Raw genomic sequence first — 112,186 nt, 5'->3', positions numbered from 1 at the left:
GGTTCAAGACGCCGACTCCGCCCTGGACGCAGCGTTCATCATCACGGCGCTGCGCGCACTCGCCTCCCCCCGGATCGGCGCCGTCGGGGGCGTCTTCCGCGGATCGGGGGGAGGCGGGTTCGTCGGTCACCTGCAACGCAACGAATACGCCCGTTACGGGCGCGATGTGCGGCGCCTGGATGGCAGATGTCTCGTCGTCACGGGAACCGCAGCGGTGATGCGAGCCGCCGTCCTCCGCGAGATCAGCCGCGCCCGCGAGAGGGGCGCTCTTCCTTCCGGAGATGGCCACGGCGGCGTGTACGACACGACCGTCCTCACCGAGGACAACGAACTGACTTTCGCCATCAAGCATCTCGGCTACGAGGTGCTCAGTCCCGCCGGCTGCACGCTCGTGACGGAGGTGATGCCCAGTTGGACGGAGCTCTGGCGTCAGCGTTTGCGATGGAAGCGCGGGGCGGTGGAGAACTGCGTGCAGTACGGGCTGACGCGGGTGACGTGGCCCTATTGGGGACGGCAGCTCCTGACGATGGTCGGCTGCGTGGTGACGTACCTGTATCTCGCGACCATCGTGGTCGCCGTGGTCACGGGCCAGTGGGGCCTGCAGCCTTTCTGGCTGTGCGTCACCGCGATCTTCGTGGTCGAACGCATCGTCACGCTGCGCGACCGCGGCTGGCGCTACATGCTGCCTGCGGCACTCATGTACGAACTGCTGCTGGATGTGTTCCTGCAGCTTGTTCACACCAAGGCCTACTTCGACGCGTTGACCCGACGTCAACGCGCGTGGTGAGAGGGAAAGGAGACGTCCATGTACAACGACGCCGTTTCGTCGATGGGAGCCGGCGCGGGAGCGGGAGCGCTCGCTGCCACCGGATTCGATTCGCTGTGGCTCGGCCTCGCCGCTTTCGCTTTGATCGCGGCCGGTATGGCGGTGATGCGGATCGTCCCGCGTCGTCGTCGTGCCCTGGCGCACACGCCGCCGGAATGAGTGAGAGGGGGCGGATGGCTGATCCGCCCCCTCTCGACCCTCACGGCCGGTGAAACGGGTCGGCGTAGAGCCGCTCGGGCACACGGAATCCGAAGATCGCGCGCCCCGTGTTCCAGATCGCCGTCGCGCCGGCACGAAGCAGGTCGATCGGCCGGTCGCCGTCGCTGTCGATGAGCACGTCGCCGCCGTCGATCCGCACACGCGCCCGACCCACCGTGACGGTGTCGCCCGACACGCGGACGGCAGGGTAAGGCTCGTGCAGCTCCCGCAGATCGCCGAGAAGATACGTGGGCCGCGATCCGGGCGGTGCGGCGAGCACCTGCTTGGGTCGGTCTATGCCGGTCAAGACGAGAGCAGAATCGATGCCGGCCCGCCCAGCACCGAGAATGTCGGTGTCGAGCCGGTCACCGATGAACAGAGGATGGTGCGCACCGAACCGCGACACCGCCTCCTCGAAGATCGGCGTCTCCGGCTTCCCGGCGACCGTCGCCAGTCGGCCGACTGCCGTGTGCACAGCGGATACGAGCGTGCCGTTGCCGGGCGCGACACCGCGCGCCTGCGGGATCGTCCAGTCGGTGTTCGTGGCGATCCACGGGATCCCGCCGTCCTCCTCGGGAACCTTCAGGGCGTACGCCGCTTCGGCCAGCTGCAGCCACCCGACCTCCGGCGCGAACCCCTGCACGACTGCCGCAGGTTCATCGGCCGCGCTGCGGGTCACAACGAAGCCGGCCTTCTCGACCTCCCGTGTCAATCCCTCGCCGCCCACGACGAGAATCCTCGAACCGGCTTCGACGCGTGCCGCAAGAAGCCGCATGGCTGCCTGCGGGCTCGTCACCACTTCCTCCGCCGCAGTGGGGAGCCCGAGTGACGTGAGGTGCTCCGCGACCGCGGTGTCCGGGCGCGAGGCGTTGTTCGTGATGTAGGCGAGGCGCCGACCGTCACGGGCCCGCGTGAGCGAGGTCACTGCATACGGCAAGGCTCCGGCACCCGCGTAGACGACACCGTCGAGATCCGCGAGGAGCACGTCCACGCCGTCGAGCGGCGTGGGCCCCGCGCCCCGTCTCCCGAACAGTGCCATCAGCCGCGCTCGCCTGCATCGTCGCCGGCGGTGACATCGACCTCGAGGTCGGCGACGGCAGACGGCGAAACGGGGTCGACATCGACCATCTCCTCGATCACCTCGGCGATCTCGACGGTCTCCCACTGGTCGTCACCGTTCGCGCCGGCGATGACATCGGCGGCCACGTCGGCGCGCGCACGCCACGACGCCGCCTCCTCGTGACGGCCGAGCTCTTCGAGCACGGTCGCTCGCGCGGCGAAGAGGTCGGGGCTCCAAGGGAACGCGCGATCCGGGTCGAGTTCGGGAATGTCCAACTCCTGTAGCGCCCGCTCGGTCTCGCCGAGATCCAGCCGTGCACCAGACATCGCGATCGCCAGGTGCACTCGCACATCCGTCGGAAGGACCGTGCGGTCGACCGCCCTGCCGACCTCCAGAGCGCGGTCCGGGCGACCGACCCCCCGCTCGCTGTCCACCATGAGGGCGATCTGATCGTCACGCCCGGAGATTCGTCGATAGGTGCGCAACTCCCGCAGCGCCAGAGCGAAATCCCCGACGGCGTATGCGGTGATCGCCGCGGTCTCGCGCACCACGGCGACACGACCGGCACGACGCGTGGCGGCGAGAGCATGTTCGTGCGCTCGCGTCGGATCCTCGTCGATGAGCAGAGCAGCCATGGCGAGGTGCCGCGCCACCGCCTCGGCATTCTCTTTGCTCAGGGTCTTCAGCTGATTGCGCGCGGCGGCGTCGAGCGACCGGGGCGTGATCTCCTCGGGAAGCTCCGGCTCGGCAATCCGCTCGGACTGCGGCCGGCGGGAACGACGTTCCTCGTGACGGGGGTGATCGTCTCGGCGAGGTCTGGCGCCTCGATCTCCGTCACGTCGAGGTCCACCGCTGCGCTCGCCCTCACGACGAGGCGCGCTCCGACGATCGCCGTCGCGTCCGATGTCGCGGTCCCGGCGGTCAGCGCCGCTTCGCGCAGGCTTGCCGCGATCGGACGACGGCGTTCGGTCCGTGGAGGACCGCCGAGGTCGGTCGGGACGGCTCTCCCGGCCCGCAGCGTCCTTTCCCCGACTGTCGCGGGACGGACGATCCCTCCGATCATCCGATCTTCCGCGTCGATCCTCGGTCATGACGCACTCCCCTCCGACCCTGCTTGGGCCGTTAACGCGAAATGGCCACCCAACATTGGGTGGCCATTTCTCGAAAGAAGTCCGGCGGTGTCCTACTCTCCCACAGGGTCCCCCCTGCAGTACCATCGGCGCTGAGAGGCTTAGCTTCCGGGTTCGGAATGGGACCGGGCGTTTCCCTCTCGCTATGGCCGCCGAAACACTATTGATGTTTCAGTCTGCACAACAAAAGTCATTGTCATGCGGTTCTCGACCGTACATCGAGAACCACTCAGTGGACGCGGGCAACACAAACGAAGTGTTATCAAGTCATCGGCTTATTAGTACCAGTCAGCTGCATGCATTACTGCACTTCCACATCTGGCCTATCAACCCAGTAGTCTGGCTGGGAGCCTCTCGCCCGAAGGCATGGAAGTCTCATCTTGAGGCCGGCTTCCCGCTTAGATGCTTTCAGCGGTTATCCATCCCGAACGTAGCTAATCAGCGGTGCTCCTGGCGGAACAACTGACACACCAGAGGTTCGTCCAACCCGGTCCTCTCGTACTAGGGTCAGATCCTCTCAAACTTCCTACGCGCGCAGCGGATAGGGACCGAACTGTCTCACGACGTTCTAAACCCAGCTCGCGTACCGCTTTAATGGGCGAACAGCCCAACCCTTGGGACCTACTCCAGCCCCAGGATGCGACGAGCCGACATCGAGGTGCCAAACCATGCCGTCGATATGGACTCTTGGGCAAGATCAGCCTGTTATCCCCGAGGTACCTTTTATCCGTTGAGCGACAGCGCTTCCACAAGCCACTGCCGGATCACTAGTCCCGACTTTCGTCCCTGCTCGACCTGTCAGTCTCACAGTCAAGCTCCCTTGTGCACTTACACTCGCCACCTGATTGCCAACCAGGTTGAGGGAACCTTTGGGCGCCTCCGTTACTTTTTGGGAGGCAACCGCCCCAGTTAAACTACCCACCAGGCACTGTCCCTGAACCGGATTACGGTTCGAAGTTAGATATCCAGAGTGACCAGAGTGGTATTTCAACAATGACTCCACATGAACTGGCGTCCATGCTTCAAAGTCTCCCACCTATCCTACACAAGCCACACCGAACACCAATACCAAGCTGTAGTAAAGGTCACGGGGTCTTTCCGTCCTGCTGCGCGTAACGAGCATCTTTACTCGTAATGCAATTTCGCCGAGTTCGTGGTTGAGACAGTTGGGAAGTCGTTACGCCATTCGTGCAGGTCGGAACTTACCCGACAAGGAATTTCGCTACCTTAGGATGGTTATAGTTACCACCGCCGTTTACTGGGGCTTAAATTCTGAGCTTCGCCTTGCGGCTAACCCGTCCTCTTAACCTTCCAGCACCGGGCAGGCGTCAGTCCGTATACATCGTCTTGCGACTTGGCACGGACCTGTGTTTTTAGTAAACAGTCGCTACCCACTAGTCTCTGCGGCCCCCAAACGCTTTCGGAGCAAGTCCTAGTACGTCGAAGGCCCCCCTTCTCCCGAAGTTACGGGGGTATTTTGCCGAGTTCCTTAACCACGATTCTCTCGATCCCCTTGGTATTCTCTACCTGACCACCTGAGTCGGTTTGGGGTACGGGCGGCTTGAACCTCGCGTCGATGCTTTTCTTGGCAGCATAGGATCACCCACTTTTTATCCGCATCGTGTCTCAGCCTGTATGAGTGACGGATTTGCCTATCACTCGGCCTACGCACTTGCACCAGGACAACCATCGCCTGGCTTGGGCTACCTTCCTGCGTCACACCTGTTAATACGCTAGCCGCACCAGCATGGGGTCGAGCGTTCACCAAGACGTCTTCACCCCGAAGGGATCCGTACATTCCTGGCTAGGACTCTTAGCACCACTGGATTGACTGGGGCGGTTCTTCGCCGGTACGGGAATATCAACCCGTTGTCCATCGACTACGCCTGTCGGCCTCGCCTTAGGTCCCGACTTACCCAGGGAAGATTAGCTTGACCCTGGAACCCTTGGTCATTCGGGGGACGTGTTTCTCACACGTCTTTCGCTACTCATGCCTGCATTCTCACTCGTGTAGCCTCCACGGCTGGTTCACACCGCCGCTTCGCTGGCCACACGACGCTCTCCTACCCATCAACACGGCTGGACCACGAAGGCCTACCAATAATGTCAATGCCACAACTTCGGTGGCGTGCTTGAGCCCCGTTACATTGTCGGCGCGGAATCACTTGACCAGTGAGCTATTACGCACTCTTTCAAGGGTGGCTGCTTCTAAGCCAACCTCCTGGTTGTCTGAGCAACTCCACATCCTTTCCCACTTAGCACGCGCTTAGGGACCTTAGTTGGTGGTCTGGGTTGTTTCCCTCTCGACTATGAAGCTTATCCCCCACAGTCTCACTGCTGCGCTCTCACTTACCGGCATTCGGAGTTTGGCTGACGTCAGTAACCTTGTAGGGCCCATCGGCCATCCAGTAGCTCTACCTCCGGCAAGAAACACGCAACGCTGCACCTAAATGCATTTCGGAGAGAACCAGCTATCACGAAGTTTGATTGGCCTTTCACCCCTATCCACAGCTCATCCCCTCAGTTTTCAACCTAAGTGGGTTCGGCCCTCCACGACGTCTTACCGTCGCTTCAGCCTGGCCATGGATAGATCACTTCGCTTCGGGTCTAGGACACGCGACTGAATCGCCCTATTCAGACTCGCTTTCGCTACGGCTACCCCACTCGGGTTAACCTCGCCACGTATCGCTAACTCGCAGGCTCATTCTTCAAAAGGCACGCTGTCACAGCTGCTATGGCTGCTCCAACGGTTTGTAAGCAAACGGTTTCAGGTACTATTTCACTCCCCTCCCGGGGTACTTTTCACCTTTCCCTCACGGTACTTGTCCGCTATCGGTCATCTGGGAGTATTTAGGCTTATCAGGTGGTCCTGACAGATTCACACGGGATTTCTCGGGCCCCGTGCTACTTGGGATACTTCTCGCGTCAAGGGAGGCATTTCGACTACGGGGTTGGCACCCTCTATGACCGGCCTTTCAATGCCGTTCGTCTATACCTTCTTGTAACGCTGACTGCTCGGCAGAACAATCTGAAAAGTCCCACAACCCCGAATACGCAACTCCTGCCGGATATCACACGTACTCGGTTTAGCCTGTTCCGGTTTCGCTCGCCACTACTAACGGAATCGCGGTTGCTTTCTCTTCCTGTGGGTACTGAGATGTTTCACTTCCCCACGTTCCCTCTACCCGCCCTATATATTCAGGCGGGAGTCACTGGGTCGGCACGCCGCCCAGCGGGGTTTCCCCATTCGGAGATCCTCGGATCAAAGTGTGCTTATCCACTCCCCGAGGCTTATCGCAGATTGCTACGTCCTTCTTCGGCTCCAGATGCCAAGGCATCCACCGTTTGCTCTTAAAGACTTGAAATCACATGAGCTGATCTATCGATCATTCGTTTGTGAGGCGCGTCGTAAACGACGCGTCTCTAAGATGCTCGCGTCCACTGTGTAGTTCTCAAAGTACGGGCGGTACCCTTCCCGCATGCCGCGTTGCGGCATCGAAGAAGGGTCCTGAGGTTCAGACTGAGCCTCGAAGCGCATCAGCGCCGCGGGGCCCGCATCCGGTCCCTCAGGACCCAACAGCGTGCATGTGCCTCTCGAAGCCGCACCATTCCGTTCCAGCTGCAAGCAGCGTACTGAGATCGGCACGATCCGTGAGGCACCTCGTCAAATGTTCCACCCATGAGCTGACCCCTCCGAGACATTCGCTCGAAGCGGGCTCTGGGATGCCGAGGCATCCAGATGCTCCTTAGAAAGGAGGTGATCCAGCCGCACCTTCCGGTACGGCTACCTTGTTACGACTTAGTCCTAATTACCGATCCCACCTTCGACGGCTCCCTCCACAAGGGTTGGGCCACCGGCTTCAGGTGTTACCGACTTTCATGACTTGACGGGCGGTGTGTACAAGACCCGGGAACGTATTCACCGCAGCGTTGCTGATCTGCGATTACTAGCGACTCCGACTTCATGAGGTCGAGTTGCAGACCTCAATCCGAACTGGGACCGGCTTTTTGGGATTCGCTCCACCTTGCGGTATTGCAGCCCTTTGTACCGGCCATTGTAGCATGCGTGAAGCCCAAGACATAAGGGGCATGATGATTTGACGTCATCCCCACCTTCCTCCGAGTTGACCCCGGCAGTATCCCATGAGTTCCCACCATTACGTGCTGGCAACATAGAACGAGGGTTGCGCTCGTTGCGGGACTTAACCCAACATCTCACGACACGAGCTGACGACAACCATGCACCACCTGTTTACGAGTGTCCAAAGAGTTGACCATTTCTGGCCCGTTCTCGTATATGTCAAGCCTTGGTAAGGTTCTTCGCGTTGCATCGAATTAATCCGCATGCTCCGCCGCTTGTGCGGGTCCCCGTCAATTCCTTTGAGTTTTAGCCTTGCGGCCGTACTCCCCAGGCGGGGAACTTAATGCGTTAGCTGCGTCACGGAATCCGTGGAATGGACCCCACAACTAGTTCCCAACGTTTACGGGGTGGACTACCAGGGTATCTAAGCCTGTTTGCTCCCCACCCTTTCGCTCCTCAGCGTCAGTTACGGCCCAGAGATCTGCCTTCGCCATCGGTGTTCCTCCTGATATCTGCGCATTCCACCGCTACACCAGGAATTCCAATCTCCCCTACCGCACTCTAGTCTGCCCGTACCCACTGCAGGCCCGAGGTTGAGCCTCGGGTTTTCACAGCAGACGCGACAAACCGCCTACGAGCTCTTTACGCCCAATAATTCCGGATAACGCTTGCGCCCTACGTATTACCGCGGCTGCTGGCACGTAGTTAGCCGGCGCTTTTTCTGCAGGTACCGTCACTTTCGCTTCTTCCCTGCTAAAAGAGGTTTACAACCCGAAGGCCGTCATCCCTCACGCGGCGTTGCTGCATCAGGCTTTCGCCCATTGTGCAATATTCCCCACTGCTGCCTCCCGTAGGAGTCTGGGCCGTGTCTCAGTCCCAGTGTGGCCGGTCACCCTCTCAGGCCGGCTACCCGTCGACGCCTTGGTGAGCCATTACCTCACCAACTAGCTGATAGGCCGCGAGCCCATCCCGGACCGAAATTCTTTCCAGCTGCTGAAGATGCCTTCGCAGCTCGTATCCGGTATTAGCAGCTGTTTCCAGCTGTTATCCCAGAGTCCGGGGCAGGTTGCTCACGTGTTACTCACCCGTTCGCCACTGATCCAGAGAGCAAGCTCCCTTTCACCGTTCGACTTGCATGTGTTAAGCACGCCGCCAGCGTTCATCCTGAGCCAGGATCAAACTCTCCGTAAAGAAATGTTGCTGCGAGCCGGTCGGAATAGACCGACAGCAGCGAGTTTGATCTGACCAAAGGGATATCATTGCTGACTATCCGTTGCCGACCCGAAGGTCGGTCTTTGATCCAAAGGAATCTCTATCCGGCTTACGCCGGAACGAGGTTATTTGGCATTTGACAAGTGCACGCTGTTGAGTTCTCAAGGATCGGATGCTCCTGCTTTCTGGCCTCTCGACCATCTCCGCAGGGCAACTTCTCTAGCTTAGCCCCCGTGTTCGACTCCGTCAAATCGTGTCATTCGGAACCGAAAAGGTTTCGGATGACGGTCGATCGGCTCGATCGTCGGGGGGGCTCCCCATCGTAGACCTTCCGGCCGACGAGTCTCAAGTCCGAGCTTCAGCTCTTTCTTGAGGGGGGATGTTCTCCGCTTGAGGGGGGTGAGGCTCTCGGCCTCTCTCGCTTCCCTTTGGGGCGAACAAGTAATAATTTACGTGCGCCCTGCAGGACTGGCAAATCGTGCTCGCATCCCGGGCGTGTCGCGGCTGCGATCCGCGGAAATCCGCGGGTGAACCCGGTGCCGTCGCGTCGGCGCGTGCGTACGCAGGATCGATGATGGCGGAGCGCAACCCGGCTCGTCCTTCGACGGTGAGCTCATCGGTCCTGCGTGGGCGTCGACACCGGGAGCCTTCGGGAAGGCGCGGTGAACGGACGGAGGTCAGCGGACGAAGACGCCCGCGAGCGTCTTCTTGCCGCGACGGAGCACCGAGACTCCGCCCGGCAGGGATCCGTCGACAGTGGCCGTGTCGTCGCTGACGCGGAGGCCGTCGATGGCGACCCCGCCCTGCGCGATGGCACGCCTTGCCTCAGAGAGGCTCGCGACCAGTCCGGTCTGAACGAGCGCCTGCACCACGGATGCACCGCGATCCATCTCGGCGTGGGGCAGCTCGCGCAGTGCCTGTGCCAGCGTGTCGGCATCCAGCGTGCGAAGGTCGCCCTGCCCGAACAGGGCGTCGGAGGCGGCCATGACCGAGGCCGTGGCCACCTCCCCGTGCACGAGCGAGGTCACTTCGGCGGCCAGGCGTTTCTGCGCGGCTCGACGGAATGGCTCCGCGTCCACGAGCCGTTCGAGGTGCTCGATCTCCTCACGCGAGAGGAAGGTGAAGATCTTCAGACGCGCGATGACGTCGTCGTCGTCGGTGTTGAGCCAGAACTGGTACATCCGGTACGGGCTGCACATCGCGGGGTCGAGCCAGACGGCGTTGCCCTCGCTCTTGCCGAACTTCGTTCCGTCGCTGTTGGTGATCAGCGGCGTGCCGATCGCGTGCACCGACGTGTGCTCGACGTAGTGGATCAGGTCGACACCGCTGGTGAGATTGCCCCATTGATCGGATCCGCCGGTCTGCAGGACGCAACCGTACGTGCGGAAGAGCTCGAGGTAGTCCAGCCCCTGCAGGATCTGGTAGCTGAACTCGGTGTAGCTGATGCCGGCTTCAGAATTCAGGCGCGCGCTGACGGCGTCCTTGCTCAGCATCTTGCCGACGCGGTAGTGCTTGCCGATCTCGCGAAGGAAATCGATCGCTGACAGCGGCGCCGTCCAGTCGAGGTTGTTCACGATGCGAGCAGCGTTGTCACCGTCGAAACTCAGGAAGCGCTCCACCTGAGCACGGAGGTACCCGACCCACTCCGCCACGGTCTCCTTGGTGTTCAAGGTCCGCTCGCTCGAAGGGCGGGGATCGCCGATGAGTCCGGTGGATCCCCCCACCAGGCCGAGCGGACGATGTCCGGCGAGCTGGAGACGGCGCATGGTCAGCAGCTGCACCAGGTTGCCCAGGTGAAGGCTCGGCGCCGTCGGGTCGAACCCGCAGTAGAAAGTGATCGGCTCACCGCCGAGGAGCGAGCGAAGCTTCTCGGCATCGGTGGAGACGTGGATCAGTCCGCGCCACACCAGTTCGTCCCAGACGTTGTCGAAGGACGGATCGTTCGCGGGGGCGGTCGCGTTCACGACGACGGCGGATGACACGCCTGCCAGGTTATCAGCGCGCTCTGCGCTCTCCGTGCGTGCCGCGGCTCCGCCGAACCCGGCCGGATCCGCCTTCGCAGGCCTGTCCGAGCTGCGTGGCACACTTGCGGCATGACGGATGCCCTCGACGCCACCGACCCCCTGGCGGTCGCGATCGTCGTGATCTTCCTGTTCCTCTGCCTGTGCGCCGCGCTCGTCCTGGTCACCGTCGCTCAACGCCGCCCCCATGCATCCCTGCTGTCCGTCGCTGCCGGACTCGTCCTGCTCGCCCTCGTCGTCGTCGCGGTGCTCCCCTACAACGTTCCGGTGCTCCTCGGCGCGATCCTTGCGTTCCTGGGGGTGGCCTTGGCCGTGCTCGGCGGCAACCCGTTCACCCGTTGGGTCCTCGTCGCCGCGGACGGTCGCACCACCGAGGGGCCGCGCGGAGGCATCCTCGTCGAACTCGCCGCCGAGCACTCCGAGTCCCGGCAGGAGGAGATCCTGCGAGGCGGGACCACGATCGGTTTTCTCGAGCGGGCGTCGATCGCCCTGGGGATCCTCGCCGGTTTCCCGGCCGTCATCGCCGTGGTCGTCGCGCTGAAGGGCGTCGGCCGCTTCTCGGAGCTGGCGACACCCGCCGCCCGCGAGCGGTTCATCGTCGGCACCCTGGCCAGTCTGCTCTGGGCCTCCGCCGTGGCAGCAGCCGTGTGGCTGGCGATCTGGTGAAGCTCACCCTCGGTCGCCGATGAGCACCCGGAGCCCCTCGATGAGTGCCCCGGCTTCGGCGGACGCGAGGGCCTGCGACACCGCGGACTGGCCGACCCCCTCCGTCGCAGCGAGATCGCTCTGAGTGCGGCCCAGCCATCGCCCGTAGACGAGGCGCCGGGTGCGTGGGCTCAGCTGGGAGATCGCGCGATCGCGCGAGAGCAGTCCGCTGTTGGCCACGCGGACCATCTCACTGATCTCCGCGGACGCCGCTCCCGTCGCCGCCACCCAGGTACGCGCCGACGGCGCGACCCGGCGCGCGAGGTTCTCGACTTCCTCGATCGCAGCCCGCGCCGCCCACCATGCTTCTCCCTCCGACAACGCGCCGCCGACAGACGGGATCTCCTCGATCTCGCCGAGGCCGATCCCGAATCGAAGCTCGACGCCTTCGGGGAGGGCGAGCTGAAGCAGCATGGTCGCTGCCAATGCCGATGAGAGATGCGGGTACACCCCCTGCATCTCGTCACCGACGACGGGGAGGAGGGCTCGTTCGGAGGGCGGGCCGTCGGCGGCGACCCGGGCGAGCGCGGTCTCCAGGTCGCGTTGCGCCGCTCTCCTGTTCACGAGCTCGCGAGACGAGACGATGTCGGCAATCACCGCGGTGGGCATGACATCAGCATACGGCTGATAAAGGGGGGAATATCAACGAAAGTATGATATTCCTCTCATTATCACTCATTCACTGATAGCGAAGGAACGACGCCGCTGCCGCCTGCGCCCGGGCGATGAGCTCGGCACGCTGCTCGGCGACGCGGTGCGGTGCGGTCCCGCCGACACCGGAGCGACTGGCCACCGAACCCTCGACCGTCAGTACCGCCCGTACCTCGGGCGCGAGGTACGGCGAGACCGCGGCGAGCAGCTCGTCGTCGACGTCTTCCAGACCGATCCCCCGATCCTCGCAAGCCCGGACCAGCGCACCGGAGATCTCATGCGCATCTCGGAACGGCACGCCGCGCGTGACCAGCCACTCGGCGACATCTGTTGCCAGGGAGAATCCCGCGGGGGCGAGCTCACGCATGCGATCGACGTCGAACCGGAGAGTGGCGACCATACCCGCGAAGGCGGGAAGGACGACCTCCAGCGTCCGCACACTGTCGAAGACCGGCTCCTTGTCTTCCTGCAGGTCACGGTTGTAGGCCAGCGGGAGGCCCTTGAGCATCGTCAGCAGTCCGGTCAGATTGCCGATGAGCCTGCCCGTCTTCCCACGAGCCAGCTCCGCGATGTCGGGGTTCTTCTTCTGCGGCATGATGCTCGAGCCCGTGGAGAAACCGTCGTCGAGGATCACGAAGGAGAATTCGCGCGTGTTCCACAGGATGATGTCCTCGGCGAAACGGCTGAGGTCGACACCGATCTGCGCCGCGACATAGGCGAACTCCGCCACGACATCGCGGGCGGCGGTGCCGTCCATCGAATTCTCGGTCGGCCGCCCGAGGCCGACCTCGCGGGCGACCAGCGCCGGATCCAGTCCCAGCGTCGATCCGGCGAGCGCGCCGGCTCCATACGGTGACGCGTCGGCTCGAGCACGCCAGTCTCGCAACCGCTCGAGATCGCGCACGAGCGGCCAGGCGTGCGCCTGGAGGTGATGGGCGAGAAGCACGGGCTGCGCATGCTGAAGATGCGTGCGTCCCGGCATGATCGCGTCGGCGTGCGCCTCGGCCTGCGCGACGATCGCGTCGATGAGACGCAGCACATCGCGAGCGACCACCGCGGCGTGGTCGACCAGGTACATCCGCACGAGCGTCGCGATCTGATCGTTCCGGCTTCGACCGGCCCGCAGCTTGCCGCCGAGCTCCGGTCCGACCGCGGCGATGAGCGCCGCCTCCAACGCGCCGTGCACGTCCTCGTCCGACGGCCGGGGACGAAGGGTGCCCTCGCGCACGGCGTCCAGGAGGCGGTCCAGACCGTCATGCATCCGCTGTTCCTCGTCCGCGGTGAGGTAGCCCGCCGCCGCCAAGGCCTTCGCGTGAGCGTGCGAACCGGCGATGTCATAGGGCGCCAACGCCCAGTCGAAATGCGTCGATACGCTTAGCGCCGCGAGCTCAGGCGATGGGCCGGAGGCGAAACGCGCGCCCCAGAGAGCGCCCTCGTTGGTCTGTTCGTCCTTGGTCACGGATTGCTCCTCTTCGTCAACGAGCTCGGCACGATCAGCTTCGACACCCGGTCGAATGTCCACTCGAACGGACCTCGTCCGACCAGCAGCGCCCAGGCCGTGCATCCCGCGACGATGCCGAGCGTCAGGGGCCAGAAGGGTTCGAGTTCGCGGAACGGTGTGAGAAGACTCGTGTTGCCGAACACCGCCAGGGCGATGACCGCCCAGACGATGATCTGCGCGCTGTAGGCAGTGAGCGGCATGGCACCGACGGCACGCAGCGGGAGAACGAGCCAGATGACGGCCGTGCGGCACAGCAGGAGCGAGGCGGCGATGGCGGCGATCGCGAAACCGCCGGATCCGACGACTTCGAGGAGTCCGCTCGAGTGGGGTTCGGCCGTCCAGACCTCGCTCCACAGCGTGGGCGTCACCGGATCGCCACCACCGCGCGCAGCCGCGTCGAGTCCGTACGCGAGGGCAGCCAGGACGACGCCGGCCGAGAGCGCGATCAGCTGCACTCGCAGCCGGGTGAGGTCCGCGCGCGCGAGCCCGAGGCCCGCGAGGACGAAGGCCATCCACACGGGGAACGGGTAGTGCCAGCCGACGGCGGCCGACAGTTCATCGCCGAGCGGGGTCGACCACAGCGGCGCCTCATCGAGGAGCACCTGGATCCACGGCATCACCACCGCCAGGCCCGCCGCGATGGTGAGGAGGGGAGACGCCGCGAGCCGTGTGAAGGGCAGGGCGAGGACGAACATGATCGCGTAGGCGGGGAGGATGACGTAGACCGGCACCCCGGTGGCGATGAGCAGCACGCCGAGTCCCCACAGGAGGCCCGCGCGGACGCCGAGGCGCATTCTCGCGACCGCCATCGCCTCGCGCCCGAGCGGGCGAGGGCCGCCGGTCACCAGGCCGATCGAGACTCCGGCGAGGGTTGCGAACAGGATCGAAGATCGACCGTCGACGATTCCCAGCCACGTCGCGGGGGCCGTCCACAGCAGCTCGGGGGTCACCAGCAGGTGTGCGGCGAACATCCCCAGCACGGCCAGCCCCCGAGCCAGATCGATCCCGGCGAGCCGTCCCTTCCCGTTCAGCCGATCCCAATTGCGGGCCAGCGAACCGGTGCGGCGGTCGGTCACTGCTGACGGAGCAGCCACACCAACAGCGCCTTCTGTGCGTGGAGGCGGTTCTCCGCCTCGTCCCACACGACGCTCTGCGGGCCGTCGATGACCTCCGCGTCCACTTCGTACCCGCGATCGGCGGGGAGGCAGTGGATGAAGATGGCGTCGTCGGCGGCCAGCGACATGAGCTCGGTGGTGACCTTGTACGACCCGAGGTCGCGGAGCCGCGCGAGCTTCTCTTCCTCTTTGCCCATCGACACCCAGGTGTCGGTCACGATGACGTCGGCGCCGGCCGCTGCCTCGTTCGGATCGGTGTAGAGGACCACGCTGCCACCGGTCTCCGCGGCTCGACGGTCCGCCGCCGCGACGACGTCATCCCGCGGTGCGTAGTCCTCGGGTGAGGCGACGCGCACGTGCATGCCCGCCGTGACGCCCGCGAGGAGGTAGGAGTGCGCCATGTTCGAGCGCCCGTCACCGAAGAACGAGAGCGTGAGTCCTGCCAGTTCCCCCTTGTGCTCGCGGATGGTGAGCAGGTCGGCCAACAGCTGACACGGGTGGAAGTCGTCGGAGAGGGCGTTGACGACGGGAACCCGGGTTCCCTCGGCCATCTCCTCCAGACCCGCCTGCGCATAGGTGCGCCAGACGATCGCGGCGACCTGACGCTCGAGGACCCTCGCGGTGTCCGACGGCGTCTCCTTGCCGCCCAACTGACTGTTGGCGGTGGAGATGATGAGCGGCGAGCCGCCGAGATCGGCGATGCCCACAGCGAACGACACCCGAGTGCGGGTGGAGGACTTGTCGAAGATCACCGCGACCGTCTGCGGGCCTTCGAGGGGTCGCAGCCTCCATCGGTCGCTCTTGAGCTCGACCGCGAGGTCGAGGATCTCCCGCTGTTCGGCGGCGGTGAGGTCGTCGTCGCGAAGAAGATGACGCGTCATCTCGATCCTTTCCCCTCGCCGGAGGCCGCTTCCGCACCGTCGAGAACGAGCGCGTCCTCCACCGAACGGATCGCGGCGGTGAAGAGCTCGAGGAAGTCGTCGACCTCGACGTCGCCGATCGTCAGCGCCGGCGCGAGCCGGATGGTGGCGTCGTTGGGAGCATTGATGATCAGACCGTGCTGCTGAGCCGCCGCGACGAGGGCTTTGGCGAGCGGATGACGCAACGCGACACCGATCAGCAGACCCTGACCGCGGCATCCTTCGATCAGGTCCGAGTCGATCGCGGTGATCGCGTCGCGCAGCTGCCGACCCCGGTCCCGAGCGTTGGCAAGGAGGTCTGCCCGCTCGATCTCCGCGAGGACCGCGGCGGCGACGGCGGTGCCGAGGGCGTTGCCGCCGAAGGTGGAACCGTGCGTGCCGGGGTAGAAGAGCTCACTGGCCGCACCGAAGGTGATGAGCGCCCCGATCGGGAACCCGCCGCCGATGCCCTTGGCCACCGTGATGGCGTCGGGGGTGATGCCTGCGTGTTGGAAGGCGAACCACTCCCCCGTCCGGCCGGCCCCGGTCTGGATCTCGTCGACGATGAGCAGGGCGCCGTGGCGCTCGGTGAGCTCACGCGCTGCCGCCAGGTATCCGGTGGGCAGTTCCACCACGCCTGCTTCGCCCTTGATCGGCTCGACGAAGAGCGCTGCCACGTCTTCGCTGATGGCGGCCTCGAGCGCCTCGACCGTCGAATCGATGAACTCCACTCCGGGAACCATCGGCAGGAAGGGTTCCTGCATCCAGGACTTCCCGGTCAGGGCCAGCGTTCCCATCGTGCGTCCGTGGAAGGCGTCGCGCAGGGCGAGGATGCGGGGACGATCGGCGCCGCCGTGGAGCCTCGCCAGCTTGAAGGCGGCCTCGTTGGCCTCGGCGCCGGAGTTGCCGAAGTACACCCGTCCGCGCTCGCCGGTGCCGGCCAGTCGCTTCAGCCGCGCCGCGAGCTCCAGCTGCGGCGGCGTGGCGAAGTAGTTCGACACGTGCGCCAGGGTCGCGGCCTGTCGCGCCACCGCATCGACGAACACGGGGTGGGCGTGCCCGAGGGAGTTCACCGCGATGCCGCCGAGGAAGTCGAGATACCGGGTCCCCGCGTCATCCCAGAGGTACGCACCCTCACCTCGGACGAACATCGCCATCCGGTCGCCGAAGCTGCGAACGAGGTCGCGCCCCGCGTCATCCTGCCAGGTCATCCTCGCACCACCTCTGTTCCGATTCCGTTGCTGGTGAAGATCTCCACGAGCACCGAGTGCGGTACCCGACCGTCGATGATCGCCGCCGTCTCGACGCCTCCCTCGACCGCCTCGAGGCACGCCTGCATCTTGGGGATCATGCCCGACTCCAGCGTGGGGAGGATCTCCCGCAGGGCCGATGAGGTCACGTGCGAGACGAGGGAGTCACGGTTCGGCCAATCGGCGTACAGGCCCGGCACGTCGGTGAGGACCACGAGCTTCACCGCCTTCAGAGCGACCGCGAGCGCCGACGCCGCCGCGTCGGCGTTGACGTTCAGTGACGCGCCGGGCCGATCGAGGTCGGGCGCGATGCTGGAGACCACCGGGATGCGCCCGGCGGCGAGATGGTCGAGGACCGGCTGCGGGTCGACCTCGACCACATCGCCCACCCGTCCCAGGTCGTGCTCGATGCCGTCGATGGTGACGCCCCGTCGGCGGCCGCCGAAGAGCCCGGCGTCCTCTCCACTCAGGCCCGTCGCGAGCGGACCGTGGGTGTTGATCTTCCCCACCAGCTGCGGATTGATCTGACCGGTGAGCACCATCCGCACCACCGAGATCGCCTCGGTGCTGGTGACCCGGTAGCCGCCCTTGAACTCGCTGGGGATCTCGAGCCGGTCGAGCATGGAGGAGATCTGAGGGCCACCCCCGTGCACGACGACCGGCTTCACGCCCGCGTAGCGGAGGTAGGCCATGTCGGCGGCGAAGGCATCCTGCAGCTCTTCGCTGACCATGGCGTTGCCGCCGTATTTGATCACGATGACCTGGTCGCGAAAGCGCCGGAGCCACGGAAGCGAGTCGATGAGGACCGCGGCTCTCGCGCTCGCCTCACTGGGATCGGTGGTCTGGATGTCGGTCATGAGGAGTACGCGCTGTTCTCGTGGACGTAGTCGTGGGTGAGGTCGTTGGTGCGGATGAGCGCATGAGCGTCGCCCGCCTTCAGGTCGATGCGGACCACCGTGGCGCGCGGCGTCAGGTCGACGTCCTCGCGCGGGCGGTCGGGGCCGCCCTGGGTGCACACCCGCACGCCGTTCATCCACACGTCGACGTCATAGGGGTCGAACTCGGCATCGGTGGTTCCGATCGCTGCGAGCACGCGTCCCCAGTTGGGGTCGTTGCCGAAGATCGCGGCCTTGAAGAGGTTGTTGCGGGCGACCGAGCGCCCGACGACGACCGCGTCGTCTTCGGATGCCGCGTTCTCGACCTGGATGCTGATGTCGTGGCTCGCGCCCTCGGCGTCGGCCTGGAGCTGGCGGGCGAGGTCATCGCACACGGCGGTCAACCGCTGCCGGAACTCCTCCGGATCGGGCGTCACGTTCGACGCGCCGCTGACCATGAGGGTCACCTGGTCGTTCGTCGACATGCACCCGTCCGAGTCGAGGCGGTCGAAGGTGACGCGGGTCGCCGCGCGCAGGTGGGCATCGGCCTCCTCCGCGGTCAGGACGGCGTCGGTCGTGAGGACGACGAGCATCGTGGCAAGGCCGGGCGCCAGCATCCCCGCGCCCTTGGCCATACCGCCGATCGTCCATCCGCGGCCGGCCGCGACGGCTCGCTTCGGCCGCGAGTCTGTCGTCATGATCGCTTCGGATGCGGCATCGCCGCCGTCGGAGTCGAGCGAGGCGACCGCCCGCTCGGTCCCGTCGAGCACCTTCTGCCGGAACACCTCGTCGCCCACGCCGATCAGGCCCGTGGAGCAGACGAGGATGTCGCCGGCGCCGACGCCGAGGAGCTCGCCAGCCCTCTCGGCGGTCTGGTGCGTGGTCTGGAAGCCAAACGACCCGGTGAAGCAGTTGGCCCCGCCGGAGTTGAGCACGATCGCCTCGACCACGCCGTCTCGGATCACCTGCTCCGACCACAGGATGGGGTTGGCCTTGGCCCGGTTGCTCGTGAAGACCGCGGCGCCGACCTTCAGCGGACCGCGGTTGACGACGACGGCGACATCGGGCTTCCCGGTGGACTTCAGACCCGCGGCGACCCCGGCCGCCTCGAAGCCCTGGGGCGCGGTGACACCGCGGGAGGCGAATCCGTGCGGCCTGTCGTCGTCGATGTTCACGGGGCGACTCCGTTCACGGTGAGGGCCCGGCCCTCGGGGAGGCCGAGCGCGATGTTCATGGACTGCACGGCAGCGCCCGCGGTGCCCTTGACGAGGTTGTCGACCGCGGTCACGACGACCACCCGGTTCGCATCGCGGTCGATCGCGAGCCCCATCAGCGCCGTGTTGGCTCCGAGCACGTCGGCGGTGCGGGGGAAGTGCCCCGAGGGAAGGAGCTGCACGAAGGTCTCGTCGCCGTACGCCCGCTCCCACGCCGCCCGGATGTCGTCGTCGGTCGCACCGGGCGCGATGGGAGCGGTCGAGGTGGCGAGGATGCCGCGCGCCATCGGCACGATGACGGGGGTGAAGGAGATCCGGATGGCGGCTGCGGCGCCGGGAGCTGCGGCGGCGAGCGCCTGCCTGATCTCGGGGATGTGGCGGTGACTGCCGCCGACCGCATAGGGGTTGGCGGTGCCCAGGATCTCGCTGCCCAGGAGGTGCGGCTTCAGGCTCTTGCCGGCGCCCGAGGGCCCGACCGCGAGCACGGTGACGATGTCGCCCGGGTCGATGACGCCCGCCGCGACGCCCGGCGCGAGGCTGAGGCTCACGGTGGAGGCGTTGCACCCGGGCGCCGCGATGCGCGTCGCCCCGCGCAGCCGGTCCCGCTGCGTGCCCGCACCGACGAGGAGCTCCGGCACCCCGTAGGTCCACGGCTCGTGGAACACGCCGCCGTAGAAGCGATCCCACTCCCCCACCGACTCCAGCCGGTGGTCCGCGCCGGCGTCGATGACGAGCGGCGTGTCGCCCAGCGCCTCGGTGTACTGCCCCGACTGACCATGCGGGAGGGCGAGGAAGACGATGTCGTGACCGGAGAGCACCTCAGGGGTGGTCTCCTGGAGCGTCAGGTGCGCCAGCGAGCGCAGATGGGGCTGATGCTCGATGAGCTTCTGTCCGGCGTTGGAGTGCGCGGTGACCGTGCGGATCTCGACGTCGGGATGTGCGGCGAGGATCCGGAGGATCTCGCCGCCCGCATAGCCGGATGCGCCGGAGACGGCGACCGAATATGTCATGGATTCCACCTTAGAGTCTGGGGTCGTGGGCTGCCGACGGCGACGCCCGTGACTCCCCTCCAGGGGATGTGCGCGGGGTCGCCTAGAGTCGGCGTCCGTCCAGACGTCGGCGCACGGGAGCGACGCTCGGAGCGAGCGTGGCGGAGTCGGGCGCGGCCGAAGGCATGCGCCGACCATAGCGGCGCTCGCCCGCGCCATGCAAACCGGCAGATGCGCCGGCACTTGACAGTTTCAGTTTGCGATGCAAACTTGTTTGCGTGAGTGATCCAACGAATCCCGGCAGAGATCAGGCGGAGCGGATGCTGCGGGTCATGCAGTCTCAGCAACGGATGACCCAGAGCCGCCTGGTGCGCAGCTACGTCGTGCTGCTGGCGGTGTGGGCTGCGGCCTGGGCGATCGGTTTCGGCGTGCTGTATCTCTCCGCGACACCCGACCCCCTCGTTCCCGCAGCCGCCGCGTGGCCGGTCTTCGCCGCCTCCATCGTGGTCGCCATCGTCTGGTCGATCGCCACCGGCGTGAGAAGCGCCTCATCCGGGATCCGCGGTGCTTCCCGCGTCCAGGGGATGCTGTACGGCTGGTCGTGGACGGTGGCGATGGTCGGTGCATCCATCCTTCTCGCGGGTGCCCAGCGCGTCGGCCTCCCGCCCGACACCGCCGCCGTGCTCTACCCCGGAGTGTTCGCCCTCGTCGTCGGGATCCTCTACCTCGGCGGCGGCGCACTCTGGCGCTCCCTTCCGCAGTATGCGCTCGGGGTCGTCTTCATCGCCGTCGCCGGGATCGCGACGTTCCTCGGCACACCCGTGCACTACCTCGTCTACGCGGTCGTGGGTCCGATCGCGATGCTCGTGGTCGCGGTGCTCCTCGGCCGCGGTGTCCTGCCGCTCGAGCCGCGACGGGACACCGCGTGAACGATCTCGATCCGGTCATCCACGCTCCGGCGCGGCTCCGCATCATGACGGCACTCACCGAGGCACTCGCCGACGGCGATGACATCACCTTCCCCGCCCTCCAGAAGCTCCTCGACATGACCGCGGGGAACCTCACCACGCACCTGGCAAAACTCGAGGCCGCCGGTTACGTCGGCATCGCCAAGGCCTTCTCCGGCCGCAAGCCCACCACCTTCATCACGCTCACCCCCACCGGGCGCACCGCATTCCGCACCTACCGCGCTCACCTGCTCGACCTTCTCGGAGGATCCTCATGACCCGCCCCGTCCAGCTTCTCGGCGTCACCAAGCGCTTCGGCGACGTGACCGCACTCGACGACGTCTCGCTCGCGGTCGATGCCGGGGAGTGCGTGGGTCTTCTCGGGCCGAACGGCGCCGGCAAGACCACGGCACTCTCCCTCCTCACGGGCGTCCGACAGCCGACATCGGGAACCGTTCGCCTCTTCGGCGCCGACCCTCGCGACCCCGCGGCCCGACGTACCCTGGGGAGCACGCCCCAGGCGACGGCGCTCCCCGACTCTCTGCGGGTCAAGGAAGTGCTCGAGCTCGTCGCGGCGCACTATCCGGCACCGGCGCCCCGGGACCGGATCGTGTCGGAGTTCGGTCTCGACGACCTCGTCGACGCCCTGTGCGGCGGGCTGTCGGGCGGCCAGCAGCGCCGCGTCGCCGTGGCGATGGCGTTCGTCGGAGACCCCCGCCTCGTCCTCCTGGACGAACCGACCACCGGGCTCGACGTCGAGGGGCGGCGTGCGCTGTGGCAGGCCGTGCGCGCCCGACACGCGGCGGGCTGCACGGTCATCGTCACCAGCCACCATCTGGAGGAGATCGAGCAGCTCGCCGAGCGCGTGGTCGTCATCGACGACGGGCGCATCCGAGCGGATGACACGCTGTCATCGATCATGGCCGGTGTCGGCCGCCGTCGGGTCACGCTGCGCGGCGTCGAGCCGGCGCACCTTCGCGCCCTCGAGCCCGACGCCGCCATCACCGTCGTCGACGGCGCATCCCTCGGCCCTTCCGCCCTGGTCAGCGCGGTCGTCTCCGACGCCGACGCCTTCGTGCGAAAGCTCGTCGCACACGAGCTCCCCTTCTCCGACCTGCAGGTGCGCGGCGCCACGCTCGAAGAAGCCTTCCTCTCGCTCACCTCACCCTCCTCCCGCTGACGATCGGAGACCCATGTCCACACTCGCCCTGGCCGCGACCCACGCCCGCTACAACCTGGTGGAGACCTCCCGCGTGCCCATCGCCGTGCTCGGGTCGCTGGTCTTCCCGAGTCTCGCCTTCTGCCTGTTCGTGCTTCCGCAGCCCGCGGTGCGGGGGTCAGCGGAGTTCGCCACCGCCGCGCTGTGCTCGATGGTGGTGTTCGCCTTCATGTCGGCGGGCCTGTTCTCCCTCGGCATCGAGCTGGCCGAGCAGCGGGCGAAACCCTGGGCCCCCTACCTGCGAACCCTTCCCGGAGCGGCGAGCGCCCGCATCCTGGGTCTGCTGTCGGCGACCCTGGTGATCTCCGTGACGGCGATGGTGCCGCTTCTCGTGATCGGTGGCCTCTTCACCCAGGCTCGCCCCGAACCCCTCGATGCTCTCGGAGCGATGGCCCTGGCGGTCGTGACCGCGGCCCCGTCCGGGCTCATCGGCATCCTCATCGGTACCCTGACCGGCCCGAAGGCCGCGATCGCGGTGACGCAGGTGGCGATGTTCCTCCTCGCCTTCGGCGGCGGACTGTTCCTCCCCCCGCAACTGTTCCCGCGGTGGCTCGACGTCGCCTCGGCTTTCCTCCCCGTCCGTCAGGCGCGCGAGATCGTGGTGAACGTCGCGCTGGGCACCGCGGTTCCCCTCTGGGCGGTCATCGGCATCGTGGCCTGGACGCTGGTGCTCTCCCTCGTCGCCGTCATCGCCTATCGGCGCGACGAGGGTCGCCGATACCGCTGACGGGATACGCCACGCCGGCTCAATTCCTGCCCCGCCGCACCGCGATGAGCTCCTCCTCCTCCGCGCGCGTCAGCCCGCTGCTGCGCTCGCGGGCGAGCCCCCGCGCGCGTTCGTCGGCGAGGGTGCGCCGGAGGGTGTCGCGGACGTCGCGGAGCGAGCCACCGGCGGCGCTGTACGCGGCATGCGAACGCGTCGCGAACCCCGGCATGTCGCTCGGCAACCACAGCGGGAGTGACCGCGGCCCCATCCAGTACTGCACGTCGTGTGCGACCAGCCACTCGTCGTCCGCCTCGACGACATCACCGCCGTGACCCGCCACCTCTCGGGCGGCGTCGATGAGCGCGCGGAGCGGCATCGGGTCACCGACGGCGTTGGACACGATCGCGCGCTTCTCCGCCCCGCACCTGACGAGGAAGGCGGCGAGGTCGTCGACGTCGATCACCTGCGCCATACGGCCCTCGAACGTCGGCGTGAGGACGGGCTCCTCCCCGGCGAGCGCGAAGCGCGCGACCCAATAGCCGAACCGATCGGTGGGGTCGCCCGGGCCGACGATGAGGCCCGGGCGCACGATCGCGGCCCGATCACCGAAAGCGTCGCGGACGGATGCCTCAGCGGCGGCCTTCGCACGCGAGTAGTCGTACTCCTCCCCCGGCCGAAGCGGCGCACTGACCTCGGCGCCCTCGTCGGCGCCGACGACGTCGTTCGCCGCGTACACCGACAGCGACGACACGTACGTCAAATGACGGGCGACAGGCGCGAGCGCGGCGACCGCCGCTGCGACGTGCTCTGGCGTCGAGGAGATCTCGACCACCTCGTCCCACTCGCGCTCGGCCACGGCGTCGTACGCTCCCGGCGCCGCCCGGTCGGCGGCGATGAGCTCCGTTCCGTCCGGTGCGGGTCGCCCGCCGCGCGCAAGACAGGTGACGCGGGCACCTGCGTCCGCCCAGGCGCGGGCGACCCGACCGCTCAGCCAACCGGTCCCGCCCAGGATCAGCACATTCGTCATCCTGACATCCCATCAGAGCATCGGGCGGGACGACACCGCGTTCCGCTCCGGGCAGAGCGCAGCGGCTACTCGCGCAGGCTCGCCCCGAAGCGCTCCGCGGCGACGGCGACGCCGGCGAGCTTCGCCTCCGTCGCCTCAGCAGCGGTGAGCGTGCGGTCGGGCGCACGGAAGCGGAGGGCGAACGTCAGACTCTTCGAGCCCTCCGCAACCCCAGCCCCCCGGTAGTCGTCGACGAGTCGCAGCGACTCCAGCAGGTCGCCCGCGCCGTCGACGAGCGCGGTGCGGACATCGGATGCCGGTACGGCGGCGTCCACCACGAGCGACACGTCCTGCGTGGCCGCCGGGTAACCCGACAGCGACGCAGCAACGACCTTCTCGCCCGCGAGGGAGAGCACGAGGTCGAGATCGAGTTCGGCGACGATGACCCGGCCGGGGAGGTCGGCATCCTCCGCGACGGACGGGAGGAGCTCCCCGACGTAGCCGACGGCGGTCGCGCCGACGGAGAGGACTCCGGTGCGTCCGGGGTGCAGCGCCGCGCGCTCGCCCTGCGCGACCTCGATCGTCACGCCCGCCGCCGCAGCGATCGTACGAACGGCGTCGAGCGCGTCTGCGACACCGGCGTGTTCCGCGGCGAGGCCGGGCTGCTTCGACGTGATCGACCCGGTGAGAAGCACCGCGACATGGCGGTGCTGCGGGGGGATCGACGCGTCGAGGGCCGTCAGCGTCGCAGCGTCCGGCCGGATCGCCAGGGGCGGAACGACCTCGGTGCCGTAGGCGATTCCCGGCTTCGGAAGGAACACGACGCCGGTCTCGAACAGCGCCAGATCGGTGAGACCTCGCGCGACGTTCCGGTGCGCCACACGCAGCAGCCCCGGCACGAGGCTGCGGCGGAGGAACGGCGCCTGCCCGTCGAGGGGATTGGCGAGCTTGACACTCGGCAGGTGCGCCCCCGACGCCGATCCGTGCAGATCGTTCTGCTCTTCGGTCGTGAAGGGAAAGGACGGTGTCTCCACGTAGCCGGCGGCGGCGAGCGCGTTCGCCACGCGACGTCGCCCCTGCTGCGCCGATGTCAGACCGCGGCCGGACGGCGGGGTCGGCAGCACAGAGGGGATGCGGTCGTAGCCCTCGATGCGGGCGACCTCCTCCGCCAGGGTCCACTTGTCCGTGAGGTCGGGGCGCCATGACGGCGGGAACACGACCCAGTTGCGGTCGTTCTCGCGCACGTCGCACCCGATGAGCTCCAGGGCGCGGACGATCTCGGCTTCGGTGTAGTCGACGCCGATCAGCGCGGGCACGAACGGGCGCGGGAGCTCGACGCCCGGCGTTTCGATCGTCGCGTGAAGCGCGCCGCCGGCGCGGGTGTCGGTGCCGCCGGCATACTGCACCATCAGCTCGGCGACGCGCGCTGCGGCGACGAAGGCGATCGCCGGGTCGACGCCGCGCTCGAAGCGGCGTGACGCCTCGGAGGGCAGCTTGTGACGGCGGGCTGTGCGGGCGATCGAGACGGGGTCGAAGGTCGCGGCCTCGATGAGCACGTTGCGCGTCGACGAGGTCATCTCGGTCGTGCCGCCGCCCATGACGCCGGCGAGGCCGATCGGTCCCGACTCGTCGGTGATGAGCAGATCCTCAGGGCTGAGCTCCCTCACCTTGCCGTCGAGGGTCTCGAGCTTCTCGCCCGCGACCGCGCGACGAACGGTGATGCCCCCGCGCAGTGTGTCGAGGTCGTAGCCGTGGATCGGCTGTCCGAGCTCCACCATGACGTAGTTGGTGATGTCGATGAGGATGCCGAGCGAGCGGATGCCGGCGAGCGAAAGCCGCGCGATCATCCACGCCGGCGTGGGCTTGGTCGGATCCACGTCGCGGACGATGCGTGCGACGAACTCCGATGCCCCGACCCGGCCGCGGATGGGGGCCCGATCGTCGACGGCAACGGCGAAGGCCGTGTCGTCGTGGAGGTTGACCTCTCCCCATTCGCGCGATCCCGGGTCGCGGAAGGCCGCACCGGTCGCGTGGGAGTACTCGCGTGCGACGCCGCGCACCGACAGCGCATACCCGCGGTCGGGCGTGACGTTGATGTCGACCGCGGCGTCGTCCAGACCGAGCAGCGTGATCGCGTCCGAGCCGACGGGAGCATCGATGCCGAGCTCCACCAGGCGCAGGATGCCGTCGTGCTCATCTCCCAGGCCGAGCTCCTTCGCCGAGGCGATCATGCCGTCGGAGACATGACCGTATGTCTTGCGCGCCGCGATCGGGAAGGGACCGGGCAGGACGGCGCCGGGAAGGGTGACCGGCACCTTGTCGCCGACGAAGAAGTTGCGCGCACCGCACACGATGCCGTGCACGGCGGGTCCGCCGTCGGCGGCCGGCTCTCCGTCAGGTGCGACCTGCACCTGGCACCAGCGAATGGTCTTGCCGTTGGACTGGGGCTCCTCGACGAACTCGAGCACTTCGCCGACGACGATCGGGCCCTGCAGGTCGAAGCGGTGCACGTCCTCCTCTTCGAACCCGACGCGCACGAGCGCGGCGAGCACGTCCTCGGGGGCGGCGTCCGCCGGCACATCGACATACTCACGCAGCCACGAAAGCGGGACGCGCATCAGACCACCATCCCGAACTGCTCGCTGAAGCGCACATCGCCCTCGGCCATGTCGCGCATGTCCTGCACGTCACTGCGGAACATCAGTGTCCGCTCGATCCCCATTCCGAACGCGAAGCCCGAGTACTCCTCGGGGTCGATCCCTGCCGCGCGCAGCACGTTGGGGTTGACCATGCCGCATCCGCCCCACTCGATCCAGCGCGCCCCGCCCTTGAAGGTCGGGTGCCAGAGGTCGAGCTCGGCCGACGGCTCGGTGAACGGGAAGTAGTTGGCGCGGAAGCGCGTCTTGGCTTCGGGCCCGAACAGCACGCGTGCGGCGTGGTCGAGCGTGCCCTTGAGGTGCGCCATCGTGATGCCCCTGTCGATCACGAGTCCCTCGAACTGGGTGAAGACCGGCAGATGGGTGGCGTCGAATTCATCGGTGCGGTACACCCGGCCGGGGCACAGAACGTAGATCGGCAGGTCGCGCTCGAGCATCGAGCGCACCTGCACGGGGCTGGTGTGCGTGCGCATGACGAGGTGTCGATCGACCGGGTCGACGAAGAAGGTGTCCTGCATCTGGCGCGCCGGGTGGTCGGCGTCGAAGTTCAGAGCGTCGAAGTTGAACCACTCGTGCTCGAGCTCGGGACCTTCGGCGATCTCCCACCCCATGCCGACGAAGATGTCGGCGACCTGCTCCTGGAGGAGGGAGATCGGATGCCGCGCGCCGACCCGGGCGCGGGCGGGGAGCGCCGTCACATCGATCCGCTCGGCCTCGAGGCGCGCGGCGGTCTCGGCTGCCGCCACCTCTGTCTCGCGGGCGGCGAGAGCCTGGGCGACCCGGCCGCGTGCCTGCCCGATGAGCTTGCCGAATTCGGCCTTGCGCTCGGGCGCCACGTCGCGAAGGCGCGCGTTCAGGCGCGACAGTGCAGACCCCTCGCCGGCGTGCGCGGCGCGAGCCGCTCTGAGCGAGGCGGTGTCGGCCGCGGCGCCGACGGCGAGCAGGGCTGCGTCCACGGCAGCAGCAACCGCCTCAGGGGTGATCTCGGGCTTTTCGGGGGCGTCGGACACGAAGACCGAGTCTACCGACGCGGCGGGCGGGGCCCGACGTCCGACAGACGACTACGTGGCGCGCGACTGCCGAGCGGACGAACTCGCCTGGGCGACGAGGATGGCCTGGTCGGGATCGACCGGGTCGCCCCCGCGCTTGCGCGAGCGACCGCCGCCGCTGGCCGTGCGGCGCGAGAGCCAGCGCGCGAACCACGACAGCGAGAGGTTGATGGCCAGATAGATCACCAACGCGACGGCGAAGAGCGAGAAGAGGTAGCGGTTCCCGTAGTACGAACTCAGGTTGTTCATCGTCACGCGGATGAGTTCGGGGTACGCGACGATGAACCCGAGCGATGTGTCCTTCAGCAGCACGACCAGCTGCGCGACGATGATCGGCAGCATCTGGCGGAAGGCCTGGGGGAACTCAACCAGCATCTTCGACTGGAAGGAGCGCATCCCCACACTCAGCGCGGCCTCACGCTGGCCCCGCGGCAACGCCGCGAGACCCGCACGAAGCGCCTCGCCGATCAGGGTGCCGTTGTAGAGGATGAGGGCGATCACGACCGCCCAGAAAGGAGCGGTGGAGGCCAGCAGCAGGATGAAGAGCATCATCAGCAGCACCGGCATGCCCCGCAGGAACTCCAGCAGCCAGGCGACGGGGATCCTGATCCAGGCGTGGTCGGAGCTGCGCAGCAGTGAGAAGACCATTCCGAGGAGGATCGCTCCGACGGCGGCGACGGCCGCCGCTCGGAGGGTGCCGAGGACGCCCTCGCCGATGAAGGTCCAGACCTCGGTGTAGGTGAAGATGTCCCACCGAGCCGGGTCGAGAATCGCGGGAACCTCGACGCCGCCCGAGATCCGAGGGGTGGCGAGGATGACGATCACCCAGGCGAGCACTGCGGCCACGACGAGACCGAAGACGATCGACAGGATCAGAGACAGACGTCGGGCCCGCGGACCCGGCGCGTCGAAGAGGACACTCGAACCGCTCATCGGCGCACCACCAGTCTCTTCTCCAGCTGCGCGGCCATCAGGCCGAGGGGAACGGTGACAACGAGGTAGAGTCCGGCGGCGACGAGGAGGATGGGCACGACGAGGTTTCCGAACTCGTTGGTGAGTTCCCTCGTTGCCCCGAAGATCTCCACCACGAAGAATCCGCCCGCGACGGAGGTGTTCTTCGTCAGTGCGATGAACACGTTGATCAATGGCGGGATCGTCATCCGGAACGCCTGAGGAAGAACGACAAGCGACACCGTCTGGCTGAACCCGAGGCCGATGCTGCGCGCTGCTTCCGCCTGGCCGATCGGCACCCCGTTCACCCCGGAGCGCAGCGCCTCCGCCACGAACGGGGCCGTGTAGTAGACCAGCGCCGCAATAGCGAGGGGAACGAACGGCACGCGCAGACCGAGAAAGGGCAGCACGAAGGCGAAGAAGAAGAAGACGAGGGTGAGAGGGGTGTTCCGAGCCACTTCGGTCCATACCGCCGACACCGTCCGCAGCGTCGCCACCGGGGAGATGCGCATCGCGGCGAGGAGCGTTCCCAGCACCAGAGCCAGAAGACCGGAGGTGACGAGAAGAAGCAGGGTCGTCCGGAATCCGTCCCAGAAGGTCGGGATGATGATGCTCCACGGATCCATGGACGCTCCTCTCTCTTCGGCGTGGGGCGGGGTGCCCGGCTCGAAGAAGCCGGGCACCCCGATGATTCAGTAGCGGTCGACGGCCGGCGGCTCGACGAACTCGAGGATGGTTCCCGCGGTGGCATCCCACGCGGCCTCGTACGAACCGTCCTCGTAGGACTGCTCGAGGATGTCGTTGATCCAGTTGCGGAAGTCGGTGTCGTCCTTGGCGAGCCCGATGCCGTAGGGCTCATCGGTGAACGGTTCACCGACGACCTTGAATTCGCCCTCGTTCTGGGCCGCCAGGCCGGCGAGGATGACGTTGTCGGTCGAGACCGCGACGACCGCGCCGTTGCGCAGGGGCTCGAGGCAGTTCGAGTAGGTGTCGGTCAGCAGCACCTCGGCCCCGAGCGCCTCGAGGTTGGCGGCCGGCGTTGAGCCCGAGACGGAGCAGACCGGCTGCCCCACGAGGTCCTCTTCGCTCTCGATGTCGGTGTTGTCCGCCAAGGTCAGGATCGACTGACCCGCCATGTAGTAGGGCCCTGCGAAGGAGATGACTTCCTTGCGGGCATCGTTGATCGTGTAGGTCGCGATGACGATGTCGACCTGCCCGTTCTCGATGAACGGTTCGCGGTTGGCCGAGACGGTCTCGACCCACTCGATGTTCTCCTCGTCGATGCCGAGATTGGCGGCGATGATCTTGCCGATCTCGACGTCGAAGCCTTCGGGGGTGCCCGACGGGCCGAGCAGGCCGAACAGCGGCTGGTCGAACTTGGTGCCGATGCGGATGGTGCCGGCCTCGTTCAGCTCGGCCATCGTCGTACCGGCGTCGAACGACGCCTCCGCCTCGGGGGTGATCTCCGGCGCGGCGGAGTCGTTCGGGCTGCCGGACTGGCAGGACGTCAGGGCCAGCAGCCCCGCAGCCGCCACGGCGATCAATGACAGTCGTGTGCGCTTCATCTCGGTTCCATTCTTTGCTGTGCGGGACCGTTGTGCGGTCCCTCGGTTCGCGGCCTCGGACGGCCGCAGGGATCAGTGCTCCAGGATCTTCGAGAGGAAGTCCTTCGCCCTGTCACTCGTCGGATTCGTGAAGAAGCGTTCGGGTGGCGCTTCTTCGACGATCGCTCCGTCTGCCATGAAGAGAACACGATCTGCGGCCTTGCGCGCGAAACCCATCTCATGGGTGACGACGATCATCGTCATGCCGTCGCCGGCCAGCCCGATCATCACGTCGAGCACCTCATTGATCATCTCGGGGTCGAGCGCGCTGGTGGGCTCGTCCATCAGGATGAGCTTCGGATTCATCGCCAGTGAGCGCGCGATCGCCACGCGCTGCTGCTGGCCGCCGGAGAGCTGGTTCGGCATCTTCCTGGCCTGGTTGGCCACGCCGACGCGCTCGAGCAGCTGCATCGCACGCTCGTCGGCTTCCTTGCGCTTCATCCCCCGCACCCGCATCGGGCCGAGAGTGACGTTCTCCAGGACCGTCTTGTGTGCGAACAGGTTGAACGACTGGAAGACCATGCCGACGTCCGCGCGCAGTCGAGCGAGCGCCTTGCCCTCTTCGGGGAGGGGCTCACCATCGATGACGATGCGACCGGAGTCGATCGTCTCCAACCGGTTGATCGCGCGGCACAGCGTGGACTTGCCCGACCCTGAGGGTCCGATGACCACGACGACCTCGCCGCGGTTCACGACGGTGTCGATGTCCTTGAGCACGTGAAGATCACCGAAGTGCTTGTCGACGTGCTCGATCACCACGAGGGGCTCGCCGCGACGAACCGCGATGTTGGACGTCCGCGGCGCCGCCGTTGGTGCATCAGATGCCATGCCTGCCACCCTAGGCCGACGGCCCCGTCGACACCGGTCAAGTGAGCAGACCTTAACCGAGTTGTAACAGCAGCTGTTTCACACCGGCTGACGCTGCGCGTGGGAGATCTCAGCCCTGCGCGAGCACCGCGCGCTGCGCGAACGCGGTCTCGTAAAGGCACACGCTCGCGGCTGTGGCGAGGTTCAGCGACTCCGCAGCGCCATAGATCGGCAGACGCAGCGACACGTCTGCGAGGGCGAGGGCTTCGGGTTCGAGCCCCCTCGCCTCATTGCCGAACAGCCACGCCGTAGGCTCCGCCAGCGACGGGCGATGGGCGAGGAAGTCCTCTCCCCCGACATCCGCCGCGACCACGCGAACGCCCGCCGCACGCGCGCGCTCGACGGTGGAGACGAGATCGACGCCCACGGCCACGGGGAGGTGGAAGAGCGAACCGGTGCTCGCCCGGACCACCTTCGGGTTGTAGGGGTCGACGGTGCGACCGGTCAGGATGACCGCGTCGGCGCCGACCGCGTCGGCGGCGCGGATGATCGTGCCGAGGTTGCCCGGATCGCGCACCTCCTCGCAGATGGCGAGCAGTCGGGGTTCGGCGGCGAACACGTCGCGCACCGCGGTGGGGGTCTGCCGGGCGACGGCGACGATCCCCTGCGGGGTGACCGTGTCGGCCATCGCGTCGAGGACGGCCTCGCTGGCGAAAGACACCTCGATGCCGGCGTCACGCGCGGCATCCCGGATGTCGGCGTGCTTTTCCAGCGCGGTCGGCGTCGCGTAAAGATCGACGACCGTGTCCGGCCGATACGCCAGCACCTCCCGGGCGGCCTGCGGCCCCTCGAGCAGGAAGAGCCCCGTCTCCTGACGGGCGCTGCGCTTGGTGAGCTTCGCCACGGCGCGCACGCGCGGCGACCGCGGATTCTCCAGCACAGCCCCAGCATACGGGCGCGAAGGGCAAGCGACAGGGCACCCCTCCGTCCGGAGAGGTGCCCTGTCGAGGATGCCGGGAGTCAGGCGCTCTTGGGAGCGTTGACGTTCTCGGGCAGTGCCTGCTTGGCCGTCGCGACGAGCGAGGCGAAGACGGCCGGCTCGTTGACCGCCAGCTCGGCGAGCATGCGGCGGTCGACCTGCACGCCCGCAAGGCCCAGGCCCTGGATGAACCGGTTGTAGGTGATCCCGTTCTGACGGGCAGCGGCGTTGATGCGCTGGATCCACAGGCGGCGGAAGTCGCCCTTGCGCTTACGGCGGTCGCGGTAGGCGTAGACGAGCGAGTGGGTGACCTGCTCCTTCGCCTTGCGGTACAGCCGCGAACGCTGTCCGCGGTAACCGGACGCGCGCTCGAGGATGACGCGACGCTTCTTCTGGGCGTTGACAGCCCGCTTTACTCTGGCCATTTCGTTTCGTTCCTAACCTTCGAGTCCGGGTGCTCAGCGACCGAGCAGCTTCTTGGCGACCTTGGCGTCGCCCGGGGCGAGGACCTGGTCCTGCGAGAGGCGACGGGTGCGCTTGGTGGGCTTCCCCTCGAAGTTGTGGCGCAGGTTCGCCTGCTGCTTCATGAGCTTGCCGGTGCCGGTGATCTTGAAGCGCTTCTTGGCACCCGAATGGGTCTTCTGCTTCGGCATCTTCTCGTTCCTTCTGGTCTCGCCCGGAGGCGGGGTGGGATCCCGCCGGAGCGGGAGTCTGATCCCGCACGGCGTGCGGGAAGTCGGGTTATTCGGCCGGCGCCTCGGCGTCGCTGCGCGGCGCGCGGGCGGCTTCCTTGTTGGCGGCGCGCTGCGCGTTCTGCTCGGCCTTGGCCTCGGACTTGTTCTTGTGCGGTGCGACCACCATGGTCATGTTGCGTCCGTCGATCGTGGGGTTGGACTCGACAGTCCCGAACTCCGCGACATCCTCGGCGAACTTGCGCAGAAGACGCACGCCCTGCTCGGGGCGGGACTGCTCCCGGCCGCGGAACAGGATCATGGCCTTGACCTTGTCGCCGGCCTTCAGGAAGCCTTCGGCGCGCTTGAGCTTGGTCTGGTAGTCGTGAGCCTCGATCTTCAGGCGGAACCGCACCTCTTTGAGGACGGTGTTGGCCTGATTGCGGCGGGCCTCCTTGGCCTTCTGCGCGTTCTCGTACTTGAACTTCCCGTAGTCCATGATCTTGACCACGGGGGGCTTGGAGTTGGGGGCGACCTCGACCAGATCGAGATCGGCCTCCTGAGCCAGACGCTGCGCAACCTCGATGCGGACGACGCCGACCTGTTCGCCGTTGGGGCCGACGAGTCGGACCTCGGGAACGCGGATGCGCTCATTGGTGCGGGGATCGCTGATGCGGAACTCCTCTTCGGTGGCGGTTGGCATCCCGCGACGCGGTGCGACGCGGGGCGATCGAAGAACCACCCACCAGCGACGGCGCGTGAGCGCCGACTTTCCGCACCCGGTCCGTTTCCGGCTACCCCGAGCGCAGTGCGGCCGAGGCGGAGTGCTTGACCCGGTAGCCTGGAGCGGCAAGCGCGGGTGGGATGTGATCCTCTTTCGAACCGGAGCAGATTGCTCCGAGCCCGCTGAAGTCTACCAGAGAGTGCGAGCGGCCAGCATCGACATGGATACCCGAGACGATTCCGCGCCCGCGGGCGATTTCCGACCCGCCCAGTGGGAGGAGCAGGATGCCGCGGCGTCGGCGGCCACGCGAGACATCGCCGACGTGCCGGCGGTCGAGGTCATCACCACCACGGCGGTGCACCTGATGAGCGCCGCCGCGGTGAAGGTGGGGCTCGCCGACGACCCCGCGACCCAGCTCGACCTCGACGAGGCCCGCAAGCTCATCAACGCGCTGGCGGGACTCATCACCGCCGGAGCTCCCGAGATCAGCGACATGCACGCCCGGTCGCTCCGCGACGGCCTGCGCTCGCTGCAACTGGCCTTCCGCGAGGCATCCGTCATCCCCGACCCCATCGGCAAAGGACCTGGCGAGAAGTGGACGGGCCCGGTGACCTGACCGGGTCCGGTCGATGGATCAGGCGCCGCGACGGAGTTTGATCGTCAGGGAGTCCACGAGCACGGCGATGCGATCATCGGCTGCCCAGCGCTTGGCAAGGCGGGCCAGCACGGCGTCGAGCTCGCCGCGATCCAGACCCTGGACGAGCTGAAGCTCGACGACGAGCTCCGGGCCGCGCAACCGTGCCGTGGGGTCTCCCGGCGCGAGGGAGAAGTCGATGACGGCGAGCTCGCTTCCCACGCTCTCGCGAAGACCGGCGTAGACCTCCGGTGAGGTGAAGCTGGGCTCCCAGCCCTCACCCTGCGCGATCGCCCACACGGCGGGCCTCCGCAGCACGAACTCCGTCGGCGACCCCGGGTCGATCACGATCAGCTCGGTGTCCTCAGCGGCCACGGCGAGGGCGGTGCGCACCCCGTCCGCCGGCACCGGACGTGCGCCGGCATCCCATCGCGTCATGGTTTCGACGGAGGTGAAGACGGGGAGGACGCGGCGACCGTCGGGGGCGGCCACCGACACGATCGACAGCTCCTGGGTCTTGTCCACGGCGAGACCGTGCGGACCCACCCCCTCGTCGCCCTTCTCCGCGATGAGCGGAATCAGAAGCCGCGCGGTCCGGTAGGCGTCGACGACCGCCCGCTCATCGCCCTCGCCGCGCCGGAACGCCTCGAGGGCCGCCAGCAGCTGCGGGTCGGCACGGCCGTCGTCACCGGCGTGCGGGTTGGGCTGGAAGGCGCGCCCCTCCCAGGGCACCCCCGCCGAGTCGGCGTGGGCGGGGTGATCGTGCGAGGGGTCAGTGTCCGGCGACATCCAGAGCCTCACCCAGGGTGAAGGCCCCGGCGTACAGCGCCTTGCCGACGATCGCACCTTCGACGCCGAGGGGCACCAACTCGCGGAGGGCGGCGATGTCGTCGAGGCTCGAGACCCCTCCCGACGCCACGACCGGCTTCGGGGTGCGCGCCGTCATCTCGCGCAGCAGTTCGAGGTTCGGACCGCGAAGCGTCCCGTCCTTGGTGACGTCGGTGACGACGTAGCGGCTGCAGCCCGCGCTCTCGAGGCGCGTCAGCACCGTCCACAGGTCGCCGCCGTCGCGCGTCCATCCGCGCGCGGCGAGGGTCGTGCCGCGGACGTCGAGGCCGACCGCGACGAGGTCGCCGTAGCGCCCGATCACGTCGGCCGCCCACTCGGGGTTCTCCAGGGCTGCCGTACCGAGGTTGACCCGGGCGGCGCCGGATTCGAGCGCGGCCTCGAGCGAGGCGTCGTCGCGGATACCGCCGGAGACCTCGACCTGCACGCCACGGACCTGCTTGATGACCTTCCGTAGCACCGCGGCATTGCTGCCGCGCCCGAAGGCGGCGTCGAGGTCGACGAGGTGGATCCACTGGGCCCCCTGGCGGGCCCAGTCCAGCGCCGCCTCCACGGGGTCGCCGTAGTTGGTCTCGCTGCCGGCTTCACCCTGGGTCAGTCGCACCGCTTTGCCGCCCGCCACATCGACGGCGGGGAGAAGGGTCAAAGCGGGCGTGGACGCGAAATCGTTCATGGCTCCCTGCGGGGTCGTGGGGCGCGGAGGATCGCCGCGCGAAGGCACGGTTTCAGAGGGTAGCCCTGCGAAGGCCCGTGATCCAATTGGCCAGCAGCCGTATGCCGGCCGCCCCCGACTTCTCGGGGTGGAACTGCGTGGCCGAGAGCGGCCCGTTCTCGACGGCGGCCAGGAACGGCTCGCCGTAGGTCGTCCATGTCAGCGCCGGCTGGGGGAAGGGGTCATGGACCTCGAGCTCCCAGGTTTTCGCGGCGAACGAATGCACGAAGTAGAAGCGCTCATCGGCGAGCCCGGCGAACAACCGGCTCTGCGGATCGGGGGTGACGGTGTTCCATCCGATGTGGGGAAGAACCGGCGCGTCGAGCTGCGTCACCTCGCCCGGCCACTCGCCGAGCCCCGCGGTGTCGACGCCGCGTTCACGTCCCCACTCGAAGAGGACCTGCATGCCCACGCAGATGCCGAGGACGGGAAGGCCGCCGGCGAGCCGACGTTCGATGAGCTCGTCCCCGCGCCGGGCCCGGAGCGCCTCCATCACCGCCCGGTACGCGCCGACGCCCGGCACCACGAGTCCGTCGGCATCGCGCACCAGTCCCGGGTCGGCGGTCAGGCGGGCATCGGCACCGGCTTCGACGAGCGCCTTGACGGCGCTGTGGACGTTGCCCGACCCGTAGTCGAGGACGGCGACGAGCGGACGGTCGCTCACAGAGCCCCTTTGGTGCTGGGAACGCCGTCGACCAGGGCGTCCCACGCCTTGGCCGCCCGGAACGCCCGGGCGAACGCCTTGTATTCCGCCTCGGCGATGTGATGAGGATCACGGCCGCTCAGCACCTCGACGTGGAGGGTGAGCCCGCCGTGGACGGCGAGGGCTTCGAAGGTGTGCCGGACAAGCGAGCCGGTGAAGTGGCCGCCGATCAGGTGGAACTCGAATCCTGCCGGCTCGCCCCCGTGCACGAGGTAGGGCCGCCCGCTGATGTCGACGACCGCGCGGGCGAGCGCCTCATCCAGTGGCACCATGGCGTCGCCGTAGCGGGAGATCCCGGCCTTGTCGCCGAGAGCCTGGCGGATGGCCTGGCCGAGGACGATCGCGGTGTCCTCCACCGTGTGGTGAGCGTCGATGTCGGTGTCGCCGTGGGCGCGGACGGTGAGGTCGGTCAGGGAGTGCTTCGCGAAGGCCGTGAGCATGTGGTCGAAGAACGGAACCGTGGTCTGGATGCTGCTTCGACCGGTCCCGTCCAGATCGAGCTCGAGCTCGACGGTGGACTCACTGGTCGCACGGCGAAGCGACGCGGTACGCGCAGGACGGGTCATGCGCCCGAGTCTATCGACGCCAGGGCGTCCAAGAAGGCGGTGGTCTCTTTGTCGGTGCCGGCCGTCACCCGCAGGTGGTGCGGGATGCCGACGTCACGGATCAGCACGCCCCGGTCATAGAGCGCCTGCCATGTCGCCGCGGGGTCTGACACGCCTCCGAAGAGCACGAAGTTCGTCCATGACTCGTACGGTTCGTACCCGAGGGCCGACACCGTCGCCGAGATCCGGTCGCGCTGCGCGACGATGTCATCCACCATCCGCAGCATCGTCGGCGCATGCTGGAGCGCGGCGGTCGCGGCAGCCTGGGTCAGAGCGCTCAGGTGGTACGGCAAGCGCACCAGGCGAAGCGCGTCGATGACGGCCGGATCCGCGGCGAGGTAGCCCACACGCGCTCCGGCGAAGGCGAAGGCCTTGCTCATCGTGCGCGAGACCACCAGTCGCGGCCGGTCGGGCAGGAGCGTCACGGCGGACGGGGCGTCGTGGGGCGCGAACTCGACATAGGCCTCGTCGACGATGACGATGCCGCGCGTCGCACCGTAGACGGCGTCGATGACCTCGAACGGGAGCGGTGTACCCGTCGGGTTGTTCGGAGCGCACAGGAACACCACATCGGGTTGGGCCGCGGCCACCTGGGCGGCGGCGGACTCGGCGGAGACCGTGAAATCGTGCGCGCGGGTGCCCGCCTGCCAGGTCGCTCCGGTGCCCCGGGTCAACAGGGGGTACATCGAATATGTCGGGGCGAATCCGAAGGCGGTCCGCCCTGGGCCGGCGAACGCCTGCAGGAGATGCTGGAGGACTTCGTTCGATCCGTTGGCCGCCCAGATCTGCTCCCGGACCAGGCCGTGACCGAGGTAGTCGGCCAGGTGCTCGCGCAGACCGGTGAACTCGCGGTCGGGGTAGCGATTCACCTCGCGGAGCGCGATCGCCACAGCGTCGAGGATGTCGTCGGCCACCTCCGCCGGAACCGGGTGGGTGTTCTCGTTGACGTTCAGCGCCACGGGCAGTTGAGCCTGCGGCGCGCCGTAGGGGGTCTGTCCCCTCAGATCGTCGCGGATGGGAAGGTCATCGAGCGTCGCACTCACCCTTCCCATCGTACGGCGCCTCGCCCGTCGGGCCTGCGGGTCAGTCGGCGTACTCCGCGGGGATCGCCAGCTCCTGGCCGGCCGACACGAGTCCCGCGTCGAGGCCGTTGAGACGGCTGAAGGCCGCAACCACATCCCGAGGGTCGGCGGCAGGGGCCACGCGCTCGGCGATCGCCCAGAGAGAGTCACCCGCCTGCACCGTGACGGTGTCGAAGGCCCCGGCCGGCGCACCGTCGGCGCGAGTGGCGAGCGCTGAGCCGCCACTGATCATCGCCACGCTCAGCGCGACGACGGCGGGCAGCGCGGCGAGTGTCGCGAGGACACGGCGCCCGCGGGCGGTCAGCCGCAGCCGGGTCGCCGCGGCGGCACCCGTCATGGTTCCCGTCGAAATCGTGATCGCGCTCATGTTGTGCTCCCGTTCCCGGCTCAGCCGGTGTCGTTTCGGGTCTGGGTTCGCATCCACCCGTCGGCCGGGACGGGCGGATGCGAACCTCTCTTCCGAAGCTATCTTCGATGTGGAATGCTGTCAAGCGGGTCGGAATCCGTCGAACGATCGAACGCGACACGCGAGCGAGGTCCGGTGGACGCCGATCGGAACCGGATACGGTTTCGACGAGGACACCTCACCACCGACCTCCGACATTCGAAGACACGACGATCACGTCACGGAGGACCGGGGCGGGATTCCGGGGAGACAGGAGCAGACATGAGCGAGCCGAACACCAAGCCGCAGACGCGGCGGCGCAAGAGCCTGAGCGACAAGCAGATGGCCATCCTCGAGGTGATCCAGCGCTCGATCGCCCGCCACGGCTATCCGCCGAGCATGCGCGAGATCGGCGACGCCGTCGGCCTGAAGTCGCTGTCCAGCGTCACCCATCAGCTCAATCAGCTCGAGTTGAGCGGATACCTCCGGCGCGACCCCGGCAAGACCCGGGCCATGGAGGTGCTCATCGACCTCCCCGGCACCGCCGCGGAGAACCCCGCCGACCGCACCCCGGCCGTGGGGGACGCCGCGCTCGTCCCGCTGGTCGGACGGATCGCCGCGGGTGTCCCGATCACGGCGGATCAGCAGGTCGAGGAAGTCTTCCCCCTCCCCCGACAGCTGGTCGGCAAGGGCGAACTGTTCATGCTGAAGGTCGCCGGCGATTCGATGATCGACGCGGCCATCTGCGACGGCGACTGGGTCGTCGTGCGTGCGCAGGGGACGGCCGAGAACGGCGAGATCGTGGCTGCCATGCTGGACGGAGAGGCGACCGTCAAGACGTTCCGTCAGCGTGACGGCCACACGTGGCTGCTCCCCCGCAACACCGCCTTCGAACCCATCCTGGGCGACGAGGCGATCATTCTGGGCAAGGTCGTCGCGATCCTTCGCGCGGTCTGACAGACGTCGGCGCCCCCCGACGACGTGGGGCCCGTGGCGATGCGGCGGGCCGCAACGTGGGGGCCCGTAACGTGGACGCATGGTCGAGCCTCTTCCTCACGACTCCGCGTCCGCCCCCGTCCGCACGCTCCCGTTCGGCACCTGGCCCTCACGCGTCACGGCGGACGCGGTGGCTGCCGCCTCGCCGCGGCTGGACGGCGCTCGATTCGTCGGGGAGGAGATCTGGTGGGCCGAGACGGTCCCCGAAGAGCAGGGGCGAACGACCGTGCGACGCGCACCGCGGGCAGCCGTCCCGGGCTCACAGGTCGACACGCTGCTTCCCGCTCCCTGGAATGTCCGCTCGCGTGTCCATGAGTACGGCGGCGGCGCATGGAGTGCCACCGCCGATGGCGGGCTCGTCTTCGTGGAGAAATCGGATCAGCGGGTGTGGCTCCTCACTCCGGGGTCGGCTCCCACACCACTCACACCCGCCGTGTCGGCGCAGGCGCTCGGGGGTCTTCGTGTGTCCCGGGGGCGGCTGCTCGCGGTCCGAGAGGTCGTCGGTGAGGCCGTCAGCCACGACATCGTCGAGATCCCTCTCGACGGGTCGGCCGCCGACGACATCGACCGCGTGATCTCGTTGACGGCGGGGAGCGATTTCGTCGCGCAGCCTGCGCTCTCCCCCGACGGATCCGCTCTCGCGTGGCTCGCGTGGGATCACCCCCACATGCCCTGGGACCGGGCCGAGGTCCGAGTACGCCGACTCGACGACGGAGAACCTGCGGGGCGACGCGTCGCCGGAGGTACCTCCGCCGCTCTCCAGCCCGAATGGACGGCCGACGGCGCCCTCCTCTACGCCGACGACGCGAGCGGGTTCTGGAACCTTCACCGTCTCGATCCCGCGGAAGACCGGCCGGAGATGATCGCCCCGGATGAACGCGACACCGGGGGTCCGCTGTGGGTGCTCGGATCACGGTGGTTCGCGCCGCTCGCCGACGGTGTCGCCGCCGTGCGCACGCGCGGCAGCGACGAGCTCGTCCACATCTCGTCAGGCGGCGTGGTCACCGGCATCCCTGTTCCGGCGGTGGGCAACCTCCTGGTGGAGGACGCAGAAGGCACCGACGTCCTCGTGTCAGGGAGCCCGGAAGACGCTCCCGCGGGGCTGTGGCGCATCGATCTGCGCGAGCCGTCGCGACCGGGCGTCCACCTTCTGACAGGCGGCCGCTGGCAAGACGACGGCTTGTCCGCCTGGGTGCCCCGACCCCGACGATTCACCGTCGACGGGCGCCATGGCGTCGTCCATGCGGTCGAGTTCCCCCCGACCCACCCGGAGGTGAAGGGACCCGAAGACGCCCTTCCCCCATACGTCGTGCTCGTCCACGGCGGTCCGACCGCTCACGCCCCCGGTGTGGTCAACCCGAAGACGCTCTTCCTGACCTCGCGTGGGATCGGCGTGGTCGAGGTCAATTACGGAGGCTCGAGCGGTTTCGGTCGCGAATACCGCGAACGTCTGCGCGGCCGCTGGGGCGTCGTCGATGTCGACGACGTCGTCGACGTCGCCCGTTTCCTCGCTGCGGACGGAACCGCCGACCCCGCCCGCATCGCGATCGCCGGCGGATCGGCAGGAGGCTGGACGGTGCTCGGGGCGCTGGTCGCCTCCGATGCATTCGGCGCCGGCATCTCGCGGTACGGCGTGGCCGATGCCCGCCTGCTCGCGTCCGAGACGCACGACTTCGAATCGCGCTACCTCGATGGCCTCATCGGCCCGCTTCCCGCCAGCGAGGCGGTCTACCTGGAGCGTTCACCGCTGACCCACGCCCACCGCATCCAGACTCCTGTGCTGCTGCTGCAGGGAGAGGAGGACGCCGTGGTTCCGCCCTCGCAATCCGAAGCCATCCGCGATGCGCTGCGCGCCGGAGGCGTGCCCCACGCCTACGTCCTCTACCCCGGTGAAGGGCACGGATTCCGCCGCAGCGAGACCGTCGTCGACATGGTGCGCACAGAGCTCGCCTTCTTGGGCGCCGCCTTCGGTTTCACCCCGGCGGACGTCTCGCCGCTCGACCTCGAGCCGACCAGCTGAACTGGTCGCAGGGGTTCTGCGAGCCGTCAGATTCGGAACGGTGCGAGTTCGGCAGCGAGCCGCTCACCGACGTGGGCGTGGAGGTAGGTTCCCTCCGCCCTGTGCTCCTCGGTGAGGATGAGACCGGAATCGTGCGCGGCCGACACCAGGTCACCGCGATCGTAGGGGACCACAGCCTGCACCTCGACAGCAGGCAGCGGCAAGGCGTCTTCGATGGCCGCGCGCAGCTCCTCGATTCCCTCGCCCGTGCGCGAGGACACGAAGTGCGCGTCGGGCACGAGGCCGCGCAGCACCAGCCGGGTGTCGGCGTCGACGAGGTCGGCCTTGTTGAACACCACGATCTCGCGGGTGTCGCGCGCACCGACATCGCCGATCACGTCTCGCACCGTCTGCAGCTGTGCGCCCGGATCGGGGTGGGCGCCGTCGACGACGTGCACGATCACATCGGCGCCGCCGACCTCCTCCAGGGTGGAGCGGAACGCCTCGACGAGCTGGTGCGGGAGGTTCCGAACGAATCCGACGGTGTCGGAGATCGTGTAGACCCGGCCGTCTGATGTCTCCGAGCGGCGCACGGTGGCATCAAGTGTCGCGAACAGCGCGTTCTCGACGAGCACGCCCGCGCGCGTCAGCCTGTTCAGGAGGCTGGACTTCCCGGCGTTGGTGTACCCCGCGATGGCCACCGACGGGATCGTGTTCCGTTTGCGTTCGGCCCGCTTGGCATCGCGCGCAGGGGCGAACTGACGGATCTGCCGCCGGAGGTGCGCCATGCGCGTGCGGATGCGGCGCCGGTCGAGTTCGATCTTGGTCTCACCAGGACCGCGTGACCCCATTCCTGCTCCGGCGGCACCGACCTGGCCACCGGCCTGTCGGCTCATCGATTCACCCCACCCGCGCAGTCGCGGGAGCAGGTACTCGAGCTGGGCGAGCTCGACCTGGGCCTTGCCCTCGCGGCTCTTGGCGTGCTGGCTGAAGATGTCGAGGATGACGGCGGTCCGATCGATCACCTTCACCTTCACGACATCCTCGAGTGCGCGCCGCTGGCTCGGGGCCAGTTCGGCGTCGGCCACGACGGTGTCAGCACCGGCGGCGGCGACAATGTCGCGCAGTTCTTCGGCCTTGCCGCGTCCGACGTAGGTCGCCGGGTCGGGGTTCGGGCGACGCTGGAGCACGCCGTCGAGCACAACGGCGCCCGCCGTCTCGGCGAGGGCGGCCAGTTCGCGCAGCGAGTTCTCCGCCTCCTCCTGTTCACCCTGGGGATGAACGCCCACCAGCACGACATTCTCCAGACGCAGCTGTCGGTACTCGACCTCGGTGACGTCTTCGAGCTCGGTCGAGAGCCCGGGTACGCGGCGCAGCGCCGCGCGCTCCTCGCGATCCCACTGGTCTCCGTCCGAATCGTCGGAGACGACCGTCGAGGCATCCTGGAGCGCCTGGGCGGGCGCGAGGGCGCGCGATCCGGCGTCGGTGAAGATGGTGGTCCGCGCGCCGCTGCGCGTCTCCGCGCGAGCGAGCACACGGTCGACCGGGTCGACGGCGTCGTCGGTGGGGATCTGTTCTGTCATGGGGTCCTTCCGGATGATCCGCGTATGTGGTGCAGGCGTCGGGCGGGACATCCGTCTGCGGAAAGGGATTCGTCGACTCTAGCCTCCCGCGCCGGAGACCACCTCCGCTACGCTCGACAGCCATGGGGAGCGACCACTATTTCAGCGCGTCGCCCGCCAGCCCCGAGAATCTGCGTCGGATACGCGTGCTGCTCGCCGGCCGGGAGGTGGAGGTCACCACCGCGGGAGGGGTGTTCAGCCCCGACCGGCTGGACGGTGGGACCGCGGTCCTGCTCGCCAATACGCCGCCCTCACCGCCGGGCGGCAATCTGCTCGATCTCGGGTGCGGGTGGGGACCGATCGCGTTGTCTCTCGCGATGACCTCGCCGCACGCCACCGTGTGGGCGGTCGACGTCAACGAGCGGGCCCTGGATCTGGTGCGTCGCAACGCCCAGTCCCTGGGGCTCGACAACGTCAACGCCGCGACGCCCGACGATGTTCCCGATGACATCGGTTTCCGCACCATCCGATCCAACCCCCCGATCCGCGTCGGGAAATCCGAGCTCCACGGTCTGCTGGAGCGATGGATCCCTCGGCTGGACGAGCGGTCCGACGCCTGGCTCGTCGTCCAGCGCAACCTCGGTTCGGATTCACTGCAGCGATGGCTGGCAGCGACGCTCGAGCCCGGGTTCTCGGTGCATCGCGCCGCCACCGGGCGGGGATTCCGGGTCATCCGGGTACGCCGCCACGGCATGCCGCCGACCGGGCCGATCGCGCTGCCCTGACCCGTCGCGATCAGGCGAGGGTGATCTCGCCGGTGAAGACCAGCGCAGCCGGACCCGACAGCAGGACCCGCTCCTCCACGACGCGCACCGCGAGCGTGCCGCCGGGCACCTGTACGCTCCAGCGATCGGGTGCACCTCGGCCCGCCCAGTGCCGTACCGCGAGCGCCGCCGCGGCGACCCCCGTGCCGCAGCTGAGGGTCTCGCCCACTCCTCGTTCGATTACCCGCATCCGGATGACCCCCACCCCATCGCGCACGAGCGGGTCGGCGGGGACGACGAACTCGATGTTCGCGCCGGCCGGCGGGTCGGGGTGGAGCATCGGGCGAACGGCGAGATCCAGTCGCTCGAGCTCACTCTCGGACTGCAGCGCCACCACGACGTGCGGATTGCCGACGTCGATGCCGAGCCCCGGCCGCGGGATGTCCAGTCCGCGCGCGCGAACAAGGGTCTCCTCGGGCTCCACCGACCATGCGCCGAGGTCGACCTCGTAGCCGAGTTCGCTGCGGGTGAGCGTCTTCACTCCCGCTCGCGTGCCGATGAGGACGGAGCCGTCGAAGCGCGCCAGCCCGGCGTCTTCGAGGTAGCGGGCGAACACGCGGATGCCGTTTCCGCACATCTCCGCCGCCGAGCCGTCGGCGTTGCGGTAGTCCATGAACCATTCCGCATCGACGGTCGCTGCACCCTCGGGGAGGGATGTGCTGCGGACGACGCGCAGGATGCCGTCAGCCCCGATGCCGAAACGGCGGTCGCACAGCACGGCGACCTGGTCATCTGAAAGCTCGAGCCGGCCGTCGGGATCTTCGACGATGACGAAGTCGTTTCCCGTGCCGTGGCCCTTCGTGAACGACACCGCGTGAGGCATGAACCCAGCCTATGCGTCTGCCCTGTGGTCGTCCGCGCGGGGTCAGTCTTCGATGAGGCGCTTGCCCGTCGCCCAGGTGTCGAAGTGCTCGAAGCCGAGGGCCTCGTAGAAGCCCTGTGCGACGCCGTTCTCGGGCCTCACCATCAACTGCACCTTCGGGCACCCCATCTCGAGGAGAAGCTCCTCGGCACGCTCGACCAGGCTCCGGGCGATGCCCTGACCGCGGTGGTGCGGGTCGCTCGCCAGGTAGTACAGCCAGCCGCGATGACCGTCGTAGCCGGCCATGACCGTCCCGACGATGTGACCGTCCTCACCCACGGCGACGAGGAAGAGCTCGGGCTGGACCCGGAGCTTGCGGGCGATGTCCTGGTACGGGTTGTTCCAGGGCCGCGTGAGACCGGTGGTCTGCCAGAGGAGGACGACCGCGTCGGTGTCGCCGGGAGCGAAGGACCGGATCTGCAGGCTCATGCCATCGAGCCTGCCAGACTCTCCCCCGCCGTCGCGCCGTCCATCCATGTGACGCCGTCGTATCGTCGGAACCACGACACCTGCCGCCGGGCGTAGCGGCGCGTGAGCGCCTGCGTCTGCGTGATCGCCTCACCACGGTCGATCTCGCCCCGCACCTGGGCCAGAGCCTGTGCGTAGCCGATGGCCCGCGGCGCGGTGGTGCCCTGCTCGAGACCGACGCGGCGAAGACCTTTCACCTCGTCGAGCAGCCCCTCATCCCACATCCGCTCGACCCGGCGATCGAGGGTTTCGACGAGTTCACGACGGTCGCGCTCGAGACCGAGGAGCCTGGTGCGCGGATACCACAGGGTCTGCGTCTCGGGAAGGACGCCGCCGTGCGTGCTGTCGCCCTGGGCGATCACCTCGAGGGCCCGGATGATCCGACGCGTGTTGCGGGGGTCTATCCGGGTGGCGGCTGCCGGGTCCGCGCGCCGCAGTCGCTCGTACAGCGCGGCGGGTCCGACCCGGTCGAGCTCGGCCTCGAGGGCGTCTCTCAGCGCCTCGTCGCGCGGCGGGAACCGGAAGTCGAACACGACCGCCGAGACGTACAGACCCGATCCGCCGACGAGGACCGCGTCCGCGCCCCGGGCATGGAGGGAATCGATGACGCCGCGTGCGGCGGACTGGTACCACGCCACGGCCGCGTCGTCGGTGACGTCGAGCACGTCGAGGAGGTGATGGGGGATGCCGCGGCGCTCGCCCTGGGGGATCTTGGCGGTTCCGATGTCCATCCCCCGGTACAGCTGCATCGCGTCCGCTCCGACGATCTCCGCGTCACGACCGGCGGCGCGCAGCGCCTCGACGAGGTCGAGCGCGAACGCCGATTTCCCGGTGCCCGTCGCACCGATGACACTCCAGAGCCGAGGGCCGTCGGCGGCCTCACGGTCTGACGGGGAGGCGTCGGGCGCGGTCTTCACTCGCTGATGCGCAGCGTGGGAAGGCCCAGGGACACCGCTCGAGGTGCTCCTGCTTCGGCACCCGGTGTCGGCACAGCGCACGATTGGGCCTGAGCCCTGTCCCACGCGTCGCCCGCGCGCGTGCGCCGGATGCGGAGCCGATCGCCCGCGGGCGCGTCGGCGAGGAGGTGGAAGGGGGCGGCATGGGTGATGATCGCCGTCACCACATCGCCGGGACGTGGGAGCGGAGAATCGGCCGGAACCTCGAAGTGGACGAGTCGGTTGTCCTCGGCGCGTCCGGTCAGCCGGTGGGTGGCCGCATCCTTCTTGCCCTCGCCGCTGGAGACCAGAACCTCGACCTCGCGACCGAGCTGCCCTCGGTTCTCCTCGAGACTGATCCGCTCCTGAAGGGCGACGAGGCGCTCGTAACGCTCCTGGACGACCGACTTGGGAACCTGATCCGGCATCGTCGCGGCCGGGGTGCCCTCGCGGATGGAGTACTGGAAGGTGAAGGCGCTGGCGAAGCGCGACTGCTCGACGACGCGGAGGGTGTCTTCGAAATCCTCGTCGGTTTCGCCGGGGAAGCCGACGATGATGTCGGTGCTGATGGCCGCGTGCGGGATGCGGGCGCGCACCCGATCCAGGATGCCGAGGAACCGCTCGCTGCGGTAGGACCGTCGCATCGCCTTGAGGATCCGGTCGCTGCCCGACTGCAACGGCATGTGCAGCTGCGGCATGACTGCGGGGGTCTCGGCCATCGCGTCGATGACATCGTCGGTGAAGGCTGCGGGATGCGGGCTGGTGAAGCGGATGCGCTCGAGGCCGTCGATCGCGCCGGCGGCCCGGAGGAGTTTGCCGAAGGCCTGCCGGTCACCGAATTCGACGCCATAGCTGTTGACGTTCTGCCCGAGGAGGGTGACCTCGATCGCGCCGTCGTCGACCAGCATCCGGATCTCACTGAGGATGTCGCCGGGACGCCGATCCTTCTCCTTGCCGCGGAGGTGGGGGACGATGCAGAACGTGCACGTGTTGTTGCACCCGACGGAGATCGAGACCCAGCCGCTGTGGATGTGGTCCCGCTTCGTGGGAAGCGTCGACGGGAACACGTCGAGCGCCTCGAGGATCTCGAGCTCCGCCTCGTCGTTGTGGCGCGCACGCTCGAGAAGACGCGGGAGCGAGCCCATGTTGTGGGTGCCGAAGACGACGTCCACCCAGGGCGCCTTGTCGAGCACGGTCTGCTTGTCCATCTGAGCCAGGCACCCGCCGACCGCGATCTGCATCCCCTCGCGCGCGTCTTTGCGCGACTTCAGATGCCCGAGCGTGCCGTACAGCTTTCCTGCGGCATTGTCGCGCACGGCACACGTGTTGATCACCACCACGTCGGCTTCCTCGCCGGGCCGCGCGGGCAGATATCCCGCGCTCTCGAGCGAGCCCGAGAGGCGCTCGGAGTCATGCACGTTCATCTGGCAGCCGAAGGTGCGCACCTCGTAGGTGCGGGCGCTGCCGTCTCGAGTCACGGCGGCGGGCGAAGGGGCGACCAGGGAGGGCGCGGCGGAGGGAGTAGACATGGTGCCTGCAATTCTAAGAGCCCGGATTCTCCCAGCCGGAATCTGCTGGGCTGCCATCTTCCGCGCCGACGCTCACCCGAGCTCGCGCGCCTCCTGGAGGGCCGTACGCGCCGCGGTGAGAGCCGAGGAACCCCCGAATCCGCGGCGGGCGAGCTGGCCGGCAAGGCGTCGCAGAGCCACGTCGTGATCGAGCCTGGCCAGACTCCGAGCCTTGCCCCGGGCGAACTCCAGTGCCCGTTCGTCGTCGTCATCGGGCATCTCCGCCAGCGCCGCATCGGCGACATCGCGCTCCACCCCTCGCTGCGCCAGACGGCGGGCGATGGCCCGGCGACCTTCGCTCTTGCGGGCCACGCCGCTCCACACGACCTGTTCGGCGAGGCGGCCATCGTCGAGGTAGCCGCGCTCGCAGAAGACCGCGACGAGCTCGGCCGCCGCCTCGCGACTCAGCCCGCGTGAGACGACGAAGGCTTCCGCCTCACGGACGGAAAGGCCCCGGGCGCCGAGCCGCCGCAGCAACGCCCTTTCCACCCCCGCCGCGTCGACGGGGCGGGTGTCGATCTCAGTGTCGGTGTCGGTGTCGGCACCGTTCTCGACGTTCGCCGCACTGCTCCCGCCACGTCGCCTCGAGGAGGGGCGCTCCACGCGACCGGACCTCATCGTCGTGCCGGCCGACGGACCGCGCGCTGCCCGCCCACCCGACGGGTGAGCGGGGGGCGCGTCGGGCGTCGAGCCGGTGAAGAGCGGGATGACGGGGGCGAGGTCTCCCTCGCCCCCGCTCTCGACGAAGCGGACCATCAGGCCGGGCGACGCGCCGCGAGCTCGTCGGCGGCCGAGGCCCCGCGGGGCTGGCCGATGCCGAGCTTGTCCTTGATCTTCGTCTCGATGTCGGCGGCGATGTCGTCGTTCTTGAGCAGGAAGTTCCGGGCGTTCTCCTTGCCCTGGCCGAGCTGCTCCCCGTCGTACGTGTACCAGGCGCCCGACTTCTTCACGATCCCGTGCTCGACGCCGAAATCGATGAGGCTTCCCTCTCGCGAGATACCGACGCCGTAGAGGATGTCGAACTCGGCCTGCTTGAACGGCGGCGCCATCTTGTTCTTGACGACTTTGACCCGCGTGCGGTTGCCGACAGCCTCGGTACCGTCCTTGAGCGTCTCGATACGACGGATGTCCAGGCGCACCGACGCGTAGAACTTCAGCGCCTTTCCACCGGCGGTGGTCTCGGGAGACCCGAAGAACACGCCGATCTTCTCGCGCAGCTGGTTGATGAAGATCATCGTGGTGTTCGTCTGATTGAGCCCACCGGTCAGCTTGCGAAGCGCCTGCGACATGAGCCGTGCTTGGAGACCGACGTGGGAATCGCCCATCTCACCCTCGATCTCGGCCTTCGGCACGAGCGCCGCGACGGAGTCGATGACCACGAGGTCGATCGCTCCCGAGCGGACGAGCATGTCGGCGATCTCGAGCGCCTGCTCACCCGTGTCGGGCTGCGACACCAGCAGCGAGTCGATGTCGACTCCGAGCTTCTTGGCGTAATCGGGGTCGAGCGCGTGCTCGGCGTCGATGAACGCGGCGATGCCGCCGGAGCGCTGCACGTTCGCGATCGCATGCAGAGTGAGCGTGGTCTTACCGGAGGATTCCGGACCGTAGATCTCGATGATCCGGCCGCGGGGAAGCCCGCCGACGCCGAGGGCGACGTCCAACGCGATGGAGCCGGTGGAGATGACCTCGACGGGAGCGCGCTCGTCACCGCCGAGGCGCATCACCGAGCCCTTTCCGAACTGCCGGTCGATCTGAGCGAGAGCCGTTTCGAGGGCTTTCTCGCGGTCGGCGGGTGATGGCATGGCGTGCTCCTTCTGCTCGCGTTCCGTCGCCTGTAGGCTGCCGCGCTCTGCACCGGATGATGCGGACGCTGCGGCAAGGCGGAGGTGTCGTTCGACGCGATTCACGGTACGAGGGGCCTCCGACATCGACCGTCGACCCGGACCATTCCGTGGATAACCACCGTGCGACACCTGCTGTGCAGGAGCCTACGCCGATCTCGAACGCATCTTCGACGACACGCCGCGGGGCTCAGCCGCGCCGCGGCTCCAGCCGTCCCACGCCGTACCAGCGCTCGGGAGGCACGTCGGCCGCTGCGCAGAGGGCGCGCCACACGTCGCGGGGCGCCGTCCCGGCTTCGAGAGCCTCGGCGGCGGTGCGGTCGCCGAGATCGGACAGCACGAGGTCGGCTGTCAGCGAAGGGCCTCGAGGTCCGAACTCTGCTTCGACGGCGCGCTGGAACTCGCTGCGACGCATGGATGATTGCGCGTCAGCGCAGCGAAAGCTCGGCGTCCACGGACGCGACCAGGTCGTCGGGCACGACGTCGGGGAAGGTCTGCAGGCCCTCGAGGACGGCGATGCGATCGCCTACTTCGCGCATGATCGTGGAGATCGGGACGTCCAGCGCTTCGGCGACCGACGCGAGGATCTCGCTCGAGGCCTCCTTCTGGCCGCGCTCGACCTCGCTTAGGTATCCGAGGGCGACGCTTGCACGACTGGCGACCTGGCGGAGGGTGCGGCCCTTCTGCTGGCGGAGGTCACGCAGGACTTCGCCGATCTCGTGACGTACCAGGATCATGTGGGTCCCCTCCTTACCGTTGATTCCGCCGCTGTCCGGGTGGACAACGGTACAACACCGATGCAGTCACACTAATCCCGTGCGCTGGGTGATGGGTGGGAATCACCGAATGTAACCGAGCGGAAACACGACATGTTCCCGATCCGTCGATCACGTCCGTGCCCGCACCTCGTCCAGTGCCCGGCGAACCGTCTCCGCGCGGATCTCGGCCCGTGTCCCCTGCAGTTCGAGAGGCACCACCACCGATGTTTCCGGGGTGCGGATGCCGACGAAAACGGTACCCACCGGCTGGCCGTCCTGCGGGTCCGGCCCGGCGACGCCGGTCGTCGAGACTCCGACATCCGCCCCCAGCCGGTCTCGCACCCCGCCGGCCATCTGCAGCGCGACTTCGGGATCCACCGCCCCCCGGGCGTCGAGGAGGGAGTCGTCGACGCCGAGCAGATGATGCTTCAGATCCGTGGCGTACGCGGTCACTCCCCCGCGCACGAGCGAGGACGCCCCCGGTACCGAGACCAGCGCGGCGACGAGCAGTCCCCCGGTCAGGGACTCGGCGACGGCGATGGTCCACCCGCGGCGCGCGAGCGCGTGCAAGAGAGCGGATGCCGCCGCATCCCCCTCCCCTCCGTCGCGACCGTCGGGGAGGTCGAGGTCCCGGCCGGTCATGAGCCCCCCCGGGCGCGGCGCGCGCCGCGCACCTCGCTGATGACGTAGTCGATGCCGCTGGCGATGGTGAGGATGACGGCGATCGTCATCGTCACGCCGTTCACCGACCAGATCCACTCCCCCACGAGCGGCGCGAGGGGCAGCAGGGCCAGCGACAATGCCACCGACTGCGCGACGGTCTTGAGCTTGCCCATCCATGCTGCGGCGAGAACGTGGTCGCTGACGACCATGAACCGGTACACCGTGATGCCGATTTCGCGGATCAGCACGACGATGGTGATCCACCACGGCAGCTCGCCGAGGATCGACAGGCCGATGAAGGCGAACCCGGTGAGCACCTTGTCCGCGATGGGATCGAGGAGCTTGCCGAGGTCGGTGACGATGTCGTGGCGCCGCGCGATCCACCCGTCGACGCCGTCGGTGGCGATCGCGACGATGAACAGCGCCGCCGCCCACCACCGCAGCGCCCCGTCTGCACCGTCGTCGATGAGAAGCATCGCGAGGAAGACGGGTGCGACGAGGATCCGCACGACGGTGATGATGTTCGGCAGCTGCCTCGGCACGGCCATCAGTCGCGCCCCGTCAGATCCCACGCATCTTCACCGGCGTCGGCGTCGACCACGGGAAGACCTTCGAACTGGGCGTCGACGGGATCGACGTCATCGTCGGGCACGTCCTCCCCGCGCAGCCTCGCGAGGACCCCGGGCAGCTGTTCGGCGGTGACGAGGACGTCGCGGGCCTTCGACCCCTCGGACGGACCGACGATCTCACGCGACTCGAGCAGGTCCATCAACCGCCCCGCCTTGGCGAAACCGACGCGGAGCTTCCGCTGCAGCATCGAGGTCGAGCCGAACTGCGTCGAGACCACGAGCTCCGCAGCGGCCAGCAGGAGCTCGAGGTCATCGCCGATGTCGGCGTCGATCTCCTTCTTCTCCGCCGCCGCGGCGACATCCGGTCGATACTCCGGACGCGCCTGCTGGGTGACGTGCTTGACGACCTTCTCGATCTCGGCCTCGCTGACCCACGCGCCCTGCACGCGGATGGCCTTCGAAGTGCCCATCGGCAGGAACAGTCCGTCTCCCTGCCCGATGAGCCGGTCGGCACCGGGCTGGTCGAGGATGACGCGGGAATCGGTGACGCTCGTGACGGCGAACGCGAGCCGTGAGGGCACATTGGCCTTGATCAGACCCGTCACGACATCCACCGAGGGGCGCTGGGTCGCCAGCACCAGGTGGATACCGCTGGCACGCGCCAGCTGGGTGATGCGCACGATCGAATCCTCGACGTCGCGGGGCGCGACCATCATGAGATCTGCGAGCTCATCGACGACGACGAGCAGGTAGGGGTAGGGCTTGAGGACGCGCTCGCTGCCGGCCGGCAGCTGCACCTCCCCGGCTCGGACGGCACGGTTGAAGTCGTCGATGTGGCGGAACCCGAACGACGCGAGGTCGTCGTACCGCATGTCCATCTCCTTCACCACCCACTGCAGCGCCTCGGCGGCCTTCTTGGGGTTGGTGATGATGGGCGTGATCAGGTGCGGGACGCCTGCATAGGAGGTCAGCTCGACGCGCTTGGGATCGATCAGGACCATGCGGACATCGGCCGGTTTGGCGCGCATGAGCAGGCTCGTGATCATCGAGTTGACGAAGCTCGACTTGCCCGACCCGGTGGAACCGGCCACCAGCAGGTGGGGCATCTTCGCGAGGTTCGCCACGACGTAGCCGCCACCGACATCCTTGCCGACACCGATGGTCATGGGGTGGGTCGACTGGGTGGCCGCGCCCGATCGGAGGACGTCGCCGAGGGTGACGATCTCCCGGTCGGTGTTGGGGATCTCCACGCCGATCGCGCTCTTGCCGGGGATCGGCGCGAGGATGCGCACCTCGTTCGAGGCCACGGCGTAGGCGATGTTGTTCGTGAGGGCGGTGATGCGCTCGACCTTGACCCCCGGGCCCAGCGCGATCTCGTACTGGGTGACCGTCGGGCCACGCGAGAAGCCGGTGACGCGCGCGTCGACCTGGAACTGATCGAGGACGCCGGTGATCGCCGCGACGACGGCGTCGTTGGCGGCGGAGCGTTCGCGGTGCGGTGTGCCGGCAGCGAGCGCGGCGACGGACGGGAGCCGGTAGGGGGCATCGGACGAGGTGAGCCCACCCTCCGTCCCGAGGCCGGAGAGCCCGGGAAGATCGTCGCCGGGATCGTCCGGAGCGGTGTCGTCGCGCAAGGCTGTCGACTCACCACCACGGGGCGCGGCCGGAAGAGGCGGACGGGCGGGGATGATCTCGGTGACGGCATCGGTTGCGGGCGCGACGGGCGTGATCGCCTGCTCGAACCCGCCTTCGGCGGCACCCGGGGTCAGGAGGGCGGTCAGGTCGTCCGAGGACAGATCGCTCCCGACGTCCTTCTCTCGACCGGTGCGATTGCGACGCCACCACGGCAGCGAATCGGTGCGCTCGTCGCCGTCACCGTCACCGTCGCCGTCGGCCCCGGATGCCCCTGGCGCGCGCTCCGGCGCAGGTTCGGCACCGAACATCCAGGCGTAGAGCTCTCCCAGCCGGCGGCCGATCCGGTTCGGCGGAGTCTTGGTGAGGATGAGGATGCTGAGGATCGCGAGGAGGCCGAGCGCGATGCATCCGCCGACGTCGGTCAGCAGCAGCGCAAGAGGCTCGCCCACCATCCAGCCGAGCACGCCACCGGCCTCGCTGAGGGCCGGAAGCCCCTGCCGCGGTTCGGGGCGGCCGCCCAGCACGTGACAGAACCCCGCGACGGTCAGAACGAACAGGGCGAAGCCGATACCGATGCGCCCGTTGTCATGCACGGACGGAGGATGGCGGAACAGCCATCCGGCCAGCAGGATCAGGAAGACCGGCAGGAGGAACGCCTCGCGGCCGATCAGCCCGCCGGCGGTGTAGGCGCTGATCGTGCGGGCGACCTCGGACCCGATGAAGAACCACTCCACCACCGCGCCGGCGACCGCCAGCAGCACCAGCAGGAACGGGAAGCCGTCGCGGCGCTGATCCTTCTCGAGCGACTCGATTCCGAAGGCGCGGAAGAGGCCACCCACCCCATGGGCGAGACCGAGCCACGCACGCACGACCACGGGGGGACGTTCGGCGTCGTCGACGTAGGCCTTCGGAGCGGGCGCGGCTTTGCGAGCGCGCGTCGGGGCGCCCTTCGAGGGCGCTCGACCGCTCTTGGTCGGGCTGGTACTCCTGGCCATGGTTCGAGCGTAGGCGCCGGAACCCGCCTTCGCCCGGAGCGACCCCCCGAAGGGGGACGTTCGGCAGCGGGCCGCAGCTCAGCGCAGGCGCTTGACCATCGTGTCGCGCCCCATCCCCGACTGGGTCACGGCGAATCCCTCGGATCGGTACAGCGTCGTAGCGTAGTTGCCGCGTTCGACGCTCAGACTGAGTCTCGACAGGCCCCTGCTGCGAGCCTGGTCGGCCAGCTGACGAAGCAGCTCCCGCCCGACACCCCGCGCCCGCCACATCGGCTTCACGCCGATGATCAATTCGGGGACACCGGTTCCCACGTAGCCGAAACCCGGATCGCTGCGCGGGAACACCCGGTACCAGGCGGCACCGATGGCCTCGTCGTGCTCGGTGAGCGCGACGAAACCCTCGTCACCCGGTCGCATCCATCCGGCCACATACCTGCTGTACTCGTCACTGGCCAGGATCTGGTGCCGGGGCCGGGCTCCTCCCTGACGCCAGTTCGCCGCCTCCACGACCATGTCGGCGAGGAACCCGCCGTCGGCCTGCACGGCCGGACGAAGGCGGGAGGCGGCGGGCATGCGGCGATTGTAAGGCGCGGGTGGGGAGACGTGCTCGCGGTCAGGCCTCGATGACCAGCGGCACGATCATCGGCCGCCGACGCAGCGACTGGTTCACCCACCGTCCGATGGTCCGGCGCACGACCTGGGAGAGCGCGTGGCTGTCGCGCACGCCCGACTGCGCCGCCTCGGTCAGGGCTGCGGCGATCTTCGGCTTGACCCCTTCGAAGACCTTGTCGTCCTCGGCGAATCCGCGCGCGTGGATCTCGGGCCCGCTGATGATCTTCCCGGTCGCGGCGTCGACGACGATGATGACCGAGATGAACCCCTCCTCACCGAGGATCCGACGATCCTTGAGGTCGGCCTCGGTGATCTCTCCGACGGTCGAACCGTCCACGTAGACGAAGCCGAGATCCAGCTGCCCGACGACGTCGGCGACGCCGTCGCGGAGGTCGACGACGGTGCCGTTCTCACCGATGATCGTCCGCTCCGGCGCGATGCCGGTGTCTTGGGCGAGCCGGGCGTTGGCCATCAGGTGGCGGTATTCGCCGTGCACGGGCAGCACATTGCGCGGCTTGAGGATGTTGTAGCAGTACAGCAGTTCCCCGGCGGCGGCGTGACCCGACACGTGCACCTGGGCGTTGCCCTTGTGCACCACGTTCGCACCGAGCTTGGTGAGCCCGTCGATCACGCGGTAGACGGCGTTCTCGTTGCCGGGGATGAGGCTCGAGGCGAGGATCACGGTGTCGCCCTCCCCGGGCTCGATCTCGTGGTCGAGGTTCGCCATTCGGCTGAGGACCGCCATGGGCTCGCCCTGCGACCCGGTCGACATGTAGACGATCTTGTCGTCGGGGAGATCGCGGGCCTTCTTGTAGTCGATCAGCACACCCTCCGGCACGTGCAGATAGCCGAGGTCGGACGCGATCGTCATGTTGCGCAGCATGCTGCGCCCGAGGAGGGCCACCCGTCGGCCGTGCGCCGCCGCGGCATCGAGCACCTGCTGAACGCGGTGGACGTGGCTGGAGAAGCTCGCCACGATCACCCGCCGAGGAGCCCGGGCGATGACCTGGTCGAGCACGGGACCGATCGAGCGCTCCAGTGGCGTGAAGCCCGGGACATCCGCATTGGTGGAGTCGACCAGGAACAGGTCCACGCCCTCCTCCCCCAGTCGCGCGAAGGCGCGGAGGTCGGTGAGGCGACCGTCGAGAGGCAGCTGGTCCATCTTGAAGTCGCCGGTGGCCAGGACCGTTCCGGCGGGAGTGCGGATGGCCACGGCGAGCGCATCGGGGATCGAGTGGTTGACCGCGACGAACTCCAGATCGAAGGGGCCCACCTTCTCTTCACGTCCCTCGGCCACCGTCAGGCTGTAGGGCTTGATGCGGTGTTCCTTGAGCTTCGCCTCGACGAGCGCGAGAGTCAGCGACGACCCGATCAGGGGGATGTCGCTCTTCAGCCGCAGCAGGTAGGGCACGGCGCCGATGTGGTCCTCGTGCCCGTGGGTGAGGACGACGCCGACGATGTCGTCGAGGCGGTGCCGGATCGGCTCGAAGTCGGGAAGGATCAGGTCGACTCCCGGCTGGTGCTCCTCGGGGAAGAGCACGCCGCAGTCCACGACGAGGAGCTTGCCGTCGAATTCGAAGACGGTCATGTTCCTGCCGACCTCACCGAGACCGCCCAGAGGCGTGACGCGGAGGGTGCCTGCGGACAGGGCGGGGGGATCGAAGGGGGTGGTGGGCATCTCTCGCCTTCCTGCCGCGCGGTGCGCGGCGGTCGCGGGCTCGTCGAGAGCCGCGCGGGGGTTATCGCGTGGTACCCGACACCTTGGGCAGCGCGCCGCCGGCGGCGGCGTTGCGGTCGGGTCGGAAGTTGGAGAAGTCGGCGCCGGGCACCTCGGAGACCAGAGCCAACTCGTCTTCGATGCGCGCGGCCTCCCACTCTTCGGGGCCGACGAGCGGCAGGCGGACACGGGGGCTGGAGATGCGTCCCAGCCCATGGAGGATGTACTTCGCCGCGACCGTGCCCGGCACGTGCGTCATCACGGCGCGAACGAGGGGCTCGAGCTTCTTGTGCGCCGCCGTCGCCGCGCCCAGGTCACCGCTGTTGACCGCGTCGACGATCACCCGGTACGGCTGAGCGGCGATGTTGGCGGTGACCCCGATGAGCCCCGTGGCGCCGATCGACAGGTGCGGCAGCACATTCGCGTCGTCGCCGGAGAAGTACATCAGGTCGGTCTGGTTCAGCACGCGGCTGACCTCGCTGAAGTCCCCTTTCGCATCCTTGATCGCGAGGATGTTCGGGTGCTTCGCCAGACGCAGGATGGTCTCGTAGCGGATCGGCACCCCGGTGCGACCCGGGATGTCGTAGAGGATGACCGGGAGGTCGGTGGCGTCGGCGACGAGCCGGAAGTGCGTCAGGATCCCCGCCTGGGTGGGCTTGTTGTAGTACGGCGTGACGATCATGATCCCGTCGGCGCCGGCGCGCTCGCTGGCCTTGTACAGCTCGATCGCGTGCGCCGTCTCGTTGGAGCCGCCGCCGGTGATGATGCGGGCGCGGCCCGCCGCGACATCCTTCCCCACTTCGACGAGCCGGATCTTCTCGGCATCGGTGAGGGTGCTGGTCTCGCCCGTCGTTCCGGTGACGACGATGCCGTCGGCCCCGGCGGCGATGCACGAGTCGATGTGCTTCTCCACGGCGGGCCAGTCGACCTCGCCGTCGGCGGTCATCGGAGTGACCAGCGCGACGAGCACCTGTCCGAAGGGGTTGCCCGTGTGCGTCATGTCTCCAGGCTATCGTCCGCGGGTGCGCGGAATCAGCGGCCGCGGGCGCGGGAGCTGCGCTTCGCCCGTCGCGATGCGCGGCGGCGACCCGCACATCAGGTCAGCCGAACCGGATACCGGTGTGTTCGCCCGTCGCGATCGGGGGGCGGCCTGGGCGAGATGTGACAGGCGGAGGGCGGGAGCGCGAAGCGGCGAGGTCAGCGGCCGCGGGACGCCGCCGCAGCGACCAGTCCGTCGGGGACCACCCGCGACAGCGCGACGAGCGCTTTGTACCGCAGCGACGGGACCGAGACCGCCCGCCCTCGGGCGACGTCGCGCAGCGATTCCCTGACGACGGCGGGCGCGTGCAGCCACAGCACGCCGGGTACGCCCTCCTCGCCCGGCGGCAGGCCCATCCGCTCGTGGAAGTTGGTGTGGACGAAGCCCGGGCACACCGCCGTGACGGTGACGCCGCGGTCGCGGTAGGCCACGTTCGCCCAGCGGCTGAAGCTGATCAGCCACCCCTTCGCCGCGCCGTAGGTGCCGCGCGGCACGAAGCCCGCCACCGAGGCGATATTCACGATGCGCCCGCTTCCCCGCTCCAGCATGCCGGGGAGCACCGCGCGCATCAGTCGCATCGCCACCTCGACGTGGAGGATCAGATGGCGAGCCTCATCGTCGGGGTCGTTCCGCTCGAAGGCGAGCGGCAGACCGAACCCGGCGTTGTTGACGAGAAGATCGATCGGATGCCGCGGATCGGCCGCCCGCACCTCGACGCGTTTCCGATCGTCGGCGTCGAGGAGGTCTGCAGCGACCACCTCCACGTGCACGCCCGAGGAGCGCGCCTCGACCGCGATCCGCTCCAACGCGGCTGCATCGCGGGCGACCAGCACGAGGTCCATCCCGCGGGAGGCGAGCTGCCGGGCGTACTCGGCGCCGAGCCCGGAGCTCGCGCCCGTGATCAGAGCGGTCCGCGCCATCTCAGGGGGCCACCCGACCACCCGCGGTGAAGGCCGCGTGGGTGAGGGGCATGAGCTCGGCCCAGAAGGCCTCCATCTTCTCGGCGCACATCTCGATCTCGCGCTGCGGGAAGGAGGGGAAGTGGCTCCCCTCGGCCTTGGTGCGCAGAGACAGGAAGTTCATCAGCGACCGCGCATTCATGGTGACGTACATCGAGGAGTAGATGTTCAGCGGCAGCACGATACGGGCCACCTCTCGCGCGACGCCCGCCGCCAGCATCCGCTGGTAGGTCTCGAACGCGTCGGTGGCGACGCGTCGCACCCCCTCGTCGACGACCGCGTGCTGCTCGGGCGTGCCGGGGAGGAACTCGTAGGCTCCGGGCTTTCCGACCTGCACCAGGTTGCGGTCCGCCGCCGGGACGTAGAAGACCGGCCGCAGCTCCCGGTACCTGCCGGACTCCTCGTTGTACGAGGCGATGCGATGCCGCATGAATTCGCGGAAGACGAAGATCGGCGCCTGAACGTAGAACGTCATCGAGTTGTGCTCGAAGGGCGACCCGTGTCGATCGCGCATGAGGTAGTTGATGAGGCCTTTATCTCTCGCCGTGGCCTCGGTTCCGGCCGCGGCGGCGTCGAGGGTCTGCTCGCCCTGCGTCGACACGCGCGCGGCGAAGAGCACATCGGCATCGGAGGCGCTGGATCGGACGAGCTCGACGGTCACATCGCTGCGGAACGCGATCTCGGGGCTGGCTTCGGCATCGGTCACGGGGAAACCCTATCGCCGCGTCATATGTCGGCACTCGAACCCCGGCCGACCGCAGGTCGATTAGCCTGGACTGCTGTGGATCTTCTTCCCGCGGTGCTCACCCTCACGGCGCTCCTCGCCCTGACCATCGGCGTCGGCCTCCTCGTGCGCTGGCGAGAGGGTCGTCCTCGGCACCACGTCGCACACGAGATCATCGACCCGCTGCGCCTGGGCGCGGACGGCCTGGGCGAGCAGGCGACACTGCTGCAGTTCAGCACCGAGATGTGCGCGCGGTGCCCGAATGTGCACCGGATGCTGGCCGAGGTCGCCGATCGCCACGACGGCGTCCGGCACCTGGACGTGGACCTGACCCACCGTCCCGACATCGCGCAGCACTTCCACGTGCTGCAGACCCCGACCACCCTGATCCTCGATCGGCACGGCGCGATCCAGTCCCGCATCGGCGGAGTCCCGAGCCGAGACGTGCTCGACCTCGAGCTGGCCCGTTTGGCCGAGGGTGCCGGTGGCCGGTCTCGCACGGAGGAGACCGCCGATGTCTGAGACCTCCGCCCCCGGGGGCATCGACGTCCGCGCTCCGCGGTTCGCCGCAGGCATCACCGCCGGGCTGCTGGCTGTCGCCTTCCTCCTGACCCTCCTGAACGTCGACGCGGTGGGCTCCCCCGCACGGTTCGTCGACCCGGGCTTCCTCCTCACCACGGTCATCGCGCTGCTCTTCCTGTGGGGGGTCCTCTCCCCCGCGACCGCACCGTGGGGCGTCCTGTTCCGCCGACTGGTCGCACCGCGCCTCTCTCCGGTACGGGAGCGTGAGGATCCGCGTCCGCCTCGGTTCGCGCAGGGTGTCGGCCTTCTCGTCACAGGCGTCGGCATTCTCCTGCACCTGGCCGGAGTGCCGTGGGCCCTCCCGGTCGCCGTGGCCATGGCATTCGTCGCCGCGTTCCTCAACGCCGTGTTCGGGCTGTGCCTGGGCTGCCAGCTGTATCTGCTGCTCCAGCGCGGCGGCCTGATCGGGCGCCGACGCACCGCCTGAGCGGCGGCCCGCGCGAGCCGCTCGCACACGTAAGAAACCTCGCGCAACCGGTCGCCCACCCCGCGGCCCGCCGTTAGGCTGACCGCGGGACCAGGGGTCCCGATCGTCGACCGAGGAGGTTCCCATGACCATCACGAGCGAAGCCAGCACCGCCTGGAAGGGCGGACTCGCCGACGGATCGGGGGCGGTGACCCTCGTGTCATCGAACACCGGCACGTTCGACGTCAACTGGCGCGCCCGCAGCGAGGGCTCGACGTCGACCACGACGCCCGAGGAGCTCATCGCCGCCGCGCACTCGTCGTGTTTCAGCATGGCGCTCTCGCACGCCCTGGGCGAGAACGGCACCCCGCCGGAGTCGATCGACACGACCGCATCGGTGACCTTCAAGCCCGGCACGGGCATCACCGGCAGCCACCTCAACGTCAACGCGGTGGTGCCGGGCCTCTCGGCCGAGGACTTCGAGCGCATCGCCCAGGAGGCCAAGGTCGGCTGCCCGGTCTCGCAGGCGCTCGCCGGCATCGAGATCACCCTCGAGGCCACGCTTGCCTGAGACCGGTGACGCCGGCGCGGGCGGCGGTGCGCACGCCGCCGCCCCGCGCCACGTCGTCATCTCCGGCGCATCCGGCCTCATCGGACGCGCGCTCACCGAGCGCCTGCGCGCCGAGGGGGTTCGGGTGACCCATCTCGTCCGGCGCACCCCGACGGGTCCCGACGAGGTGGAGTGGCTCACCTCTCCCGCTGCCCTCGATCCGGGCGTGCTCGAGGGGGCCGACGCGGTGGTGGGTCTGAATGGAGCGAGCATCGCCCGATTTCCGTGGACCTCGTCGTACCGGAGCACCCTGCTGTGGTCACGGGTCACGCCCACTCGCGCCCTCGCGCGCGCTCTGCGCGAGCTCGGCGACGGCGCCCCGGCCTTCCTCTCCGCGTCGGCGTCGGGCTATTACGGAAGCCGTCCCGGCGAGCGCATCACCGAGGCCACCGCCCGCGGCGAGAGCTTCCTGGCCGACATCTGCGGCGAATGGGAGGGGGCTGCCCGCTCGGCCGGGGAGCACACCCGGCTGGTGCTGCTGCGCACCACCGCGATCGTCGATCGCCGGGCGTTCCTGAAGCCGCTCATTCCCCTGACCAAGCTCGGCCTGAGCGGTCCGATCGGACGAGGCACCCAGGTGTGGCCCTGGATCTCGCTGGAGGACGAGATCGAGGCGATCCGCTTCCTCCTCACCGCCGACGTCGACGGCCCCGTGAACCTCGCCGGGCCCTCACGTGCCACGGCCAACGACATCGGATTCGCCCTCGCCCGGCGCCTTCACCGTCCCTTCGTCCTGCGCGCGCCCGAATGGGGTCTGAAGCTGCTCCTGGGCAAGGACGCCACCGAGGCGCTCCTCACCAACGACCAGGACATCGTCCCCGAGGTCCTTCAGCGGGCGGGCTACGTCTTCCGTCATCCCACCGTCGAGCAGGCGATCGACGCCGCCGTCTCCACCGCGCCATGACCCGTCGGCGATGACGGCGACGGCAGGATCGGCCAGTCAGCCCCCCGTGCGACCCTGACGCTCGCGGCGGATCGCCTCACGGACGGCCTGCCGTGCGCGGCGCCGGTCCCCGGCCGCGTCGTACGCCAGCCCGAGCCTGTACCACGCCTGCCAGTCCGACGGGTTCTGCTCCACGGCGTCCCGGTAGGTCGGGAAGACCGCCTCCCCGTCCTCACGGATCGGTCGCCCGCTGGGTCTGACCGTCACGGACTCGACCGGAAGCCCCCCCTCGGCCTCGAGGCGCCGGCCCAACCTCTCGGCACCGATGCCGAAGGCGAGCTCTCGCCACAGCGCCCATGCGGCGATCACCGGCAGCAGGAGGAGTGCCACCCCGAGCGCGATACCGGCGGGATCCCCGCTCGTCAGCAGGAGCCAGGCCCGCTGGGCGACCAGTGCGATGTAGAGCGCCAGGAGCACCGCCATGACGGCGACGCCGATCCGCGTCGTCATGCGCCGGTGACGCGCGCGACCTGACCGGGCACGCCGCGCTCCTCCACGTCGTGCGCGGCATGCGGCCGTGGCACCCGGATGCCGATGTCGACGAAGCTGTCCAGGCCGACGAGAACACCGCGCGCGTCACGTGCGGCCTGAAGAGCCAGGCGGATGCCGGGGGCGTAGGCCGCAGCCGGGTCGACGGTGTCGTGGCTGACCGTCACAGACTCGCCAGGGCCCGAGAGGATGACCTCCTGCCGTGCGATCACACCCGGGCGGCGCAGCGAGTGGATGGGGACACTCGCAACCTGCTGCCCGCGGGCGCGCTGGTCGACGTGCGGGGATTCCACGGGACCCACCTCGGTGCGCGCCGCCGCGATGAGCTCTGCCGTCCGGACGGCTGTGCCGCTGGGCGAGTCCACCTTCGTCTCGCGGTGGGATTCGACGATCTCGATCGATGGGAAGAAGGGCGCCGCCGCGGCGGCGAGGGCTGAGCCCAGAACCGAACCGAGCGAGAAGTTGGGGATGAACACCGCGCCGGTGCCCGCCTGATCGACCAGCGGTCGGATGAGCGCGATGCGCTCCGCCGACCAGCCCGACGTCCCGACGAGCACATTCATGCCGCGCTCGACGGCGGCCCGCACCACGTCGATCGACACGGCAGGCGTCGAGGCGTCGACGACCAGGTCGGCGCCGTCGAGCTCGGCGAGATCGGAGCGTGAGGTCAGTCGGCCGACGATCTCGACGTCGGGTTCATCCTGGACGACCGCTTCGATGATGGAGCCGAGTCTGCCGGTGTGCCCCACGATGGCCACGCGCGTTGTCATGACTCAAGCCTAGGTGCGCCGGTCGTAGGCTCGGAGGATGGTCGATCTCACCGCGACGTCCGTCGACGACCCCGTCGCCCGGTCCCTCCTGACCGACTATTTCCGCACGCGGGCCGACACGTTCCCCGGCAACACCTACACCACCGTGTTCCCGGCGCCGGAGGTGTTCGAGCCGCCGCGCGGTGTGTTCGTGGTCGTCACGGACGACGCCGGCACCGCCGTCGGCTGCGGCGGTGTCCGAGCGATCGACCCCGGGCCCCTCGGCGCGCGCTTCGAGGTCAAGCACCTGTACCTCGCGCCCGCGACCCGCGGGCGGGGGTGGGGAGGGATGCTGCTGGCCGACCTCGAGCACCGTGCGGCCGCCTTCGGCGCGGCCGAGGTCGTTCTCGACACTCATCACACCCTCGAACCGGCGGCGCGGCTGTACGCCGCCGCCGGCTACAGCCCGATCGAGGCCTACAACGACAATCCGAACGCGACGGTCTGGTTGGGAAAGCCGCTCGCGTGAGGATTGCGCTGCGCCCTCACCCTCCGTGCCGGGGGTGCCTGTCTCTCAGACCGGATACACCTCGGGCAGGCCGGTGCGCAGTTCGAAGGGCAGGTGCGCCATGTCGTTGTGCGACAGCACCGTCCACGGCCTCCCCTGCTTCTGGGCCAGCACCGTCAGCCCGCAGTGAGCCTGATTGAGCGTCATCCATCGCCACTCCGGGGTTTGGAGCACCTCGCGCACGAACCAGGCGATGACGGCGTTGTGGGTGATGAGGAGCTCATGCACCTCGCCGCTTTTGCGGGCGAGGAACTCGCTGACGGCGTCGGCCATCTGCGCGCGACCCGCTTCGACCTCCGCCTCGGTCACTCCTCCGAAGAAAGGCTCGTACACCGCCGGAGTGTCCTCGCACAGGCCCGTGGGGACGCAGTCGAACAGCAGCGCCGAAGGCTCGGGAGACAGCGACGGCATCCGCTCCTTCACCGCACGTGCCGTCTGCGCGGCGCGCTCGAGCGGTGAGTGCCACACCGCGTCGAAGGGCACACCCGAGAGTCGGTCGGCCAGGAGAGCGGCCTGGCGGCGCCCGCGCGGCGACAGCGGCCCGTCGACGAGTCCGTGCTCGGCATCCAGATGTTCGCCGTGGCGCACGAGGTAGAGGTAGTGCGTCACGCTCGCTCACTTCGTCGGGGCTGGGCGCCGGACGGCGCTCTCCCAGCCTACGTCAGCGCATCCCGTTGCGGTCGATCGTGGCCGCGCGTCACCGCATCACTCCGCCGCGCGAGCGATCTCGGCGAGTTGGGCGCGACTGAGATGGACGCCGACGCCCTGCACGAGCTCCTCGACGTGCTCGGGCGCGTAGGCGTTGACGACGGGCGCTGTCACCAGCCGCTGCGCCAGCAGCCACGCCACCGCGACCGCAGCATCGGGAAGACCGAGGTCTGCTCCCACCTCGTCGAGCGCTCGGAGAACCCGCGTGCCGCGCCGATTCAGGCTCGCCGCGAGCTGTGCGCCCCGGGCCGAGAGCCCGCCGCGGGAGCGGCTGCGGTATCGACCGGCGAGGAAGCCGTGCTCCAGCGCGTGGGACGCGGTCACCGACATCCCCTGTGCGCTGGCGACCAGGCGGAGATCGGCGTCGAACTCGTGCCGTCTCAGGATGTTGAAGGGGACATCGAGCACCGTGATGCGCGGGTAGCCCGCGGAGGAGAGGATGCGGGCCTCGACCAGTTGCGCCGCCGTGTAGCCCACACCGCCGAGAGCTCGGATCTTGCCGGCCTCGGCGAGCCACTCCGCCGTGGCCAGCGTGTCTTCCAGAGCTGTCACACTGTCGGCCGCCGCGTCGAGCGTGAGCACATCGATCCGATCGGTGCGCAGCCGACTGAGCGAGGCCTCGACGCTGCGGACGAGATCGACCGGTCCGAGACCGGGATTGTCGGGGTGTCCCCCGACCCGCACCATGAGCACGACCTCGTCGCGCAGACCACGGGAATGCACCCACTGGCCGACGATGTGCTCGCTGCGACCGCTGGAGTAGGTGTCGGCGGTGTGCACGGCGTTCCCGCCGAGCTCGGCGTAGGTGTCGAGGATGGCGTGACTGGATTCGAGATCGACGTTCCAGCCGAATTCGGCAGCCCCGAGGATGAGGGGGAAGATCTGCGCGCCGGCGTCGCCGAGCGGAACGCGAACACCGGCGCCCACACCCGGGCCCTGGACGGGGATCGGTGCGGACGGGTGCAGCGCGGACGCCGGCAGCTCTCTCCGGCGCTGTCGTCGCGACGAGACAAGCTCGGTGCCCCGGTTCGACATACGCACCCCCTCACGACGTCCTGTCGCGTGACGCGCCCCCCGACGCGTACTTCGAGGGTAGGGGGTGCCTCCGACCCCGCCCGCCATTGCGGTGCCCTGTCGGTGAACTTCGCATAACGGTTTCATCACGAAAGATCCGGATGACGCGAATGCCCGCCCCTCATGACGAGGGACGGGCATCCGTCAGGGGTGTGTCGCTCAGGCGTCGGCGGTGACCGGTGCGGCCTCGGCCGCCTCGGTCTCCTCGAGCACCGGCTCGAGCGAGAGCTTCCCGCGGTCATCGACCTTGGTGATGCGCACCAGGAGCTTCTGACCGACACCGAGCACGTCTTCGACGTTCTCGACGCGCTTGCCACCGGCGAGCTTGCGGACCTCGCTGACGTGCAGCAGACCATCCTTGCCAGGGAGCAGCGAGATGAACGCGCCGAAGGTCGCGATCTTCACCACGGTGCCCAGGAACTGGTCACCGATCTCGGGGTTGGTCGGGTTCGCGATCGCATTGACCTGCGCGCGGGCGGCCTCGGCGGACGGCCCGTCGACGGCGCCGATGTAGACGGTGCCGTCCTCCTCGATGGAAATGTCGGCGCCGGTCTCGTCCTGGATGGCGTTGATCGTCTTGCCCTTGGGGCCGATCAGCTCACCGATCTTGTCGACGGGGATCTGCACGCTGATGACGCGGGGCGCGGTGGGCGCCATCTCGTCGGGCGCGTCGATCGCCTGATTCAGCACGTCGAGGATCGTCAGACGCGCGTCGCGCGCCTGCTGCAGCGCAGCCGACAGCACCGACGACGGGATGCCGTCGAGCTTGGTGTCGAGCTGGATCGCGGTGACGAACTCGCGGGTGCCGGCGACCTTGAAGTCCATGTCGCCGAGGGCGTCTTCGGCGCCGAGGATGTCGGTGAGCGCGGCGTAGCGGGTCTGGCCGTCGACCACGTCCGAAACGAGGCCCATCGCGATGCCCGCGACCGGTGCGCGCAGCGGCACACCGGCGTTCAGCAGCGACAGGGTCGATGCGCAGACCGAGCCCATCGAGGTCGATCCGTTGGAGCTCAGCGCCTCGGAGACCTGGCGGATGGCGTAGGGGAACTCCTCGCGGGCCGGCAGCACCGGCACGAGCGCGCGCTCGGCGAGGAAGCCGTGCCCGATCTCGCGACGCTTGGGCGATCCGACGCGACCGGTCTCACCGGTCGAGTAGGGCGGGAAGTTGTAGTGGTGCATGTACCGCTTGTGCGTGACGGGCGACAGCGAGTCGATCTGCTGCTCCATCTTCAGCATGTTCAGCGTCGTGACACCCAGGATCTGGGTCTCGCCGCGCTGGAACACCGCGGAGCCGTGCACGCGCGGGATGACCTGCACCTCGGCATCCAGGGGACGGATGTCGGCGAGGCCGCGCCCGTCGATGCGGACACCGTCGGTGAGGATACGGCTGCGGACGATGAGCTTCGTGACCGACTTGTAGGCGGCGGAGAACTCGATCGTCGCAACGGCCGGGAGCTCCCCCGCCTCGACGGCGGCGATGAGCTCGCCGCGCACCCGCTCCTTCAGCGCGTCGTCGGCGCTCTGGCGCTCCTGCTTGTCGGCGACCTGGTAGATGCCCTTGAGCTCGTCGTACGCACGGGCGGCGACGAAGTCATAGGTCTCCTGCGAGTAGGGCAGGAACACCGGGTAGGGCTGGATCTCTTTGGCGGCGGTGCTGGCCAGCGCCGTCTGTGCGGCGACGAGCTCCTTGATGAAGGGCTTCGCCGCTTCCAGACCCTGCGCGACGATCTCCTCGCTGGGCTTGGTGGCGCCGCCCTGGATCAGGTTCCAGGAGTGCTCGGTGGCCTCGGCCTCGACCATCATGATGGCGACGTCGCCGTCATCAAGCACACGCCCGGCGACCACGAGGTCGAAGACGGCCTGCTCGAGGACGCTGGTGTTGGGGAATGCGACCCACTGGTCGGGGTGCTCGCCCTGGCCGGGGACGAGCGCGAGGCGCACACCGGCGATGGGGCCCGAGAAGGGCAGACCCGAGATCTGCGTCGACGCCGACGCGGCGTTGATGGCGAGGGCGTCGTAGAACTCGCCGGGCGCGATGGAGAGCACGGTGACCACGATCTGGACCTCGTTGCGCAGACCCTCGACGAACGAGGGACGCAGGGGCCGGTCGATCAGACGGCAGACGAGGATCGCCTCGGTGGAGGGACGACCTTCGCGGCGGAAGAACGAACCGGGGATCTTGCCGGCGGCGTAGGAGCGCTCCTCGACGTCGACGGTCAGGGGGAAGAAGTCGAACCCTTCCCGGGGGTGCTTACCGGCGCTGGTGGCCGAGAGGAGCATCGTCTCCTCGTCGAGATACGCGGCGACGGCGCCCTGCGCCTGCTGCGCGAGTCGACCGGTCTCGAACCGGACGGTGCGGGTGCCGAAGCGGCCGTTGTCGAGAACGGCTTCAGCGGCGGTGATTTCAGGACCTTCCAAGAGGTCTCTCCTTCTTTGTTTAGGCTCGCGCGCCGAGCGGCGCACGAGTGCATGCGAAGGAGCAGGAACAGGCAGATCTCAGCGCGCGGCGAGGCCGCGATTCTCGCCAGCGCTGGTCACCAGAAGAAGAGCACCCGGCGGGATGATCTTCATCGCCACGACGGGGATTCCACCTCAGGGGACCAGCTTCCTGCCGGCCTGCTCCGGTGTGCTGTGCAGCACGGTGCTCGTATGGAATTGAGCGGATGCCCGGGGGCAACCCTCCCGATCCTATCAGCGTCGGGAGCCGAGCACCCCTGGCGCGGCTCGACCGGACGTGCCTACGATGCCGGCATGGAGACCCACGGCATCGGCGACTTCCGCGAGACCCGCTCCGACGACGAGCGGCCCGTCCCCCTCGACGACGACGCCGACCTCGAGCTTCCGCCGCCCACGATCGATCCTCTCGAGCGGGTCGAAGACGACACCGACGACCTCATCGCCGAGGAACGCGAGGCGGCGATCGAGAGCGGTCACCTGGAGCCCTGACGCTGCGACCACGCCACGATGCCCCACCGGAGCGATCGGTGGGGCATCGCGCGTTTCACGGGGGCTCAGCGACCGACCAGCGCCCGGCGCTCCTGCTCCCGGGCCGCGGCCTGATCGATCACGGCCTCTTCCAGCTCTGCCACTCCGACGGCGTCGGGGGCGTCGGAGAGTCCGTCGTGGTCGTGAGCCGCGAGGGTCGATTCGTCGAAGGGCACCTCGCCGGCGAGGACGCGGCGGGCCCGGGAGGCGTCGAACTCCTTCGTCCACGCACCGATCAGCACCGTGGCGACGGCGTTGCCGGTGAAGTTCGTCACCGCGCGACCCTCCGACATGAATCGGTCGATGCCGACGATGACGCCGACGCCGTTGACGAGGTCGGGGCGGTACGCCTGGAGGCCGGCGGCGAGCGTCGCGAGCCCCGCTCCGGTCACGCCGGCGGCGCCCTTGGAGGCGATGATCATGAAGACCAGGAGGCCGATCTGCTCGGCGATCGACATGGGGGCGCCCATGCCGGTGGCGATGAACAGCGAGGCCATCGTGAGGTAGATCGCGGTGCCGTCGAGGTTGAAGGAGTAGCCGGTCGGGACCGTGATGCCGACCACGGGCTTGGAGACGCCGAGGTGCTCCATCTTGGCGATGAGACGTGGCAGCGCCGATTCCGACGACGAGGTGCCGACGATCAGCAGGTACTCCCGACCGAGGTACTTCATCAGGCTGAAGAGGTTCACCCGCGTCACGACCCACAGAAGCGTCCCGAGGATCACGATGATGAAGATGGCGCAGGTGATGTAGAAGGCGATCATCAGCGTGCCGAGCGCGATGATGGCGCCTACGCCGGTCGCTCCGACGACCGCCGCGATCGCGCCGAAGGCGCCGAGAGGGGCGAGCCACAGGATCATGCCGAGGATGCGGAAGACAAGTGCCTGGAGATTCTTCACCGCGTTCATGATGGGCGCCGCCTTGTCGCCCATCTGCTGGAGCGCGAAACCGACCAGGAGCGCGATGAACAGCACCTGGAGGACGTTCTCGCCGGTGAACGCGGAGAAGAAGGTCGTCGGGATGATGCCGAGGATGAACTCCTCGGTGGTCTTGGCCTCGGCGGTGGACTCGTAGCTGGCGCCGGCCATGTCCAGTCCCGTCCCGGGGTGGATGAGATTTCCGACGACGAGGCCGATCGCCAGAGCGAAGGTCGACATCACCATGAAGTACAGCAGGGCCAGGCCGCCGATCTTGCCGACCGTCGCCGCCTTCGCGATCGAGCCGACACCGACCACGATCGTGCAGAAGATGATCGGGGCGATCATCATCTTGATGAGTGACACGAACGCCGCACCCAGGGGCTTGAGCGCCATGCCGAATTCGGGCCAGACGAGCCCCACGATCGCGCCGAGGACGACGGCGGCGATGACGGAGACGTAGAGCCACGTGTGCTTGTCCCAGGCCTGCTTGCCGCGTCGGGCGGAGAACCGCGGGAGAAGGAACGTCGTCGTGCGTGGTGAGAGAGCCATCATCGCCTCCAGGGAACGGTCGTTGTCCACATCGACACGGATCGTCCGCGTCCTGAGTCAGCGTCCCCCCGTCGGGTCGCATGGTCGATTTGTGGTCGTATTGGTCGCCGCGCGCGCACCGGACAGGGGTGGAATCACGGGCAGGATGGACCTACACGGCGATCGATGAGGAGTGCCATGGCACGGCGGCCAGCCCCGGCGAGCGCGGCGTCACGCGTGTTCGCGGCGGTCGCGGCATCGGTCGTGGCGATCGCGCTCATCCTCGTCGGAGTCCTGGTCGTGGACGCGCAGGGATCGGAGCGCTCGGAGGCCGAGGAGGTCACCCGCACGGTGGCCGCAACCCTCGCCGCGCTCCCCGAGGTCGAGGCCGCCATCGGCGACGCCGCTGCGAGCTCGGCCCTGCAACCGTTGGCCGAGCGGGTCACCCGTGAGTCCGGTCTCGACTTCGTCGTGATCATGACGCCCGACGGCACTCGGGTCACCCACCCCGATCCGGCCGAGATCGGCCGCGCCTACCTCGGCACCATCCCGTCGGAGCCTGCGACGCTGACCGAGGAGTTCGTCGGCACGCTCGGACCGTCGGTGCGCACGATCGCCCCGATCCTCTCCGACGGACGCCTGGTGGGCTGGGTCGCGGTCGGCCTGACCCTCGGGAGCATCTCCGCAGAGATCCTCTCCCGCCTGCCGTTCGTGGCCGGCATCGGCCTGCTGCTGCTGGCTGCCGGGCTCGTCGGCGCTGTCATCGCCCGCCGTCAGCTGCGGCGGGTCGCGGGCGACCTTCCGGCGGGAACGATCCGCGACGCTGTGGCGTCGTACGAATCAGTACGCACCCTCGGCGAGGCGCTGCGCGCCCAGACGCACGAGCACGGCAACCGCATGCACACCGCGGTGTCACTGCTCGAGCTCGGCCGCACCGAGGAGGCGGTGGAGATCCTCACCGAGACCTCGCGGCAGAGCCAGTCGCTCGTCGACCAGGTCACCGCGCGCCGCGACGGCGACCCCACCGTCGGCGCGCTGCTGCTGGGCAAAGCTGCCCAGGCGCGTGAGCGCAACGTCGCATGGGATGCCCGGATCGCGCCGGACGCCCCGCGCAGCACGCTGACCCCGATCGACGCGGTGTCGGTGGTCGGCAATCTCATCGACAACGCCGTCGACGCCGCCGCCACCGGGCCCTCGCCCCGCTGGGTGCGGGTGGAGTTCGACCCCGCGCCAGGCGGGTCGCTCCGCATCCGGGTCGCCGACAGCGGTGCCGGCATCGATCCGGCCGACCGCGAGCGCATCTTCGCTCACGGCTTCTCCACCAAACCCGCCGGCGCCGAGGGCCGAGGCGTGGGCCTCGCCCTGGTGCGCGCCATCGTGGACGGCGCGGGCGGCAGCATCCGGATCACCGACGACCCGACGATTTTCGACGTCGTCCTCCCGGCGAGGCCTCGATGATCGGTGTACTGCTGGTGGACGACGACCCGCTGACCATCGACGTGCATCGGCGTCACCTGGAGCGCATCGACGGGTTCGAGGTCGTCGGCGAGTGCCATGACGCGAGGTCGGCGGTGTCCGCGATCCTCGACGCGGCTCCCGGCGTCATCGACCTCGTGCTCCTGGATGTCACGATGCCCGACGGCACGGGGGTCGACGTGCTGCGGCACGTGCGCGCCCGCGGCGTCGCGGTCGATGTGATCGCCGTCACCGGCGTCCGCGACGCCGACATCGTGCGGCAGATGGTCGCTCTCGGGGTGGCCCAGTACCTGGTGAAGCCGTTCACCTTCGCCATGCTCTCCGAGCGCCTCCGGCAGTACCTCGACTTCCGGCGCAGGGCATCGGATGCTGCGGGATCGGCCACTCAGGAGGAGATCGACGCGCTCCTGGGGGCCCTCCGCCCCCCGGCGATGACAGCCCTGCCCAAGGGCCTGTCGGCGGAGAGCCTCGAACGGGTCGCGCGGGCCGTGCGCCACGACGGCCCGCTCTCGGCGGTGGAAGCCGCGGAGCAGACGGGTTTGTCGCGGGTGTCGGCTCGTCGGTACCTGGAGCACCTCGCGGAGGTCGGACGGGTCGAGCGGCTCCCCCGCTATCACGGGCGCGGGCGGCCCGAGTCGGAGTACCGCTGGCGCAGCTGATCACAACCGTCCGATCAGGCGCGCGTCGGCGGTCCCCCCACCTCCCACCTGCACATAGTCGGTGTGCTTGGCGCTGAGTCCGTCGCCGGCGGTCTTCCCGCGCAGTCTCCGCCAGATCCACGGCAGCGCATCGCGGCGGAGCCAACTGCCGACGGCGGGCAGGTCGTCGTCGGCGTGGAACGCCTCGTCGAGCCGCCCCAGGGCCTCGGCGTCCGGGACCCCCAGCGCCTCGGCGGCCCGGTAGGCGAGGAAGCGATGTCCGCGGGAACGCAGGTGCACCCTGTCATCGGCCCAGAAACCGACGTCGCCGATCGCGGGATAGGCGTCGAGGTCGAGGAGCATCGCCCCGGTCTCCGACGCCACACGTCGCAGCTGGTCGGCGTAGCGGGCGAAACGGCGGGAGAACAACCGCGCACCCGGGCGCCGCGGGAGGAAGGGGGTCACCAGGAGGACGTCGATGCCCTCCTCACGCAGGCGGCGCACCGCAGCGGCGACATCCTCGGCGAGAGCCGCCGGATCGGCGCGGGAGCCCACCAGGTCGTTCGCGCCGATGAGGATCGACACCAGGTCGGGCTTCATCGCCAGCGCGCGCGGCACCTGCTCCGCGGTGACGTCGCGGACCCGGCGGCTGCGGACGGCCAGGTTGGCATACTGCAGCGGCGTGGACTCCTCCGCTCCCCGGGAGCGGGCCAGGAGCTCCGCGAGGCGGTCAGCCCATCCTCGGAACTCTCCCGAGGGCATGCGCGAGGAGTCGCAGAGACCCTCGGTCAACGAATCTCCCAGGGCGACGAAACGACACCAGCGGGGCGCCGCGATCACCGGCGCCGGAGCGGCGGCGAGACGACCGAACCCCCGGACGAACTGCGCATCATCGATCGGGCGGAGCCTGCGGGCCTCCTCGTAGTGCTCCAGAAGCAGGTCGCACACGGCAGCCCAGCTGCGCGCGCGGACCGCGTCGGCCGCGGCTGCGGCGAAGGCCGACCGCTTGGCCTGATCGCCGAGGAGGTCGGACACACGCGCGCGGAGGTCGTCGAGGTCACCAGGCCGGTACAGCCAGCCGTCCACGCTCGAGCGCACGAGGTCGACCGGCCCCCCGGTGCCGGTGGCGACGACGGGCACGCCGCTGGCGAGGGCCTCCTGGATCGTCTGGCCGAAGGTCTCGCTCTCGCCGGGATGGACGAACACGTCGAAACTCGCCAGCGCCCTGGCAAGGGCGGCGCCCCGGAGGTGCCCCGTGAAGACGGCATCGGGCAGCATCCCCTCCAGGGCGGGCCGAGAGGGACCGTCGCCGACGATCACGAGGGTGGTGTCCGGCAGGTCGCGAAGTGCGCGGAGATCGACCACCTGCTTCTCGGGCGCGAGCCGGCCGACGTAGCCGACGATGCGTCGACCCGGCGCGGTCTGGGCACGCCAGTGGTCGTTCCGCTGCGCCGGGTGGAACAGATCGGTGTCGACGCCCCTCCCCCACCGACGCACGCGATCCACCCCGAGGTCGCCGAGCTGGGCCATCGACGCCGTCGAGGGTGCGAGGGTCAACGTCGCGCGACGGTGCAGCCGGGCCACGTGCGAACGCACCAGGGCCGTGGCCCGCGGCATCCCGTACTTCTCGGCGTAGGCGACCACATCGGTCTGATAGACCGCCACGGTCGGAACCCGCAGGGCGTCGGCGGCGACCACACCCTGCCACCCGAGCACGAAAGGCGAGGCGAGGTGCACCACATCGGGGCGGAACGCCCGAAGGATGCCGGCGAGGCGGGCGGCTCGCGCGAAGACGACCCGCACCTCGGGGTAGGACGGCAGCGGCACCGAGCGCAGCAGCCGTGCGTCGGCCCCCTGCAGACCCGCGACCACCCCGTCATCGGGCGAGCCTGCGGCCCGCGGGGCGATGACGAGGATCTCGTGCCCTGCGCCCGACAGGTGGCGGAGGATCTGCAGGACGGAACCCGTGACCCCGTTCATGTGGGGAAGGAAGGACTCGGCGATGACCGCGACTCTCACGCCTCCACCATCGCGTGGACCGGAGTCCGAAGGGATGCCGCGCCGCACCCTGTCGACGAGAATTCACCGTCCGCACGGCAGTGCGTCACCGGTCGTCCTCCGTTCGGTCGCCGTTCACCGCGCGCTGGTACCCACGAAGATGTGATCGACGATCTGCTGGCCGGCATCTCGGAGAACCCGTGGTCGCTCGTGGCGATGGCGGCGCTCGTCCTCGGCGACGCCTTCCTCGTGGTCATCCCCGGAGAGGTCGCCGTCACCGCACTCGGAGCCTTGGCGGTGGTCCACGGCGATCCGCCGCTTCTCGCGGTCATCGCGGTGGCGGCGGTCGCCGCGCTCGCCGGCGATGCCCTCTGCTACCTCCTCGGGCGCACGATCGGCCTCGAGCGATGGCGGTGGATGCGCAGTCGGCGCGTCCGCGGGGCGCTGCATGCGGTCGGCGAGCGCCTCCGTCGACGCACGGCGGTGGTGCTCTTCACCGCCCGCTTCGTGCCGTTCGCCCGCCTCGCGGTGAATCTGACCGCCGGAGCCTCCCGTGTGCCGGCGCCCCGGTATCTCGTGGTGGCGGGCCTGGCCGCCCTCGGCTGGGCCGTCTACCAGTCGCTCGTCGGCGCCATCGTGGCAGCGGTCGTCCCCGGCGGGCCGGTGGTGGCGGTGGTGGTGTCGGTGGTGGTCGCGCTCCTTCTGGGCCTTGCCATCGACCGGCTCTTCGCGCGTCGGACCCTGCCGACAGATCGATGAGGCGACGACGTCACGCCAGCGCGAGCGTCTGCCGCGCGGCATCCGCCAGCGCCCTGCCGTAGTGGCGACCATGCCCCGCGGCATGCACTGCCAGCGGATGGAGCTGGTGGAGCGGGAGGCGGTCGCGCCACGCGGGGGCGAGGCGGTGACTCTCTTCGTAGCCGGCGATGATCTCGTCGAGGAACGGGCAGCCGAAGAGGTCGAGCATCGCCAGGTCGGTCTCACGGTGTCCGCCGTGGGCTGCCGGGTCGATGAGGACGACGCCGTCCGGAGTCCACAGCACGTTGCCCTGCCACAGGTCGCCATGCAGCCGCGACGGTGCGTCGTCGTCGTCGAACGTTCCCGCGGCGATCGCCGCGCACGCCGCTCGGACGACGTCGGCCTCGTCGTCGGTGAGCCAGCCCGCGGTCAGCGCCGGCGGCAGGAAGGGGAGGACGCGGTCGCGCGCGTAGAAGGCGCCCCACGATTCCTCGGCGGCCGCGGGCTGCGGCCGTGCGCCGATGAAGAGGGCGGTGATCCCCGGGGGTGGGGACCCGAAGGCAGGCGCCCCGGCGTCGTGGGTGACCGCGAGTGCCGCGCCGAAAGCTCTCGCCGTGGCGCGATCGGGAGCCATGGTCTCGAGACGTTCGAGTTCGATGGCCTCCGCCTCCACCTTCACGACCCGCGCGGTGCGCACGCCGCCCGCCTCGGCGAGCCACGCCAGGCCCGCCGCCTCGGCGGCGAAGAAACCGTCCGGAGCACCGTGGCGGTCCTTGCGGAAGATCGACCGGCCGTCCGGCGGGCTCACTCTCCCGCGAGCCCGCCGAGCAGGTGCCCGAAGGAGCGCCCCTCCCCGAGGAAGTTCGCGGGATCGAAGGGATCCGAAGCGGATGCCGCGGGGCGGCCGGCCACCGCGGCGGCGAACTCCCGCGCGGCGCGGTCGATGCGCTCCCCGAGCGGCGAGACCTGATCGCCGGCACCGCCCCAGTCGCTCGATGCGGCGAAGACCCCGGTGGGGACGGGTGCGGCGTGGAGGTAGGTGAACAGGGGCCGGATGGCGTAGTCGATCGCGAGCGAGTGCCGCGCGGTGCCGGCATTCGCCCCGAGGAGCACCGGCATCCCGGTCAGCGCGTCGGGGTCGAGGACATCGATGAACGACTTGAACAGACCCGAGTAGCTGGTGGAGAAGATCGGCGTCACCGCGATCAGTCCGTCGGCCGAGGCGACGGCGTTGATCATCGTCTCCAGATTCGGGGGCGCGAAGCCGGTCAGGAGATTGTCGGTGATGGCGTGGGCGTGGTCACGGAGTTCGAAGACGTCGGTGACCGCCTCGTCGCCCCGTCCGCCGAGTTCGCGCACCGCGGCCATGGCGAGGCGATCGGCCAGGAGGCGTGTGGAGGAGGGACTGGACAGGCCGGCGGAGATCACGGCGATGCGGCGCGAGGTCATCTCATTCCCCCGTCCGGGAGGAGGCGGCTGCGGCGGGACGGCGGTAGGGGCTCGGTCCGCCGGCGAGGTTGTCGCCGCGGTTCGCGTGGGGAACCGCCTGCGGCGCCGGCGCCCCGGCGTAGGCCGCGGCGACGCGTGCGGCATGGGTGGGCGCGTCGGGGACGTTCGCCGGGCGGCCGGCGGCGAGCTCCCGCCGGAGCGCCGGAACCACCTCGCCGCCGAGGATGTCGAGCTGCTCGAGCACCGTCTTCAGCGGGAGCCCGGCGTGGTCGATGAGGAAGAGCTGACGCTGGTAATCGCCGTAGTGCTCGCGCATCCCCGCGTAGCGGTCGATGATCTGCTGCGGTGAGCCGACGGTGAGCGGCGTCATCTCGCTGAAGTCCTCCAGGCTCGGTCCGTGACCGTAGACCGGGGCGTTGTCGAAGTAGGGGCGGAACTCCTTCACGGCATCCTGGGAGTTCTTCGCCATGAACACCTGGCCGCCCAGACCCACGATCGCCTGCTCAGGGGCGCCGTGGCCGTAGTGGGCGAAGCGCTGACGGTACAGCGAGATGAGGCGCTGGTAGTGCTCCTTCGGCCAGAAGATGTTGTTGGCGAAGAAGCCGTCACCGTAGTAGGCGGCTTGCTCGGCGATCTCGGGGGTGCGGATCGAACCATGCCAGACGAACGGAGCCACGCCGTCGAGAGGCCGCGGGGTCGAGGTGAAGCCCTGCAGAGGAGTCCGGAACCGCCCCTCCCAGTCCACGACGTCCTCGCGCCAGAGCTTGTGGAGGAGGGCGTAGTTCTCGATCGCCAGGGGCAGGCCCTGACGGATGTCCTTGCCGAACCACGGGTAGACCGGGCCCGTGTTCCCTCGGCCGAGGGTCAGGTCGACCCGCCCCTGGGCCAGGTGCTGCAGCATCGCGTAGTCCTCGGCGATCTTCACGGGGTCGTTCGTGGTGATCAGCGTGGTCGCCGTGGAGAGGATGAGCCGCTCGGTCTGCGCGGCGATGTAGGCCAGCGTCGTGGTCGGCGACGATGACCAGAACGGCGGATTGTGGTGCTCGCCGAGGGCGAAGACATCCAGCCCGACCTCCTCGGCGTGGCGGGCGATCGTCACGGTGGCCTGGATGCGCTCCGATTCGCTCGGGGTGCGCCCGGTCGTCGGGTCCTCGGTGATGTCGCTCACCGTGAAGATGCCGAACTGCATTCCCGGCCAGGTGGGGGTGTTCACGTCTCTTCTCCGCTCTCTCGCCGCGCGGGTCATCCGCTTCGACCAATTACATGCAAGTGAATGTATCTGATGCAACGCCGGCCGTCCCAGGCTATTCCCGACACACCCGGGGTCACCGAGCCGCGCGGAGCTGCGCCGGTTCGCGGGCCCGCGAGGGCTAGTCTGATCTCGTCCCGGGGAGGTGACCATGTCCGGCAACAGCGCGCCACCCACGGCAGCCACCCCGACGACCGGTACGACGCGCACGAAGCGCCGCACACCGTTCTTCGACAATGCGCGATTCGTCTGCATCGTCCTGGTCGTCCTCGGGCACGCGATCCAGCGGCTCACCTATGACTCCGACATCGCCCTGTCGATGTATCTGCTCATCTACGCCTTCCACATGCCGGCGTTCGCGCTGATCTCGGGGTACTTCTCGAAGTCGGATGCGCCGGGGAAACGCCAGATGGCGCGTGTGCTCACCGACATCGTCGTGCCCTACGTGATCTTCGAGGGCCTCTGGGTCCTCACGAAGTGGATCGTGGAGGGTCAGGCCGACCCGAACCTCACCCGTCCGTCGTGGACGCTGTGGTTCCTCCTCGCCCTCGGCATCTTCCGCCTCGTGCTCCCCTACCTCGCACTGCTGAAGTGGCCGTTGGCGTGGACCGTCCTCATCTCGATCGGCGCGGGCTATCTGCCGAACATCGACTCGACCTTCTCCCTGTCCCGCACGCTCGGACTCCTGCCGTTCTTCACCCTCGGATGGTGGCTCCGTGAGCGCCGGGTCATCGAACGACTGCAGCTGCTGGACCGTCGACCCTGGTGGACCTTCCCGGCCGCCATCGCGAGCTTCGCCCTGGCCGGCTGGGCGGCCTGGTTCTTCGTCGACGAGTGGAAGCAGATGAACCTCGCGACCTGGTTCTTCTACGACGACTCCTATGCCGACCTCGGCGGAACCCAATGGTGGGCGGGGGGCGTGCGCATCGCTCTGATGGCGGTCGCCCTGATCCTCTCCACGGCCCTTTTCGTTCTCGTTCCGCGCGGACAGAAGTGGTGGACCCACTTCGGGCAGTACACCATGTACGTCTACCTGCTCCACTCCTTCGTGCTCTACCCGTTCCGCGAGTCGGGGGTGCTGCGTGGCCTCGAGCCGACCTGGCTGTGGCTGCCGCTGGTGTGCCTGCTATCGGTCGGCATCGCGCTGGGTCTTGCCACGAAGCCGGTGCGGCGGATCTTCCGCCCGCTGATCGAACCGCGACCGCGCTGGCTCTTCGCCGATCCCTCGCTCGCGGCGTCGGAAGGACGACGGTCCGACCCCACGGGGTCGCGCCGACCGCCGGAGCCACCGCGGTCGCGCCCCGTCGCCCCGCCGCACGATGCTCGCGGGCCGCTCTGAACGCCCCGGGGCGGTGGCACTGTAACACTGTGACGACGCCGGCGTAACACGGCGCGAGGCACCTGTTCCGCCGACGTAGCCTGTCGCCATGACCGACCTGTCGCTGCCGATCCTCGACCTCTCCCGCCTCGACGCCGGACCCGACGAAGCCGCCGCCTTCCGCGACGAGCTGCGCGAGGCCACCCACCGCGTCGGTTTCTTCTACCTCACCGGCACGGGGGTCGGTCCTGAGCTCGAGAACCGTCTGCACACCGCGGCGCGGGCGTTCTTCGATCTCCCCGAGGCCGACAAGCTGGCGATCGAGAATCTCAACAGCCCGCACTTCCGCGGCTACACCCGCATCGGCGGCGAGCGCACGCAGGGCAAGGTCGACTGGCGTGAGCAGATCGACATCGGGCCCGAGCGGGAGCCCGTCACCGACCCGGATGCGGCGGCCTTCCACCGTCTGACGGGGCCCAACCTCTGGCCGGCGGCGCAGCCGGAGCTGCGCGAGGTCGTCACCGAGTGGCACGACAAGCTCACCGAGATCGCTCGCGTGCTGCTCCAGCAGTGGGCACTTGCTCTCGGCGCCGAGGCCGACCACTTCGAGCGGCACTTCGGTGAGCCGGCGAGCCTGATCAAGATCGTGCGCTACCCCGGCACCACCGAGCCGGAGCCGCAGCAGGGTGTGGGCGCGCACAAGGACTCCGGCGTGCTGACGCTGCTGTGGGTCGAGCCCGGCAAGGGTGGCCTGCAGGTCGAGCGCGAGGGCGAGTGGGTGGACGCCCCGGCCGTGCCGGGCGCATTCGTGGTGAACATCGGCGAGATGATGGAGTACGCCACGCAGGGCTACCTCGTCGCCACCAATCACCGGGTGATCTCGCCGCGCTTCCCCGACGACCGCATCTCGGTGCCCTTCTTCTTCAACCCCGCTCTCGACGCCGCGCTGCCGCTCGTCGAGCTGCCGGCAGAACTGGCCGCTCAGGCCAAGGGCGTCACCGAAGACCCGTCGAACCCGATCCACTCGCTGTTCGGCGAGAACGCGCTGAAGTCGCGGCTGCGGGCGCATCCCGATGTCGCCGAGCGGTGGCACGCCGACCTGCTGGCGGCCCGCGCCTCCTCCTGAGCGACTCCGCGCATCGATCTCCGTCGGCGACCCGTCGCCGCGACCCGCCGCCGCGACCCTCCGGCGAGAGTGCATCTGCGCGCCGAGAATACGGGGTCACCCCGCACTCTCGGCGCGCAGTCGCGCTCTCAGGAATGCGATCAGTGCGTCAGCATGTGCTCCGCCAACCGGCGCCGACGCCGCAGGTAGGTGATCGCGCCGACCGCGATGAGCAGGAGGGCTGCGAGCGAGAGGCCACCGATCCCTGCGAGGCCCGTACTGGCCAGGCCGTCGCCGCCTCCGGCACCGGCGACGGCGCCCGCTGCGGGCGTCTCCGTGGCATCCGGCGTCGGCTCGGCCGTGGGCTCTGCACTCGGCTCCTCCGACGGTTCACCGCTCGGCTCGCCCGTCGGTTCCCCGGTCGGTTCGGGCGTGGGTTCCTCGGTCGGCTCGGGCTCGGCGCCGCCGGGGGTCGGATCGACCGACGCGGCGAGCGCCGAGGAGTCGAACGACGGCGCGCCGAGGGTCGCGAACCATTCACGGGCGACCGAGACGTCCTCGGTGAACGTCCGGCTCAGCAGCAGGAGCAGACGTGCCTTCTGCGGCAGCAGATCGCCCCCGGGGATGATGTTGCCCGTACCGCTGTCCACGGTGCCGCTTCCGGTGCGCGTGGTGCTGACGAACCACACTCCCTGGTTGTTGACCGCCGCGGTGCGAGCCTGCCCCGCAGCCGACGCGATGCCGCCCGCTCCGGTCCCCGCGGTGACGATGCCCTTCACGCCGGCCGCGGCGAAGGCGCTGATCGCCTCGCCGCCTGCCTGCTGGTAGTTGTAGAAGATCTCGACACGGGGAAGATCCTCCGCCGCGACGGTCTCGAGGTCGAACGGCGTGAACCATTCCTCGCTCCCGCAGTCCAGCACCCGGGCGGGGGCGCGGTTGACGATCACGGACGACCCGTCGATCCACCCCAGAACACCCGACATCCGCGTGACGAAGGTGTCGTTGCGGGTGGCGTTGCCCTTGGTGACGTCTCGGGCGGCGTGGATCTCGTCGTTGAGCATCAGGACGGTGCCGAAGCAGAACGTGGCCTGGCTGGCAGCCAGTCGGATCGCCTGCAGGAGGTTGGCGGGACCGTCGGCCCCGAGGACCATGGACTCGCTCGCGGTCGCGCCCGCGGCCCACGGCCGCATCGCGCCGGTGATCACGACGGGCTTCTTGTTCTGCACCGTCAGATCGAGCCAGTACGCGAATTCCTCCATCGTGTCCGTTCCGGTCGTGACGACCACCGCGTCTGCGTCGGCGAGCGCGCTCTGCACTGTCAGGCTCAGCTCGCGGTACTGCGGGATGGTGTACCCGCCGGATCCGGAGTTGCCGAACTGCACGACCTCCACATCGGCGAACGCCGAGACCTCCGGCTGGATGACGCCGACGAGGTCGGCCATCGGATAGGTGCCCGCACGGTAGTCGGTGTACGTGTCGCGACCGTCGGCGCGACCCGCGATCGTCCCCCCGGTCGCCACGACGACGACCTTGGGCTTATCGCCGGCCGTCGCGGCGCGGGCGGGGGTGGGTGAAGCGGTCGCGATGACCGCTCCGGAGGCGGCGAGCACACCCGCGACGGCGAGCGCGAGGGCGCGCCACCAGCGGGATGCTGCGGGGGAGGCGAGGGTGGTCAACGAAGCAATCCTTCCAGGGTGCCTGACGGCACCACGACGTCATCGCCACGACGTCGGAAGGCAGGCTCACGCGCAGCCCGGGAAGGCGCATCCGGGACGGCGTGGGGGGACGCAGGAGCGGTGAGGGGTGGAGCCGTGCCGGAGGGGGTGTCCGGTGCTTCACAGCCTATTCAGGCGAATGTCACGGATGTTTCCGGAAACGAACGACCCGATGACGTGTGCCGCGAAGAGCTGCTGCAGACGAGAAAAGAGAGCCGCCCGACACCTCGGGCGGCTCTCACAAGAACGTTTTGCGCGATTGAACGCTGGACGCGATTAGCGGCGCAGCCCCAGGCGCTCGATCAGCGAGCGGTAGCGCGCGATGTCGATGTCCTGGAGGTAGCCGAGCAGACGGCGGCGCTGGCCGACGAGCAGGAACAGCCCACGACGCGAGTGGTGGTCGTGCTTGTGCTCCTTGAGGTGCTCGGTGAGGTCCTTGATGCGCTGCGTCAGCATCGCGACCTGCACCTCGGGGGATCCGGTGTCACCGGGGTGCGTCGCGTACTCTTCGATGATCGCCTTCTTGACGTCTGCTTCGAGTGCCATAGATGGGATCCCCTCTCTCCTCATTGCGCGGTGCCCGACGCCTGATGCGTGAGCTCTCTTTATCCGCGGCCGATCCAACGGCAACTGCACGAGTCTACCAGTCCTCCCCCGCCGTGACGACGCGTAGCCGAACGGTCGGCTACCGGCGGAAAACGGACGATGCGCTCGGCCGCGCTGTCTCGGCGCCGACGCGCGCCGTAGGGTCGCGACATGACCACGGATGAGCTCGCGACCGAATCCGCGAAGATCTCGCGACTGCCGGGGATGATCGTGCTGCAGTTCACGCTCGCCGGGATCGTCTGGGGCTCGAGCTTCCTCTTCATGAAAGTCGCCCTCGAGGGAGTCGGACCCGGTCAGGTCGCGTGGGCACGCCTGGTCCTCGGCGCGCTGGCGCTCGGAGTGCTCGTCGCGGTCCGACGCGAGCGGCTGCCTCGTTCGCTTCGCATCTGGGGACACATGAGCGTCCTGGCGCTGACGTTCTGCGTCATCCCGTTCCTGCTGTTCTCGTGGGCGCAGCAGCACGTCACCTCGGGGCTGGCCAGCATCTACAACGCGACGACACCCATCATGACGGCGATCATGGCGGGACTGCTCCTGCGCGTCGAGCGACTCAACCGCGAGCAGGTCACCGGGATCGCGGTGGGCATCGTGGGCGTGGTCGTCATCATCGGACCGTGGCAGGGCCTCGATCTCTCGCAGAGCGTCGTGGCGCAGCTGGCGATCCTCGGGGCCACCGCGTGCTACGGGTTCAGCCTCGCCTACATGCGGCGATTCGTCGCCCACACCGGGATGTCGGCGCTGACGTTCTCGTTCCTCAACATCGGCATCGCCGCGGCGATCATGATCGTGCTCACACCGGTGATCGCATGGGCTCCGGTGCAGCTGACGCCGGCGATCGTCCTGAGTCTGATCCTCCTCGGCGCCCTCGGGACGGGCCTGGCGTACATCTGGAACCAGAACGTCGTCCGGGCCTGGGGCCCGACGCGCGCGTCGACGGTGACCTACATCACCCCCGTCATCGGCGTCGCCCTCGGCATCCTGATCCTCGGGGAGCGTCTGAGCTGGAACGAACCGGTGGGCGCGCTCGTCGTGTTCGCGGGCATTCTCCTCGCGCAGGGCCGCGTGCGCCTGGGCGGCACGCGGAACCGGCTCAGCCGACGGCGATGAGGTCGATCACGAAGATGAGGGTCTTGCCCCCCAGGAAGTGTCCGCCACCCTCGCCGTAGGCCAGGCGCGGGGGGATGACGAGCTCGCGACGTCCGCCGACCCTCATGCCGGGGATGCCGTCCTGCCACCCCTGGATGAGACCGCGAAGCGGGAACTGGATGCTCTCGCCGCGATTCCACGACGAGTCGAACTCCTCACCGGAGTCGAACTCGACACCGACGTAGTGAACGGTCACCTGGTCGCCAGGGCGGGCCTCCGCGCCCTCCCCCACGATCAGGTCGCGGATCTCCAGCTCACGGGGGGCGGGTCCGGCGGGGGCGTCGATCTCGGGCTTGGTGCGGTCATCCGTCATTGCTCCATCCAAGCCCAGGCGCCGCTCCCGGTCAACGCGACCGGCGTGGCGGACGGGGTCTTGACAGCCGCAGGCGCGGCTCGGCATCCTGATGGCAGGCCGACTCAGCGCCCGGTAGACACGCAGGCATCGCCGCGGCACCGGGCGCTGAGTTCTGTCCGGGGCCGCCGCCCGCCTCCCCCGATCAGGGGGCGAACAGCGCGGCGCGGGCGGCGGTGACCCGCGCGAGGAGGACGTGCTCATCCTCAGCGGCACGCGGGTCGCGGCCGGTGATCGAACGCTGGCGAGCGGCTGCGAGCGCGGTGGCGTCGTGGATGAAGCCCTTCATCGTCGCCGTGCGATCGCCGCGAAGCCCCGCCGCCCACGCCAGTGCGGCGCGACGACCCGAACCGGTGGCGAGCATGTCGACCTCCTGGGAGGTGAACCATCCTGCCGTGGCGTAATCGGACAGCCGTTCCCGGGTGAGGCGGGCCTCCTCCCGGCGGAGCCCCAGGATTCCCACGATGAAGAGGATGAACAGCGGCACCTGGAGGGTCAGGTACAGGCCGAAGAAGTCGCCGAAGACCGCCGAACCGTTCCAGAACGCATGAAGCAGGATGGCGCCGGCGAGCCCGATGAGGAAGGGGCCCATCGCATCGCGCACCCGGCCGCTCCGCCGCGCGGCCAGGCCCAGAGCGAACCCGATGACGCTGGTGAACATCACGTGCGCGAACGGGGAGAGGATGCCGCGGAGGAAGAAGATCTGCGAAACGTCGGCGACGCCCCCCTCGATGAACCCGATGCCGAAGTACTGGATGTTCTCGGTGAAGGCGAATCCGGCACCGACGAGCGCGCCGTAGACGATGCCGTCGACAGGGCCGTCGAAGGCCCGGCGGGCGGTGAGGAAGATCAGAAGCACCCCGAGGCCCTTGGCGACCTCCTCGACGACCGGCGCCTGGACCACCGTCGACAGCACGTCGCCGAGCGGCGTCGAGGCGAACCCGAATACCAGGCCCAGCAGCAGGTCGACGCCCAGGGCGATCCCGACCGACGCGATCGCGCCCCATGCGACCGCGAGCACCATGAGGCCGCGGGGCTCGGGCTCCCACCGGTCGATCAGCCGGATGGCGAACAGGACGCCCACGAGCGGGATCAGTGCCGCGACCCCGCCGATGAGGGACGCCGCCGGGCCCAGGGCGTTGAGGAAGTAGCCGACGAGCGCGATGAGGATCAGCACCAGCAGCGCGGCGATCCACAGCGGCGCAGTGCGCCCGGTGCGGGGCAGGGCCGCGCCCGAGGTGGGGACCGGCACCGGCTCGGGTGAGACCCGCGCCTGCGGGATCGAGGCGCCGTAGGCGACCTGCGGCTGAGCGAAGACCGTGGGAAATGCCGGGGGAAGGAGCGTGGGGCGTCCGCCCCCGGGACCGGCAGAGTTCGTCATGGCGAACAGCCTATGCGGGCGCGCACCGCGCCGAGGGGAGCCCGTCCGTTTGCGTATACCGTGGAAGGATGCGCTTCGCCCACGTGACCTCGTCGGACCACGCGCGGCCCCGGCTCGTGCTCGTCCCCCGCGATGACGAGGCCGTCTTCGTCGATGAGCTCTTCACCGGGGCGCCCGCCACCCTGCAGGAACTGGTCGAGGGTGGCGACGATCTGCTGTCGGCGGTCGCGGAGGCCGCAGACGACGCCCCGCGGCATCCTCTCACCGCCTTCGGATTCGCCTCGGCCGTCCTTCGTCCCCCGGCCATCCTCGCCGTGGGCCTGAACTACGCCGCCCACTCGGGTGAGCTGGGGCTGAAGACGGACGCGACGCCGACGGTGTTCGTGCTGTGGCCGAACTCCCTCACCGGTCACGAGGCCACCACATCCTGGCCGCGGAGCCTCAGCGAATCGGTCGACTACGAGGCCGAGCTCGGCGTGATCATCGGCCGGTCCGCGAAGGACGTCCTCGTCGAAGACGCGCTCGATCACGTGTGGGGCTACACGGTCGTCAACGACATCACCGCACGCGACATCCAGTTCTCCGAAGCGCAGTGGTCGCGCTGCAAGTCGTTCGACGGCTTCACCCCGACCGGTCCGTTCGTCGTGACCGCCGATGAGGTGCCCGACCCGCAGGACCTCCACATCTGGACCGTGCTGGACGGTCGGATCCTGCAGGACGCGTCGACGGGGCAGATGGTGCGGTCGGTGGCCACGCTCATCACCTCGCTGTCGCAGTCGGCGACCCTGCTGCCGGGCACCCTGATCTCCACCGGCAGCCCGGGTGGTGCGGGGTATTCCCGCGACCCGCAGGTCTTCCTCCGCGACCGCTCGACGGTGACCGTCGGGATCGACGGGATCGGCGAGCTCACCACGCACTGCCGGATCCTCGACTGACGCCGAAGCGCCGGCCCCGAGGGGACCGGCGCTTCCAGGTCGAGGCTTTCGACCGACGATCAGCTGCAGGTGATGGTGCCGCCGCCTTCGAGGTTGTGGACGCCCGGGCCGAGTTCGGCACAGGCGGCGGCGAGGCCTCCGCCGACGGCGACGGCCACGAGGATGATCACGATGATGCCGATGACCATCAGCACGGCGCTGATGATGATGGCCGCCAGCGCCCAGCCGTTCTTGACCCCGGCCTTGCGGCTCTGCACGAGAGCGACGATGCCGAGGATCAGGGCGATCAGCTGTGCGAAGAACGACAGCACGAACGCGACGATGCCCAGCGTCTTGCCGGGGACGGGCGCGCCCGGAGCGGGCTGGGCATTGTAGGCCGGCGGAGGTGCCGAGCTGTAGGCGGGCGGGGTCTGGGGAGCGCTCGGCGGAACGGCGCTCGGGTTCTGCGGGTCGGTCACGATGGCTCCTTGGTGGAGGGAAAGCGGTTCAGGGTTGCGAACGAACGCTATCGGTCCGCGCCCAGGAGCGCCAGCCTGACGCGCCGCACCGCGAAGGGGTCAGTCCGCCGACTCCGAGACGAGGTTCTCGGCCGGCAGGACGAGCGGGATCGCGGCGGTGGTCGCCTCCAGTCCCGACAGCCGCGCGGGTGAGAGCTGCTTGGTGACCTCCTCGCGCGACATCAGCCCCGCCTCCACGACGAGGTCGGCGATGTTGTGACCGGTCAACAGGGCGGTCTTGGCCAGCGCGGCGGCGGCTGCGTAGCCGATGAAGGGCGTGAGAGCCGTCACGACGCCGACGGAGGTGCCGACCATGGCGCCCAGTCGCTCTCGATTGGCGGTGATGCCGTCGATGCAGTTGACGCGCAGGGTGTGCATTCCGCGACGCATCCAGGTGATCGACTGGAAGATCGAGTGCGCGATGATCGGCTCGAAGGCGTTCAGCTGCAGCTGACCGGCCTCGACCGCCATCGTGACGGTGAGATCGGCGCCCGCCACGGCGAAGGCCACCTGGTTGACCACCTCGGGGATGACGGGGTTCACCTTCCCCGGCATGATGCTGGAGCCCGCCTGGCGCGGGGGGAGGTTGATCTCGCCGAAGCCCGCCTGCGGGCCGGAGGAGAGAAGCCGGAGGTCGTTGCAGATCTTCGACAGCTTGATCGCGTTGCGCTTCAGGGATGCCGAGAACGACATGAAGGCGCCGGTGTCGCTCGTGGACTCGACGAGGTCGGTGGCCAGCTCCAGGTCCAGACCCGTGATCGCCCGCAGGTGGGAGAGCACCGCGGTGCTGTACCCGGGCGACGCGGTGATGCCCGTGCCGATGGCCGTGGCACCCATATTGATCTCGTAGAGGAGGTAGGCGTTCTCGGTGAGCCGGTTGTAGTCCTCGCCGAGAGTGGTGGCGAACCCGTGGAACTCCTGCCCGAGGGTCATCGGCACGGCATCCTGCAGCTGCGTGCGACCGACTTTGAGGATGTCGTGGAACTCCCGCGCCTTCGCCAGGAAGGAGTGGCGGAGCAGATCGAGCTCGTCCAGGAGCGTCTTCAGGTCGAGGCTGAGGCCCACCTTGACCGCCGTCGGATAGACGTCGTTCGTGGACTGACTGCGGTTGGTGTCGTCGATCGGCGACAGGAAGGCGTAGTCGCCCTTCTGCCGGCCGGCGAGCTCGAGGGCGACGTTGGTGATGACCTCGTTGGCGTTCATGTTCGTCGAGGTGCCGGCACCACCCTGGACCACCCCGACGACGAACTGGTCGTGGTACTGGCCGTCGATGACGAGCTGGGCCGCGCGATCGATGAGGTCGGCCTTCATCGGGTCGAGGACGCCGATGTCGCGGTTCGCCCGCGCGGAGGCCTGTTTGACCATCGCCAGCGCGCGCACCAGGTCGCGGTAGACCGAGATGGGGCGCTTGCTGACGGGGAAGTTCTCCAGCGCCCGAGCGGTGTGGATGCCCCAGTAGGCGTCGGCGGGGATCTCCAGGGATCCCAGCGAATCGGATTCGGTGCGGGTGCGCGTCGTTGCGTCCGGAGCCATCGATAGTCCTTTTGGGTCGCGGCGGTCGGTGATCCCCCGAGCCTAGTCACCGGTCACGGTCTCCCCGGTGGCCCTGGCGTACAGGTGGAGCGGGCCCACTGTCCGCAGCGTCGCCTCCGATGGATCAGCGCCGCTTGCGCGAGAAGGCCTCGAGTCTCTCCTGCGGGCTCAGACGCGCCATCCGCTCGGCCCACTCCGGCGTGAAGTAGTCCCCCGTCGGTGCGTCCACGACGGGGACGACGTCGTGCGTGATCGTGGTCGGGTAGACGCGGACGACGTGGAACGACTGCCCGGCGTCGAAGCCGTTGACCTCCAGCGCCGGCAGACCGAGGTTCATGCCGTAGCACGTCGACGACGCGACCGAGACGGGGATCCCCGCGAACGTCGCGCTCGTCGAGTAGTGCAGGTGGCCCGCGAGGATCGCGCGAACATCCGTTCCCTCGAGCACGCGGGCGAGGCGGCTCTGATCGCGCAGTTCGAGGATGTCGAAGAGCGGGAGCGGCGATGGTATCGGGGGATGGTGCATGGCGAGGATGGTGCCGAGGGGCGCCGCCTCCACGAGGACGTCGGACAACCAGGCCAGCTGCGCATCGTCCAGGTCGCCGTGGTGCCAGCCGGGCACCGTGGTGTCGATGGCGACGACGCGGAGGCCGTCGAGGTCCCACACCCGGTCGAGGGGCGCCTCGCTGGGCGCCTCGTCGAGCAGGTGGCGGCGCATCGCCGGCCGCTCGTCGTGATTTCCCGCCACCCAGACGACGGGGGCCCCCAGGGCCGCCGCGACCGGTTCGACCAGTTCCCGGAGGCGGCGGTACGCGTCCGGCTCCCCGAGGTCGGTCAGGTCGCCGGTGACGACGAGGGCGTCGGGTCGCGGGCGCATCCGCTCGATCAGCCGGAGCGTCACCGCCAGATGCTCCTCGGTGTCGATCCCCGGACCGTGCAGCGCTCCCCCGGCTAGCAGGTGGGTGTCGCTCAGGTGCAGGAGCGTACGTTCGGGCGGAGGGTACTGTCCGAATCGGAGGGATGCCGCATCCATGCCCTGAGCCTAATCAGCCCCACCCCCGCGGTCCCCCGACCTCGATGCGGGAAACGTGCGCTCGAGAACTCAGTGGTTGACGACGATGAGCAGGATGCCGCCGATCACCGCGGAGGCGCAGACGGCGAAGCATCCGTACGCACCGAGGTAGGCCACCTGCTTCTGGCGCTCCGTCAGGGGGCTCTTGCGGGCGGCCTTGTCTGCGGCCTTCGCCGCGCGGCGCGCCTCTTTCGCGGAGATCACCGTGATCGCGTCGGTGAACTCAGCAGGCGTCACGACGGGGGAACGCCCGCTGCGGACGAGGAGTCGGAGCCCGAGGGCGTAGAACAGCACGACCGTGGCTGCCGCGATCAACGCGGCGAGGAAGACCTGGACGAAGGCGAACCAGTCGATCGAGATCACGACCGCTCTCCCTTCGTCCCGGTACGCTCGCGCTCGGCATCCGCCGACGCACGCTCCTCCTGTTGGCGGCGGAGGGCCCGCTGCCGACGAGTGGGGGGCGGGATGCGCGGGACGGCGATCGCCGCACCCGAGTCGGCGACCTCGCTCATCGCATTCGCCGCAGTGACCGCGTTGCGACGCGAACGCAGATAGATCGCCAGCACCACCACGCCGGCGGCGACCGCATCGATCAGAATCCCCCACGTCCCCAGCAGCACGACCACAGACGCCGCGACGGCGCCCACGGCACCGGCGGCGGGAAGAGTGAGGAGCCAGCCGACCATGATCCGGCCGACGGTGCGCCAGCGCACGATCGAGCCCCGACGGCCCAGACCCGAGCCGATCACCGAACCCGACGCGACCTGCGTCGTGGACAGGGCGAATCCGAGGGCGCTGGACGCGAGGATCGTCGAGGCCGTGGACGACTCGGCGGCGAACCCCTGCGCGGGCTTGACGTCGGTGAGTCCCTTGCCGAGTGTGCGGATGATGCGCCACCCGCCCATGTAGGTCCCCAGCGCGATCGTGACGGCGCACGCGACGATCACCCAGAGCTGCGGGTCGGGATTCGAGCTGGACTGCCATCCCACGGTGATGAGGGCGAGGGTGATGACGCCCATCGTCTTCTGCGCGTCGTTCGTGCCGTGCGCCAGCGCGACCAGAGACGACGTGAAGATCTGTCCCCACCGGAACCCGTCACGTCCATCGGGCCTGCCGTCGTGTCGCCGCGTGACGGCATAGGCGATCTTGGTGGTCGCGAACGCGATCAGCCCTGCGGTGACCGGCGCGATCAGCGCCGGCAGGATGACCTTGGACATCACGACGCCGAGGTCGATCGCCGCGAAGCCGGCACCCACGATCGTGGCCCCGATCAGCCCCCCGAACAGGGCGTGCGAGGAGCTCGAGGGCAATCCGAGGAGCCACGTGAGCATGTTCCACGAGATGGCGCCGATGAGGCCCGCGAAGATGATGGCGGGGAAGATCGCCGCCGACAGCTCGTCTTCCCGGATCATCCCTCCCGAGATCGTCTTGGCCACTTCCGTGGACAGGAAGGCCCCGACGAGGTTCAGGACGGCCGCGAGCAGGACGGCGACCTTGGGCTTGAGCGCGCCGGTCGCGATCGGAGTCGCCATGGCGTTGGCCGTGTCGTGGAACCCGTTCGTGAAGTCGAAGAACAGTGCCAGCACGATGACGAGCACGATGATCAGGGTTGCGGTCTCCACCGTTCGCTTTCCGAGAGTGTGAAAGAAGGGAGGGTGCCGACGGGATCGGCGTGTGCGAACGAAGAGTTCACCGGGAGTTAAGGAACCGGCAACCGGCCAGACAGAATCCTCGCACCGGCCCCACGCTCGGTCAACTCAGCGAGCCGACGCGACCGGATGATGTCCGGCGCACCCGTCGTCCTCCGCATCGGGTGATGCGGAGGACGCGACAAAGGTGTTGGATGTTGCCGCAGAGGCCCGGATCGGCTTCGGGGCGAAGGCAGGTGGCCGGATGAAGAAGTGGTCCGTCGTGCTGATCCTGGGCGCGGCACAGTTCGTGATGGTGCTCGACAGCACCGTCATGAACGTCTCGATCTCCACCGTGGTGGCCGACCTCGACAGCAGCGTGACCGCGATGCAGTCCGCGATCACGTTCTACACGCTGACGATGGCCGCCACGATGCTGCTCGGCGCGAAGCTCGGCGACATCTGGGGCCGGCGCCGCGCGCTCGTCATCGGATCGATCGTGTACGCCGCGGGGTCGCTGCTGACAGCCCTGAGCCCGAACATGCTGACGCTCTTCCTCGGATGGTCCGTCATCGAAGGTCTCGGTGCGGTACTCGTCATCCCCGCCATCGCCGCCCTGATCGCCGACAACTACGACGGAAGCGATCGGGTGACGGCCTTCGCCACCATCGGCGCCGTCTCCGGTGCCGCCGTCGCCGCGGGCCCGCTCATCGGCGGATTCATGACCACCTATCTGAGCTGGCGCTATGTGTTCGCGGGCGAGGTCGTCATCATGGCGGTGGTCGTGCTCTTCGCCGGGCGTATCGGTGAGAAGGCTGCGCGCCAGCGCGTCGGAATCGATGCCCTGAGCGTGCTGCTGTCGGCGTCCGGCCTCGTCGCGGTCGTGTACGGGATGCTGCAGAGCAAGGTCTGGGGATGGATCATCCCGCTGCACTCCCCCGAGATCGGCGGCGTGGCGATCGCACCGCTGGGCATCTCGCTCACGGCGTGGCTGATCGTCGCCGGAGGCGTGCTCCTGACCCTCTTCTTCGCGCGGCAGCGCCGCTTGGTCGCCCGAGGACGCGACCCGTTGCTGCACGCAGAGCTGCTCTCCATCCGCCGGCTGCGCAGCGGCCTGGGCGTGCTCGGCGGTCAGTACGCGATCACCGCGGGACTGTTCTTCATGGTCCCGGTCTACCTCCAGATGACGCTCGGCTTCGACGCCCTCGAGACCGGCATCCGCATCTTCCCACTCTCGGTCTCGCTGATCCTGTTCTCGATCTTCGGCACCCGCCTGGCCACGCGCTGGTCGCCCAAGCGCATCGTGCGCGTCGGTCAATGGACCCTCGCGGCGAGCTGCCTCGTGCTGCTCTCCGCCGTCGACCCCGAGCTGTCCAGCCCCGCATTCGGGCTGGGGATGTTCTGTGCGGGCGCCGGCCTCGGAGTCCTGGCCTCGCAGCTGGGCAATGTGAACATGTCGTCGGTCACCGAGAAGGAGACGAGCGAAGTCGGGGGCCTGCAGGGCGTCTTCCAGAACCTGGGCTCATCCCTCGGCACCGCCCTCATCGGATCGATCCTGATCAGCACCCTCGCCACCTCCTTCGCGAGCGGCGTCGCACAGAGCACGCTGCCGGCCGAAACGCAGACGGTCGTCGCCGAACGCACGGCGGGCGGAGTGCAGATCGTCCCGGCCGACAGCGTGCCGCAGATCGCGACCGACGCAGGCCTCAGCGATCAGGAAGCGACCGAACTGCAGACGGTGTACGTCCAATCCCAGCTCGCGTCGCTGCGCACCGCCCTGTTCGGTCTCATCCTGCTCGCGCTGGCATCGCTGCTCCTCTCGCGCGGCATCCCGGACGACGTCCCTCCACCCCGGCGCACACGCGTCACGGCACGCGACGCGACCTCCTAGCGAGCCCGATCACGGCCGGAGGAGTCGACTAGCGTGGGAAAGTGACCACCGCCGCCGCATCACCCACACCGCCCGTCGCCGCCCGCACGCCGATCGTGCGCAGTCACCATGGCGACGATGTCGAAGACGCCTACGAGTGGCTCCGGGCGAAGGAGGATCCGGCCGTCATCGCACATCTGGAGGCCGAGAACGCCTACACCGCCGCACGCACCGCTCACCTGGCGGGCCTGCGGGAGCGGGTGTTCGAGGAGATCAGGTCCCGCACCCTGGAAACCGACCTCTCCGTCCCCAGCCGTCACGGCGACTGGTGGTACTACGGCCGAACCGTCGCAGGCAAGCAGTACGGCATCCAGTGCCGCGCTCCCCTCGCGTCTTCGGACGACTGGACCCCACCCGTGCTCTCGCCGGATGCCGAGGTCGCCGGCGAGGAGATCCTGCTCGACAGCAACGTCGAGGCCGAGGGTCAGGAATTCTTCTCCCTGGGCAGCTTCGACGTCTCGACAGACGGCTCGCGCATGCTGTTCGGTGTCGATGTCACCGGCGATGAGCGGTACACGATCCGTGTCCGAGACCTCGCGAGCGGCCGTCAGCTCCCCGACGAAATCCCCGATACCTTCGCCGGGGCGAGCTTCTCGCCCGACGGCCGGTTCATCGTCTACACCACGGTCGACGACGCCTGGCGCCCCGACACCGTCTGGCTCCACGAGATCGGCACGCCCGTCTCCGATGACGCCAAGCTCTTCCACGAGCCCGACGAGCGGTACTGGGTGGGCGCCGGATTCACGCGCAGCGAGCGCTACCTCGTCATCAGCCTGGGCTCGTCCATCACCTCCGAGGAATGGCTCGTCGACGCGACCGACCTGACGTCCGAGCCGCGGGTGATCTGGCCGCGCCGCGAGGGCGTGGAGTACGACGTCTCGCACGCCGTCGTCGACGGGGAGGACGTGCTGTACATCCTCCACAACGACGGCGCGCTCGACTTCGAACTCGTCCGCGTGTCGGCGGCCGACCCGCAGGGCGCCCGCCACAGCGTCATCCCCCATCGCCCCGGCATCCGTCTGCTCGGTCTTTCGACCTTCCGCGACTGGGGTGTAATCGGCTACCGCCGCGAAGGCCTGGCACGACTCGGGATGCTCGATTACGCCGCATCGACGGTGTCGGAGATCGAATTCGACGAGCCGTTGTACTCGGTGGGCACCGGCGGGAACCCCGAGTGGGCTCCGCCGATGCTTCGGCTGTCGTACGGCTCTTTCGTCACCCCCGGCACCGTGTTCGACTACGAGATCGCCACCGGCGACCTGCTGCTGCGCAAGCGGCAGCCGGTGCTCGGCGGCTACGATCCCGCCGAGTACGGACAGGCGCGCGTCTGGGCCCGCGCCGACGACGGCACGCAGGTGCCGGTGTCGCTGGTGTGGAAGCGGTCATTCGGCGAGCCCGGTGCAGCGCCGCGCCCCGTGCACCTCTACGGCTACGGCTCGTACGAGCACTCCATCGAGCCGGGTTTCTCGGTGCCGCGCCTGTCGGAGCTCGATCGCGGGGTGGTCTTCGCCGTCGCCCACGTGCGCGGGGGCGGAGAGATGGGTCGGCAGTGGTACGAGGACGGCAAGCTCCTGGCCAAGCGCAACACCTTCACCGACTTCGTCGCCGCCGCGCAGCACCTCATCGACGGCGGATACACCACCCCCGACCGGATGGTCGCTGAGGGCGGAAGCGCCGGCGGGCTGCTCATGGGCGCGGTGGCCAATCTCGCACCCGAAAGCTTCGCCGGAATCCTCGCCGACGTGCCCTTCGTCGATGCGCTGACGACGATCCTCGACCCGTCGCTGCCCCTGACCGTCATCGAGTGGGACGAGTGGGGTGACCCGCTCCACGACGCCGACGTCTATGCCTACATGAAGTCGTACACGCCCTACGAGAATGTTCGTGAGGGGGTGCGGTATCCCCGCGTGCTCGCGGTGACCTCGCTCAATGACACCCGCGTGCTCTACGTCGAGCCGGCGAAGTGGGTCGCGCGGCTGAGGGAGGTCGGCGCCGACGCGCTGCTGAAGTGCGAGATGGTCGCCGGTCACGGGGGCGTGTCGGGTCGGTACAACGCGTGGCGGGAGCGGGCTTTCGAGCTGGCGTGGCTGCTGGACGTGCTGGGCGTCGCGGACTGACGCATCGCTGGGACATGCCGGCGCGGCGCGCGCGGCGCGGTTCAGCCGAAGAGCGCGGCGGCTTCGTCGTAGCGGTAGCGCGGCACGGTGTTGAGCTCGCCCAGCGCCTCGGCGAAGGGCACGCGCACGATGTCGGTGCCGCGGAGCGCCACCATCTTGCCCCACTCGGCGTCCATCACCGCGTCGGCGGTGTGAAGCCCCAGCCGGGTGGCGAGCACCCGGTCGAATCCCGAGGGAGATCCGCCCCGCTGGATGTGGCCGAGCACCGTGGCGCGGGTCTCGATCCCGGTGATTCGCTCGATCTCGGGGGCGAGCACCTCGCTGATGCCGCCAAGGCGCGGGCGGTTGAACGCGTCGAGACCCTTGTCGCTGAACGCCTCGTCCATGCCTTTGAGCTTGAAGCCCTCCGAGACGACCACCAGCGGGGCGCGACCACGATCGTGCGCCTTGGTCACCAGCTCGCAGATGTCGTCGATCGTCAGCGGTACCTCGGGGATGAGGATCGCGTGCGCGCCTGCGGCGATGCCGGCGTGCAGCGCGATCCAGCCGACGTGGCGCCCCATGACCTCGGCGACCATGCAGCGCTGATGCGAGTCGCCCGTGGTGCGGAGGCGGTCCATCGCCTCCGAGGCGATGTTGACGGCGGTGTCGAAGCCGAACGAATAATCGGTGGCCCGCAGGTCGTTGTCGATGGTCTTCGGGACGCCGATGACGTTGATGCCGTCCTTCGACAGGCGGTCGGCGGCGGCGAGGGTCCCCTCGCCGCCGATCGCGATGATCCCGTCGATGCGATGACCGTAGAGCGTCTTGGCGATGTTCTCCGCTCCCCCGCGCGACCCCTCGTAGGGATTCGTGCGGCTGGTGCCGAGGATCGTTCCCCCGACCTTGGACAGACCCTTCACCTCGTGGCGGGTGAGGGGGAAGAAGTCCGCGTCCACCACACCGCGCCAGCCGTCGCGGATGCCGACGAACTCGAGGTTGTAGGTGGTCGTGCCCTTCAGCACGACGCCGCGGATGACGGCGTTCAGGCCGGGGCAGTCGCCGCCGCTGGTCAGGATGCCGATCTTCATGTGTGTCCTTGGTGCTCTCGGGGTGGGGCTATCGGCGACGCTGCCTCACCCCGAGAGTACTGCCGGATGCCCGGGGCGCACCAACCCGGTGCGCCCGGCGCTGTTCAGACCTCGCCCAGCGCCCGCCGCGTGAGATGCATGAGCGCCGACAGCTGCACCGAGTCGCTGGACTCGGGGTCGACGGCGATGCCGTCGAGAGCGCGCTGAGCCAGCCCCTGCTTGGAGTCGATGAGTTCGGCGATCTTGGTGTCGATCGTGTGCGCGGCGATGATGCGCCACGCCGTGACCGGCTCGGCCTGGCCGATGCGGTGCACACGATCGATGGCCTGCGTCTGCTCCGCGGCCGTCCACGACAGCTCTGCCAGCACGACATTGGAGGCCGCCTGCATGTTGACACCGACGCCCGCAGCCGTCAGCGAACACACCGCGACGCCGACCTCGGGGTCGTTGTTGAAGGCGTCGATGGCCTCCTGGCGTGCGGCGGAGGTCTGATCTCCGCGAAGCGACACCGACCGCAGACCCGACGCGCGGAAATGCGCCTCTGCGGCATCCATGACGTCGATGTGCTTGGCGAAGAACACCACCTTGCCCACCGAGCGCTGCAGCTGCACCGCGTAATCGGCCGCGAGATGGGCCTTCGCCTGACCGATGCGACGCACCATGGTGAAGACGTTCTCGGACCCTGTCCCCTGCGCCTTGGATTCGTCGAGCTCGTTCTGCGCGACCAGGCGCACGATGTCGTCGTCGAGCTCTCCGGGCAGGTGCAGGGTCGCCTGCCCCTGGCGAGCGGTGCCGCGGGCCTCGATGATCCGGCGGTAGCGCGCCGCGAGACGTTCGCCGAGCTCGCGCTCTGCCTGGCGGATCGATCGACCGAACTCGTCATCGAGCTCGACGGGAAGATCGGCGATGAGCTTGTCAGGCAGGTCGGCCGCGACATCCGTCTTCAGACGCCGGACGATCCCCATCGAGATGACCGCCTCACGGGCAGCGGGGTAGAACGCCTTGTCGGCCGGAGTGAGCCCCGACTCGTCGAGCTTCTCCATCAGCTCCGGCCCCGGCTTCTCGCCGTTGGTCCAGCCGAGGAAGCGCCAGATGGCGTCGAAGTCCTCGACGTCGTTGATCAGCGGCGTTCCGGTGAGGGCGAGCATGAGCGGATCGCGCACCTGCTGACGGATGCGACCCGCCAGGGCGAGGACGTTCTGCGAACGGAGCGAGGTGAGGTTCTTGATGAAGTGGGCCTCGTCGACGACCATGCCCTTCAGGCCGATGGAGCTCAGCCACGACAGGTGCCGGTCGAGGATCTCGTAGTTGACGATGAACACGTCGGCGAAGGCGTCCATCGCTTCGCCGTCGCCGTGGATGACGGTGGCGCGACGCTGCGGTGTCCAGCGCGCGACCTCGCGCGCCCAGTTCATCTTCACCACATTCGGGACGACAGCCAGCAGCGGATAGGCGTCGGCGACCGAGGCGGCGAGCACCGACTCGGCGGTCTTGCCCAGACCCGGCTCGTCGGCCAGGAGGAAGGATCGGTGACCCTGACGCACCGCCTCGAGGAAACGCGACTGGTGCGGCATGACCTCCAGGCCCTTGGGCGAGAGACGGTCGAACTCGGGGACGGGGGGAAGATCCATGGATGCCGCTCCGCCGCCGGCCCCGGTCTCGAAGGCCTTGTACAGCGGGCCCATGAGCTCCCAGCCGTCGAGGCGACGGCGGATGTTGTCCTTGGGCGCCAGGCGCGACAGGTCCGGGGCGAGGAACGGGTTCGCCATCTGGCGGGCTTCGACGGTGGCGGGCACGACCTGGCGCTCGGCGAGCGCCGCGGGCACGACCTGCGCGGGGGCCGGGGCGCTGTCGGTGATGATCAGCTCGTCCGGCGGCAGCTCGGCGCCGGACTCCAGCAGCCAGTCGCGCCGCATGCGGCGGGCGACCGGCGAGGTGGCCTGGTCGACTTCGAGCAGCTGGATCAGCGAGGTGTCGCGTGCCGCGGTCTTGGCGAGGATCGTCGCGACACCGTCGAGCCGCTTCAGCAGCTCCGAGCGGGTGGCGTCGGTGATCTCGGTGTCGGCTTTGACCCGCGCCCGCTCCTCGCGGACGAGGAACGCGATCACCTGGAACTTGACGCGATTGGTGGGGCCGAGCTTGCCGCGCTGGGCTTTGGCCTCGACCTCGCGAACCTTGCGGGCGAGGATCGGGATGACGGGGGCGTCGTCGTCACGGCGGGACGATGACCTTCTGCGGCCCGACGCCGAACGTGAGCGCGAATCCTGGGCGGGTGCCGTGGTCGGCATGCTCCTCCTGAGCGTGAGTGCCGGTGAGGACCGGCGGGTGTCCGGCGAGGCCGGTGAGAGCGACGGGGTCCGCGGGCGGCGGTCCGTCACGACGCGGGTCGGAGGTCTCGGCCGGGCGGCTGCGGGCACTCGCTTCAGCGAGCTGCGGCGACGCCGATGAGATCTCCGGCATCGATTCTAGCGCGCCGTCGGCCCGCGCGCCCACTCCGGGCGCGCCGTGCGACGCGTCGGGTCACCCCCACAGCGTTCGGACGATGTCCTCGCTGTATCCCTCGGGGGTGAAATTGATGTAGGCGGTGGCCACCCATCCGTTGTCACGGACGACGTGGGTCTCGCCCCGGAGATACGGCACGTCGTCGAGCGAGACACCGCGCTGCTCGATCCGGCAGACGGTCCCGCCCAGCGCCTCCTCGCACCCGAATCCCGCCTCGACCAGGGCGGTGCGCAGCGCCGCCGCCTGCGCTGCATCGATCACCGTGACGGTGGTGGCGAGACCGGATTCGCTCGGAGTACCCCACGAGCAGCGGATCGACGGGGGCCCGGCGGCGAGGATCTCGAGCCCGACGGCGTTCTCCGTGGAGTACATCGTGACGCCCGGATCGTTCAGCGGCGGGTTCTGCCCGTTCAACGACGCCAGCATGTCGGCGGAGTAGATGTCCTCGCAGCGTTCGGGCAGCTGCAGGGTGTCCGGCAGCATCGTCTCGATGGGCGACGGAATCGGCACGGGCGTGACCGGCGTTGCGCTCGGCGACGGCGACGTCGTCGACGCCGTGGGAGAGGGGCTTCCGCCCGGCTCGGGCACGCAGCCGGCGGCCACGGCGAGGACCACGACCACGCCCGCCCCGGCAGCGACGGCTCGTCGGATGTTCGTCATGGCTGCTCCTCCCCGGCCGGCGTCCGCGGCATCCGGCTCTCGACCCTACCCGCGGGAGTAGGGTGAGCGCGTGACCGATCGGCCCGCGGTGCGTGAGCGTGTCGTCCTTCTTGTGGCGATTCTGGCATCGTTCGTCGCCTTCCTCGACAGCACCGTCGTCACCGTCGCCCTCCCGGCCATCGCCGAGGAGCTCGGCGGAGGACTCGCAACCCAGCAGTGGGTGGTCGACGCCTACCTCATCACGCTGGGTGCGCTCATCCTGGTCGCGGGTTCTCTCAGCGACGTGTTCGGCCGTGTGGTGGTGCTGGTGTGGGGCCTCATCGGGTTCGGAGCGACCTCCGTCGCGATCGCCGCGGCCCCCACAGCGGAGTTCCTCATCGTCGCCCGCGGGCTCCAGGGGGTCGCCGGCGCCCTGCTCGTGCCGAGCTCGCTCGCCCTCATCACCGCGACCTTCCGCGGTCCCGCGCAGGCGCGGGCCATCGGCACGTGGACCGGCGCGACGACGGCGGCGATGCTCGTCGGCCCCCTCCTCGGCGGTGTCTTCGTCGACCTGCTGTCCTGGCGCCTGGCGTTCCTGATCAACGTCGTCCCCATCGCGGTGACGCTCTCCCTCCTTCCGAAGATGGGCCTGGCCGAGAAGCGCGATCCCACCCGCAGCGTGGATTGGGCGGGCGCGGCGATGTGCGCCGTCGGGCTCGGCGGGGTGGTCTTCGCCCTCATCGAACAGCCCAACCTCGGGTGGTCCTCCCCCCTCATCTGGGCGACGCTGGTCGTCGGCATCCTCTCCTTCGCCGGCTTCCTCCTCCGCCAGCGTTCGGCTCGCAGCCCCATGATGCCGCTCGGACTCTTCCGCGTCCGCAACTTCTGGACCGGCAACATCGCCACCGCCTTCATCTACGGCGCGCTGTCGTTGAACGGGTTCGTGGTCGGTGTGTACCTGCAGCAGGGTGCCGGGCTCCCCGCGACGCTCGCGGGGCTGGCGATGCTCCCCAGCACCGTGCTGCTCATCCTGCTCAGTTCGCGTGTCGGCACGCTGGCCGGCAGGATCGGCCCGCGCCTGTTCATGACGGTCGGACCGCTGCTCATGGCCGCGGGCGCCCTGCTGCTGCTGACCGTGTCGGAGAGTTTCGATTACTGGTGGCAGGTGTTTCCGAGCGTCGTGATCTTCGGTCTGGGGCTTGCGGTGACCGTGTCGCCCCTCACCTCGGCGATCCTCGGCGCGATCGACAGCTCACGCTCGGGAATCGCCTCAGCAGTGAACAACGCCGTCGCCCGTGTGGCGGGTCTGCTGGTGATCGCCGCCCTCGGCACGATCGTCGGCGGTTCCCTGGATCTCGACGGCTTCCACCGGGCCGCGATCGTGACCGCGGTGTTCCTCGCGATCGGCGGACTCGTGTCGTGGCTGGGGATCCGCAATCCCGCGCCGCTGGCTCAGCCCTCCGAGATCAGATGAGGCTCTTGGTGTGCCAGACCGTCTTCACCTCGGTGAACGCGCTGATGCGCTGAAGGCTCGGCGTCGCGGCGTCGGGGCCCTGCTCGGGCGGCAGCACGCGCGTGAGCGTCTCGGCCGCCTTCACCTGCAGGTCGACCCAGTCGATGCCTCCGGCGCCGACGAGGTCGAGCGCGTGCACGTCGGGGTGACCCGCCAGCCACGGCGCGATCTCGGCAGGTGACCCGGTGAGGATGTTGACCACGCCGCCCGGGACGTCGGAGGTGGCGAGCACCTCGGCGAGGCTGATGGCCGAGAGGGGGAAGGCCTCCGAGGCGACGACGACCACGGTGTTGCCCGCGACGAGGGCCGGCGCGACCGCGGAGACCAGCCCGACGAGGGCGGTGTCCTGCGGCGCGATGATCGCCACCACGCCCGTGGGTTCGGGCACCGAGAGGTTGAAGTACGGCCCCGCCACCGGGTTGGCGTTGCCGGTGACCTGCGCGAACTTGTCGCACCAGCCGGCGTACCAGACCCACCGATCGATGGCCTCGTCGACCTCCGCGGCCGCCGTGGACTGCGACAGCCCCGTCTGCGCGATGATCTCGTCGATGAACTGGCCGCGGCGGCCCTCGAGCACCTCGGCGACGCGGTAGAGCACCTGGCCCCGGTTGTACGCGGTCGCGCCGGACCAGGTCTTCACGGCGCCGACGGCCGCGCCGACGGCATCGCGGGCGTCCTTGCGCGACGCCTGCGCGGCATTGGCGAGGAAGGCGCCCTTGGGCGCGCGAACCTCGAAGGTGCGACCCGATTCGCTGCGGGGGAACGCACCGCCGATGAAGAGCTTGTAGGTCTTGGGAACGGTCAAACGCTGTGTCATGTCCTCGGTCCTCAGCTGTTCGCGGTGCTCTTGAGGTACGCCAGCAGTCCGTGACGACCGCCTTCGCGTCCGTAGCCGGATTCCTTGTAGCCGCCGAACGGACTCGACGGGTCGAAGCGGTTGAAGGTGTTGGCCCACACCACTCCGGCCCGCAGGCGATCGGCGACCGCGAGGATGCGCGACCCCTTGTCGCTCCAGATGCCGGCCGAGAGACCGTACGGGGTGTTGTTCGCCTTCTCGATGGCCTCCGCGGGGGTGCGGAAGGTCAGCACCGACAGCACCGGCCCGAAGATCTCATCGCGCGCGATGCGGTGGCTGGTCTGCACACCGGTGAAGATCGTCGGCGGGAACCAGAAGCCGTTGTCGGGGATGACGCAGTCCGCGCTCCAGCGCTCCGCGCCCTCCTCCTCGCCGATGCGGCTGAGTTCGCGGATGCGGTCCAGCTGCTCCCGGGAGTTGATCGCGCCGATGTCGGTGTTCTTGTCGAGCGGGTCACCCAGACGGAGGGTGGACAGGCGCGCCTTCAGCCGCTCGACGACCTCGTCGTGGATCGACTCCTGCACGAGCAGCCGGCTGCCCGCGCAGCAGACGTGGCCCTGGTTGAAGAAGATCCCGTTGACGATCCCCTCGATGGCCTGGTCGATCGGCGCGTCCTCGAAGACGATGTTCGCCGCCTTGCCGCCGAGTTCGAGGGTGAGCTTCTTGGGGGTGCCGGCGACGGCGCGGGCGATCTCGCGTCCGACGGCGGTCGAACCGGTGAAGGCCACCTTGTCGACATCGGGATGACGCACGAGCGCCGCGCCCGTGGCGCCCGCACCGGTGATGATGTTGACCACGCCCGGCGGAAGGTCGGCCTGCTGCAGGATCTCGGCGAACAGGAGCGCCGAGAGCGGCGTGGTCTCGGCGGGCTTGAGCACCACCGTGTTCCCTGCGGCCAGGGCCGGAGCGACCTTCCACGCGAGCATCAGCAGCGGGAAGTTCCACGGGATCACCTGGGCGGCCACCCCGAGCGGGCGGGGGTTCGCGCCGGCGCCGGCGTAGTCGAGCTTGTCGGCCCATCCCGCGTAGTAGAAGAACCATGCGGCGACCTGCGGGATGTCGACGTCGCGGCTCTCCTTGATGGGCTTGCCGTTGTCGAGGCTCTCCGCGACCGCGAGCTCGCGGGCGCGCTCCTGGACGAGGCGGGCGATCCGGAAGAGGTACTTTCCGCGGTCGCGTCCCGACATGGTCGACCAGGTCTTGTCGAACGCCCGACGCGCGGCGGCGACGGCGGCGTCGACGTCGGCGTCGTCGGCGTGGGCGACCGTGGCGATGCGCTTCTCATCGGCCGGCGACACGGTGTCGAACGGGGCCCCTGATCCGGGACGGAACTCACCGTCGACGAAGAGGCCGTACTCGTCCTGCAGGGTGAGGATCGACCGGGACTCGGGTGCCGGGGCGTAGTCGAGGAAGGACATGGATTCTTTCGTGGTGTCGAGCTCGCGGGTCATCCGGGTCTCCTCAGTCGATCGTGACGTAGTCGGCGCCGGTGTAGTGGCCGGTGCGCAGCTTCTGCCGCTGGCGGAGGACGTCGTTCAGCAGGGACGACGCGCCGTAGCGGAACAGGTGCGGCTGGAGCCACTCCTCCCCCACCGTCTCGGCCACGAGCACCAGGTAGGCGATGGCGTCCTTGGCGGTGCGGATGCCGCCGGCGGGCTTGACCCCGACCCGCTGCCCCGTGGCGCGATACCAGTCGCGCACCACCTCGAGCATGAGGAGGGTCGTCGGGCGCGTGGCGGCCGGCTGCACCTTGCCGGTGGAGGTCTTGATGAAGTCGGCTCCGGCGAGGATCGCCAGCCACGAGGCGCGCTTGATGTTGTCGTAGGTGTTCAACTCGCCGGTCTCGAGGATGACCTTCAGCGACGCGAAGGAGCCGTCCGCGCGGCGGCACGCCTGTTTGGCCTGGACGATCTGGTCGAACACCAACCCGTAGCGGCCCGACAGGAAGGCCCCGCGATCGATCACCATGTCGATCTCGTCGGCCCCGGCTGCCACCGCCTCTGCGGTGTCGGCGAGCTTGATCGCCAGCGACGAACGGCCGCTGGGGAACGCGGTGGCCACGGCGGCGACGCTGATGAGGCCGTCGTCGGGATCGCCGTGCGCGCCGCCGAGAGCGGCGACGGCATCGGGAACCATGTCGCCGTACACGCAGACGGCCGCCACGCGCGGACAGGTGGGATCGGACGGATCGGGAGTGAGAGCCTTGGCGACGAGGGAGCGGACCTTGCCCGGGGTGTCGGCACCCTCGAGGGTCGTGAGGTCGATGAGCTCGATGATGCGGTCAAGCGCCCAGCCCTTGGAGGTCGTCTTGATCGAACGGGTCCCGAGGGCTGCGGCGCGCTGTTCGAGTCCGACGGCGTCGACGCCGGGAAGTCCGTGGATGTAGCGCCGGAGGGTCGTGTCATCAGGCTCCCCGCCGAGGAGATCGACGGCGCGCTCGGCGAGCGTCTGCAGTTCGGTGCGGCTCATGGCCCTTCCCTTTCCCGGTTTGCCTGCGGTCGGGCAAACCTCAAGCCTAGACGGTCAGCGCCGCGCGCACACGGTCGACGTCGTCGGCCATCTGCGCGATCAGCTGCGGAATCCCCTCGAAAGCCCCCATGGCCCGGATGCGACGACGGAACTGCACCTCGACGCGATGACCGTAGAGGTCGAGGTCGGTTTCGTCGAGGACGTACGCCTCCACCTGCCGGCCGGTGACATCGTCGAAGGTGGGGTTGGTTCCGATGCTGACGGCGGCCGGATAGCGGATGCTGCTGCGCGGGCCCTCGGTCGGACTCTCGGCCATCGGCCCCTCGTCCACGAGCCAGCCGGCGTAGACGCCGTCGGCGGGGACGTATCCTTCGCGATCCGCGGACAGGTTGGCGGTGGGGTAGCCGAGCTCCCTCCCCCGCTTGAGTCCGTGCACGACCTCTCCCCGCACCGACGGGGCTCGTCCGAGAAGCTTCGCTGCGGTGTCGACGTCGCCGACTTCGAGGAGTTCGCGGATCCACGTCGACGACACGCGGCGCTCGCCCTCGACGGCTCGGACGTCATCGACGACCTGCAGGGAGAAGCCGTACTCGGCGGCGAGCTCCTCGAGGAGCGCCACATCTCCTGCGCCGCCCCGGCCGAACCGGAAGTCGCGACCGACCAGCAGCATCGCCACCCCGAGGGCGTCGACCAGCAGCGTGCGGACGAACTGCCGCGGCTCGAGGTCGGCGAGCGTGCGGTCGAAGGTCAACATGAGCGTGGCGTCCACGCCCGCCTCCGCCAGCAGCCTCAGCTTCTGGTCGGGACCGACGAGGCTCTCCGGGCAGAGATCAGGGCGCAGGAGCGCGAGCGGGTTGCGGTCGAAAGTCACCGCGACGACCGGAGTGCCCATCGTTGCGGCGTTGACTCTGGCCCGCTCGATGAGTGCGCGGTGACCGGCGTGCACGCCGTCGAACTTCCCGATCGCGACGACGGAGGGACCGAAGCCGGTGGGGATGTCCTCCGGGCTGCGGAAGACGATCATCGCGCCACCGCGTCGGCAGGAGCCGGCGCAGCCGGGCGTACCGCGGGGCGATGCAGGATCAGCCACCAGAGCCCGAGGAAGGGAAGCACCAGAGGGATCAGCAGATAGCCCGCTCCGAACCACGACCACACGGTGGGGTGAGCGAAGAGGTCGGGCAGGAGGAAGCTGAGCGTCCCGATGATGAGGACCCCCGCGAGCTCGAAGCAGATCGCGATCCACGCCACGCGGTACCAGGTGCGCGACCCGGAGAAGATCAGCGCGAGCGTGGCGAGGATGTAGACGACCGCCGCGAGCGCCGAGAGCGAGTAGGCGAGCGGGGCCTCGTCGAACTCCCGGACGATCTGGACGAAGGAGCGACCGGTCGCGGCCAGCGCCATGATGCCGTAGACGACGACGAGGACGCGGCCGATGCCGGTCATGCGGGGGCGGGGGGTCGAGATCATTGCGTACCCCATCCTACGTTCGCCGTCTCCCGGACGCTCAGGCGAGCTGAACGGTCCAGATCACCTGCATCCGCCACACCATGACGGCGACGGCGAGAGCTGCGACGCCCATGATCACCGTGCTCCACCGGCTGCGTTCCACCAGAGCCCACGCGACCCCCGCGGGCGGAAGGAGGGCCGCCGAGACGAGGTAGACCCAGAACTCCAGCAGGCTGCCGCTGGGCGGGTTGCCGGCGAAGGGTGCGATGATCGCGACGACGATCTGCACGATCAGCAGCACCTCGACCAGGGCCATCGCCCCGACGGTGAGGTCGCTCGGGCGGCGTCCGGCAAGACCCAGGATGACGCCGAGCAGCCCCGCCGCCACGGCGACGGCGACCTGGATCAGAGTGAACCACAGGATCATCCCGCGACCTCCTCGGGCATGTTGACGACGCTCTTGATGTCATCTCCTCGGCGCTCGACGATCCCCACGAGGGCGCCGTCGGGGTCGATCGCCGCTGCCCGGGGGCCGGGAAGGGCCGAGGCGATCCCGGCCAGCCGCTTGCCGTGACGCAGGTCTCGGGCTTGCGCGGCGGTGACGCCGAGAGCGCCGAGCACCGCCGCAGCGGCCTCTGCAGGAGGCCACGGTGAGGCCTCTACCAGGTCATCGATGCCGACGGCGTCGGCGATGTGGAAGGGACCGATGCGGGTGCGGCGCAGTGCCGTGAGGTGCCCACCCACGCCCAGGGCCGCACCGAGGTCGCGGGCGAGGGAGCGGATGTAGGTGCCGCTGGAGCAGTCCACCGTCACATCGAGATCGATCACGGTGCCGGTGCGGCGCTCGTCGGTGACCTCGAGACGGGTCACCGTCACCTCCCGCGCCGCCAGCTGCACCTCGTGCCCGGCTCGGGCCAGGTCGTAGGCCCGCCGCCCGTCGACCTTGATGGCGGAATAGGTGCTCGGGATCTGGGAGATCGTGCCTCGGAGCGTCGCGAGGTGCGACTCGACCGCGTCGGCGGTCACCCCTGAGGCATCCGCCACCTGCGTGATCTGACCGTCGGCGTCGTCGGTCGTGGTCGTCTGCCCGAGCCGGATCGTCGCTTCGTACGTCTTGTCGAGCCCGACCACGAAGGTGAGCAGGCGCGTGGCGGCGTCGACCCCCAGCACGAGCAGTCCCGTCGCCAGGGGATCGAGCGTCCCGGCATGGCCGATCTTGCGCGTTCCCCGCGCGCGTCGCGCACGGGCGACGACGTCGTGGCTGGTGATGCCGCTGGGCTTGTCGACCAGGAGGATGCCCGCCATCAGCAGGAATCCGCCCAGACACGTCGGGGATGCCCGGGATCGGTGTTGTCGACGATCGCCGAGGCCTCGGCGCGCGGATCGGCGTCCTGCAGGTACAGCTCCTGCCCCTCGCGGTAGCGGGCATTCGAAGGCGCCCACGGATCGGGATCGGTGCCGTCCCGCTCGGAGACTCGGGCAGCGGCGACGTCGATCGGCACATCGAGCCACACCGACCAGTGCCAGATGCCTCGAAGCTCGGGGCGCAGGAGGAACACCCCGTCGACGATGAGCACGGCGTCGCGCGGCGCCGTGACCCACTCGGCCTCGAGCGGTGCGTCACGGCGGTGGTCGAACGCCGCCAGCTGGAATCCTGTCGCGCCGCCCGTCTGCGCGCCGTCACGGAACGGCTCGATGAGCACCCGCCGGAAGGTGGCGTAGTCGAAGGAGTCGCGGTAGAAGCCCTCCGGCGACGTGCGTCCGCGGGCGTATCGCTCGCTGCGGGGACGGTGGAAGCCGTCGATCGAGGCCCGGAAGACCGCGGAGCCGTCCTCGGCGAAGACGGTGGCGAGGTGGTCGGCGAACATGGTCTTGCCGGCACCGTCGATGCCGTCGACGGCGAGGATGATGCGCCCCGCACGATAATGCTGACGCACCTCATCGCGAAGCGACCGCCACAGTGTGGTGGCCGGTGTGACGGGCAATTGCATGCCTCTCAGCCTACGACCGCGCGGCCTGCGCACCGCGCGGGACTGTCTAGGCTGATCGCCATGCCCGACCTCGCCACGCCGCTGATCGCGTGGTACAGCGACAACGCGCGCGACCTGCCGTGGCGACGCCCCGGCTTCCCGGCCTGGGGCACGCTGGTGTCGGAGTTCATGCTCCAGCAGACGCCGGTGAACCGCGTCATCCCGCATCTGGAAGCATGGCTCGCGCGCTGGCCCGCCCCGGTGGACCTCGCTGCCGATCCTCCCGCAGAGGCGGTGCGGCAGTGGGCGAATCTCGGGTACCCGCGGCGGGCGCTCTGGCTGCATCGCGCTGCCACCGAGATCCGCGACCGGCATGGCGGGGTCGTCCCGCACGACGTCGACGCGCTCCTCGCGCTGACCGGGATCGGGGACTACACCGCGCGCGCGGTGGCGGTGTTCGCGTACGGTCGGCGGCACCCGGTGGTGGACACCAACACGCGTCGGGTGCTGGCCCGGGCCGTGGAGGGGCGTTCGCAGCCGGGAGCGCCTGCGCGCCGTGATCTCTCGGCGATGGAGGCGATCCTCCCGCCCGATGACGGAGCGGCCGGGATCGTCAACGCCGCGGCTATGGAGCTCGGCGCGACGGTGTGCACTGCGCGGACTCCCCGGTGCGCGGCCTGCCCGCTGTCGGCGATGTGCGCGTGGCGGGCGGCGGGGTACCCCGACACGGGTGATGCGCGTCGCCGCCAGGCGCGCTACGAGGGCAGCGACCGGCAGGCGCGGGGAGCGGTGCTCAGGGAGCTGAGGGATGCCGCCCACGACCTCCCTCAGGAGTCGGTGCTCGCGGGCTGGCCCGACGCTCTGCAGCGCGACCGCGCGATCGACTCGCTCGTGTCGGATGGCCTCGTCGAGGCCTCCGAGGGCGTGCTGCGTCTCCCGGGCTGGGTCAGTCCTCGTCCTCGTCGCGGGGCTTGACGTACGGGTCGGCATCGCCGGCGTAGGTCGCGGAGGACGCGAGCCCCGCGACCGCCTGATCGCGCTCGCGCGCCTGACGGAGGAGATCTTCGATGTGACCGGCGTTCTCGGGGAGGGCGTCGGGGATGAACTCCAACGTCGGAGTGAGACGCACGCCCAGGCCCCGGCCGACTTCGCTGCGCAGCATGCCGGTTGCCCGACGCAGGGCCTCACCCGAAGCCAGACGCGCCTCCTCGTCGCCGAGGACGGTGTAGAAGACCGAGGCGTGCTGGAGATCGCCGGTCACCTTCACATCGGTGATGGTGACGAATCCCAACCGCGGATCGCGCAGACCCTTCTCCAGACGCTCGGCGATCAGCACCTTGATGCGGTCCGCCAGTCGAGCCTGTCGTTCCCCAGCCATTCCGTTCCTCTTTCTCTTCCCACGCCCCCACGATGATCGTGGGAGCGAAGGCGAGGGATGCCTTGTCGACAGTCGGGGCCTCAGGGGTTCCCGGTGTCGACGAGGCATCCCTCGCCGCAGTCTCGCGGATCAGCCGCGCGGCTTCTCCACCATCTCCGTGGTCTCGATCTCGTCGCCGATCTGGATGTCGTTGTACTTGCCCAGTCCGATACCGGCCTCGAAGTCCGTGCGGACCTCGGTGACGTCGTCCTTGAACCGGCGCAGCGACTCGATCGCCAGGCCGTCGGCGATCACGACGCCGTCGCGGATGACCCGCGCCTTGGCGTTGCGCGTGATCGTGCCCGAGCGGACGATCACACCGGCGATGTTGCCGAACTTCGAGGAGCGGAACACCTCGCGGATCTCGGCCACACCCGACTGGACCTCTTCGTACTCCGGCTTGAGCATGCCCTTCAGCGACTGCTCGACGTCGTCGATGGCGTTGTAGATGACCGAGTAGAACCGCACGTCCACACCCTCACGCGCAGCGCGCTCGCGCGCCTTGGTGTCGGGACGGACGTTGAAGCCGATCACGATCGCGTTGTCGATCGTGGCCAGGTTGATGTCCGACTCGGTGATCGCGCCGACACCGCGGTGGATGATGCGCAGCTGGACGCTGTCGTCGACCTCGATCTTCAGCAGCGACTCTTCCAGCGCCTCGACGGCACCGGAGACGTCACCCTTGATGATGAGGTTGAGCGACTCGACCTTGCCCTCTTCCAGAGCACGGGTGAAGTCCTCGAGCGAGATGCGCTTGCGGGCCTTGGCCAGGGCGGCGTTACGCTCCGCAGCTTCACGCTTCTCGGCGATCTGACGGGCGGTCCGGTCTTCCTCGGTGACGATGAAGACGTCGCCGGCACGGGGCACGGAGTTGAGTCCCTGAACCTGAACGGGTCGCGAGGGGTACGCCTCCTCGACCGGCTCACCGTTCTCGTCGATCATCGCGCGGACACGGCCGTAGGCGGTGCCCGCCACGATCGCGTCGCCGACCCGGAGGGTTCCGGACTGGATCAGCACCGTCGCAACCGAACCGCGGCCCTTGTCGAGCTTGGCTTCGATGGCGACACCGCGGGCGGCCTTGTTGGGGTTGGCCGTGAGGTCCAGCCCCGCATCGGCGGTCAGCAGCACCGCGTCCAGGAGGTCCTGGATGCCGATGTTGTTGCGCGCCGACACGTCGACGAACATCACGTCGCCGCCGTACTCCTCGGCCACCAGACCGTACTCGGTGAGCTGCTGACGGACCTTGGCCGGGTTCGCCTCGGGCTTGTCGATCTTGTTCACCGCGACCACGATCGGCACGTTCGCCGCCTGCGCGTGGTTCAGCGCCTCGACCGTCTGCGGCATGATGCCGTCGTCGGCGGCGACCACGAGGATCGCGAGGTCGGTCACCTGCGCACCACGGGCACGCATGGCGGTGAACGCCTCGTGACCCGGCGTGTCGATGAAGGTGACCGCGCGCTCGATGCCGTCGTGCTCGGTCCACACCTGATAGGCACCGATGTGCTGGGTGATGCCACCGGCCTCACCGGCGACCACGTTGGTCTGACGGATGGCGTCGAGCAGTCGCGTCTTACCGTGGTCGACGTGACCCATGACGGTCACGACCGGGGGACGGATCTCCAGGTCCTCTTCGCTCTCGGCCTCGAGTTCTGCATCGAGGTCGAGACCGAAGCCCTCCAGGAGCTCCTTGTCCTCGTCCTCGGGCGAGACCATCTGGATCTTGTAGCCCAGCTCCTCGCCGAGCACCTCGAAGGTGGCTTCGTCGAGAGACTCGGTGGCCGTGGCCATCTCGCCGAGGTTGAACAGGATCGTCACGAGCGTTCCGGGCTGGACGGTGTAACCGCGCAGGGCCTCGAGCTTGTCCGCGAAGTCGGCGATCGATGCGCCGCGGCGCAGGCGGATGATCTCGCCGTTGCCCTTCTGGACGTTGATGCCGCCGACGACCGGCGCCGACCGCATCTCGAATTCCTGCCGCTTCGCCCGACGCGACTTGCGCTGCTTGGACTTCCCGCCGCCCTTGCCGAAGGCGCCGGCGGTGCCACCACCGGGGCCACGACCGCGACCACCGCCGCCACCGGGCCGACCGGCGAATCCGCCGCCGGCCGGAGCACCGGGACGGAACCCGCCGCCGCCGGCACCGCCGGGACGACCGGCGCCGCCGGGACGCTGCTGGAAGGGCGCACCGGGACGGCCGCCGCCACCCGGACGACCGGCACCACCGGGGCGCGGCGCACCGGGGCGCGGCGCACCCGGACGCGGAGCCTGCGGCCGCGGAATGTTACCGGGCGTCGGGCGCTGACCCATCCCCTGCTGCGAGGAGAAGGGGTTGTTGCCCGGACGCGGGCCGGCGGGCCGTTGCCCCATCCCCTGCTGCGAGGAGAAGGGGTTGTTGCCCGGACGCGGAGCACCCGGACGCGGGGCGCTGCCGCCCGGCCGAGGCGCGGGCGGGGTCGGTGCCGCCGGGGAAGGCGCGGGAGCGGAAGGGGCCGAAGCTTCCGGCGCGGCAGCGGCGGGACGCTCGGCCGCGGGGGCCGGGGCGCCGGGGGCCGCAGGGCGCGGCGACGACTGCGGAGCAGCCGGGGCCGCGGGCGCCGGAGCGGCGGGCGCGGGAGCTGACGGCTTGGCCGAGGTCGCGGGACGTGCGGGGCCGGGGCGGCCCGCCGGGCGGGCGGGCGCGGTCTTGGTGTCGCCGGCCGCGGGGGTCGGGGCACCGTCCGCCTGCAGAGCAGCGCGGAGCTTGCGAGCCACGGGGGGCTCGATGGTCGACGAGGGGCTCTTGACGAACTCGCCGAGTTCCTTCAGCTTGGCCAGAGCGACCTTGCTGTCGACGCCGAGTTCGGAAGCGATCTCGTGCACGCGTGGTTTGGCAGCCACAAATTCTCCTGTCTGGGCCCACCCAGACAGGGCAGGCCGTTAGTCGCGGACGGGTCTCATTTCGAGCCGTTCACTTTTTTTCCATAGCCGTTCAGCCGTTTCTCGAGGGCTTTCGTGTCAGGCGCACCTGACACCCGCAATGCGCGAATGAATGCGCGGCGCCGCACCGCGGCATCCACGCACTCCTGTGTGTCGTGAACCCACGCGCCCCGCCCCGGCATCGACGCGCGCTCATCGAAGACGAGAACGGAATCGACCGCCACCACTCTCAAAAGGGTGGCCCGGGGAGCACGCGCGCGGCATCCGACGCACATTCGTACGGGTTCCATGGTACACCTCGCCGGGCCTCGGCCCGGTGCGGGATCAGCCCTCTTCCAGGATCGAGTCCGGCTGGATGTCGATCTTCGCACCCGTCAGCTTCGCCGCGAGACGCGCGTTCTGCCCCTCCTTGCCGATGGCCAGCGACAGCTGGTAGTCGGGAACGAGCGCGCGGACGGCCTTGCTGTTGGAATCGAGGATGAAGCTGGAGGTCACCTTCGCCGGAGAGAGGGCGTTCGCGACGAACTTCGCCAGTTCGCCGTCCCAATCGACGATGTCGATCTTCTCCCCGCCGAGTTCCTCGGTGACGGCCCGCACACGTCGACCGAGTTCGCCGATGCAGGCGCCCTTGGCGTTGACCGTCGGGTCGATGGCCTTGACCGCGATCTTCGTGCGGTGTCCCGCCTCCCGCGCGAGGGAGACGATCTCGACCAGTCCGTCGGCGATCTCGGGCACCTCGAGGGCGAAGAGCTTGCGGACCAGACCCGGGTGCGTCCGCGACACCGTGATGGAGGGGCCCTTCGTGCCCTTCGACACCGAGGTGACGTAGACGCGAAGACGCGCGCCGTGGGCGTAGTCCTCGCCGGGAACCTGCTCTTCGGGAGGGAGGATCGCCTCGACGGTGCCGAGGTCGACGTGGACCATGCGCGGATTCGGCCCCTGCTGCACGATGCCCGCGACGATGTCGCCCTCCTTGCCGCGGAATTCACCCAGCACCGCATCATCGGCGATGTCGCGCAGGCGCTGGCTGATGACCTGCTTCGCGGCGAAGGCCGCGATGCGGCCGAAGTCGTCGGGAGTGGTCTCCTCCTCGCCGATGACGGCGCCCTCATCGTCGGTGAGCGGAAGGTAGATCGCCACGTGACCGGTCTTGCGGTCGATCTGCGCGCGAGCGCCCAGCGGCAGCTCGCCGGTGGCCGAGGAGTG

At 68.9% G+C, this 112,186-nt stretch carries 107 protein-coding genes and 3 rRNA genes (2 of these 110 only partly in view); 28 read left to right on the top strand and 82 right to left on the bottom strand.

The window, feature by feature from the left end:
• Window positions 1-787, top strand: the 3' portion of a protein-coding gene (locus V6S02_RS04345; protein WP_336399983.1) for a glycosyltransferase. It extends 257 nt beyond the left edge of the window; only the last 787 of its 1,044 coding nucleotides appear in the window; the start codon falls outside the window, past its left edge; it ends in the stop codon at window positions 785-787.
• 18 nt (window positions 788-805) lie between these two features.
• A complete protein-coding gene (locus tag V6S02_RS04340) occupies window positions 806-985 on the top strand; it encodes a hypothetical protein (protein ID WP_124292960.1) in 180 nt (59 codons plus the stop codon).
• Window positions 986-1,025: 40 nt separating this feature from the next.
• On the opposite strand, the gene V6S02_RS04335 is transcribed toward V6S02_RS04340, so the two are convergent.
• The 6 genes from V6S02_RS04335 to tyrS all read right to left on the bottom strand — a co-directional run bounded on the left by V6S02_RS04335 (window position 1,026) and on the right by tyrS (window position 10,489).
• Window positions 1,026-2,063, bottom strand: a complete 1,038-nt coding sequence (locus tag V6S02_RS04335) for an HAD-IIA family hydrolase (protein ID WP_336399982.1) — start codon at window positions 2,061-2,063, stop codon at window positions 1,026-1,028.
• Window positions 2,063-2,737, bottom strand: coding sequence for a hypothetical protein (locus V6S02_RS04330; RefSeq protein WP_240638427.1), 675 nt, complete (start codon window positions 2,735-2,737; stop codon window positions 2,063-2,065). The genes V6S02_RS04335 and V6S02_RS04330 overlap by 1 nt, the downstream gene beginning before the upstream one ends.
• A 517-nt stretch (window positions 2,738-3,254) precedes the next feature.
• Window positions 3,255-3,371, bottom strand: a 5S ribosomal RNA gene (gene rrf, locus V6S02_RS04325).
• Between the two features lie 101 nt (window positions 3,372-3,472).
• Window positions 3,473-6,579 (bottom strand): 23S ribosomal RNA (locus V6S02_RS04320).
• A gap of 385 nt (window positions 6,580-6,964) precedes the next feature.
• Window positions 6,965-8,486 (bottom strand): 16S ribosomal RNA (locus V6S02_RS04315).
• Together the 16S, 23S and 5S rRNA genes form the textbook arrangement of a ribosomal RNA operon.
• A 698-nt stretch (window positions 8,487-9,184) precedes the next feature.
• On the bottom strand, window positions 9,185-10,489 hold the full coding sequence (tyrS, locus tag V6S02_RS04310) for a tyrosine--tRNA ligase (protein ID WP_442927892.1): 1,305 nt from the start codon (window positions 10,487-10,489) through the stop codon (window positions 9,185-9,187).
• Between the two features lie 111 nt (window positions 10,490-10,600).
• On the opposite strand from tyrS, the gene V6S02_RS04305 reads away from it, so the two are divergent.
• Window positions 10,601-11,194: a hypothetical protein gene (locus V6S02_RS04305; protein ID WP_124292958.1), complete on the top strand. Its 594-nt coding sequence runs from the start codon at window positions 10,601-10,603 to the stop codon at window positions 11,192-11,194.
• Window positions 11,195-11,197: 3 nt separating this feature from the next.
• On the opposite strand, the gene V6S02_RS04300 is transcribed toward V6S02_RS04305, so the two are convergent.
• The 8 genes from V6S02_RS04300 to argC form a co-directional block, all read right to left on the bottom strand.
• On the bottom strand, window positions 11,198-11,842 hold the full coding sequence (locus tag V6S02_RS04300; RefSeq protein ID WP_336399981.1) for a SatD family protein: 645 nt from the start codon (window positions 11,840-11,842) through the stop codon (window positions 11,198-11,200).
• 70 nt (window positions 11,843-11,912) lie between these two features.
• Window positions 11,913-13,448 carry an argininosuccinate lyase gene (gene argH / locus V6S02_RS04295; RefSeq protein ID WP_442927891.1) on the bottom strand — a complete coding sequence of 512 codons (1,536 nt, stop codon included), beginning with the start codon at window positions 13,446-13,448 and terminating at the stop codon, window positions 11,913-11,915.
• Window positions 13,340-14,479 (bottom strand): heparan-alpha-glucosaminide N-acetyltransferase domain-containing protein, encoded by a 1,140-nt coding sequence (locus V6S02_RS04290; protein WP_336399979.1) that lies wholly within the window; start codon window positions 14,477-14,479, stop codon window positions 13,340-13,342. The genes argH and V6S02_RS04290 overlap by 109 nt, the downstream gene beginning before the upstream one ends.
• The gene (gene argF, locus V6S02_RS04285) at window positions 14,458-15,381 is read right to left on the bottom strand and encodes an ornithine carbamoyltransferase (protein WP_336399977.1); all 924 of its coding nucleotides are present in this window, start codon (window positions 15,379-15,381) and stop codon (window positions 14,458-14,460) included. Before argF ends, V6S02_RS04290 begins: the two co-directional genes overlap by 22 nt.
• Window positions 15,378-16,610: an acetylornithine transaminase gene (locus V6S02_RS04280; protein WP_336399976.1), complete on the bottom strand. Its 1,233-nt coding sequence runs from the start codon at window positions 16,608-16,610 to the stop codon at window positions 15,378-15,380. Before V6S02_RS04280 ends, argF begins: the two co-directional genes overlap by 4 nt.
• The gene (gene argB / locus V6S02_RS04275; RefSeq protein WP_336399975.1) at window positions 16,607-17,506 is read right to left on the bottom strand and encodes an acetylglutamate kinase; all 900 of its coding nucleotides are present in this window, start codon (window positions 17,504-17,506) and stop codon (window positions 16,607-16,609) included. The genes V6S02_RS04280 and argB overlap by 4 nt, the downstream gene beginning before the upstream one ends.
• A complete protein-coding gene (gene argJ / locus V6S02_RS04270; protein ID WP_336399974.1) occupies window positions 17,503-18,699 on the bottom strand; it encodes a bifunctional glutamate N-acetyltransferase/amino-acid acetyltransferase ArgJ in 1,197 nt (398 codons plus the stop codon). Before argJ ends, argB begins: the two co-directional genes overlap by 4 nt.
• Entirely contained in the window at window positions 18,696-19,748 is a 1,053-nt protein-coding gene (argC, locus tag V6S02_RS04265; RefSeq protein WP_336399973.1) for an N-acetyl-gamma-glutamyl-phosphate reductase, read from the bottom strand. The genes argJ and argC overlap by 4 nt, the downstream gene beginning before the upstream one ends.
• Window positions 19,749-20,005: 257 nt before the next feature.
• On the opposite strand from argC, the gene V6S02_RS04260 reads away from it, so the two are divergent.
• From V6S02_RS04260 to V6S02_RS04245, 4 genes are read left to right on the top strand one after another with little or no spacing between them, the layout of a single operon-like run.
• Window positions 20,006-20,656 (top strand): hypothetical protein, encoded by a 651-nt coding sequence (locus V6S02_RS04260; protein WP_336399972.1) that lies wholly within the window; start codon window positions 20,006-20,008, stop codon window positions 20,654-20,656.
• Window positions 20,653-20,952, top strand: a complete 300-nt coding sequence (locus V6S02_RS04255) for a transcriptional regulator (RefSeq protein WP_124292949.1) — start codon at window positions 20,653-20,655, stop codon at window positions 20,950-20,952. Before V6S02_RS04260 ends, V6S02_RS04255 begins: the two co-directional genes overlap by 4 nt.
• Window positions 20,949-21,854 carry an ABC transporter ATP-binding protein gene (locus V6S02_RS04250; RefSeq protein WP_336399971.1) on the top strand — a complete coding sequence of 302 codons (906 nt, stop codon included), beginning with the start codon at window positions 20,949-20,951 and terminating at the stop codon, window positions 21,852-21,854. The genes V6S02_RS04255 and V6S02_RS04250 overlap by 4 nt, the downstream gene beginning before the upstream one ends.
• Before the next feature lie 13 nt (window positions 21,855-21,867).
• Window positions 21,868-22,620, top strand: a complete 753-nt coding sequence (locus tag V6S02_RS04245; RefSeq protein ID WP_336399969.1) for an ABC transporter permease — start codon at window positions 21,868-21,870, stop codon at window positions 22,618-22,620.
• 19 nt (window positions 22,621-22,639) lie between these two features.
• Here the strand turns inward: V6S02_RS04245 and V6S02_RS04240 are convergent, their stop codons facing one another.
• The 11 genes from V6S02_RS04240 to infC all read right to left on the bottom strand — a co-directional run bounded on the left by V6S02_RS04240 (window position 22,640) and on the right by infC (window position 33,026).
• On the bottom strand, window positions 22,640-23,626 hold the full coding sequence (locus V6S02_RS04240; RefSeq protein ID WP_336399968.1) for an NAD-dependent epimerase/dehydratase family protein: 987 nt from the start codon (window positions 23,624-23,626) through the stop codon (window positions 22,640-22,642).
• Between the two features lie 65 nt (window positions 23,627-23,691).
• Window positions 23,692-26,223, bottom strand: a complete 2,532-nt coding sequence (pheT, locus tag V6S02_RS04235; protein WP_336399967.1) for a phenylalanine--tRNA ligase subunit beta — start codon at window positions 26,221-26,223, stop codon at window positions 23,692-23,694.
• On the bottom strand, window positions 26,223-27,272 hold the full coding sequence (gene pheS, locus V6S02_RS04230) for a phenylalanine--tRNA ligase subunit alpha (protein WP_124292944.1): 1,050 nt from the start codon (window positions 27,270-27,272) through the stop codon (window positions 26,223-26,225). The genes pheT and pheS overlap by 1 nt, the downstream gene beginning before the upstream one ends.
• A 51-nt stretch (window positions 27,273-27,323) precedes the next feature.
• Entirely contained in the window at window positions 27,324-28,244 is a 921-nt protein-coding gene (locus tag V6S02_RS04225) for an amino acid ABC transporter permease (RefSeq protein ID WP_336399966.1), read from the bottom strand.
• Window positions 28,241-28,888: an amino acid ABC transporter permease gene (locus tag V6S02_RS04220; RefSeq protein ID WP_336399965.1), complete on the bottom strand. Its 648-nt coding sequence runs from the start codon at window positions 28,886-28,888 to the stop codon at window positions 28,241-28,243. The genes V6S02_RS04225 and V6S02_RS04220 overlap by 4 nt, the downstream gene beginning before the upstream one ends.
• 66 nt (window positions 28,889-28,954) lie before the next feature.
• Window positions 28,955-29,827 (bottom strand): glutamate ABC transporter substrate-binding protein, encoded by an 873-nt coding sequence (locus V6S02_RS04215; protein WP_336399964.1) that lies wholly within the window; start codon window positions 29,825-29,827, stop codon window positions 28,955-28,957.
• A gap of 72 nt (window positions 29,828-29,899) precedes the next feature.
• Complete coding sequence (locus V6S02_RS04210; protein WP_336399963.1) at window positions 29,900-30,694, bottom strand: amino acid ABC transporter ATP-binding protein; 795 nt, start codon at window positions 30,692-30,694, stop codon at window positions 29,900-29,902.
• Window positions 30,695-30,803: 109 nt separating this feature from the next.
• Window positions 30,804-31,613, bottom strand: a complete 810-nt coding sequence (locus V6S02_RS04205; protein WP_336399962.1) for a TrmH family RNA methyltransferase — start codon at window positions 31,611-31,613, stop codon at window positions 30,804-30,806.
• Window positions 31,614-31,693: 80 nt separating this feature from the next.
• Complete coding sequence (gene rplT / locus V6S02_RS04200; RefSeq protein WP_124292938.1) at window positions 31,694-32,077, bottom strand: 50S ribosomal protein L20; 384 nt, start codon at window positions 32,075-32,077, stop codon at window positions 31,694-31,696.
• Window positions 32,078-32,110: 33 nt separating this feature from the next.
• Entirely contained in the window at window positions 32,111-32,305 is a 195-nt protein-coding gene (rpmI, locus tag V6S02_RS04195; protein WP_124292937.1) for a 50S ribosomal protein L35, read from the bottom strand.
• Window positions 32,306-32,393: 88 nt separating this feature from the next.
• Entirely contained in the window at window positions 32,394-33,026 is a 633-nt protein-coding gene (gene infC, locus V6S02_RS04190; RefSeq protein WP_124292936.1) for a translation initiation factor IF-3, read from the bottom strand.
• A gap of 241 nt (window positions 33,027-33,267) precedes the next feature.
• Between infC and V6S02_RS04185 the strand changes: the two genes are divergently transcribed.
• A complete protein-coding gene (locus V6S02_RS04185) occupies window positions 33,268-33,663 on the top strand; it encodes a DUF1844 domain-containing protein (protein ID WP_124292935.1) in 396 nt (131 codons plus the stop codon).
• An 18-nt stretch (window positions 33,664-33,681) separates the two neighbouring features.
• Here the strand turns inward: V6S02_RS04185 and V6S02_RS04180 are convergent, their stop codons facing one another.
• The 6 genes from V6S02_RS04180 to V6S02_RS04155 are packed head-to-tail and all read right to left on the bottom strand — an operon-like array spanning window position 33,682 to window position 37,996.
• On the bottom strand, window positions 33,682-34,470 hold the full coding sequence (locus tag V6S02_RS04180; RefSeq protein ID WP_124292934.1) for an SseB family protein: 789 nt from the start codon (window positions 34,468-34,470) through the stop codon (window positions 33,682-33,684).
• Entirely contained in the window at window positions 34,454-35,200 is a 747-nt protein-coding gene (priA, locus tag V6S02_RS04175) for a bifunctional 1-(5-phosphoribosyl)-5-((5-phosphoribosylamino)methylideneamino)imidazole-4-carboxamide isomerase/phosphoribosylanthranilate isomerase PriA (protein WP_124292933.1), read from the bottom strand. The genes V6S02_RS04180 and priA overlap by 17 nt, the downstream gene beginning before the upstream one ends.
• Before the next feature lie 52 nt (window positions 35,201-35,252).
• Complete coding sequence (hisH, locus tag V6S02_RS04170; protein WP_336399961.1) at window positions 35,253-35,903, bottom strand: imidazole glycerol phosphate synthase subunit HisH; 651 nt, start codon at window positions 35,901-35,903, stop codon at window positions 35,253-35,255.
• On the bottom strand, window positions 35,900-36,508 hold the full coding sequence (gene hisB / locus V6S02_RS04165; RefSeq protein WP_124292931.1) for an imidazoleglycerol-phosphate dehydratase HisB: 609 nt from the start codon (window positions 36,506-36,508) through the stop codon (window positions 35,900-35,902). The genes hisH and hisB overlap by 4 nt, the downstream gene beginning before the upstream one ends.
• On the bottom strand, window positions 36,505-37,599 hold the full coding sequence (locus tag V6S02_RS04160) for a histidinol-phosphate transaminase (RefSeq protein WP_336399960.1): 1,095 nt from the start codon (window positions 37,597-37,599) through the stop codon (window positions 36,505-36,507). The genes hisB and V6S02_RS04160 overlap by 4 nt, the downstream gene beginning before the upstream one ends.
• 31 nt (window positions 37,600-37,630) lie before the next feature.
• Window positions 37,631-37,996 carry a LysM peptidoglycan-binding domain-containing protein gene (locus V6S02_RS04155; protein WP_336399959.1) on the bottom strand — a complete coding sequence of 122 codons (366 nt, stop codon included), beginning with the start codon at window positions 37,994-37,996 and terminating at the stop codon, window positions 37,631-37,633.
• Window positions 37,997-38,296: 300 nt separating this feature from the next.
• Between V6S02_RS04155 and lexA the strand changes: the two genes are divergently transcribed.
• Both lexA and V6S02_RS04145 read left to right on the top strand, forming a co-directional pair.
• Window positions 38,297-38,971 (top strand): transcriptional repressor LexA, encoded by a 675-nt coding sequence (lexA, locus tag V6S02_RS04150; RefSeq protein WP_124292928.1) that lies wholly within the window; start codon window positions 38,297-38,299, stop codon window positions 38,969-38,971.
• 79 nt (window positions 38,972-39,050) lie between these two features.
• Window positions 39,051-41,030, top strand: a complete 1,980-nt coding sequence (locus V6S02_RS04145; RefSeq protein ID WP_336399958.1) for a dipeptidyl-peptidase 5 — start codon at window positions 39,051-39,053, stop codon at window positions 41,028-41,030.
• 26 nt (window positions 41,031-41,056) lie between these two features.
• On the opposite strand, the gene hflX is transcribed toward V6S02_RS04145, so the two are convergent.
• A complete protein-coding gene (gene hflX / locus V6S02_RS04140; protein WP_336399957.1) occupies window positions 41,057-42,592 on the bottom strand; it encodes a GTPase HflX in 1,536 nt (511 codons plus the stop codon).
• Window positions 42,593-42,714: 122 nt separating this feature from the next.
• On the opposite strand from hflX, the gene V6S02_RS04135 reads away from it, so the two are divergent.
• On the top strand, window positions 42,715-43,356 hold the full coding sequence (locus tag V6S02_RS04135) for a class I SAM-dependent methyltransferase (protein ID WP_124292925.1): 642 nt from the start codon (window positions 42,715-42,717) through the stop codon (window positions 43,354-43,356).
• Window positions 43,357-43,366: 10 nt separating this feature from the next.
• Here V6S02_RS04135 and dapF read toward each other — a convergent pair whose 3' ends face one another.
• The 16 genes from dapF to thyX form a co-directional block, all read right to left on the bottom strand.
• Window positions 43,367-44,218 carry a diaminopimelate epimerase gene (dapF, locus tag V6S02_RS04130; protein WP_336399956.1) on the bottom strand — a complete coding sequence of 284 codons (852 nt, stop codon included), beginning with the start codon at window positions 44,216-44,218 and terminating at the stop codon, window positions 43,367-43,369.
• A gap of 42 nt (window positions 44,219-44,260) precedes the next feature.
• The gene (locus V6S02_RS04125; protein ID WP_124292923.1) at window positions 44,261-44,686 is read right to left on the bottom strand and encodes a GNAT family acetyltransferase; all 426 of its coding nucleotides are present in this window, start codon (window positions 44,684-44,686) and stop codon (window positions 44,261-44,263) included.
• Window positions 44,683-45,642: a tRNA (adenosine(37)-N6)-dimethylallyltransferase MiaA gene (gene miaA / locus V6S02_RS04120; protein ID WP_336399954.1), complete on the bottom strand. Its 960-nt coding sequence runs from the start codon at window positions 45,640-45,642 to the stop codon at window positions 44,683-44,685. The genes V6S02_RS04125 and miaA overlap by 4 nt, the downstream gene beginning before the upstream one ends.
• Entirely contained in the window at window positions 45,639-47,189 is a 1,551-nt protein-coding gene (miaB, locus tag V6S02_RS04115) for a tRNA (N6-isopentenyl adenosine(37)-C2)-methylthiotransferase MiaB (protein ID WP_336399953.1), read from the bottom strand. The genes miaA and miaB overlap by 4 nt, the downstream gene beginning before the upstream one ends.
• 72 nt (window positions 47,190-47,261) lie before the next feature.
• A complete protein-coding gene (locus V6S02_RS04110) occupies window positions 47,262-47,984 on the bottom strand; it encodes a regulatory protein RecX (protein WP_336399952.1) in 723 nt (240 codons plus the stop codon).
• Window positions 47,984-49,030 carry a recombinase RecA gene (recA, locus tag V6S02_RS04105; RefSeq protein WP_336399951.1) on the bottom strand — a complete coding sequence of 349 codons (1,047 nt, stop codon included), beginning with the start codon at window positions 49,028-49,030 and terminating at the stop codon, window positions 47,984-47,986. Before recA ends, V6S02_RS04110 begins: the two co-directional genes overlap by 1 nt.
• Before the next feature lie 229 nt (window positions 49,031-49,259).
• A complete protein-coding gene (locus V6S02_RS04100; RefSeq protein ID WP_124292918.1) occupies window positions 49,260-49,484 on the bottom strand; it encodes a DUF3046 domain-containing protein in 225 nt (74 codons plus the stop codon).
• A 13-nt stretch (window positions 49,485-49,497) separates the two neighbouring features.
• Window positions 49,498-49,806: a helix-turn-helix domain-containing protein gene (locus V6S02_RS04095; protein WP_124292917.1), complete on the bottom strand. Its 309-nt coding sequence runs from the start codon at window positions 49,804-49,806 to the stop codon at window positions 49,498-49,500.
• Window positions 49,807-49,956: 150 nt separating this feature from the next.
• Window positions 49,957-50,469: a CinA family protein gene (locus tag V6S02_RS04090; protein WP_336399950.1), complete on the bottom strand. Its 513-nt coding sequence runs from the start codon at window positions 50,467-50,469 to the stop codon at window positions 49,957-49,959.
• Complete coding sequence (pgsA, locus tag V6S02_RS04085; RefSeq protein WP_336399949.1) at window positions 50,466-51,038, bottom strand: CDP-diacylglycerol--glycerol-3-phosphate 3-phosphatidyltransferase; 573 nt, start codon at window positions 51,036-51,038, stop codon at window positions 50,466-50,468. Before pgsA ends, V6S02_RS04090 begins: the two co-directional genes overlap by 4 nt.
• Window positions 51,038-53,689 carry an FtsK/SpoIIIE family DNA translocase gene (locus V6S02_RS04080; RefSeq protein ID WP_336399948.1) on the bottom strand — a complete coding sequence of 884 codons (2,652 nt, stop codon included), beginning with the start codon at window positions 53,687-53,689 and terminating at the stop codon, window positions 51,038-51,040. Before V6S02_RS04080 ends, pgsA begins: the two co-directional genes overlap by 1 nt.
• Window positions 53,690-53,767: 78 nt before the next feature.
• Window positions 53,768-54,262 (bottom strand): GNAT family N-acetyltransferase, encoded by a 495-nt coding sequence (locus tag V6S02_RS04075; protein ID WP_336399946.1) that lies wholly within the window; start codon window positions 54,260-54,262, stop codon window positions 53,768-53,770.
• Window positions 54,263-54,302: 40 nt separating this feature from the next.
• Window positions 54,303-55,979, bottom strand: a complete 1,677-nt coding sequence (locus tag V6S02_RS04070; protein ID WP_124292912.1) for a ribonuclease J — start codon at window positions 55,977-55,979, stop codon at window positions 54,303-54,305.
• 61 nt (window positions 55,980-56,040) lie between these two features.
• The gene (dapA, locus tag V6S02_RS04065) at window positions 56,041-57,018 is read right to left on the bottom strand and encodes a 4-hydroxy-tetrahydrodipicolinate synthase (RefSeq protein WP_124292911.1); all 978 of its coding nucleotides are present in this window, start codon (window positions 57,016-57,018) and stop codon (window positions 56,041-56,043) included.
• A 197-nt stretch (window positions 57,019-57,215) separates the two neighbouring features.
• A complete protein-coding gene (locus tag V6S02_RS04060; RefSeq protein WP_336399945.1) occupies window positions 57,216-57,977 on the bottom strand; it encodes an SDR family NAD(P)-dependent oxidoreductase in 762 nt (253 codons plus the stop codon).
• Window position 57,978: 1 nt separating this feature from the next.
• Window positions 57,979-58,722: an FAD-dependent thymidylate synthase gene (gene thyX / locus V6S02_RS04055; RefSeq protein ID WP_124292909.1), complete on the bottom strand. Its 744-nt coding sequence runs from the start codon at window positions 58,720-58,722 to the stop codon at window positions 57,979-57,981.
• Between the two features lie 75 nt (window positions 58,723-58,797).
• Here thyX and V6S02_RS04050 point away from each other — a divergent pair, with 75 nt between their 5' ends.
• The 4 genes from V6S02_RS04050 (at window position 58,798) to V6S02_RS04035 (ending at window position 61,242) form a co-directional block, all read left to right on the top strand.
• Complete coding sequence (locus V6S02_RS04050) at window positions 58,798-59,262, top strand: TlpA family protein disulfide reductase (protein ID WP_336399944.1); 465 nt, start codon at window positions 58,798-58,800, stop codon at window positions 59,260-59,262.
• Entirely contained in the window at window positions 59,255-59,749 is a 495-nt protein-coding gene (locus V6S02_RS04045; RefSeq protein ID WP_124292907.1) for a DUF4395 domain-containing protein, read from the top strand. The genes V6S02_RS04050 and V6S02_RS04045 overlap by 8 nt, the downstream gene beginning before the upstream one ends.
• A 124-nt stretch (window positions 59,750-59,873) precedes the next feature.
• The gene (locus V6S02_RS04040) at window positions 59,874-60,299 is read left to right on the top strand and encodes an OsmC family peroxiredoxin (RefSeq protein WP_124292906.1); all 426 of its coding nucleotides are present in this window, start codon (window positions 59,874-59,876) and stop codon (window positions 60,297-60,299) included.
• Window positions 60,292-61,242 (top strand): TIGR01777 family oxidoreductase, encoded by a 951-nt coding sequence (locus tag V6S02_RS04035; protein ID WP_336399942.1) that lies wholly within the window; start codon window positions 60,292-60,294, stop codon window positions 61,240-61,242. The genes V6S02_RS04040 and V6S02_RS04035 overlap by 8 nt, the downstream gene beginning before the upstream one ends.
• Before the next feature lie 36 nt (window positions 61,243-61,278).
• On the opposite strand, the gene V6S02_RS04030 is transcribed toward V6S02_RS04035, so the two are convergent.
• The gene (locus V6S02_RS04030) at window positions 61,279-61,731 is read right to left on the bottom strand and encodes a tetratricopeptide repeat protein (protein WP_124292904.1); all 453 of its coding nucleotides are present in this window, start codon (window positions 61,729-61,731) and stop codon (window positions 61,279-61,281) included.
• Window positions 61,728-62,540, bottom strand: coding sequence for a 4-hydroxy-tetrahydrodipicolinate reductase (gene dapB / locus V6S02_RS04025; RefSeq protein ID WP_124292903.1), 813 nt, complete (start codon window positions 62,538-62,540; stop codon window positions 61,728-61,730). The genes V6S02_RS04030 and dapB overlap by 4 nt, the downstream gene beginning before the upstream one ends.
• A 37-nt stretch (window positions 62,541-62,577) precedes the next feature.
• On the opposite strand from dapB, the gene V6S02_RS04020 reads away from it, so the two are divergent.
• A complete protein-coding gene (locus V6S02_RS04020) occupies window positions 62,578-63,048 on the top strand; it encodes a GNAT family N-acetyltransferase (RefSeq protein WP_336399941.1) in 471 nt (156 codons plus the stop codon).
• A gap of 45 nt (window positions 63,049-63,093) precedes the next feature.
• On the opposite strand, the gene V6S02_RS04015 is transcribed toward V6S02_RS04020, so the two are convergent.
• From V6S02_RS04015 to V6S02_RS04005, 3 genes are all read right to left on the bottom strand, one after another.
• Window positions 63,094-63,696 (bottom strand): histidine phosphatase family protein, encoded by a 603-nt coding sequence (locus tag V6S02_RS04015; protein WP_124292901.1) that lies wholly within the window; start codon window positions 63,694-63,696, stop codon window positions 63,094-63,096.
• 96 nt (window positions 63,697-63,792) lie between these two features.
• Window positions 63,793-64,830, bottom strand: coding sequence for an aldo/keto reductase (locus V6S02_RS04010; RefSeq protein WP_124292900.1), 1,038 nt, complete (start codon window positions 64,828-64,830; stop codon window positions 63,793-63,795).
• A 198-nt stretch (window positions 64,831-65,028) separates the two neighbouring features.
• A complete protein-coding gene (locus tag V6S02_RS04005; protein ID WP_124292899.1) occupies window positions 65,029-67,287 on the bottom strand; it encodes a polyribonucleotide nucleotidyltransferase in 2,259 nt (752 codons plus the stop codon).
• 333 nt (window positions 67,288-67,620) lie between these two features.
• Here V6S02_RS04005 and V6S02_RS04000 point away from each other — a divergent pair, with 333 nt between their 5' ends.
• On the top strand, window positions 67,621-67,815 hold the full coding sequence (locus V6S02_RS04000) for a hypothetical protein (protein ID WP_336399939.1): 195 nt from the start codon (window positions 67,621-67,623) through the stop codon (window positions 67,813-67,815).
• Between the two features lie 65 nt (window positions 67,816-67,880).
• Here the strand turns inward: V6S02_RS04000 and V6S02_RS03995 are convergent, their stop codons facing one another.
• Window positions 67,881-69,323 carry a cation:dicarboxylate symporter family transporter gene (locus V6S02_RS03995; protein ID WP_336399938.1) on the bottom strand — a complete coding sequence of 481 codons (1,443 nt, stop codon included), beginning with the start codon at window positions 69,321-69,323 and terminating at the stop codon, window positions 67,881-67,883.
• 177 nt (window positions 69,324-69,500) lie between these two features.
• Between V6S02_RS03995 and V6S02_RS03990 the strand changes: the two genes are divergently transcribed.
• Together V6S02_RS03990 and V6S02_RS03985 are read left to right on the top strand one after the other, a co-directional pair.
• Window positions 69,501-70,760 carry a sensor histidine kinase gene (locus tag V6S02_RS03990; protein ID WP_336399937.1) on the top strand — a complete coding sequence of 420 codons (1,260 nt, stop codon included), beginning with the start codon at window positions 69,501-69,503 and terminating at the stop codon, window positions 70,758-70,760.
• On the top strand, window positions 70,757-71,437 hold the full coding sequence (locus V6S02_RS03985) for a response regulator (protein WP_124292895.1): 681 nt from the start codon (window positions 70,757-70,759) through the stop codon (window positions 71,435-71,437). Before V6S02_RS03990 ends, V6S02_RS03985 begins: the two co-directional genes overlap by 4 nt.
• On the opposite strand, the gene V6S02_RS03980 is transcribed toward V6S02_RS03985, so the two are convergent.
• Window positions 71,438-73,435, bottom strand: a complete 1,998-nt coding sequence (locus V6S02_RS03980) for a glycosyltransferase (RefSeq protein ID WP_336399936.1) — start codon at window positions 73,433-73,435, stop codon at window positions 71,438-71,440. It lies immediately after the preceding gene.
• A gap of 141 nt (window positions 73,436-73,576) precedes the next feature.
• Between V6S02_RS03980 and V6S02_RS03975 the strand changes: the two genes are divergently transcribed.
• A complete protein-coding gene (locus V6S02_RS03975; protein ID WP_124292893.1) occupies window positions 73,577-74,173 on the top strand; it encodes a DedA family protein in 597 nt (198 codons plus the stop codon).
• A gap of 10 nt (window positions 74,174-74,183) precedes the next feature.
• Here the strand turns inward: V6S02_RS03975 and V6S02_RS03970 are convergent, their stop codons facing one another.
• From V6S02_RS03970 to V6S02_RS03960, 3 genes are read right to left on the bottom strand one after another with little or no spacing between them, the layout of a single operon-like run.
• Entirely contained in the window at window positions 74,184-74,960 is a 777-nt protein-coding gene (locus V6S02_RS03970; protein ID WP_336399935.1) for a fructosamine kinase family protein, read from the bottom strand.
• Window positions 74,957-75,601 carry an FMN reductase gene (locus V6S02_RS03965; protein ID WP_336399934.1) on the bottom strand — a complete coding sequence of 215 codons (645 nt, stop codon included), beginning with the start codon at window positions 75,599-75,601 and terminating at the stop codon, window positions 74,957-74,959. The genes V6S02_RS03970 and V6S02_RS03965 overlap by 4 nt, the downstream gene beginning before the upstream one ends.
• Before the next feature lies 1 nt (window position 75,602).
• A complete protein-coding gene (locus tag V6S02_RS03960; RefSeq protein WP_336400773.1) occupies window positions 75,603-76,790 on the bottom strand; it encodes an LLM class flavin-dependent oxidoreductase in 1,188 nt (395 codons plus the stop codon).
• A gap of 211 nt (window positions 76,791-77,001) precedes the next feature.
• Between V6S02_RS03960 and V6S02_RS03955 the strand changes: the two genes are divergently transcribed.
• Together V6S02_RS03955 and V6S02_RS03950 are read left to right on the top strand one after the other, a co-directional pair.
• Entirely contained in the window at window positions 77,002-78,189 is a 1,188-nt protein-coding gene (locus V6S02_RS03955) for an acyltransferase family protein (protein ID WP_124292891.1), read from the top strand.
• A gap of 88 nt (window positions 78,190-78,277) precedes the next feature.
• Window positions 78,278-79,294, top strand: coding sequence for an isopenicillin N synthase family dioxygenase (locus tag V6S02_RS03950; protein ID WP_336399933.1), 1,017 nt, complete (start codon window positions 78,278-78,280; stop codon window positions 79,292-79,294).
• Window positions 79,295-79,434: 140 nt separating this feature from the next.
• Here the strand turns inward: V6S02_RS03950 and V6S02_RS03945 are convergent, their stop codons facing one another.
• Together V6S02_RS03945 and rpsO are read right to left on the bottom strand one after the other, a co-directional pair.
• On the bottom strand, window positions 79,435-80,949 hold the full coding sequence (locus tag V6S02_RS03945) for an asparaginase (RefSeq protein WP_240638405.1): 1,515 nt from the start codon (window positions 80,947-80,949) through the stop codon (window positions 79,435-79,437).
• A 315-nt stretch (window positions 80,950-81,264) separates the two neighbouring features.
• On the bottom strand, window positions 81,265-81,534 hold the full coding sequence (gene rpsO, locus V6S02_RS03940) for a 30S ribosomal protein S15 (protein WP_017830938.1): 270 nt from the start codon (window positions 81,532-81,534) through the stop codon (window positions 81,265-81,267).
• Window positions 81,535-81,744: 210 nt separating this feature from the next.
• Between rpsO and V6S02_RS03935 the strand changes: the two genes are divergently transcribed.
• Window positions 81,745-82,701 carry a DMT family transporter gene (locus V6S02_RS03935; protein ID WP_336399932.1) on the top strand — a complete coding sequence of 319 codons (957 nt, stop codon included), beginning with the start codon at window positions 81,745-81,747 and terminating at the stop codon, window positions 82,699-82,701.
• On the opposite strand, the gene V6S02_RS03930 is transcribed toward V6S02_RS03935, so the two are convergent.
• Window positions 82,685-83,053: an FKBP-type peptidyl-prolyl cis-trans isomerase gene (locus V6S02_RS03930; RefSeq protein ID WP_124292889.1), complete on the bottom strand. Its 369-nt coding sequence runs from the start codon at window positions 83,051-83,053 to the stop codon at window positions 82,685-82,687. The two genes, V6S02_RS03935 and V6S02_RS03930, sit on opposite strands and share 17 nt — an antisense overlap.
• Window positions 83,054-83,237: 184 nt before the next feature.
• Window positions 83,238-84,473, bottom strand: a complete 1,236-nt coding sequence (locus V6S02_RS03925; RefSeq protein WP_336399931.1) for a PrsW family intramembrane metalloprotease — start codon at window positions 84,471-84,473, stop codon at window positions 83,238-83,240.
• 68 nt (window positions 84,474-84,541) lie between these two features.
• Here V6S02_RS03925 and V6S02_RS03920 point away from each other — a divergent pair, with 68 nt between their 5' ends.
• Entirely contained in the window at window positions 84,542-85,408 is an 867-nt protein-coding gene (locus tag V6S02_RS03920) for a fumarylacetoacetate hydrolase family protein (protein ID WP_336399930.1), read from the top strand.
• Between the two features lie 59 nt (window positions 85,409-85,467).
• Here the strand turns inward: V6S02_RS03920 and V6S02_RS03915 are convergent, their stop codons facing one another.
• The 5 genes from V6S02_RS03915 to V6S02_RS03895 all read right to left on the bottom strand — a co-directional run bounded on the left by V6S02_RS03915 (window position 85,468) and on the right by V6S02_RS03895 (window position 90,132).
• Window positions 85,468-85,866, bottom strand: coding sequence for a DUF4190 domain-containing protein (locus V6S02_RS03915; RefSeq protein ID WP_124292886.1), 399 nt, complete (start codon window positions 85,864-85,866; stop codon window positions 85,468-85,470).
• A gap of 99 nt (window positions 85,867-85,965) precedes the next feature.
• Window positions 85,966-87,438 (bottom strand): aspartate ammonia-lyase, encoded by a 1,473-nt coding sequence (locus V6S02_RS03910; RefSeq protein WP_336399929.1) that lies wholly within the window; start codon window positions 87,436-87,438, stop codon window positions 85,966-85,968.
• A 124-nt stretch (window positions 87,439-87,562) separates the two neighbouring features.
• A complete protein-coding gene (locus tag V6S02_RS03905; protein ID WP_336399928.1) occupies window positions 87,563-88,471 on the bottom strand; it encodes a phosphodiesterase in 909 nt (302 codons plus the stop codon).
• Between the two features lie 69 nt (window positions 88,472-88,540).
• The gene (locus V6S02_RS03900; RefSeq protein ID WP_124292883.1) at window positions 88,541-88,873 is read right to left on the bottom strand and encodes a peptidase; all 333 of its coding nucleotides are present in this window, start codon (window positions 88,871-88,873) and stop codon (window positions 88,541-88,543) included.
• Window positions 88,870-90,132 (bottom strand): inorganic phosphate transporter, encoded by a 1,263-nt coding sequence (locus V6S02_RS03895; RefSeq protein ID WP_336399927.1) that lies wholly within the window; start codon window positions 90,130-90,132, stop codon window positions 88,870-88,872. Before V6S02_RS03895 ends, V6S02_RS03900 begins: the two co-directional genes overlap by 4 nt.
• Before the next feature lie 271 nt (window positions 90,133-90,403).
• Here V6S02_RS03895 and V6S02_RS03890 point away from each other — a divergent pair, with 271 nt between their 5' ends.
• Both V6S02_RS03890 and V6S02_RS03885 read left to right on the top strand, forming a co-directional pair.
• On the top strand, window positions 90,404-92,029 hold the full coding sequence (locus V6S02_RS03890) for an MFS transporter (RefSeq protein WP_336399926.1): 1,626 nt from the start codon (window positions 90,404-90,406) through the stop codon (window positions 92,027-92,029).
• Between the two features lie 41 nt (window positions 92,030-92,070).
• Window positions 92,071-94,185, top strand: coding sequence for a S9 family peptidase (locus V6S02_RS03885; protein ID WP_336399925.1), 2,115 nt, complete (start codon window positions 92,071-92,073; stop codon window positions 94,183-94,185).
• A gap of 41 nt (window positions 94,186-94,226) precedes the next feature.
• Here the strand turns inward: V6S02_RS03885 and V6S02_RS03880 are convergent, their stop codons facing one another.
• The 3 genes from V6S02_RS03880 to V6S02_RS03870 all read right to left on the bottom strand — a co-directional run bounded on the left by V6S02_RS03880 (window position 94,227) and on the right by V6S02_RS03870 (window position 98,417).
• Window positions 94,227-95,255 carry an ATP-dependent 6-phosphofructokinase gene (locus V6S02_RS03880; protein ID WP_124292879.1) on the bottom strand — a complete coding sequence of 343 codons (1,029 nt, stop codon included), beginning with the start codon at window positions 95,253-95,255 and terminating at the stop codon, window positions 94,227-94,229.
• 104 nt (window positions 95,256-95,359) lie between these two features.
• On the bottom strand, window positions 95,360-97,543 hold the full coding sequence (locus V6S02_RS03875; protein WP_124292878.1) for a DEAD/DEAH box helicase: 2,184 nt from the start codon (window positions 97,541-97,543) through the stop codon (window positions 95,360-95,362).
• Between the two features lie 232 nt (window positions 97,544-97,775).
• Entirely contained in the window at window positions 97,776-98,417 is a 642-nt protein-coding gene (locus V6S02_RS03870) for a hypothetical protein (protein ID WP_336399924.1), read from the bottom strand.
• Between the two features lie 70 nt (window positions 98,418-98,487).
• On the opposite strand from V6S02_RS03870, the gene V6S02_RS03865 reads away from it, so the two are divergent.
• Window positions 98,488-99,870 (top strand): MFS transporter, encoded by a 1,383-nt coding sequence (locus V6S02_RS03865; protein WP_336399923.1) that lies wholly within the window; start codon window positions 98,488-98,490, stop codon window positions 99,868-99,870.
• Here V6S02_RS03865 and V6S02_RS03860 read toward each other — a convergent pair.
• From V6S02_RS03860 to V6S02_RS03825, 8 genes are read right to left on the bottom strand one after another with little or no spacing between them, the layout of a single operon-like run.
• A complete protein-coding gene (locus V6S02_RS03860; RefSeq protein WP_336399922.1) occupies window positions 99,863-100,726 on the bottom strand; it encodes an aldehyde dehydrogenase family protein in 864 nt (287 codons plus the stop codon). The two genes, V6S02_RS03865 and V6S02_RS03860, sit on opposite strands and share 8 nt — an antisense overlap.
• Window positions 100,727-100,737: 11 nt before the next feature.
• A complete protein-coding gene (locus tag V6S02_RS03855) occupies window positions 100,738-102,183 on the bottom strand; it encodes an aldehyde dehydrogenase family protein (protein WP_205783109.1) in 1,446 nt (481 codons plus the stop codon).
• Window positions 102,184-102,226: 43 nt separating this feature from the next.
• The gene (gene deoC, locus V6S02_RS03850) at window positions 102,227-103,234 is read right to left on the bottom strand and encodes a deoxyribose-phosphate aldolase (RefSeq protein WP_336399921.1); all 1,008 of its coding nucleotides are present in this window, start codon (window positions 103,232-103,234) and stop codon (window positions 102,227-102,229) included.
• A gap of 46 nt (window positions 103,235-103,280) precedes the next feature.
• The gene (locus V6S02_RS03845; RefSeq protein WP_336399920.1) at window positions 103,281-104,258 is read right to left on the bottom strand and encodes a bifunctional riboflavin kinase/FAD synthetase; all 978 of its coding nucleotides are present in this window, start codon (window positions 104,256-104,258) and stop codon (window positions 103,281-103,283) included.
• On the bottom strand, window positions 104,255-104,701 hold the full coding sequence (locus V6S02_RS03840) for a hypothetical protein (RefSeq protein ID WP_205783067.1): 447 nt from the start codon (window positions 104,699-104,701) through the stop codon (window positions 104,255-104,257). The genes V6S02_RS03845 and V6S02_RS03840 overlap by 4 nt, the downstream gene beginning before the upstream one ends.
• A gap of 37 nt (window positions 104,702-104,738) precedes the next feature.
• Window positions 104,739-105,107: a hypothetical protein gene (locus tag V6S02_RS03835; RefSeq protein WP_336399919.1), complete on the bottom strand. Its 369-nt coding sequence runs from the start codon at window positions 105,105-105,107 to the stop codon at window positions 104,739-104,741.
• Window positions 105,104-105,985 (bottom strand): tRNA pseudouridine(55) synthase TruB, encoded by an 882-nt coding sequence (gene truB, locus V6S02_RS03830; protein ID WP_124292870.1) that lies wholly within the window; start codon window positions 105,983-105,985, stop codon window positions 105,104-105,106. The genes V6S02_RS03835 and truB overlap by 4 nt, the downstream gene beginning before the upstream one ends.
• Window positions 105,985-106,671: a uridine kinase gene (locus V6S02_RS03825; protein WP_124292869.1), complete on the bottom strand. Its 687-nt coding sequence runs from the start codon at window positions 106,669-106,671 to the stop codon at window positions 105,985-105,987. Before V6S02_RS03825 ends, truB begins: the two co-directional genes overlap by 1 nt.
• A 60-nt stretch (window positions 106,672-106,731) precedes the next feature.
• Here V6S02_RS03825 and V6S02_RS03820 point away from each other — a divergent pair, with 60 nt between their 5' ends.
• Window positions 106,732-107,625, top strand: a complete 894-nt coding sequence (locus V6S02_RS03820; RefSeq protein WP_336399918.1) for an A/G-specific adenine glycosylase — start codon at window positions 106,732-106,734, stop codon at window positions 107,623-107,625.
• Here the strand turns inward: V6S02_RS03820 and rbfA are convergent.
• The 4 genes from rbfA to nusA form a co-directional block, all read right to left on the bottom strand.
• Entirely contained in the window at window positions 107,597-108,028 is a 432-nt protein-coding gene (rbfA, locus tag V6S02_RS03815; RefSeq protein ID WP_124292867.1) for a 30S ribosome-binding factor RbfA, read from the bottom strand. The two genes, V6S02_RS03820 and rbfA, sit on opposite strands and share 29 nt — an antisense overlap.
• 129 nt (window positions 108,029-108,157) lie before the next feature.
• Entirely contained in the window at window positions 108,158-110,941 is a 2,784-nt protein-coding gene (gene infB, locus V6S02_RS03810) for a translation initiation factor IF-2 (protein ID WP_336399917.1), read from the bottom strand.
• Window positions 110,942-110,997: 56 nt separating this feature from the next.
• On the bottom strand, window positions 110,998-111,255 hold the full coding sequence (locus V6S02_RS03805; protein ID WP_257021357.1) for a YlxR family protein: 258 nt from the start codon (window positions 111,253-111,255) through the stop codon (window positions 110,998-111,000).
• A gap of 49 nt (window positions 111,256-111,304) precedes the next feature.
• Window positions 111,305-112,186 carry the 3' portion of a transcription termination factor NusA gene (nusA, locus tag V6S02_RS03800; protein WP_336399916.1) on the bottom strand. It continues 108 nt past the right edge of the window, so only the last 882 of its 990 coding nucleotides appear in the window; its start codon lies beyond the right edge, outside the window — the gene reads right to left on this strand; the stop codon is at window positions 111,305-111,307.

Source organism: Microbacterium sp. CCNWLW134 (genome assembly GCF_037083565.1).
Taxonomy (GTDB): domain Bacteria; phylum Actinomycetota; class Actinomycetes; order Actinomycetales; family Microbacteriaceae; genus Microbacterium.
This window is presented reverse-complemented; position numbering and strand designations above follow the sequence as displayed.

Excerpts from the sequence above, each read along its gene's own strand:
- V6S02_RS04340 (WP_124292960.1), top strand. The coding sequence starts at position 806 with ATGTACAACGACGCCGTTTCGTCGATGGGAGCCGGCGCGGGAGCGGGA.
- V6S02_RS04335 (WP_336399982.1), bottom strand. The coding sequence starts at position 2,063 with ATGGCACTGTTCGGGAGACGGGGCGCGGGGCCCACGCCGCTCGACGGC.
- V6S02_RS04305 (WP_124292958.1), top strand. The coding sequence starts at position 10,601 with ATGACGGATGCCCTCGACGCCACCGACCCCCTGGCGGTCGCGATCGTC.
- V6S02_RS04300 (WP_336399981.1), bottom strand. The coding sequence starts at position 11,842 with ATGCCCACCGCGGTGATTGCCGACATCGTCTCGTCTCGCGAGCTCGTG.
- argH (WP_442927891.1), bottom strand. The coding sequence starts at position 13,448 with ATGCACGGCCTGGGCGCTGCTGGTCGGACGAGGTCCGTTCGAGTGGAC.
- argF (WP_336399977.1), bottom strand. The coding sequence starts at position 15,381 with ATGACGCGTCATCTTCTTCGCGACGACGACCTCACCGCCGCCGAACAG.
- V6S02_RS04280 (WP_336399976.1), bottom strand. The coding sequence starts at position 16,610 with ATGACCTGGCAGGATGACGCGGGGCGCGACCTCGTTCGCAGCTTCGGC.
- argB (WP_336399975.1), bottom strand. The coding sequence starts at position 17,506 with ATGACCGACATCCAGACCACCGATCCCAGTGAGGCGAGCGCGAGAGCC.
- argC (WP_336399973.1), bottom strand. The coding sequence starts at position 19,748 with ATGACATATTCGGTCGCCGTCTCCGGCGCATCCGGCTATGCGGGCGGC.
- V6S02_RS04250 (WP_336399971.1), top strand. The coding sequence starts at position 20,949 with ATGACCCGCCCCGTCCAGCTTCTCGGCGTCACCAAGCGCTTCGGCGAC.
- V6S02_RS04245 (WP_336399969.1), top strand. The coding sequence starts at position 21,868 with ATGTCCACACTCGCCCTGGCCGCGACCCACGCCCGCTACAACCTGGTG.
- V6S02_RS04240 (WP_336399968.1), bottom strand. The coding sequence starts at position 23,626 with ATGACGAATGTGCTGATCCTGGGCGGGACCGGTTGGCTGAGCGGTCGG.
- pheT (WP_336399967.1), bottom strand. The coding sequence starts at position 26,223 with ATGCGCGTCCCGCTTTCGTGGCTGCGTGAGTATGTCGATGTGCCGGCG.
- V6S02_RS04225 (WP_336399966.1), bottom strand. The coding sequence starts at position 28,244 with ATGAGCGGTTCGAGTGTCCTCTTCGACGCGCCGGGTCCGCGGGCCCGA.
- V6S02_RS04220 (WP_336399965.1), bottom strand. The coding sequence starts at position 28,888 with ATGGATCCGTGGAGCATCATCATCCCGACCTTCTGGGACGGATTCCGG.
- V6S02_RS04215 (WP_336399964.1), bottom strand. The coding sequence starts at position 29,827 with ATGAAGCGCACACGACTGTCATTGATCGCCGTGGCGGCTGCGGGGCTG.
- V6S02_RS04210 (WP_336399963.1), bottom strand. The coding sequence starts at position 30,694 with ATGGCATCTGATGCACCAACGGCGGCGCCGCGGACGTCCAACATCGCG.
- rplT (WP_124292938.1), bottom strand. The coding sequence starts at position 32,077 with ATGGCCAGAGTAAAGCGGGCTGTCAACGCCCAGAAGAAGCGTCGCGTC.
- rpmI (WP_124292937.1), bottom strand. The coding sequence starts at position 32,305 with ATGCCGAAGCAGAAGACCCATTCGGGTGCCAAGAAGCGCTTCAAGATC.
- infC (WP_124292936.1), bottom strand. The coding sequence starts at position 33,026 with ATGCCAACCGCCACCGAAGAGGAGTTCCGCATCAGCGATCCCCGCACC.
- V6S02_RS04185 (WP_124292935.1), top strand. The coding sequence starts at position 33,268 with ATGGATACCCGAGACGATTCCGCGCCCGCGGGCGATTTCCGACCCGCC.
- V6S02_RS04180 (WP_124292934.1), bottom strand. The coding sequence starts at position 34,470 with ATGTCGCCGGACACTGACCCCTCGCACGATCACCCCGCCCACGCCGAC.
- priA (WP_124292933.1), bottom strand. The coding sequence starts at position 35,200 with ATGAACGATTTCGCGTCCACGCCCGCTTTGACCCTTCTCCCCGCCGTC.
- hisB (WP_124292931.1), bottom strand. The coding sequence starts at position 36,508 with ATGACCCGTCCTGCGCGTACCGCGTCGCTTCGCCGTGCGACCAGTGAG.
- V6S02_RS04160 (WP_336399960.1), bottom strand. The coding sequence starts at position 37,599 with ATGGGAAGGGTGAGTGCGACGCTCGATGACCTTCCCATCCGCGACGAT.
- V6S02_RS04155 (WP_336399959.1), bottom strand. The coding sequence starts at position 37,996 with ATGAGCGCGATCACGATTTCGACGGGAACCATGACGGGTGCCGCCGCG.
- lexA (WP_124292928.1), top strand. The coding sequence starts at position 38,297 with ATGAGCGAGCCGAACACCAAGCCGCAGACGCGGCGGCGCAAGAGCCTG.
- V6S02_RS04145 (WP_336399958.1), top strand. The coding sequence starts at position 39,051 with ATGGTCGAGCCTCTTCCTCACGACTCCGCGTCCGCCCCCGTCCGCACG.
- hflX (WP_336399957.1), bottom strand. The coding sequence starts at position 42,592 with ATGACAGAACAGATCCCCACCGACGACGCCGTCGACCCGGTCGACCGT.
- V6S02_RS04135 (WP_124292925.1), top strand. The coding sequence starts at position 42,715 with ATGGGGAGCGACCACTATTTCAGCGCGTCGCCCGCCAGCCCCGAGAAT.
- dapF (WP_336399956.1), bottom strand. The coding sequence starts at position 44,218 with ATGCCTCACGCGGTGTCGTTCACGAAGGGCCACGGCACGGGAAACGAC.
- V6S02_RS04125 (WP_124292923.1), bottom strand. The coding sequence starts at position 44,686 with ATGAGCCTGCAGATCCGGTCCTTCGCTCCCGGCGACACCGACGCGGTC.
- miaB (WP_336399953.1), bottom strand. The coding sequence starts at position 47,189 with ATGTCTACTCCCTCCGCCGCGCCCTCCCTGGTCGCCCCTTCGCCCGCC.
- V6S02_RS04110 (WP_336399952.1), bottom strand. The coding sequence starts at position 47,984 with ATGGTCCGCTTCGTCGAGAGCGGGGGCGAGGGAGACCTCGCCCCCGTC.
- recA (WP_336399951.1), bottom strand. The coding sequence starts at position 49,030 with ATGCCATCACCCGCCGACCGCGAGAAAGCCCTCGAAACGGCTCTCGCT.
- V6S02_RS04100 (WP_124292918.1), bottom strand. The coding sequence starts at position 49,484 with ATGCGTCGCAGCGAGTTCCAGCGCGCCGTCGAAGCAGAGTTCGGACCT.
- V6S02_RS04095 (WP_124292917.1), bottom strand. The coding sequence starts at position 49,806 with ATGATCCTGGTACGTCACGAGATCGGCGAAGTCCTGCGTGACCTCCGC.
- V6S02_RS04090 (WP_336399950.1), bottom strand. The coding sequence starts at position 50,469 with ATGACCGGCCGGGACCTCGACCTCCCCGACGGTCGCGACGGAGGGGAG.
- pgsA (WP_336399949.1), bottom strand. The coding sequence starts at position 51,038 with ATGGCCGTGCCGAGGCAGCTGCCGAACATCATCACCGTCGTGCGGATC.
- V6S02_RS04080 (WP_336399948.1), bottom strand. The coding sequence starts at position 53,689 with ATGGCCAGGAGTACCAGCCCGACCAAGAGCGGTCGAGCGCCCTCGAAG.
- V6S02_RS04075 (WP_336399946.1), bottom strand. The coding sequence starts at position 54,262 with ATGCCCGCCGCCTCCCGCCTTCGTCCGGCCGTGCAGGCCGACGGCGGG.
- V6S02_RS04070 (WP_124292912.1), bottom strand. The coding sequence starts at position 55,979 with ATGCCCACCACCCCCTTCGATCCCCCCGCCCTGTCCGCAGGCACCCTC.
- dapA (WP_124292911.1), bottom strand. The coding sequence starts at position 57,018 with ATGACGCACACGGGCAACCCCTTCGGACAGGTGCTCGTCGCGCTGGTC.
- V6S02_RS04060 (WP_336399945.1), bottom strand. The coding sequence starts at position 57,977 with ATGGCGCGGACCGCTCTGATCACGGGCGCGAGCTCCGGGCTCGGCGCC.
- V6S02_RS04045 (WP_124292907.1), top strand. The coding sequence starts at position 59,255 with ATGTCTGAGACCTCCGCCCCCGGGGGCATCGACGTCCGCGCTCCGCGG.
- V6S02_RS04040 (WP_124292906.1), top strand. The coding sequence starts at position 59,874 with ATGACCATCACGAGCGAAGCCAGCACCGCCTGGAAGGGCGGACTCGCC.
- V6S02_RS04030 (WP_124292904.1), bottom strand. The coding sequence starts at position 61,731 with ATGACGACGCGGATCGGCGTCGCCGTCATGGCGGTGCTCCTGGCGCTC.
- dapB (WP_124292903.1), bottom strand. The coding sequence starts at position 62,540 with ATGACAACGCGCGTGGCCATCGTGGGGCACACCGGCAGACTCGGCTCC.
- V6S02_RS04020 (WP_336399941.1), top strand. The coding sequence starts at position 62,578 with ATGGTCGATCTCACCGCGACGTCCGTCGACGACCCCGTCGCCCGGTCC.
- V6S02_RS04010 (WP_124292900.1), bottom strand. The coding sequence starts at position 64,830 with ATGTCGAACCGGGGCACCGAGCTTGTCTCGTCGCGACGACAGCGCCGG.
- V6S02_RS04000 (WP_336399939.1), top strand. The coding sequence starts at position 67,621 with ATGGAGACCCACGGCATCGGCGACTTCCGCGAGACCCGCTCCGACGAC.
- V6S02_RS03995 (WP_336399938.1), bottom strand. The coding sequence starts at position 69,323 with ATGGCTCTCTCACCACGCACGACGACGTTCCTTCTCCCGCGGTTCTCC.
- V6S02_RS03990 (WP_336399937.1), top strand. The coding sequence starts at position 69,501 with ATGGCACGGCGGCCAGCCCCGGCGAGCGCGGCGTCACGCGTGTTCGCG.
- V6S02_RS03985 (WP_124292895.1), top strand. The coding sequence starts at position 70,757 with ATGATCGGTGTACTGCTGGTGGACGACGACCCGCTGACCATCGACGTG.
- V6S02_RS03965 (WP_336399934.1), bottom strand. The coding sequence starts at position 75,601 with ATGACCTCGCGCCGCATCGCCGTGATCTCCGCCGGCCTGTCCAGTCCC.
- V6S02_RS03960 (WP_336400773.1), bottom strand. The coding sequence starts at position 76,790 with ATGCAGTTCGGCATCTTCACGGTGAGCGACATCACCGAGGACCCGACG.
- V6S02_RS03955 (WP_124292891.1), top strand. The coding sequence starts at position 77,002 with ATGTCCGGCAACAGCGCGCCACCCACGGCAGCCACCCCGACGACCGGT.
- V6S02_RS03950 (WP_336399933.1), top strand. The coding sequence starts at position 78,278 with ATGACCGACCTGTCGCTGCCGATCCTCGACCTCTCCCGCCTCGACGCC.
- rpsO (WP_017830938.1), bottom strand. The coding sequence starts at position 81,534 with ATGGCACTCGAAGCAGACGTCAAGAAGGCGATCATCGAAGAGTACGCG.
- V6S02_RS03935 (WP_336399932.1), top strand. The coding sequence starts at position 81,745 with ATGACCACGGATGAGCTCGCGACCGAATCCGCGAAGATCTCGCGACTG.
- V6S02_RS03930 (WP_124292889.1), bottom strand. The coding sequence starts at position 83,053 with ATGACGGATGACCGCACCAAGCCCGAGATCGACGCCCCCGCCGGACCC.
- V6S02_RS03925 (WP_336399931.1), bottom strand. The coding sequence starts at position 84,473 with ATGACGAACTCTGCCGGTCCCGGGGGCGGACGCCCCACGCTCCTTCCC.
- V6S02_RS03920 (WP_336399930.1), top strand. The coding sequence starts at position 84,542 with ATGCGCTTCGCCCACGTGACCTCGTCGGACCACGCGCGGCCCCGGCTC.
- V6S02_RS03910 (WP_336399929.1), bottom strand. The coding sequence starts at position 87,438 with ATGGCTCCGGACGCAACGACGCGCACCCGCACCGAATCCGATTCGCTG.
- V6S02_RS03905 (WP_336399928.1), bottom strand. The coding sequence starts at position 88,471 with ATGGATGCGGCATCCCTCCGATTCGGACAGTACCCTCCGCCCGAACGT.
- V6S02_RS03890 (WP_336399926.1), top strand. The coding sequence starts at position 90,404 with ATGAAGAAGTGGTCCGTCGTGCTGATCCTGGGCGCGGCACAGTTCGTG.
- V6S02_RS03880 (WP_124292879.1), bottom strand. The coding sequence starts at position 95,255 with ATGAAGATCGGCATCCTGACCAGCGGCGGCGACTGCCCCGGCCTGAAC.
- V6S02_RS03875 (WP_124292878.1), bottom strand. The coding sequence starts at position 97,543 with ATGCCGACCACGGCACCCGCCCAGGATTCGCGCTCACGTTCGGCGTCG.
- V6S02_RS03870 (WP_336399924.1), bottom strand. The coding sequence starts at position 98,417 with ATGACGAACATCCGACGAGCCGTCGCTGCCGGGGCGGGCGTGGTCGTG.
- V6S02_RS03860 (WP_336399922.1), bottom strand. The coding sequence starts at position 100,726 with ATGACACAGCGTTTGACCGTTCCCAAGACCTACAAGCTCTTCATCGGC.
- V6S02_RS03855 (WP_205783109.1), bottom strand. The coding sequence starts at position 102,183 with ATGTCCTTCCTCGACTACGCCCCGGCACCCGAGTCCCGGTCGATCCTC.
- deoC (WP_336399921.1), bottom strand. The coding sequence starts at position 103,234 with ATGAGCCGCACCGAACTGCAGACGCTCGCCGAGCGCGCCGTCGATCTC.
- V6S02_RS03845 (WP_336399920.1), bottom strand. The coding sequence starts at position 104,258 with ATGATCGTCTTCCGCAGCCCGGAGGACATCCCCACCGGCTTCGGTCCC.
- V6S02_RS03840 (WP_205783067.1), bottom strand. The coding sequence starts at position 104,701 with ATGATCTCGACCCCCCGCCCCCGCATGACCGGCATCGGCCGCGTCCTC.
- V6S02_RS03835 (WP_336399919.1), bottom strand. The coding sequence starts at position 105,107 with ATGATCCTGTGGTTCACTCTGATCCAGGTCGCCGTCGCCGTGGCGGCG.
- truB (WP_124292870.1), bottom strand. The coding sequence starts at position 105,985 with ATGGCGGGCATCCTCCTGGTCGACAAGCCCAGCGGCATCACCAGCCAC.
- V6S02_RS03825 (WP_124292869.1), bottom strand. The coding sequence starts at position 106,671 with ATGCAATTGCCCGTCACACCGGCCACCACACTGTGGCGGTCGCTTCGC.
- V6S02_RS03820 (WP_336399918.1), top strand. The coding sequence starts at position 106,732 with ATGCCCGACCTCGCCACGCCGCTGATCGCGTGGTACAGCGACAACGCG.
- rbfA (WP_124292867.1), bottom strand. The coding sequence starts at position 108,028 with ATGGCTGGGGAACGACAGGCTCGACTGGCGGACCGCATCAAGGTGCTG.
- V6S02_RS03805 (WP_257021357.1), bottom strand. The coding sequence starts at position 111,255 with ATGTGCGTCGGATGCCGCGCGCGTGCTCCCCGGGCCACCCTTTTGAGA.